Annotated in this window: 105 protein-coding genes and 1 tRNA gene (2 of these 106 running past the window's edge); 52 read left to right on the top strand and 54 right to left on the bottom strand. The window is 72.3% G+C overall.

The window, feature by feature from the left end:
* The 4 genes from QSK31_RS08420 to QSK31_RS08405 form a co-directional block, all read right to left on the bottom strand.
* Window positions 1-59, bottom strand: partial view of a Tc toxin subunit A-related protein gene (locus tag QSK31_RS08420; protein WP_285682534.1) — the start only. It extends 9,199 nt beyond the left edge of the window; the window shows 59 of its 9,258 coding nt (coding positions 1-59); its start codon is at window positions 57-59; the stop codon falls past the left edge of the window.
* A gap of 49 nt (window positions 60-108) precedes the next feature.
* Complete coding sequence (locus tag QSK31_RS08415; protein ID WP_285682533.1) at window positions 109-7,638, bottom strand: SpvB/TcaC N-terminal domain-containing protein; 7,530 nt, start codon at window positions 7,636-7,638, stop codon at window positions 109-111.
* Window positions 7,639-8,099: 461 nt separating this feature from the next.
* Window positions 8,100-8,171, bottom strand: a tRNA-Val gene (locus tag QSK31_RS08410).
* Between the two features lie 43 nt (window positions 8,172-8,214).
* Window positions 8,215-8,622, bottom strand: a complete 408-nt coding sequence (locus QSK31_RS08405; RefSeq protein ID WP_285682531.1) for a TIGR02611 family protein — start codon at window positions 8,620-8,622, stop codon at window positions 8,215-8,217.
* A gap of 275 nt (window positions 8,623-8,897) precedes the next feature.
* On the opposite strand from QSK31_RS08405, the gene QSK31_RS08400 reads away from it, so the two are divergent.
* From QSK31_RS08400 to QSK31_RS08385, 4 genes are all read left to right on the top strand, one after another.
* Complete coding sequence (locus QSK31_RS08400) at window positions 8,898-9,329, top strand: SsgA family sporulation/cell division regulator (RefSeq protein ID WP_014446635.1); 432 nt, start codon at window positions 8,898-8,900, stop codon at window positions 9,327-9,329.
* Between the two features lie 185 nt (window positions 9,330-9,514).
* The gene (locus tag QSK31_RS08395; protein ID WP_285682529.1) at window positions 9,515-10,414 is read left to right on the top strand and encodes a helix-turn-helix domain-containing protein; all 900 of its coding nucleotides are present in this window, start codon (window positions 9,515-9,517) and stop codon (window positions 10,412-10,414) included.
* 77 nt (window positions 10,415-10,491) lie between these two features.
* On the top strand, window positions 10,492-10,947 hold the full coding sequence (locus QSK31_RS08390; protein ID WP_285682528.1) for an RrF2 family transcriptional regulator: 456 nt from the start codon (window positions 10,492-10,494) through the stop codon (window positions 10,945-10,947).
* Between the two features lie 68 nt (window positions 10,948-11,015).
* Window positions 11,016-11,192 carry a DUF4236 domain-containing protein gene (locus QSK31_RS08385; protein ID WP_285682526.1) on the top strand — a complete coding sequence of 59 codons (177 nt, stop codon included), beginning with the start codon at window positions 11,016-11,018 and terminating at the stop codon, window positions 11,190-11,192.
* An 8-nt stretch (window positions 11,193-11,200) separates the two neighbouring features.
* Here the strand turns inward: QSK31_RS08385 and QSK31_RS08380 are convergent, their stop codons facing one another.
* The gene (locus QSK31_RS08380) at window positions 11,201-12,106 is read right to left on the bottom strand and encodes a hypothetical protein (RefSeq protein ID WP_285682524.1); all 906 of its coding nucleotides are present in this window, start codon (window positions 12,104-12,106) and stop codon (window positions 11,201-11,203) included.
* A 326-nt stretch (window positions 12,107-12,432) separates the two neighbouring features.
* Here QSK31_RS08380 and QSK31_RS08375 point away from each other — a divergent pair, with 326 nt between their 5' ends.
* The 3 genes from QSK31_RS08375 to QSK31_RS08365 all read left to right on the top strand — a co-directional run bounded on the left by QSK31_RS08375 (window position 12,433) and on the right by QSK31_RS08365 (window position 17,089).
* Window positions 12,433-13,914, top strand: a complete 1,482-nt coding sequence (locus QSK31_RS08375) for a tetratricopeptide repeat-containing protein (RefSeq protein ID WP_285682522.1) — start codon at window positions 12,433-12,435, stop codon at window positions 13,912-13,914.
* A 328-nt stretch (window positions 13,915-14,242) separates the two neighbouring features.
* The gene (locus QSK31_RS08370) at window positions 14,243-15,301 is read left to right on the top strand and encodes a glycoside hydrolase family 113 protein (RefSeq protein WP_285682520.1); all 1,059 of its coding nucleotides are present in this window, start codon (window positions 14,243-14,245) and stop codon (window positions 15,299-15,301) included.
* 195 nt (window positions 15,302-15,496) lie between these two features.
* A complete protein-coding gene (locus QSK31_RS08365) occupies window positions 15,497-17,089 on the top strand; it encodes a GGDEF domain-containing protein (RefSeq protein WP_285682518.1) in 1,593 nt (530 codons plus the stop codon).
* A 114-nt stretch (window positions 17,090-17,203) separates the two neighbouring features.
* Here QSK31_RS08365 and QSK31_RS08360 read toward each other — a convergent pair whose 3' ends face one another.
* From QSK31_RS08360 to QSK31_RS08345, 4 genes are read right to left on the bottom strand one after another with little or no spacing between them, the layout of a single operon-like run.
* A complete protein-coding gene (locus QSK31_RS08360) occupies window positions 17,204-17,926 on the bottom strand; it encodes an endonuclease/exonuclease/phosphatase family protein (RefSeq protein WP_352244386.1) in 723 nt (240 codons plus the stop codon).
* Window positions 17,927-17,934: 8 nt separating this feature from the next.
* Window positions 17,935-19,350: a phosphatase PAP2 family protein gene (locus QSK31_RS08355; RefSeq protein ID WP_285682515.1), complete on the bottom strand. Its 1,416-nt coding sequence runs from the start codon at window positions 19,348-19,350 to the stop codon at window positions 17,935-17,937.
* Between the two features lie 30 nt (window positions 19,351-19,380).
* Entirely contained in the window at window positions 19,381-20,340 is a 960-nt protein-coding gene (locus QSK31_RS08350; RefSeq protein WP_285682513.1) for a YihY/virulence factor BrkB family protein, read from the bottom strand.
* Window positions 20,337-21,308: a diacylglycerol/lipid kinase family protein gene (locus tag QSK31_RS08345; RefSeq protein ID WP_285682512.1), complete on the bottom strand. Its 972-nt coding sequence runs from the start codon at window positions 21,306-21,308 to the stop codon at window positions 20,337-20,339. The genes QSK31_RS08350 and QSK31_RS08345 overlap by 4 nt, the downstream gene beginning before the upstream one ends.
* A 59-nt stretch (window positions 21,309-21,367) precedes the next feature.
* On the opposite strand from QSK31_RS08345, the gene QSK31_RS08340 reads away from it, so the two are divergent.
* Both QSK31_RS08340 and QSK31_RS08335 read left to right on the top strand, forming a co-directional pair.
* The gene (locus QSK31_RS08340) at window positions 21,368-22,147 is read left to right on the top strand and encodes an MBL fold metallo-hydrolase (RefSeq protein ID WP_285682510.1); all 780 of its coding nucleotides are present in this window, start codon (window positions 21,368-21,370) and stop codon (window positions 22,145-22,147) included.
* Window positions 22,144-22,722 (top strand): DedA family protein, encoded by a 579-nt coding sequence (locus QSK31_RS08335; protein ID WP_285682508.1) that lies wholly within the window; start codon window positions 22,144-22,146, stop codon window positions 22,720-22,722. The genes QSK31_RS08340 and QSK31_RS08335 overlap by 4 nt, the downstream gene beginning before the upstream one ends.
* An 18-nt stretch (window positions 22,723-22,740) precedes the next feature.
* On the opposite strand, the gene QSK31_RS08330 is transcribed toward QSK31_RS08335, so the two are convergent.
* Entirely contained in the window at window positions 22,741-23,667 is a 927-nt protein-coding gene (locus QSK31_RS08330; protein WP_285682506.1) for a serine hydrolase, read from the bottom strand.
* 285 nt (window positions 23,668-23,952) lie between these two features.
* Window positions 23,953-24,675, bottom strand: coding sequence for a hypothetical protein (locus tag QSK31_RS08325; protein WP_285682504.1), 723 nt, complete (start codon window positions 24,673-24,675; stop codon window positions 23,953-23,955).
* 167 nt (window positions 24,676-24,842) lie between these two features.
* Between QSK31_RS08325 and QSK31_RS08320 the strand changes: the two genes are divergently transcribed.
* The gene (locus tag QSK31_RS08320; RefSeq protein WP_285682502.1) at window positions 24,843-25,619 is read left to right on the top strand and encodes a hypothetical protein; all 777 of its coding nucleotides are present in this window, start codon (window positions 24,843-24,845) and stop codon (window positions 25,617-25,619) included.
* A gap of 226 nt (window positions 25,620-25,845) precedes the next feature.
* Window positions 25,846-26,346: a winged helix-turn-helix transcriptional regulator gene (locus QSK31_RS08315; RefSeq protein ID WP_285682501.1), complete on the top strand. Its 501-nt coding sequence runs from the start codon at window positions 25,846-25,848 to the stop codon at window positions 26,344-26,346.
* A 31-nt stretch (window positions 26,347-26,377) separates the two neighbouring features.
* On the opposite strand, the gene QSK31_RS08310 is transcribed toward QSK31_RS08315, so the two are convergent.
* The 5 genes from QSK31_RS08310 to QSK31_RS08290 all read right to left on the bottom strand — a co-directional run bounded on the left by QSK31_RS08310 (window position 26,378) and on the right by QSK31_RS08290 (window position 31,271).
* Window positions 26,378-27,415 (bottom strand): S1 family peptidase, encoded by a 1,038-nt coding sequence (locus tag QSK31_RS08310; RefSeq protein WP_285682499.1) that lies wholly within the window; start codon window positions 27,413-27,415, stop codon window positions 26,378-26,380.
* A 200-nt stretch (window positions 27,416-27,615) separates the two neighbouring features.
* The gene (locus QSK31_RS08305) at window positions 27,616-29,031 is read right to left on the bottom strand and encodes an FAD/NAD(P)-binding protein (protein WP_285682498.1); all 1,416 of its coding nucleotides are present in this window, start codon (window positions 29,029-29,031) and stop codon (window positions 27,616-27,618) included.
* 454 nt (window positions 29,032-29,485) lie between these two features.
* Window positions 29,486-30,100 carry a winged helix-turn-helix domain-containing protein gene (locus QSK31_RS08300; protein WP_285682497.1) on the bottom strand — a complete coding sequence of 205 codons (615 nt, stop codon included), beginning with the start codon at window positions 30,098-30,100 and terminating at the stop codon, window positions 29,486-29,488.
* Window positions 30,101-30,342: 242 nt separating this feature from the next.
* On the bottom strand, window positions 30,343-30,849 hold the full coding sequence (locus tag QSK31_RS08295) for a hypothetical protein (protein ID WP_285682496.1): 507 nt from the start codon (window positions 30,847-30,849) through the stop codon (window positions 30,343-30,345).
* Complete coding sequence (locus tag QSK31_RS08290; RefSeq protein WP_285682494.1) at window positions 30,846-31,271, bottom strand: hypothetical protein; 426 nt, start codon at window positions 31,269-31,271, stop codon at window positions 30,846-30,848. The genes QSK31_RS08295 and QSK31_RS08290 overlap by 4 nt, the downstream gene beginning before the upstream one ends.
* A 138-nt stretch (window positions 31,272-31,409) precedes the next feature.
* On the opposite strand from QSK31_RS08290, the gene QSK31_RS08285 reads away from it, so the two are divergent.
* Complete coding sequence (locus tag QSK31_RS08285) at window positions 31,410-31,973, top strand: hypothetical protein (RefSeq protein ID WP_285682492.1); 564 nt, start codon at window positions 31,410-31,412, stop codon at window positions 31,971-31,973.
* A 661-nt stretch (window positions 31,974-32,634) separates the two neighbouring features.
* On the opposite strand, the gene QSK31_RS08280 is transcribed toward QSK31_RS08285, so the two are convergent.
* Window positions 32,635-34,026: a S8 family peptidase gene (locus tag QSK31_RS08280; RefSeq protein ID WP_285682491.1), complete on the bottom strand. Its 1,392-nt coding sequence runs from the start codon at window positions 34,024-34,026 to the stop codon at window positions 32,635-32,637.
* 156 nt (window positions 34,027-34,182) lie between these two features.
* Here QSK31_RS08280 and QSK31_RS08275 point away from each other — a divergent pair, with 156 nt between their 5' ends.
* Window positions 34,183-35,817: a purine-cytosine permease family protein gene (locus QSK31_RS08275; protein WP_285682489.1), complete on the top strand. Its 1,635-nt coding sequence runs from the start codon at window positions 34,183-34,185 to the stop codon at window positions 35,815-35,817.
* A 122-nt stretch (window positions 35,818-35,939) separates the two neighbouring features.
* On the opposite strand, the gene QSK31_RS08270 is transcribed toward QSK31_RS08275, so the two are convergent.
* From QSK31_RS08270 to QSK31_RS08255, 4 genes are read right to left on the bottom strand one after another with little or no spacing between them, the layout of a single operon-like run.
* On the bottom strand, window positions 35,940-36,566 hold the full coding sequence (locus QSK31_RS08270) for a response regulator transcription factor (RefSeq protein ID WP_285682487.1): 627 nt from the start codon (window positions 36,564-36,566) through the stop codon (window positions 35,940-35,942).
* A 31-nt stretch (window positions 36,567-36,597) separates the two neighbouring features.
* Window positions 36,598-37,791 carry a sensor histidine kinase gene (locus tag QSK31_RS08265; RefSeq protein WP_285682486.1) on the bottom strand — a complete coding sequence of 398 codons (1,194 nt, stop codon included), beginning with the start codon at window positions 37,789-37,791 and terminating at the stop codon, window positions 36,598-36,600.
* Window positions 37,792-37,801: 10 nt separating this feature from the next.
* A complete protein-coding gene (locus QSK31_RS08260; RefSeq protein WP_285682485.1) occupies window positions 37,802-38,230 on the bottom strand; it encodes an ABA4-like family protein in 429 nt (142 codons plus the stop codon).
* Window positions 38,227-39,156: a hypothetical protein gene (locus tag QSK31_RS08255; RefSeq protein ID WP_285682484.1), complete on the bottom strand. Its 930-nt coding sequence runs from the start codon at window positions 39,154-39,156 to the stop codon at window positions 38,227-38,229. Before QSK31_RS08255 ends, QSK31_RS08260 begins: the two co-directional genes overlap by 4 nt.
* Before the next feature lie 107 nt (window positions 39,157-39,263).
* On the opposite strand from QSK31_RS08255, the gene QSK31_RS08250 reads away from it, so the two are divergent.
* The 5 genes from QSK31_RS08250 (at window position 39,264) to QSK31_RS08230 (ending at window position 44,855) form a co-directional block, all read left to right on the top strand.
* A complete protein-coding gene (locus QSK31_RS08250) occupies window positions 39,264-40,580 on the top strand; it encodes a hypothetical protein (protein WP_285682482.1) in 1,317 nt (438 codons plus the stop codon).
* A 10-nt stretch (window positions 40,581-40,590) separates the two neighbouring features.
* Window positions 40,591-41,190 carry a nucleotidyltransferase family protein gene (locus tag QSK31_RS08245; RefSeq protein ID WP_285682481.1) on the top strand — a complete coding sequence of 200 codons (600 nt, stop codon included), beginning with the start codon at window positions 40,591-40,593 and terminating at the stop codon, window positions 41,188-41,190.
* Entirely contained in the window at window positions 41,183-42,295 is a 1,113-nt protein-coding gene (locus QSK31_RS08240) for an XdhC family protein (RefSeq protein WP_285682479.1), read from the top strand. The genes QSK31_RS08245 and QSK31_RS08240 overlap by 8 nt, the downstream gene beginning before the upstream one ends.
* A 613-nt stretch (window positions 42,296-42,908) precedes the next feature.
* Window positions 42,909-43,826 (top strand): DUF389 domain-containing protein, encoded by a 918-nt coding sequence (locus tag QSK31_RS08235; RefSeq protein WP_285682478.1) that lies wholly within the window; start codon window positions 42,909-42,911, stop codon window positions 43,824-43,826.
* 141 nt (window positions 43,827-43,967) lie between these two features.
* A complete protein-coding gene (locus tag QSK31_RS08230; RefSeq protein ID WP_285682477.1) occupies window positions 43,968-44,855 on the top strand; it encodes a pyridoxal-phosphate dependent enzyme in 888 nt (295 codons plus the stop codon).
* Window positions 44,856-44,869: 14 nt separating this feature from the next.
* Here QSK31_RS08230 and QSK31_RS08225 read toward each other — a convergent pair whose 3' ends face one another.
* Window positions 44,870-45,763 (bottom strand): GlxA family transcriptional regulator, encoded by an 894-nt coding sequence (locus QSK31_RS08225; protein ID WP_285682476.1) that lies wholly within the window; start codon window positions 45,761-45,763, stop codon window positions 44,870-44,872.
* Window positions 45,760-46,314, bottom strand: a complete 555-nt coding sequence (locus QSK31_RS08220) for a cysteine hydrolase family protein (protein ID WP_285682475.1) — start codon at window positions 46,312-46,314, stop codon at window positions 45,760-45,762. Before QSK31_RS08220 ends, QSK31_RS08225 begins: the two co-directional genes overlap by 4 nt.
* Before the next feature lie 91 nt (window positions 46,315-46,405).
* On the opposite strand from QSK31_RS08220, the gene QSK31_RS08215 reads away from it, so the two are divergent.
* Window positions 46,406-46,591, top strand: a complete 186-nt coding sequence (locus tag QSK31_RS08215) for a hypothetical protein (protein ID WP_285682474.1) — start codon at window positions 46,406-46,408, stop codon at window positions 46,589-46,591.
* Window positions 46,592-46,595: 4 nt separating this feature from the next.
* On the opposite strand, the gene QSK31_RS08210 is transcribed toward QSK31_RS08215, so the two are convergent.
* The 4 genes from QSK31_RS08210 to QSK31_RS08195 form a co-directional block, all read right to left on the bottom strand.
* Window positions 46,596-47,516: a sugar kinase gene (locus QSK31_RS08210; protein WP_285682473.1), complete on the bottom strand. Its 921-nt coding sequence runs from the start codon at window positions 47,514-47,516 to the stop codon at window positions 46,596-46,598.
* Window positions 47,513-48,154: a bifunctional 4-hydroxy-2-oxoglutarate aldolase/2-dehydro-3-deoxy-phosphogluconate aldolase gene (locus tag QSK31_RS08205; protein ID WP_285682472.1), complete on the bottom strand. Its 642-nt coding sequence runs from the start codon at window positions 48,152-48,154 to the stop codon at window positions 47,513-47,515. Before QSK31_RS08205 ends, QSK31_RS08210 begins: the two co-directional genes overlap by 4 nt.
* Before the next feature lie 22 nt (window positions 48,155-48,176).
* Window positions 48,177-48,692 (bottom strand): hypothetical protein, encoded by a 516-nt coding sequence (locus QSK31_RS08200; protein ID WP_285682471.1) that lies wholly within the window; start codon window positions 48,690-48,692, stop codon window positions 48,177-48,179.
* 307 nt (window positions 48,693-48,999) lie between these two features.
* Entirely contained in the window at window positions 49,000-49,344 is a 345-nt protein-coding gene (locus QSK31_RS08195) for an SDR family oxidoreductase (RefSeq protein WP_285682469.1), read from the bottom strand.
* Window positions 49,345-49,387: 43 nt separating this feature from the next.
* On the opposite strand from QSK31_RS08195, the gene QSK31_RS08190 reads away from it, so the two are divergent.
* Complete coding sequence (locus QSK31_RS08190; protein ID WP_285682467.1) at window positions 49,388-49,558, top strand: hypothetical protein; 171 nt, start codon at window positions 49,388-49,390, stop codon at window positions 49,556-49,558.
* Window positions 49,559-49,911: 353 nt separating this feature from the next.
* Here the strand turns inward: QSK31_RS08190 and QSK31_RS08185 are convergent, their stop codons facing one another.
* A complete protein-coding gene (locus tag QSK31_RS08185; RefSeq protein WP_285682465.1) occupies window positions 49,912-50,394 on the bottom strand; it encodes a GNAT family N-acetyltransferase in 483 nt (160 codons plus the stop codon).
* A 24-nt stretch (window positions 50,395-50,418) separates the two neighbouring features.
* Between QSK31_RS08185 and QSK31_RS08180 the strand changes: the two genes are divergently transcribed.
* From QSK31_RS08180 to QSK31_RS08165, 4 genes are all read left to right on the top strand, one after another.
* Window positions 50,419-50,805: an NUDIX hydrolase gene (locus QSK31_RS08180; protein WP_285682463.1), complete on the top strand. Its 387-nt coding sequence runs from the start codon at window positions 50,419-50,421 to the stop codon at window positions 50,803-50,805.
* A gap of 34 nt (window positions 50,806-50,839) precedes the next feature.
* Window positions 50,840-51,742, top strand: coding sequence for an NADP-dependent oxidoreductase (locus QSK31_RS08175; protein ID WP_285682461.1), 903 nt, complete (start codon window positions 50,840-50,842; stop codon window positions 51,740-51,742).
* Window positions 51,743-51,913: 171 nt separating this feature from the next.
* Complete coding sequence (locus QSK31_RS08170; protein WP_285682459.1) at window positions 51,914-53,737, top strand: peptidoglycan recognition protein family protein; 1,824 nt, start codon at window positions 51,914-51,916, stop codon at window positions 53,735-53,737.
* Window positions 53,738-53,990: 253 nt separating this feature from the next.
* Window positions 53,991-54,737, top strand: coding sequence for a class I SAM-dependent methyltransferase (locus tag QSK31_RS08165; RefSeq protein WP_285682457.1), 747 nt, complete (start codon window positions 53,991-53,993; stop codon window positions 54,735-54,737).
* On the opposite strand, the gene QSK31_RS08160 is transcribed toward QSK31_RS08165, so the two are convergent.
* Entirely contained in the window at window positions 54,718-55,680 is a 963-nt protein-coding gene (locus QSK31_RS08160) for a helix-turn-helix domain-containing protein (protein ID WP_285682455.1), read from the bottom strand. The two genes, QSK31_RS08165 and QSK31_RS08160, sit on opposite strands and share 20 nt — an antisense overlap.
* Window positions 55,681-55,750: 70 nt before the next feature.
* Between QSK31_RS08160 and QSK31_RS08155 the strand changes: the two genes are divergently transcribed.
* The gene (locus QSK31_RS08155; RefSeq protein WP_285682453.1) at window positions 55,751-56,965 is read left to right on the top strand and encodes a saccharopine dehydrogenase NADP-binding domain-containing protein; all 1,215 of its coding nucleotides are present in this window, start codon (window positions 55,751-55,753) and stop codon (window positions 56,963-56,965) included.
* Window positions 56,966-57,677: 712 nt separating this feature from the next.
* Here QSK31_RS08155 and QSK31_RS08150 read toward each other — a convergent pair.
* Complete coding sequence (locus tag QSK31_RS08150; RefSeq protein WP_285682451.1) at window positions 57,678-58,517, bottom strand: methyltransferase domain-containing protein; 840 nt, start codon at window positions 58,515-58,517, stop codon at window positions 57,678-57,680.
* Between the two features lie 55 nt (window positions 58,518-58,572).
* Between QSK31_RS08150 and QSK31_RS08145 the strand changes: the two genes are divergently transcribed.
* The 4 genes from QSK31_RS08145 to QSK31_RS08130 all read left to right on the top strand — a co-directional run bounded on the left by QSK31_RS08145 (window position 58,573) and on the right by QSK31_RS08130 (window position 61,355).
* Entirely contained in the window at window positions 58,573-58,845 is a 273-nt protein-coding gene (locus QSK31_RS08145) for a hypothetical protein (protein WP_285682449.1), read from the top strand.
* Between the two features lie 9 nt (window positions 58,846-58,854).
* Window positions 58,855-59,868: a Gfo/Idh/MocA family protein gene (locus QSK31_RS08140; RefSeq protein WP_285682447.1), complete on the top strand. Its 1,014-nt coding sequence runs from the start codon at window positions 58,855-58,857 to the stop codon at window positions 59,866-59,868.
* Between the two features lie 43 nt (window positions 59,869-59,911).
* A complete protein-coding gene (locus QSK31_RS08135; protein ID WP_285682445.1) occupies window positions 59,912-60,664 on the top strand; it encodes a class I SAM-dependent methyltransferase in 753 nt (250 codons plus the stop codon).
* Between the two features lie 115 nt (window positions 60,665-60,779).
* Window positions 60,780-61,355: a sigma factor-like helix-turn-helix DNA-binding protein gene (locus tag QSK31_RS08130; RefSeq protein WP_285682442.1), complete on the top strand. Its 576-nt coding sequence runs from the start codon at window positions 60,780-60,782 to the stop codon at window positions 61,353-61,355.
* Window positions 61,356-61,711: 356 nt separating this feature from the next.
* Here the strand turns inward: QSK31_RS08130 and QSK31_RS08125 are convergent, their stop codons facing one another.
* The 5 genes from QSK31_RS08125 to QSK31_RS08105 are packed head-to-tail and all read right to left on the bottom strand — an operon-like array spanning window position 61,712 to window position 64,589.
* A complete protein-coding gene (locus tag QSK31_RS08125) occupies window positions 61,712-62,443 on the bottom strand; it encodes a Type 1 glutamine amidotransferase-like domain-containing protein (RefSeq protein WP_285682441.1) in 732 nt (243 codons plus the stop codon).
* A complete protein-coding gene (locus QSK31_RS08120; protein WP_285682439.1) occupies window positions 62,440-63,108 on the bottom strand; it encodes a Type 1 glutamine amidotransferase-like domain-containing protein in 669 nt (222 codons plus the stop codon). The genes QSK31_RS08125 and QSK31_RS08120 overlap by 4 nt, the downstream gene beginning before the upstream one ends.
* On the bottom strand, window positions 63,105-63,581 hold the full coding sequence (locus QSK31_RS08115) for an SRPBCC family protein (protein WP_285682437.1): 477 nt from the start codon (window positions 63,579-63,581) through the stop codon (window positions 63,105-63,107). Before QSK31_RS08115 ends, QSK31_RS08120 begins: the two co-directional genes overlap by 4 nt.
* Window positions 63,578-63,901, bottom strand: coding sequence for an ArsR/SmtB family transcription factor (locus QSK31_RS08110; RefSeq protein WP_285682435.1), 324 nt, complete (start codon window positions 63,899-63,901; stop codon window positions 63,578-63,580). Before QSK31_RS08110 ends, QSK31_RS08115 begins: the two co-directional genes overlap by 4 nt.
* A gap of 31 nt (window positions 63,902-63,932) precedes the next feature.
* Entirely contained in the window at window positions 63,933-64,589 is a 657-nt protein-coding gene (locus QSK31_RS08105) for a YqeB family protein (protein WP_285682432.1), read from the bottom strand.
* A 128-nt stretch (window positions 64,590-64,717) separates the two neighbouring features.
* Here QSK31_RS08105 and QSK31_RS08100 point away from each other — a divergent pair, with 128 nt between their 5' ends.
* Together QSK31_RS08100 and QSK31_RS08095 are read left to right on the top strand one after the other, a co-directional pair.
* Window positions 64,718-65,791 carry a sensor histidine kinase gene (locus QSK31_RS08100; protein WP_285682430.1) on the top strand — a complete coding sequence of 358 codons (1,074 nt, stop codon included), beginning with the start codon at window positions 64,718-64,720 and terminating at the stop codon, window positions 65,789-65,791.
* Window positions 65,770-66,429 (top strand): response regulator transcription factor, encoded by a 660-nt coding sequence (locus QSK31_RS08095; protein ID WP_502872916.1) that lies wholly within the window; start codon window positions 65,770-65,772, stop codon window positions 66,427-66,429. Before QSK31_RS08100 ends, QSK31_RS08095 begins: the two co-directional genes overlap by 22 nt.
* Before the next feature lie 15 nt (window positions 66,430-66,444).
* On the opposite strand, the gene QSK31_RS08090 is transcribed toward QSK31_RS08095, so the two are convergent.
* The 4 genes from QSK31_RS08090 to QSK31_RS08075 form a co-directional block, all read right to left on the bottom strand.
* Complete coding sequence (locus tag QSK31_RS08090) at window positions 66,445-67,923, bottom strand: glycoside hydrolase family 130 protein (RefSeq protein WP_285682426.1); 1,479 nt, start codon at window positions 67,921-67,923, stop codon at window positions 66,445-66,447.
* 8 nt (window positions 67,924-67,931) lie between these two features.
* Window positions 67,932-69,014, bottom strand: coding sequence for a glycosyltransferase (locus tag QSK31_RS08085; protein ID WP_285682424.1), 1,083 nt, complete (start codon window positions 69,012-69,014; stop codon window positions 67,932-67,934).
* A gap of 61 nt (window positions 69,015-69,075) precedes the next feature.
* The gene (locus QSK31_RS08080) at window positions 69,076-70,224 is read right to left on the bottom strand and encodes a glycosyltransferase (RefSeq protein WP_285682422.1); all 1,149 of its coding nucleotides are present in this window, start codon (window positions 70,222-70,224) and stop codon (window positions 69,076-69,078) included.
* Window positions 70,225-70,313: 89 nt separating this feature from the next.
* Window positions 70,314-71,315, bottom strand: a complete 1,002-nt coding sequence (locus QSK31_RS08075; protein WP_285682421.1) for a glycosyltransferase family 4 protein — start codon at window positions 71,313-71,315, stop codon at window positions 70,314-70,316.
* A 97-nt stretch (window positions 71,316-71,412) separates the two neighbouring features.
* Between QSK31_RS08075 and QSK31_RS08070 the strand changes: the two genes are divergently transcribed.
* Complete coding sequence (locus QSK31_RS08070; protein ID WP_285682420.1) at window positions 71,413-73,089, top strand: glycoside hydrolase family 13 protein; 1,677 nt, start codon at window positions 71,413-71,415, stop codon at window positions 73,087-73,089.
* Here the strand turns inward: QSK31_RS08070 and QSK31_RS08065 are convergent.
* The 3 genes from QSK31_RS08065 to QSK31_RS08055 all read right to left on the bottom strand — a co-directional run bounded on the left by QSK31_RS08065 (window position 73,079) and on the right by QSK31_RS08055 (window position 75,257).
* A complete protein-coding gene (locus QSK31_RS08065; RefSeq protein ID WP_285682418.1) occupies window positions 73,079-73,225 on the bottom strand; it encodes a hypothetical protein in 147 nt (48 codons plus the stop codon). The two genes, QSK31_RS08070 and QSK31_RS08065, sit on opposite strands and share 11 nt — an antisense overlap.
* 91 nt (window positions 73,226-73,316) lie before the next feature.
* Window positions 73,317-74,663 (bottom strand): MFS transporter, encoded by a 1,347-nt coding sequence (locus QSK31_RS08060; RefSeq protein WP_285682416.1) that lies wholly within the window; start codon window positions 74,661-74,663, stop codon window positions 73,317-73,319.
* A gap of 3 nt (window positions 74,664-74,666) precedes the next feature.
* Window positions 74,667-75,257, bottom strand: coding sequence for a winged helix-turn-helix domain-containing protein (locus QSK31_RS08055; RefSeq protein ID WP_285682415.1), 591 nt, complete (start codon window positions 75,255-75,257; stop codon window positions 74,667-74,669).
* 197 nt (window positions 75,258-75,454) lie between these two features.
* On the opposite strand from QSK31_RS08055, the gene QSK31_RS08050 reads away from it, so the two are divergent.
* Genes QSK31_RS08050 through QSK31_RS08035 form a run of 4 tightly spaced genes read left to right on the top strand, consistent with a single transcriptional unit; the run spans window position 75,455 to window position 77,460 of the window.
* The gene (locus QSK31_RS08050; protein ID WP_285682413.1) at window positions 75,455-76,243 is read left to right on the top strand and encodes a F0F1 ATP synthase subunit B family protein; all 789 of its coding nucleotides are present in this window, start codon (window positions 75,455-75,457) and stop codon (window positions 76,241-76,243) included.
* A complete protein-coding gene (locus tag QSK31_RS08045) occupies window positions 76,240-76,656 on the top strand; it encodes a phage holin family protein (protein WP_285682411.1) in 417 nt (138 codons plus the stop codon). The genes QSK31_RS08050 and QSK31_RS08045 overlap by 4 nt, the downstream gene beginning before the upstream one ends.
* Window positions 76,632-77,249 carry a DUF3618 domain-containing protein gene (locus QSK31_RS08040; RefSeq protein ID WP_285682409.1) on the top strand — a complete coding sequence of 206 codons (618 nt, stop codon included), beginning with the start codon at window positions 76,632-76,634 and terminating at the stop codon, window positions 77,247-77,249. Before QSK31_RS08045 ends, QSK31_RS08040 begins: the two co-directional genes overlap by 25 nt.
* A 28-nt stretch (window positions 77,250-77,277) precedes the next feature.
* Window positions 77,278-77,460 carry an antitoxin gene (locus QSK31_RS08035; RefSeq protein ID WP_285682408.1) on the top strand — a complete coding sequence of 61 codons (183 nt, stop codon included), beginning with the start codon at window positions 77,278-77,280 and terminating at the stop codon, window positions 77,458-77,460.
* A 5-nt stretch (window positions 77,461-77,465) separates the two neighbouring features.
* Here QSK31_RS08035 and QSK31_RS08030 read toward each other — a convergent pair whose 3' ends face one another.
* Window positions 77,466-78,338, bottom strand: a complete 873-nt coding sequence (locus QSK31_RS08030; RefSeq protein WP_285682406.1) for an alpha/beta fold hydrolase — start codon at window positions 78,336-78,338, stop codon at window positions 77,466-77,468.
* A gap of 377 nt (window positions 78,339-78,715) precedes the next feature.
* On the opposite strand from QSK31_RS08030, the gene QSK31_RS08025 reads away from it, so the two are divergent.
* The 4 genes from QSK31_RS08025 (at window position 78,716) to QSK31_RS08010 (ending at window position 82,751) form a co-directional block, all read left to right on the top strand.
* Window positions 78,716-79,546, top strand: a complete 831-nt coding sequence (locus QSK31_RS08025; protein ID WP_285682405.1) for an SDR family oxidoreductase — start codon at window positions 78,716-78,718, stop codon at window positions 79,544-79,546.
* 190 nt (window positions 79,547-79,736) lie between these two features.
* Window positions 79,737-79,943, top strand: a complete 207-nt coding sequence (locus tag QSK31_RS08020; RefSeq protein ID WP_285682403.1) for a DUF5999 family protein — start codon at window positions 79,737-79,739, stop codon at window positions 79,941-79,943.
* Window positions 79,944-79,999: 56 nt separating this feature from the next.
* Window positions 80,000-82,330 (top strand): ATP-binding protein, encoded by a 2,331-nt coding sequence (locus tag QSK31_RS08015; RefSeq protein ID WP_285682402.1) that lies wholly within the window; start codon window positions 80,000-80,002, stop codon window positions 82,328-82,330.
* A gap of 55 nt (window positions 82,331-82,385) precedes the next feature.
* A complete protein-coding gene (locus tag QSK31_RS08010; RefSeq protein ID WP_285682400.1) occupies window positions 82,386-82,751 on the top strand; it encodes a VOC family protein in 366 nt (121 codons plus the stop codon).
* A gap of 32 nt (window positions 82,752-82,783) precedes the next feature.
* Here QSK31_RS08010 and QSK31_RS08005 read toward each other — a convergent pair whose 3' ends face one another.
* The 8 genes from QSK31_RS08005 to QSK31_RS07970 form a co-directional block, all read right to left on the bottom strand.
* Window positions 82,784-83,977 carry an RNA polymerase sigma factor gene (locus QSK31_RS08005; protein ID WP_285682399.1) on the bottom strand — a complete coding sequence of 398 codons (1,194 nt, stop codon included), beginning with the start codon at window positions 83,975-83,977 and terminating at the stop codon, window positions 82,784-82,786.
* A gap of 8 nt (window positions 83,978-83,985) precedes the next feature.
* On the bottom strand, window positions 83,986-84,351 hold the full coding sequence (locus QSK31_RS08000; RefSeq protein WP_285682398.1) for a YciI family protein: 366 nt from the start codon (window positions 84,349-84,351) through the stop codon (window positions 83,986-83,988).
* 59 nt (window positions 84,352-84,410) lie between these two features.
* Window positions 84,411-84,836: a DUF6069 family protein gene (locus QSK31_RS07995; RefSeq protein WP_285682396.1), complete on the bottom strand. Its 426-nt coding sequence runs from the start codon at window positions 84,834-84,836 to the stop codon at window positions 84,411-84,413.
* 487 nt (window positions 84,837-85,323) lie between these two features.
* Entirely contained in the window at window positions 85,324-86,073 is a 750-nt protein-coding gene (locus tag QSK31_RS07990; protein ID WP_285682395.1) for a hypothetical protein, read from the bottom strand.
* Window positions 86,074-86,090: 17 nt separating this feature from the next.
* Window positions 86,091-86,447, bottom strand: coding sequence for a DUF742 domain-containing protein (locus QSK31_RS07985; RefSeq protein ID WP_285682394.1), 357 nt, complete (start codon window positions 86,445-86,447; stop codon window positions 86,091-86,093).
* Window positions 86,444-88,081: a sensor histidine kinase gene (locus QSK31_RS07980; protein ID WP_285682392.1), complete on the bottom strand. Its 1,638-nt coding sequence runs from the start codon at window positions 88,079-88,081 to the stop codon at window positions 86,444-86,446. Before QSK31_RS07980 ends, QSK31_RS07985 begins: the two co-directional genes overlap by 4 nt.
* Window positions 88,078-90,666 carry a helix-turn-helix transcriptional regulator gene (locus QSK31_RS07975; protein ID WP_285682391.1) on the bottom strand — a complete coding sequence of 863 codons (2,589 nt, stop codon included), beginning with the start codon at window positions 90,664-90,666 and terminating at the stop codon, window positions 88,078-88,080. Before QSK31_RS07975 ends, QSK31_RS07980 begins: the two co-directional genes overlap by 4 nt.
* A complete protein-coding gene (locus QSK31_RS07970; RefSeq protein ID WP_285682389.1) occupies window positions 90,663-91,832 on the bottom strand; it encodes an acetate and sugar kinases/Hsc70/actin family protein in 1,170 nt (389 codons plus the stop codon). The genes QSK31_RS07975 and QSK31_RS07970 overlap by 4 nt, the downstream gene beginning before the upstream one ends.
* Window positions 91,833-92,052: 220 nt before the next feature.
* Between QSK31_RS07970 and QSK31_RS07965 the strand changes: the two genes are divergently transcribed.
* Genes QSK31_RS07965 through QSK31_RS07955 form a run of 3 tightly spaced genes read left to right on the top strand, consistent with a single transcriptional unit; the run spans window position 92,053 to window position 96,327 of the window.
* Window positions 92,053-92,895, top strand: coding sequence for an IniB N-terminal domain-containing protein (locus tag QSK31_RS07965; RefSeq protein ID WP_285682388.1), 843 nt, complete (start codon window positions 92,053-92,055; stop codon window positions 92,893-92,895).
* Window positions 92,896-92,920: 25 nt separating this feature from the next.
* Window positions 92,921-94,879 (top strand): GTPase, encoded by a 1,959-nt coding sequence (locus QSK31_RS07960; RefSeq protein ID WP_285682387.1) that lies wholly within the window; start codon window positions 92,921-92,923, stop codon window positions 94,877-94,879.
* Window positions 94,876-96,327 (top strand): GTPase, encoded by a 1,452-nt coding sequence (locus tag QSK31_RS07955; RefSeq protein WP_285682385.1) that lies wholly within the window; start codon window positions 94,876-94,878, stop codon window positions 96,325-96,327. Before QSK31_RS07960 ends, QSK31_RS07955 begins: the two co-directional genes overlap by 4 nt.
* Before the next feature lie 5 nt (window positions 96,328-96,332).
* On the opposite strand, the gene QSK31_RS07950 is transcribed toward QSK31_RS07955, so the two are convergent.
* Genes QSK31_RS07950 through kynA form a run of 3 tightly spaced genes read right to left on the bottom strand, consistent with a single transcriptional unit; the run spans window position 96,333 to window position 99,342 of the window.
* Window positions 96,333-97,265: an amidohydrolase family protein gene (locus QSK31_RS07950; protein WP_285682383.1), complete on the bottom strand. Its 933-nt coding sequence runs from the start codon at window positions 97,263-97,265 to the stop codon at window positions 96,333-96,335.
* Window positions 97,262-98,494, bottom strand: a complete 1,233-nt coding sequence (locus QSK31_RS07945) for a kynureninase (protein WP_285682381.1) — start codon at window positions 98,492-98,494, stop codon at window positions 97,262-97,264. The genes QSK31_RS07950 and QSK31_RS07945 overlap by 4 nt, the downstream gene beginning before the upstream one ends.
* Complete coding sequence (gene kynA / locus QSK31_RS07940; protein WP_285682379.1) at window positions 98,491-99,342, bottom strand: tryptophan 2,3-dioxygenase; 852 nt, start codon at window positions 99,340-99,342, stop codon at window positions 98,491-98,493. The genes QSK31_RS07945 and kynA overlap by 4 nt, the downstream gene beginning before the upstream one ends.
* A gap of 102 nt (window positions 99,343-99,444) precedes the next feature.
* Between kynA and QSK31_RS07935 the strand changes: the two genes are divergently transcribed.
* From QSK31_RS07935 to QSK31_RS07895, 9 genes are all read left to right on the top strand, one after another.
* Window positions 99,445-102,267: an AfsR/SARP family transcriptional regulator gene (locus QSK31_RS07935; RefSeq protein WP_285682378.1), complete on the top strand. Its 2,823-nt coding sequence runs from the start codon at window positions 99,445-99,447 to the stop codon at window positions 102,265-102,267.
* Window positions 102,268-102,406: 139 nt separating this feature from the next.
* Window positions 102,407-102,868, top strand: coding sequence for a hypothetical protein (locus tag QSK31_RS07930; protein ID WP_285682376.1), 462 nt, complete (start codon window positions 102,407-102,409; stop codon window positions 102,866-102,868).
* Between the two features lie 15 nt (window positions 102,869-102,883).
* The gene (locus QSK31_RS07925; protein ID WP_285682375.1) at window positions 102,884-103,885 is read left to right on the top strand and encodes a LacI family DNA-binding transcriptional regulator; all 1,002 of its coding nucleotides are present in this window, start codon (window positions 102,884-102,886) and stop codon (window positions 103,883-103,885) included.
* Between the two features lie 191 nt (window positions 103,886-104,076).
* A complete protein-coding gene (locus QSK31_RS07920) occupies window positions 104,077-105,429 on the top strand; it encodes an extracellular solute-binding protein (protein WP_285682373.1) in 1,353 nt (450 codons plus the stop codon).
* 77 nt (window positions 105,430-105,506) lie between these two features.
* Window positions 105,507-106,388: a carbohydrate ABC transporter permease gene (locus QSK31_RS07915; protein ID WP_285682371.1), complete on the top strand. Its 882-nt coding sequence runs from the start codon at window positions 105,507-105,509 to the stop codon at window positions 106,386-106,388.
* Between the two features lie 11 nt (window positions 106,389-106,399).
* On the top strand, window positions 106,400-107,368 hold the full coding sequence (locus QSK31_RS07910) for a carbohydrate ABC transporter permease (protein ID WP_285682369.1): 969 nt from the start codon (window positions 106,400-106,402) through the stop codon (window positions 107,366-107,368).
* 59 nt (window positions 107,369-107,427) lie between these two features.
* Window positions 107,428-108,999 (top strand): glycoside hydrolase family 13 protein, encoded by a 1,572-nt coding sequence (locus QSK31_RS07905; RefSeq protein WP_285682367.1) that lies wholly within the window; start codon window positions 107,428-107,430, stop codon window positions 108,997-108,999.
* A 7-nt stretch (window positions 109,000-109,006) separates the two neighbouring features.
* Entirely contained in the window at window positions 109,007-112,285 is a 3,279-nt protein-coding gene (locus tag QSK31_RS07900) for a galactose-binding domain-containing protein (RefSeq protein ID WP_285682366.1), read from the top strand.
* A 63-nt stretch (window positions 112,286-112,348) separates the two neighbouring features.
* A protein-coding gene (locus QSK31_RS07895; RefSeq protein WP_285682364.1) for a basic amino acid ABC transporter substrate-binding protein crosses the window boundary here: on the top strand, window positions 112,349-112,882 show its 5' portion. Its footprint extends 270 nt past the window's final position; only the first 534 of its 804 coding nucleotides appear in the window; the start codon lies at window positions 112,349-112,351; its stop codon lies off the right edge, out of view.

Genomic DNA, 112,882 nt, shown 5'->3' with positions numbered 1-112,882 from the left:
AGCCGGCCGTTCGACGCGTCGGTGACGGTGCCGGTCACCGTGAACGAGGTCGTGGGCATGGTGCCACCTCTCTGTCTGTCGCTGTCGGGCGGCCGCCGCGCATCGCGGTCACCACCAGCCGAAGTAGCGGCCGGCGTGGAAGACGCCGACACCGATGGCGAGGACCGCGCCGACCGCGATCAGGACGGGAGCGGCGGCGACCAGCGCCGGGGCCATCGCCACCCCCAGCGCGCTGGCCACCGCGATGCCGCCACCAGCCGCGAGGGCGGCACCGGCGACGGTGCCGACCGCGCCGGCCACCGCGCCGGCTGTGTCGCCGCGCTGGTGGGCGCGGTACCCGCTCACGGCGGAGGAGACCCCGAGCGCGACGCCGCCCAGCGCGATGCCGAGCGGCACCGCGGCCAGGCCGCCGACCGTCACGCCCCCGACTGCCGTGGCGCCGCCTCCGAACGCGGTGGCGCCGAAGGCGTACACCTCGACGCCGCCGCTGATGACGCCGAACGCGTCACCGACGCCCATGGCGGCGTCACCCTCGACGACGTCGCGGTAGAGGCCGTAGGCGGACAGGCCGAGGCCGAGGCCCGCCAGGCCGCCGCCGCCCCAGCGCATCCCGGTACGGAAGCGGGGCGAGTTGCCCAGGCGGCCCATGTCGCGCTGCCGGGCGACGCCACCGGCCGGCACCCCCTGCGGCTCGTTGCGAAGCAGGCGGTAGCCGGCCGAGCCGTCGTTGCTGTTGGTGGCGCCGTTCTCCCGGATGTAGTCGCGCCAGTGTTCGCCGATGCGGCCGGTCAGGTCGTACTGCATGTCGATGCGGTGCCCGGCGGCCGTGCCGGGGCCGGGCGCGGGGCTGCGTTGCCGGAACTCGGCGAGGGCCTGCCGCTGCGCGGGCAGCGCCCGTCGTGTCCTGGTGCTGTTGCCCGGTCCGGCGTTACGTCCGACCTGACGCTGCCGGGAACCCTCCTGCAGGCGGGCGAGCTTGTCGTCGGTGATGTTGTCGGGCACCGCGATGGTGTTGCCGGGCCCGTTGTTGCGCATCGCGGTCGCGCCGGCGGACGTGGCCGCAGCCCCACCGGCCCCCGGGGTGCCGAGCAGGCCGAGCGGGTCGTCGGGCGGGATGTGTTCCGCGTCGAAGGTGCCGAAATCCCATCCCCGGGCGGTGTGTACCGGGGCCGCGTTCTCAGCGCCCGCATCGTTCCACCATCGGTAGCCGAGGCCGTGGACGTGCCGCTGAAGCTGTTCGGCCCGGCTGCTGATGTCCTCGGGGGTGGCGCCCTGCGGGACGCGGGCGATGTTCTCCGGCAGGCCGAACGAGCGCGGCGCCTCCTGGGTGCCGTCGGCGTCGCCGAACATGACCGGGTTGTTCGCGCAGTAGCGGTAGAGGTTCGGCCCGGCGACCAGGCCGGCCGGGTCGGTGCTGGTCCAGCGGCCCAGCCACGGCGCGTAGTAACGGGCGCCGAAGTAGACCAGACCGGTCTCGTCGTCGCGCTGCTTGCCGCTGAACCGGTACCGCTTCAGGCTCAGGTCGGTGCCGGGCCGGGCCGAGCGGTATGCGGTGGTGCCGTAGGGGTGGTACTCCTCGTAGGAGATCGGCGTGCCGGATTCGTCTGTCTCCAGCGCCGCCGAGCCGAGGGCGTCGGCGTATACGTACCGGATGAGCGGCACGCCGAGCGGATTGGCCGGCTCCTCGCCGTCGTCGTCGCGGGTCTTCGTGTCGGCCTGAGCGATCTGGCCGAGGTCGTCGCCGATCTGGACGGTCCAGCGGGTGAAGTGCGGTTCGTCCGCGCCGCGCCGCCGGCGACGGAACAGGGTGACCGCCCCGAGGAAGATCCACTCGAGGTTGAGGTTGCCCGGCCGCTCGATCACCGTGCGGGTGCGTGCTCCGCCGGTCCCGTACGAGTAGAACGCCGTGCCGCCGCCTCCGAGGTCTACCCGGCGCAGCTGGTCGAGGACGTTCCAGTCCAGCGCGGCCAGGTGCGGCATCCTGGTCATGTTGCCGTGGGCGTCGTAGCCGTAGCCGGGCGACGCCGGTGGCGCCTCGCCGGTCGCGGTCAGCCGGTTGGTCCGGTCGCCCGGGGTGTCGTCGAAGGTGTACCGGTAGCGCCGGGTCCAGCCGCCGCCGACGCCCGGCTGGGTCTTGAACCGGTGCCGGACCTCGGTCAGGTTGCCCAGCAGGTCGTAGTCGTACTCCTCGGTGTAGGTGCGTACCGCTTCCGGGCTGTTCGCGTGCGGCAGCGGGACCGCGCCGAGGTCGGTGTGGTCGCGGCGCACGTCGTTGATCGGGCCGGCCAGCTCCCGGCCGGTGGCCCGGATCAGCTGGTAGCCGGCGTCGTACTCGTACCGGCGGTCGGGTGTCACCACGGTGTTGTCGAAGAAGAACGTCCGCTGAGCCGCGTCTCGCAGCTCGGTGATGTTGCCGACCGGGTCGTAGGTGTAGCGCAGGTCCTGCACGGCGGGGCCTCCGGGAGCCGCGCCCGCAGGTTCGGTCAGCAGCCGGGTCAGCCGGAACGTGCGCGGGTCGTGGAAGCATCGGGTCAGCAGGCCGTTGCCGTATCGGGCCCACTCCCGCTGGCCCTTCGCGTTACGTTCCTGCGCCTGCAGGAATTCCACGAACGCGCCCGCGCCGCCGACCTGGACCGCGAGCGAGGACAGCACGTCGCCCTCGTCGTAGGTGGGGACCACGACCGTCGCGTCCGGCAGCGTCACCCGGACCGGGCGGTCGAGCGCGTCCAGCTCGGACGCGGCGCTGAAGACCTCGGCCGTGACCAGCAGCGGGGCAGCTGCGGCGTCGACGTCGGGCGCGCCGGGCAGCGCGGACCAGTCCGGCGCGTCCTGGTGGCCGGCGGCCAGCACCCGCTCGAGCGCGACCGGGCGCCCCCGGAAGTCGTAGGCGGGCACCCGGACCGCGCCGGAGGTGTCGAAGATCCGGTGAACGGCGCCGAGCAGGTTGGCCGCGCGGGCGCCGGGTACCCGGTCGCCGTAGACGATGTGGGTGATCAGCCGCTCGCCGCCGGTGCCGTCGGATGCGAACGTGGACACCGGCCGGTGCAGTTCGTCGTAGTCAGCGCGGAACCGGCGGCCGTGCTCGTCCCAGGACCGGACCATCGCGCCGAGGACGTTACTGAAAGTCCAGCGGCGGCCCTTCTCGGCGCTCTCCCCGGTGACAGGGAGCCCGGCCATCGCGGTGAAGCCCTCGGCGACCCGCCGGCCGGCGTGGTCGAACGTGGCCGCGAGGCGCCCGGTGAGGTCCATCTCGGAGCGGGCGGTCGACCGGCGCCCGCCGCCGTGGTCGGTGACCGCGTAGACCGCGCGGCCGAGCGCGTCGGCGTGGATCACCGTCGGGGTGTCCGCGTGCCGGGCCGCGAGCCAGGCCGCGCGCCGGTCCGCGTCGGCCGGTTCGGGTGTAGCCGGGTCGGGGCTGCCCCGGTCGGCGTACCAGGTGCTGGTCAGGACGGTGTCGTTGGCGTCGAACGCCGCCTGCCACCACGCGGTGAACTCCACCCGGGTGGTGGTGCCGTCGGGCAGCAGGGTGGCGGTGTTGCGGCCGAGCGGGTCGTACGACAGGACAGCCGTCACCCCGACTTGCCGGACCGCGTCCTCGTCCTCGTATCCGTGGGTGGCGCTGAAGTACGGCTCGTACTGCTTGACCGGGTTGCCCTTGTTGTCGGTGACGGTCCGGCCGGTGCCCACCCACCGAGGGTCGGCGTCCACCTCGGACGCCGCGCCGTCGGGCCCGACGGCGAGTGCGGGCCCCGGGCGGGCCTGGGCCTTCGTCAGTGCGACCCGGCCGGCACCGTCGAAGTAGGTCCAGGACTCCCGCCGGCGTGCGTTACCGGGGCCGTGCCGCTCGCGGGCAAGGGTTCGCACGTGGCTGGGCCGGCCATCGGTCGCCCAGCCGCTCAGGTCATATTCGAAGCGGGTGGTCGGGTCGGCGAGCGTGTCCCCGTCGGCTGAGCCCTCCTTGCCCATGACGGCAGTGGCCACCACTACGCCGAGGGCGTCGTGCGCCACCGCCGAACGGTTGCCGTTCGGGTCGGTGACCAGCACCGGAGCCAGCATCCGGTAGTCGTTGACGGCCGTGACGACCTGCCACGCCGCCTGCACGGTCTCGACCCGCACGGGTAGCAGGTGATAGTCGTCGAGGGTGACCGTCGTGCGCAGGCCCAGCGGATCGACGCCGCCGGTCGCCACGTAGAAGTGCGCGGCCGGATCGGCGGGGTAGACGCTGACTCCGGACGGCACCCACCAGGCCCCGGCGTCACCGACGTATCCGGCGGCGGTCAGATCCGCGGCGCTGACCTGACCGGTCAGGTGCGCGGCCACGACGCCGGGCGTGAGGGCGAGCGTGTACGTCCGGTAGCCGAGCCCCAGCGAGTCCCATTGCCCGAGCGGGAGCGGGTCGAGGGCGTCGTCGCGGAACCGGACCTGTTGGTGTGCCACCGGCCGTCTCTGCGGGATGGTCCCGTCGGCGACGTCTTCGTAGGAGATGTCGTCGGCGGTTGCGATCCCGTCGGCGAGCTCACCGACGGTGAACAGCGGTCCGGCCGGCGCCAGCCCGGTGATCTCACAGGTCCGCGACTCGTAGGACACCCGCAACCGGTACGCGTCCGGCCGCGTGATGTCCGGTGTGTGCTTCTGCTCCACGTAGGTGATGTAGCGGCGTCGCTGATCGCGGGTGACCTCGGCGGGCAGAGCCGGATCGGCGGTCCGGCGCCCGTAGACGACCGCGCAGGACCGCCGGGCGTTGCCGTGTTCGTCGAACTCCAGCACCAGCGTGTGCGCGACCCGTGGGTCCGCCGGGTCACGTTCGTAGGCCACGCTGACCGACTCCCGGGTGACCGGCAGGAACACGGCGGCGTGCGGGTCGCCGCGCGGCTGGAGCAGCAGCACCTCCGGGCGGTTCTCCAGCACCGTGTACGGGTGCACGGCCGCGGCCGTGCCGTCGTCGGCGTAGACCTCCTGACGCACCGTGACACCGCGCAGAGCACGCACGCACTCGCGTTCCTCGGCAGCGGTCAGGCCCTCCGGCAAAGTGAGATCCGGCAGGTGCCGCTCGGCGCGGTAGTACTCGCCGTGGAAGGGATGCAGCGCGGCGGCCGCCCCGACGATCATCCCCGGGTGGTACCAGGTGCGGGTCACCACCGGGGGCACGGTGAGCTCCGCTGGTCCGCCGAACGACTCGGCGTCCGACGTCTCCACCATCGCGAACCCGCAGAACTCCCGTTCTTCGCCGTCGAAGTGCCCGTGGTGGTACGCGTAGCGGGTGACGGCCGTGCGGCCGCTGACCAGGTCCCGCGATTCGACCCGCTCGACGACGTGCACCGGGAACGGCAGCCGGGTGCGCCACGGCCGCCCGGCGCGCCGATCCCGCAGGAAGAACACCGTCGACGGCGTGTAGTCGATGTCGGTCTCCGCACCCAGGTTGTTGCGGCTGCGGACAAGCAGGTGCGGCTTGCGATCACCCATCAGGCTCAGATAGCGGAACGAGCGCCCGGTCGCGTCCGGCAACGGCGACGGCCAGACCAGGCAGGCGGTGCCGTTGCCGAGCAGGTCGACGGCCACCACCGAGGCCGGGTCGGCGGGCGGGCGCACGGAGAGCTCGTGCGGCTCACTCCAGGAGTTGCCGGACCGGTTGAAGTAGACCCGGATGCCGGATCGATGCAGGTAGATCAGGTCGGTGGTGCCACTGCCGTCGATGTCGGCCAGCAGCAGCCGCCGCTGGTCGAATTGATCCGGCTCGTCGAAGATCGGGGCGTGGTCCATCGCCACCCGGGCGCCGAACCGGCCGTGGCCGAGGTTCGGCCAGTAGCTCACCTCGCCGTTGCGGATCCGGGCCAGGTCGGTCAATCCGTCACCGGTCAAGTCCGCCAGGTGCAGCGACTCCTCCGCGGAGACGGCCGCGCGCGGCGGGCCGTCGTCGTCGTCCGCGGCGAGCGGTATCCGGCGCCCGGGCCCGAACCCTTTCTCCCCCAGCGACGGATGCCAGACCAGGGCGTCGTCCTCGGCGGCCACAAGGTCCGGGTGCCCGTCGCCGTCCAGGTCGATCAGCCGCACGTGCGGGTCGGTGAAGTCGCGCAGCAGGTCCGCGGTGAACGGCCGGAACGGTTGCCAGCCCTCTGCGCCGTCGTGCTCGTAGAGCCCGCGCACCGGCCCGGCCGCCACGACGACGTCGATCCGGCCGTCGCCGGCCAAGTCGGCGAGCTGCGCGCCGTCTCGCAGCGACGCGGCCGGCCTGGTGTCGATGATCTCCATCGGGGCGAGGCGGGCCTGGCCGGCGGGTTGCAGCGGGCTCAGGTTCCGCTGGTAGAACCAGCCGCCGGCCTGCTCGGTGAGCACGCCGGGCGTACCCTCGCCGTGCAGGTCGGCCCAGCGTGAGACCCCGTCTCGGGGCAGGTCGTTCAGCTGCGTCTCGGCGACATCCTGGCGCAGGACCGGCTCGGCGTAGCCGAACTCGACCGGGGGCAGGGTGAGCCGGTCGTAGCCGCCGGACCGCCGTGACCAGCCGGTCTGGGTAGCCGATCGCAGGAAGGTGAAGACGGGGTTGCGCGGATCGAGCGGGTCCGTCTCGTCGGTGTAGGTCAGGTCCGTCGATCGGGTCACGCAGGCGCGGCCGACCGCCTCGGCCGGGAAGTGGTGAAACATCAGGACCCGGCGGCAGATCCGGTATGTGCGGACCTCGAAGCCAGGGCGGCAGGTGGAGAACGGATCGAGGCGGACCGGCCAGGCTGTGTCGCCGATCGGCGCCGGGGCCTCGGCGTCGTGGTCGCCGTAGTCCAGGACCACCTCGAAGTGCCAGTCGTCGCTGCCGTCGTCGGAGTGCGCGCCGGGCGGCTCCGGCCACGGCTCAGTGGGGCTCAGAACCGGGCGGAACGGCGCCGTGTTGCCGTACCGGATGCGCTTGAGGTAGCGCTGCGCCGAGCGGTCGTCGGTAGTGCGCCGAAGCTCGTGCAAGCCGGTCGAGATTCCGGCGGAGTCCTCCGGGCGGTAGCCGTAGACGATGACGTTGCCCTTGTCGTCGTGGCTCTGGCAGACCAGCCAGCTGAAGACGCGGCGCGGGTCGGCCGGGTCGGCGATCCGGCTCTCCGCCGTGCGGCCGTACCAGGTCGTGACGTTGTCCGTGGACTGGGTACGCCAGCAGACGTCGGTCGCGTCCCCGATGTTCGTCCAGCGCTCGATCCGGGCCAGTGTGCCCTCGGTCCGTGGCCGGTAGCTCGCCAGCCGATAGGTGGCAGCGCCGACGGTCCGGTCCGGGACCGGCACTCGCTCCCAAGTGCCCGCAGCGGTCTCGGTTAGCAGCGGGACCAGTCCCTCGGCGCCGGCGAGCAGGAAGGTGTCCGGCTCGGTGTCGTCCCGGTAGCGTGGGATGCCACGCTCGGTCCGGCGGCTGATGGACGGCAACGACAGCGACCAGCCGAAGCCGAATGGCCCGTTACCGGCGGCCGACTCGTAGCTGAGGGCGAGCGCGGGGCCGAAGCCGGACCGGCCGGGGCTGACCGCGATGGGCAGGGTCATCGTGCCGGTGCCGGTGACCGGGTTCGCCGCGAAGGTCTCTCCGATTCCGCGGACCGCACCGCCGCCCTTCGGCAACGTGACGGGGGCGTCGCGACGTTCGTCTGCGGGCGCCGCACCCTCGGATCTCATACCTCAGACTCGCGAGCGGTATCAGCCGCGCACAATCACCCGCGGGTTTACCCGGCGTGTCGGATCAGGGACTCGCCCACGTTTGGCGTAGTCGCCGACCTCTAACGCGTCACTTCGTCCCCATCGATGAGAAGAAGGGGTGCGCCGCGGCTCCGGCTACAGCAGGTGCGAGTGTGACGGCTGGCCCGGTGGGGGTGGATACGGCCGGTACGTCGACATTCGACACGACACCGTCACCCGCTACTGCCACCGGCACCAGGCCGAGCCGCCCAGCAACAAGAGCTGACGGTCTGGGCTTTGCGCGTCTGCGGCTGCCGCGTCGGCGCACCATGGTGGGCCGACGCACGGGTGTTCGCAAAGATGATCTTGTGCTCGCCGTTTGCTCCCATGTAAGGGCCATACGACGGTTGGTGCGTTACAGGCTCTCGACATGAGATGCGCTGACCTGCGGAAATGCAAGGTGGGCGATACTGGGATCGAACCAGTGACCTCTCCGGTGTGAACGGAGCGCTCTCCCGCTGAGCTAATCGCCCGGGACGCAACAGACTGTACCGGACCTCCGGACGACAGAGCGAATCAGGGTCGGGCGAGCCAGTCGCGCGCCACCTGAATGAGGTCGATGCCGAAGCTCAGGCGTACGGAGAAGTAGACGACCGCGCTCACGAAGATCATGCCGACCAGTCCGACGACGCAACGGACCGGCCATGACTGGCGGGCGATCCAGTGGGTCCACGACTGCACGTGGCGCTTGGTGAAGGTGAGCAGGTTCTTGGCCCAGGCGAACTCGATCGCCCAGATCGCCAGGCCGAGGATGACGATCGCCCAGCCGGGACCGGGGAACGGGATGAGCACGATACCGATGGCGACGACGAGTCCGCCGAAGATGCCGACGCCGACCTTCAACGCGTGCCTGCCGGCGGCGGTGGAGCGGATTCTGTCCAGAACTCCCACTGACTGGCCCTGCTCGTCCGGTTTCGCGGTCAATTCATCCCCCAGTGTTCCGGAGCCCCGTCACTACCCGGGAGGAATGGACGTTACCGGAGTAAGTCAACGGCTGGACCACCCGACACCGGGCGGAACCGAGTACTTGGGTAGAACGGGTCAAGATAGCGCCTTTCGGCCCGACGAGAGCGGGTTTCGGAACCGCCTTCCCACTACTGGGTGAGATCAGCGTATGGCGGAGCGTAATGACAGGGATCACCTGAGTATGGGAAACGCGGGGTTACCGACCTCGCAGCGGTGCCGGGGGGAGTTCGTCCATGAGTACCATTCGACCGACGACCGTCGAGGTAGAGACCTCGCTGCGGCTCGTAGCGCCTGACGCGACGGCTCTGCCCGTGCGCGCCAGTCTCCGTTACGATCCCGCGGATCCTTATGCGGTCCATGTTTTGTTCCACGCGGAATCAGCCGGTGGGGAAGCCGTGAGCTGGTCCTTCGCGCGTGAACTGCTGGTCACCGGGCTCGATGAGCCGGCCGGGATCGGCGATGTCCGGGTGTGGCCGTGGGCCACGCCGAGGGGTGACTTCGTCGCGTTGGCGCTGTCATCCCCGGACGGTAACGCGTTGTTCGAAGTGCCACGCAGTGTTCTGGTCCGGTTCCTCCGGCGCACCTATGTGGTGGTGCCACGGGGACGGGAATCCGACCACCTGGATGTGGATGCGGCGGTGAACCGGCTTCTCGCCGGTCGATAAACACGCGAATAAGAAGGGCCCGTCCGGAGACTGCCGCTCCGGGCGGGCCTTTTGCTCAAATCGGGCATTCCAGCAAAAAACAGAAAACGCCCAGACGTACGGTTATCAACCGTTTCCGCTCAGCAGAACGATCATTCGTGAAGTACCACGTGCATCCCTTGTCACCAGCGGATACGGTCGCCTCGATGTTCTCGATCGGCCAGCGCACACGGCAGCCCGCCGCCATGCCACCCGCCCCTGCTTGGGCGGGCGTCGGCGCCTGCACGCTGCCGGAGACCGAACTGGCGGTCCGGCAGCCGGCCCCACAGCGCCTTCCCTACCATCTGCTTGCCCTGACCACGGCCGGCCAGGGCACCGTCGAGGTGGACTTCGACACCCGCGAGTGCCGTCCGGGCACCGTGGTGTGGATCCGCCCCGGCCAGGCCGTGCGCTTCGGCGGGCAGGAGGGCCTCGACGCGGCGCTCGTCTCCTGGGAGCCTCAGCTGCTCTCCGGCGACCAGCTGCCCGGCCTCACCACGGAGGACGCCGGCCCGACGGCGAGCCGCGACCTCCAGCGCACCGACGCGGAGACGATCGGCGACGGGTTCGCCCGGCTCGCCGGCGACTGCGACCGGCTGTCACCCGGGCCGGTGGCGGCCTCACTGCTGCGCCACGAGCTCGCCGTGCTGCTGCTCCGGATGGCGCTGCTGACCCGGCCGGACGGCGAGTCGCCGCCGAGCGCGGAGGCCCGCACGTTCGCCCGGTTCCGCCGGACGCTGGAGGAGGGCCATGCGGCCAGCCGGCGGGTGGAGGACTACGCGGCCCAGCTCGGCTGCTCCGTGCGTACGCTCACCCGCGCCAGCCTCGCGACCACCGGCCGCACCGCCAAGCAGGTGGTCGACGACCGGGTCGCGCTGGAGGCGCGCCGCATGCTGGCCTGCACCGACGACTCGGTGGCCGAGGTCGGCCGGTCGCTGGGTTTCCCGGAGCCGACGAACTTCGGCCGGTTCTTCCACCGGGAGGTCGGGCAGAGTCCCGGCACGTTCCGGGCCGGCGTCCGCGACGGCTGGAACCACGTCCCGGAGCAGCGCGTCGCCGTCGAGTAACCCGGTGTAATCCCTATATCCCCATGGATTTAGGGGTGGACGTACCAGGGGTGGAGCAAGCGCGGCATGATGTATGTGTGCAGATTTCAGCGCGTGGCGACTACGCCGTCCGGGCCGCTCTGAGCCTGGCGAAAGCTCATCCGTCATTGATGTCCGCTCAGGCCATCGCCCAGGACCAGGACATGCCCCGGAAATTCCTCGAGGCGGTGCTGGCCGACCTGCGCCGCGCGGGGGTGGTCCGTGCGCAGCGTGGCGCCGAGGGCGGTTACACGCTGTCGCAGCCGCCTCGCGACGTCACGATCGGCCAGATCCTGCGCGCTGTGGACGGTCCGCTGGCCGGGGTCCGCGGCATGCGTCCGGAGGAGACGAAGTACGCGGGCGCCGCCGAGAACCTGCCGAACCTCTGGGTGGCGGTGCGCTCGGCGGTCCGCGAGGTGGTCGACGAGGTCAGCCTCGCCGAGCTGCTCAGCGGCCGGATGCCCGCGCACGTCCGCAAGCTGACGACGCGACCGGACGCCTGGCAGCCACGCTGAGAGTTTGCCCGCCGGGCCGGGCGGGAAAGAACACCAGCATCGAAATACAGTCCAAGGAGGACGTTCCGATGCCTGTCCTGTTTCGTCAGCGCAAGAAGTTCGGCCCGCTGATCCTGAACTTCACCCAGAACGGTTTCTCGTCCTGGAGCATCAAGATCGGTCGCTGGTCGTGGAACTCCAAGGCCCGCGCGCACCGCGTCGACCTGCCCGGCCCGCTGAGCTGGAAGCAGGACAAGTCACGCTAGCCGCCTGATCACGCCGGCCGGATGGTCACGTCGCCACCGAGCCGCCCGCCGTCGGGTGACCGTGTGACGGCGCCCGACGCCACCAGCTTCTGCAGCACCTGGCTCGCGTCGGCCGCCCGGTAGACGGTCTCGGTCAGCGCGAAGGTCCGCAGCTCAGCGACGGTCGCCTCGCCCACGGACTCCAGGTGGGCGAGGAGCTCGCGCCGCAGCGGTCCGGGGTGCGGCGTGAGTGAGATGTCGATCAAGTGTCGTTCCGGGTCGCCGGGGTCGCGATAGCGCACCCCGGCGAACTCGTCCACGGCCCACAGCGTCTCCTTGAAAGACTCCAGGCTCTTCCCCAGCGCCGTCGCGTAGACGAGCAGCTCGCCCGGCTCCTCCCCCGTCGCCAGCTCCACCGCCGCGACCAGCGGAAACCCAAGATCACGCAGCTCCGCGCGGTAGGCGTCCACGTCGGCCACCGCGCCCGCCGCCAGCACCAGCAGAGCCTCCGCGGGCTTCCCCGCGGCAAGAGCGGCCATGGACTCCGGCGAAGGCGGCCCACTCGCGCTTGTCGCGTCGATAAAACCCAGCAGGGGTACGCGCGCAGCACCCACCGCCTTCAGCACGGCTGCCAGCCGCGCGTCCACCCGCCCAGCGACGACGTGCAGGGTGAATCCGGGGCTGTCCACCCCCACCGCCTCGAGCCGCGGCCCGACCCCGGCGGCATCCTCACCGACCGCCACCATCGTCAGCTCACGCCCGCGCACCAGGTCGGACTGCTCGGCGAAGACCCGCAGCGCCGCCTCGGCCAGCGCCCCGCCGTCGGCATCCGCCCCGCCGTGCACATAGGTGGCGCGCCGCTTGTGCAGCGCCGCCGGCGCCCAGGTCTCCAGGTGCCGTACCAGCACCTCACGCTTCAGGTCGCCGACAGTCATAGCTCTTTCTACCGTCCCTTTGCTCTGCTTACCCATACGCACCGCTGGTCGGGTGACCAGCCCTGGGCAGGGTCACCGCTCTGCTTACCCATACGCACCGCTGGTCGGGTGACCAGCCCTGGGCAGGGTCACCGCTCTGCTTACCCATACGCACCGCTGGTCGGGTGACCAGCCCTGGGCAGGGTCACCGCTCTGCTTACCTATAGGAAGCGCCGGTCGGGGTGGCCTGCCGTCGCCGGAGCCGTGGGTCCTGCCGTCGACCGCCACAGACGGTCGTTACGATGCAGGACTTGTACTTACCGTGTCGGGACCAGCACTATGGGCACGTGGCACCGCCGCTCGCTGAACTGACCGCCCGCGCGCAGAGCTTGACCTCCGCGGGTGATCTGGAAGCGGCCCGCGACGTCCTCGACGTGGCGCTGGACCAGTCGGACACCGACCCGCGCCGCGCCTCCCCCGACCTCGCCACCGCCGCCGCCCTGCACGCCCGGGTGCTGATCGCGCTCGGCGACCCGCACGCCGCGAAGATGTGGGCCGGCTTCGCGCACGCCGCCGAGGATCGTCTGCACGGCGCCCGGGACGAGCGGGCCATCGCGGCCGCCGCCACCCACGCCGCCGTGCTGGCCCGGATCGGGCACCACGGCCGCGCGGCGCAGGTCTACCGTGACCTGCTGGCCGCGCTGCAGGCGGTGGACCAGGACGACTCGCCGCGAGTGCTGGCCGCCGAGGCGGACCTGGCCACGGCCGAGCACCATTCCGGACAGTGCACGGTGGCCCGTGACCGGCTCCAGGACGCCTGGACCCGGCACCGCGACGCGTACGGCGACTCCCCGCCCGCCGGGATCAAGATGCTGGCCCGGCTGGCCGTGATGGAACGCGAGTGCGGCCTGCGCGTCGAGGCCCAGGAGCACCTGGCGATGGCGCAGGAGCTGTGCGCGCGCAATCTGCCCGCCGGCCATCCGCTGGTGCAGCAGGTCGACCGGCTGGCCGGCGCACCCCCCAGCGGCAAGCACGTGTGCGGCCGGGTCGCCCCGTCGGACGGACCGGACGCGACAGCCGAGCAGACCACGTACCGTCCGGACAGCCCACCGGAACCACCGCCCATGCCGGAGCCGGACAACCGCAGCACCGACCCGAAGGGGTCGCTCTACCAGCAGCCGCTCTATCTGAGCGAGGTGCACCAGGCGCCGGGCGACCTGACCGGACGGCACGCGCGGGCGGACACTCCCCTGCCGATGCCGGGGCCCCGGATCCCCGAGTACACCGAGGCAGGCCGCCGCGTACCGGTCGGCAGCGCTCCGGTCGGCGATCTGGACCGTCGTCTGCCCGTACGCACGGACAAAGCGGAACCCGGCAGCTCCCGGCAGCCCTTCATCCTGGCCGCCGTCCTCGTGGCCGGGGTCGGGGTGGCCGCGGCCGTCGTGGCGGCGACCCTCCCCCGCGGCGACCCGCCACCGCCCGCGGCCGCACCGACCACCGTGACCAGCGCACCCGCCGCTGCTCCCAGCGTCACGCCGAGCCCGTCCGGCGAGGGCGGCAGCGACGGCGCGCCCACCGAGCTGAAGCTGCGCGACAACCGCGACGCCGTGGTGATCTCCTGGGTCTACCCGAAGGGCGCGGACGGTCCGCTGCTCATCTCCGGGGGCCGCGCCGGCCAGGAACGCAAGGTCTTCCAGCAGATGCCCGCGGGCAGTTCCGACTACATCGCGTACGGCCTGAACGACCGCCTCGACTACTGCTTCTCGGTGGCCGTCGTCTATTCGTCCGACAAAGTGGCGAGCACGGCGCCCATCTGCACCGACCGCTGACAGTCGGACCATCCCCGCCCGGGCACCGGCGTGCCCCGCGTCGTGCTCGCCTCCAGCAACCACGCCGCCGGTCACTACGACCGCTCCGACGCCGGCCCCGGCGGGCTGCCCGACGACGTGCCGGCCCGCCCCGACTCCTACTACGGCTGGAGCAAGGCGGCGACGGAGTCGCCCGGCCGGGAGGCACCACGACCGGTACGGCCTGCACGTCGGGGGCTCGATGGCGGCCGGGCCCGCTACCTGGGGCTAGGGGGTCACGACGATGGTCGGCGGGTCGTCGACCGATGGCCGTCGCCGGGGACGGCCGTCGCCACCGAGACTCAGGCACATGACCTCCCTCTCCCGAGCACAATTCCTGGCGGCCGCCGGCGCCGTGGCGGCCGCACCCTGGCTCGGCGCGGCGCCCGCCTCGGCGTCGCGCCGGCGCCGGCCGATCCATCGTGGCGTCTGCTACGCCGTGAGCGACTTCCCGGGCGTCCGGATGCGCGCCGACGTGCGGGCCATCGCCCGTGATCTGCACGCCGACACGATCGCGGTCTACGGCACCGGCCCCGAGCGGCTCGCCGCCACCACGGCCGAGGCCGCCGGGCACGGTCTGCGCGTCTGGCTCCAGCCGCGGCTCGGCGACGTGCCGCCCGCGGACATCATCGACCACCTGGCCGAGACGGGCCGTGCCGCCGAACGGCTGCGCCGCCACGGTGCTCGGGTCGTGCTGAGTGTCGGCTGCGAGTTCGTGCTGTTCGTACCCGGGATCGTGCCCGGCGCCGACGCGGTGGAGCGCGTGCGCAACCTGCTCGCCGGCAACTTCGACCCGGTGCACATGAAGCGGCGGCTGGCCGCGTTCACCGCACGCGCCGCCCGGGCCGGCCGGTCGGTGTTCCACGGCCCGCTGACCTACGGCGCCGCGTACGACGAGGAGGTCGACTGGTCACTGTTCGACCTGGTCAGCGCCAACTACTACGGCGACCGGCCGGAGCGTGACCTGGCGTCGCTGACCCGCCTCGGCAAGCCGGTCGCGGTCACCGAGTTCGGCTGCTGCACCTACGAGGGCGCGGAGGCCGACGGCGGCCTCGGCTGGGACGTCGTCGACTACACGAAGGAGCCGCCCGAGATCGTCGGCGGCCTGGTCCGCAGCGAACGCACGCAGGCGCGCCACGTGGTGCGCCAGTTCGACCGCTTCGCCGCGATGGGCCTGCACACGGCCACCGTCTACGACTTCGTCACGCCCGACGCACCGCACCGCCCCGACCCCCGCTTCGACCTGGACCTGGCGAGCTACAGCATCGTGAAGACGATCTGGGCGGACGACTCGGACCCGGCCGCGGGCTGGCGCTGGGAGCCGAAGCTCGCGTTCCACGCCCTGTCCCGCAGATTCGCCGAGGCCTGACCGCCACGCGGTGATGCGTATACGTAAGCAGAGCAAAGGGGCACCCGACCAGCTGTCGCGCGACCAGTGGTGCGTATAGGTAAGCAGAGCAAAGGGGCACCGCAACCTGTTTGCTCCCCGCCGGCACCGGCGTGTCACCCCGGGCGCGAGCATCGTGGGCAGACACGGATCGGCAGCGGGGAAAGCAGAGGCCCAGTGACCACGGAGGCGGCACCGGCGTCCGGCGTCGTCGTCGAGCAGGACGAGCGCGCGGGCATCGCCGCGCTCGTGGTGGAGCTCGAAGGCCGGCCGATGTCGCGGTTCCGGACGCTGCCGGAGCCGGCCGCCGTGGCCGAGCGCCGGGCCGAGCGGATCGGCGACGACGAACTGATCAACCGGGCCCGGCTGCTGACCGCCGGCGTGCTGCTGCGCGAGGGGCGCTCCGAGGAGGGTGGCCGCGCCGCGCATCAGGTGCTCGCCTGGGCGGAGCGGGAGGGCAGCCCGTACCTGCTCGCCCGGACGCACCGGGAGCTGGCCATCTTCTATCGGCAGGTGGGCGACTCGGCGACCGCGCTGACGCACGCCGTGCAGTGCGTCGGGCACCTCACCGACGACGTCGCGCCGGTGGTGCGGGCCCGGCATCTGCTGTCGCTGGCGACCGCGCTGGACGAGACCGGCAGCGCCGAGGAGGCGGAGCGGCGCTTCCGGGAGGCGTTGCGGGTGGCCACGGCGGTCGGCGACCACGAGCTCGCCCTGTACATCCTCAACAACATGGCCTACACCGCGTCCGAGACGGGGGACGAACCGGCCGCGCGGGCGCTCATCGAGCACATGCGCGACGTGCAGGCCAGCAGCGGCGCCCCGTTCAGCGCCAACGAGCTGGACACGATCGCCCGGGTCGAGATGATGTCCGGCCGATACGACGCGGTCGAGGCGACGCTGCGTGCGGTGCTCGAGGCCGGCCAGACCGCGGTGCTGGGCAACGAGGGCGACGCGTTCGCCATGTGCCTGCTCACGCTGGCCGAGGCGCGGCGCGCGGCGGGCCGGCACGACGCGACCCAGGAAGCGCTGGACGCGGCGCTGCGAATGTGTGACGAGCGCGGGCTGCACGCGGTGCGCGCTCAGGTGCGTGAGGAGCAGGCGCTGCTGTACGCGGACACCGGGCGCTACCGCGAGGCGTTCGTGGAGCATCGCGCCTTCCACGCCGAGTCGACCGCGTTGCACTCGGCGCAGCGGGAGGCCCGGGCGCGGGCGCTGCAGGCCGTCTTCGAGGCCACCGAGGCGCGCCGGTCCAGCGACCACTTCCGGGAGATGGCGCATCGGGACGCGCTGACCGGCCTCTACAACCGCCGGTTCGTCAACGAGCGGCTGCCCGACCTGATCGGTGACGCGACCGTCCGGCGTACGCCGCTGGCGCTGGCCATCGTGGACCTGGACCACTTCAAGCGGGTCAACGACACGCTCTCGCACAGCACCGGCGACACGGTGCTGGTGCAGGTGGCGCAGATGCTGACCGAGGCGGCCACCGGACCGGCGATCGCGGCACGGATGGGCGGCGAGGAGTTCCTGCTGATCATGCCGGGCGCCGACCTGGCCGAGGCGGCGCGGCGCTGCGAGGCGTTGCGGCTGCGGATCCGGGCGCACTCCTGGGCGGCGGTGACCGGGTCGCTGCCGGTGACCACCAGCATCGGGGTTACCGCGGCGACGGAGGGCCGCAGCACCCCGAGCGCCCTGCTGTCCCAGGCCGACCGCAACCTCTACGCCGCGAAGCGCTCCGGCCGCGACCGCGTGGTGGCCGACATCCGCTGAGGGATCGGTGTGGTCGAATCAGGCTCATGGCCAAGGGTGAGAAGGACTGGCAGGAGTGGCACGAGCGCCTGAACCGCCTGGTCACGCGGCGCCTGTTCACGTTCGTCTGACGGGTCACCCGAACGAGGCCACCACGGGGTAGTGGTCCGACGCGTGGTCGGTGGCCTCGTCGCGGAGCACCGAGACGTAACGGGTGAGCCGGGCGAGGGGCGGGCTGGCCATCAGATAGTCCAGCCGGAACGCCCCGAACTCGGCTCCGCCCAGCCCCGCGGTCGGCACCGTCGGCCCGATGCCCCGGCCGACGTCCACGAAGCCGGCGTCCAGCAGGGCCTTGATCGCCCGCGTGTCGACGGTCCCGGCCGGCGTCAGATGGCGGCGCCGGTACCGCGCGTCGACCCGCGCCAGCGACTCGGCGTGATCGGTCACCGGGTCCAGCGAGTTCAGGTCGCCGGCGATCAGAACCTTCCGCCGCGTACGGAAGAAGCACGCGGCGAGCCAGGTCGCCTCCCGGCGCCGGCGCTCCGGGGAGAAGGGGTTGAGATGCGTGCTCACCACGGTCAGGTCACCGATCGTGGCGACCGCCGCGGCGTGATGCAGCCGCCACCGGATCGACCGGGTCCGGGTCGGCTCCTCCCGGGCCAGCACGGCCACCGGCTGCCCGAACGTCGAGGGCGCGAGGTGGGCGTGCATGCCGAGTTCGGCCGCGACCTCCCTGGTCCGGGCGGCGCTCCAGCCCTTGAGCTCCTGCAACGCGAGCACATCGGGCCGCTCCCGCCGGATCACATCCAGGATGGAGTCCGACCGGCTCTTGCCGCCGACCAGAATGTTCCAGGTCATCACTCGCATCAGAGGTTACCGGCCGGGTTCCGCGACGAGGCGACGAGGTCCGGGGCGGGCTGCTCGCCCTCGTCCTCGACGGCCTCGCGCCGCGCGCGCGACGCGCCGTGCAGCGGCCGGATCACCCAGCACAGCAGGCTCAGCCACAACGCGGTCAGGATCATGGCGCCGAGGACGTCGGTCGGGTGGTGCATGCCGCGGTACATGCGCGACAGGGCCACGCCGGCCGGCATCACGATCGCGGGGACCAGGGCCAGCCAGCGGTACCAGCCTTTCACCCGGCCGATCACGAGGATGGCGATCGCGATCCACACGCACAGGGTCGCGGCGATGTGCCCGGACGGGAAGGACGACGTGGGCATCTGGCCGTCCAGCTGCTCGACGCGCGGCCGGGGGCGGCCGACGGCTGCGGCCGTACACAGGAAAAGGGTCAGCTCTCCGGCCATCGTCAGGAGCAGGAAGACGACCGGGCGCCACTGACGCCACAGGGCCAGGGCGAGCGGGCAGGCGATCAGCAGCACCAGTGTGATCGCGTGGGTGTCGCCGGCCTTGCTCCAGAAGTGGCTCAGATTGTCGAGGCCCGGCGTGCGGAAGGTCTGCAGCCAGCGGTTGAAACCGTCGTCGTGCAGGCCGCGCACGCCGAGGCCGAGGACGTAGAGGACGCCGAACGTCAGTACCCAGCCGGTGACGATCTCGGCCGCCGACAGCCACGGGTGGGCGGCGCCGCGGGTCAGGGGCGCGGGGCGGAGATCGGTCGCGGCCGACGGTTCGAGACCGGCTCGCAGGGGCGAGTGCGCGCGGAAGGCGTACGCCGTGACGCCCAGCCACGCGATGCCGAGCAGCCAGCCGCCCAGCACGTCCGACACGAAGTGCACGCCCAGCGCCACCCGGGTGAAGCCGATCAGCAGGACTACCAGGCCCAGCACGCCGAGGAAGAGCTTGCGCCACCGGGGCGAGACGGCGGGCAGGAAGACCAGGGCGAGCGCGCCGTACACCACTATCGAGCCGAGCGCGTGGCCGCTGGGGAAGCTGTTCCCGGGCGCGCTGGCGACCGGAGCCTCGACGATCGGGCGTACCCGGCCCACCAGGGTCTTGAGCGACGGGTCGAGAACCAGCGCGCCCAGGCCGGTGACCACCAGATAAAGCGCCAGATGGGTACGCCTGCGGATCAGCAGGAGCAGCACGGTCAGCACGACCAGCCAGAACATGAACGGGCGCCCGCCCAGCCGGGAGATCCCGTTGAGGACGCCGACGAACGGCTCAACGACTCCGTTGAGCCCGTCCGCCACCGACTGGTCGAAGCCGGTCAGCGGCGCCCACCGGCCACGGACCAGCAGCAGGAGCAGGCCGAACCCGAAGCCGACCGCCGACACGAGCAGGAAGCCGGCCAGGGACAGAACACCGAAGCGACGGTTGTCGGACACGGCCGACCCCTTACCCGACGGCGAAGAATGTCAATCGCCGGGATGCCACCGGTCGGGCGGGGCCGGCTGGGTGACGCCCACCCGCTGCGCCTCCAGCTGCGCGGCGAACGCCAGCCCCAGGAAGAAGGCGATGCCGGTCAGGTTGGCCCAGATCAGCAGGGCCATGATCGCGGTGAGCGGCCCGTACGTGGCGTTGAAGTCGTCGCTGATCCGCACGTACCCGGCGAGGCCCAGACTGGCCAGCCACCAGAGCACGGTGGCCACCCCGGCCCCGAAGAGCAGCCAGGACAGGGCCGGCTGCTTGCGCCGCGGCGACTGCTCGAAGAGCACACCCACCGCCGCGATGATCAGCACCAGGCTGAGCGGCCAGCGCACCCAGTCCCAGGCGGTCCGCATCCCGTCGCTCCAGCCGAGCTCCCGGGCCACCGAGTCGCCGGCCGCTCCCCCGGCCACCAGCAGCAGGAAGCCGATCAGCGCCGGGATGCCGGCCACCACCGCCAGGATCGCGGCCCGGATGTACTTGGGCACCGCCGGCCGGTCGCGTTCGACGCCGTAGATCCGGTTCGCGCCACGTTCCACCTGCGCCATCGCCTGCGTCAGCGCGACCAGGCCGGTGATCAGGCCGACGACCAGCGCGAACTCGCCCTGGTCCTCGTTGCCCTCGCTGCCCTCCAGCAGGTCGCGGACCAGCGGCTCGGAGGCGCCGGGGGTGAGCGCGACGACGGTGTCCGCGACGATCTGGCCGCCCTCGTCGACGCCCAGGTCGGTGGCGAAGCCGGAGAGCGCGATCAGGAACGGCACGATGGCCAGGCACAGCTGCAGGGCCAGCGCACGCGAGTGGCTGAAGCCGTCGCCGTACCGGAAACGGACGAACGCGTCCCGCACCAGCGGCCACCGCCCGTAGTGCCGGAGCGCCTCCAGAGCGTCGTCCGCCGACAGCTCGTCACCGGGCATCATCCGGGTCTCGGGCACGGGTTCGGTCGAGCTCACTGACCCTCCTCGGCGGCGGCGCGCACCCCCTTGGCGGCTTCGCGGGTGGCGCTCACGTCGTACGTGAGGTCCGGGTCGGACGCCGGCCGCGGCACGCACAGCAGCAACGCCTTGGGTTTGATCTGGATCCGCATGCTCTTGCCCGGCTCGATCAGGTCGCCGTCCAGCTGCCGCGGCTGCGCGCGGTTGCTCTGGATCTCGACCCGCTCGGCCCGGTACGTCTCCATCCGGGGAACCCGCTTGCGCCGGACCAGCACACCCAGGCCCAGCGCCAGCCAGTGCCACAGGTTGTTCGGGCTGAGGATCGCCACGTCCAGCTTGCCGTCGTCCGGGGTCGCCTCCTCCAGCAGCCGCACGCCGCCCTGCAGACGGCCGACGTTGCCGACGATGACCGTGCGCGGGTGACGCGGCATCGGCGGCCCGCCGTCGATCACGATCCGCACCCGCATCGGCTTGTCGAGCAACTTCTTCAGACCCCCACCGACGTACGCCAGGGATCCGATCCGCTTCTTCGCCGTCTCCGACGTGGCGTCGAGCATCTCGGCGTCGAAGCCCATGCCCGCCATCACCGCGAAGCACTGGTCCTCGACCAGGCCGACGTCGATGCGCTTGCGGCCGCCCTCGATCGCCACCTGCACCCCGGTCGCCGCGTCGCCGGCCAGCCCGAGGTTGGCGGCGAGCAGGTTGCCGGTGCCGGCGGGCAGCACGGCCATCGCCACATCCGTACCGGCGAGGGCCGTGACCACCGCCATCACCGTGCCGTCACCGCCGCAGGCGAAGATCAGCTCGGCGCCGTCGGCCATGGCCTCCTCGGCCTGCCCGCGACCGGCGTCCTCCGGCGTCGTCTCCAGGAACCGGGGCTCGGGCCAGCCGGCCTCCTCGAGCCCGGAAGTGATGATGCGGCGCAGCAGGTCCATGTCGTCAACTTTGGACGGGTTGACGATCACGGCGGAACGGGGTCCAGTCACGCGCGCCAGTGTGCCGGAGCGAGGTCACGACGGCATGTCGAGATGGGTACCGTGTGCTGGTGGGCGAGACGAGTGTCACCTGGTGGGGCCACAGCACGATGTGGCTGGCGGACGCCGGCACGACCCTGCTGACCGATCCGGTGCTGACCGGCCGGCTGGCGCATCTGCGGCGGGTCGCCGGTCCGCCTCCGGTGCTGCCCGGCGCGCCGGACGCGGTGCTGCTCTCCCACCTGCACGCCGACCACTTCCACCTGGCGTCGTTACGGATGGTTCCCGGCGAGCCGACGCTGGTGGTGCCCCGCGGTTCGGCCGGCTTCATCGCGAAAGGCCTCGGCCGGGCCTTCGCCGATCGCTGCGTCGAGCTGTCGCCGGGTGAGGAGACCAAGGTCGGCGACGTCACGGTCCGTGCGGTGAAGGCCAACCATCCGGGCGGGCGCGGGCCGTGGTCCAACCTGCGGGCGGTCGCGCTCGGCTTCGTCGTGGAGGGCACTTCCAGGTCCTGGTACGCCGGGGACACCGGACTGTTCGACGAGATGTCCGACCTCGGCCCGCTGGACCTGGCGCTCATCCCGGTCGGCGGGTGGGGGCCGACCCTGCACGCGCACGAGCACCTGGACCCCGCACAGGCGGCGGAGGCGCTGCGGCGGGTCCGGGCGGCGTATGCCGTGCCGGTGCACTACGGCTCGTTCTGGCCGGTCGGGCTCGGGCGGGTGCGGCAGCACATGTTCAGCGAGCCGGGTCCGGCCTTTGCCCGGCACGCCGCCACGGTGGCCCCCGACGCGCAGGTCCGGGTGCTGCGGCAGGGCGAGACCTTTCTGTTTTCCGGAGATCACGCGTGATCTCCGAGCTGGGTTCGCTGGCCTGGCTCTCCGTGGTGGTCGCGTTCGGCGCGATCGTGCCCGTGGTGCCGACCGGCGCGGCGGTCAGCGGCGCGGGCGCGCTCGCCTTCCACACCAACCCGCTGCTGCTGGTCCTGGTGGTGGCGTTCGGTGCGGCGGGCGCCTACGCCGGCGACCTCGTCATGTACGCCATGTGCCGGGCCGGCGGCGAGAAGCTCGCCCGGCGGCTGCGCTGGCTGCGCGACGAGGAGCACCTGGCCACGGTCAAGGAGAACCTGAAGAAGAGGCAGGTGCCGGTGCTGCTGGTGTCGAGGCTGATCCCCGGCGGACGCGTACCCGTGCTGCTGGCCGCGGCCTTCCTCGGCCTGCCGTGGCACACCTTCGTGATCGCCAACCTGCCGGCCTGCCTGCTGTGGTCCACCGTCTACGCCGGCGTCGGCGTGGCCGGCGGCTCGATCTTCCCCGAGCCCTGGCAGGGCGTGGTGGCGGCGGTCCTGCTGATCCTGGTCGTCACCCAGACGATCAGCCTCATCCAGAAACGCCGCGCCCGCTCGGCGTCGTCATCGTCGTCCTAGTACTCGAGGTACGGCCGGCTAGTACTTGAGGTACTGCCGGGTCATCTTGGCGGCCTTCTCCACCACGGCGATGCCGCCGGTCATGTCGGCGTTGTTGTGCGACAGGACCGCGATCGACACGTCGGTCTTGCCGCCGGTCACCCGGCCCACCGTGTTGATGATCCAGCGGCCGCCCTCGGTCGAGCGGGACAGCCAGCCGTTCTTCACGGTGAAGTTCTCGCCGTCGCCGGCCGCGGCCGGCACACCCCAGTCCTGGTCGGCGTTGACCGTGCTCATCAGGCTCTTCGCGTACTCCCGGGACGCCTCGCTCAGCGGCCCCTTCGCGTTCACCAGCTGATTGAGCAGCTTGACCTGGTCGCTGACCGTGGTCTTGGTCAGGCCCCAGGACTGATTGACCTTGGTCTGCTTCAGGCCCAGCTTCTTGTTGCACCTGCTGACCGCGCCCGCTCCGCCCAGCTGGGTGAACAACGAGGTGGTCGCGTCGTTGTCGCTGGCCCGGATCATCCGCCCGGCCCGCTCCTTCTCACTCGCGGTCAGCGCCCGGTCGTCGCCCTGCGCGTCCAGCAGCAGGCAGGCCAGCACCTGGACCTTCACGATGCTCGCGGTCTCGTAGCTCTCCGAGCCCCGATAGGTGTAGGTCTCGCCGGTCTTCCTGTCCAGCACCGCCACCGAGAACTCCGGCACCGTCCCGGCGTACTTCTTCAACGCGGCGTCCAGCTGCTTCACCTGCTTGGCCCGCTCGATCTTGCGCAACTCCTCCGGGCTGGGACCGGTCGGCGTCGGGCTCGGGTCCGGCGCCGACGACCCGCCGAACACCCCGGAGAGGGGCAGTCCGCCGCCCGCGCCACCCCCGCCGTCACGGGTCATGCCGACAGCCACGAGCGCGCCACCCCCCAGAATCCCGACGGCGGCCACGGCCAGAATCACGCTCTTCGTCCGAAGCACCCATGCATATTGCCGCGCTCGACCCCGGAATCGTTACCCGAGATCCCATTCAGATCGAGATTGTCCTCAATTTTCGACGCACGGCGGCAGGTCGATCACGCCCAGTGATAGACGCACCGGCTCGTGGACACCACCTGCCCGTTCCCACGCTTCGCCCGCGCGAGACCTTCGCCGTGTGAATTTCGCGCCTCGCGCGCGTCCGCCGCCTCCCCCGCCCCTGTGGGTGGGCGGTCAATGTAGCGGTGGCCCACGACGTTTTTCGCGGTTGTCCACAGGCCGGTGCGGTCAGGCGTCGAAGGCCATCTCGGTCTTGGTGCGCTGCAGGTCGGCCGGGGCCACGCCGTACGCGCGGAGGGTCTTGGACATCCGGGAAGCCACCGCCGCGGCCTCGTCGACCGGGCACTTCGTGGAGAGTTCCAGCAGGTCGGAGCCGTTCGGGTAGCGCCAGCGCTCGACGGTCAGGCCGCGGTCGAGGCCGCGCAGCTCGACGTTGAGGCACCGGACGTCGATCGGTCCGTACACGACGAGATCGCGCAGGCGCACCCCGGCGGGGGCGTACTTGGCGAAGAGCCGGCGTTGCGGGGCGGACAGCAGCCCGGTCAGCGGCCGGCCCGCCCGGAGCGTCCTCGCCACGTCGTTGCGGCGCAGCCTGCGCTTGAGCGCACCGGAGCAGACGGCGTGGCCGGGCAGCGCGTCGATCTCCATGCGGAAGCGGTCGGCGGCGCGCAGCCAGCGGGGCACGCCGCCGGGGTCGACCGGGCGCAGCTTGATCACGGCGTCGTCGCGGCGCCGCCGCCGCCGGTCGCGGAAGCGGACGATCAGGTCGTGGCGGTAGAGCGCCAGGTCCTCGGTGTCCAGGTAGTAGACGCGCCGGGACGGCCCGCTCTCGGTGTCGATGCCCAGCGAGCGGCCGCCGCGCCGGGGCACGACCACCTTGAGCTCGACCTGCGTGGCCTGTCCGGCCAGGGACCGCACCGGGTCGGGCTGCCAGAATCCCGTCGTCGCCACTGAACACTCCCCTCCCGTGCGTCCCGACAACCGTACGTGGTCCACGGGACCGCGCACGTATACCCGCCGTATGTTCCTCGTTAACCTTTTGTCCACCCGAGGGCCGGCGGACCCAGAATCGGCGCACGCGCGGTGAAGATGAGCCTCCGGTGGGCACAATGAATGACATGGCCCTGTTGGATGTCCCGCGCGCTGCCGTCGACCTGCTCCGCACCACCGCCGGGCAGGTGGTGGAGACGGCGGCGACGCTGGCCACCGTCCCGTTCCGGCTGCTGGGGGTGGTCGGCCAGGCCGAGTTGCTCGCCAGCCGGATCGGCGTGATCGCCGACAAGGCCGAGGCGATGGTCGAGGGCGCCGGGCGGACGGCGGCCGAGGCGGAGACCGCGATCGCCGAGATCCGTACGATCACCGCCGCCGCCGCGCGCCTGGTGGCCGAGGCGGAGATCGTGGCCGCCGGGGCCGGCCGGCTGGTCGTCGAGGCGGACAACGTGGCCACCGGCGCGGCCAAGGTGGTCGGCAGCGCCGCCGCGACGACCGACGCGGCCAGCTCGGTGATCACCGACGCGGCCGCCGCCACGGGTGCGGCCTCGGCGATCGTGGTCCGGGCGGCCACCGCCACCAGGGAGGCCGAGGCGCTGCTGCACACGTACTCGCCCACGCTGGCGAAGGCGGCTCCGCTGGCCGCCCAGTTCGTCGACGAGTTGTCGCCGGAGGAGATCCGGGCGGCCATCACGATGGTGGACACCTTCCCGGAGCTGCGCCGACACCTCGTCGACGACGTGATGCCGCTGCTCGGCAAACTCGACCAGGTGGGCCCGGACCTGCACAAACTGCTCGAGGTCACGGAGGATCTGCACCTGGCCATCGCCGGCCTGCCCGGTCTGAAGATGCTTCGCAAGCGCGGTGAGGACCGGGCCGAGGGGCAGGCGGCCAATGGGCGTTAGGCCCTGATCCACCGCGAGCACGACGCTGCAGACGACGGTGACCGAGCAGCTCGCCCGCTACGTGGACACGGTCCGGCTGACCACCACGCTGCCCTCCCGGGTCGCGGGTGACCTGCTGGACGCCCAGAGGACGAGGTGGCGGAGCGGATGACCACCCTCGTCGGCACGCAGCCCCAGAACCGGTTGTAGACTACAAGCGGTCTTTCGCCGGGTCTTGGGGGATGCGATGAGCGAGGCACATCGGTCCGGCTGCCCGATCAACCTGTCGCTCGAGGTGATCGGGGACAAGTGGTCGCTGCTGATCATCCGGGACATCATGTTCGGCAACCGGCGGCACTTCCGCGCGCTGCTCACGCAGTCGGAGGAGGGCATCGCGTCGAACATCCTGGCCGACCGGATGGCGAAACTCACCCAGCAGGGCCTGATCACCTCGGCGCCGGACCCGGGACACAAGCAACGCGTACGCGTCAGCCTCACCGAACCGGCCATCCAGCTCGTGCCGGTGATGGCGGTTCTCGGCGCCTGGGGCCGGCGGCATCTGCCCGTCACGCCCGACCTGGCCATCCGCGCCGAACTGCTGGAGGAGGGCGGGCCGGCGATGTGGGAGGCGTTCATGGACGAGCTGCGGGAACTGCATCTCGGGGTGCCGCGTCCGGCCGGGACGGCGTCGGTGCTCGAGGGGCTGACCGCGGCCTACCTGGCGCGCAAAGAGGCCCCGCCCGGCTGAGCGAGGCCCCTTCTTCAATCGTCTGCGTACGTCAGTAGACGCTCACGCCGTACACCGAGAGGGCCTCGGTGACCGGCTGGAAGTAGGTCGTACCGCCGGAGGAGCAGTTGCCGCTGCCGCCGGAGGTCAGGCCGTAGGCGACCGTGCCCCGGTAGAGCGAGCCGCCGCTGTCGCCGGGCTCGGCGCAGACGTTGGTGCGGATCAGGCCGGTGACGCGGCCCTCGGCGTAGTTCACGGTCGCGTTCAGCTGGCTGACCGTGCCGGAGTGGGTGCCGGTGGTGGAACCGCGACGGGTGACCGCCGCGCCGACCGCCGGGGTGCCGGCGCTGGTGATGTCCTGGGAGCCGACCTGACCCGGGCGGGCGATCGTGCTGGTGTAGCGCACGATGCCGTAGTCGTTGCCCGGGAAGCTGGTGCCGGAACGCGTGCCGATCTGCGAGCCGCCCGACGAGGCCGACCACGACGAGCCGATGTTGGTGCAGTGACCGGCGGTCAGGAAGTACTGCGTGGAGCCGGACTGCACGTTGAAGCCCAGCGAGCAGCGGCCGCCGCCGGTGTAGATGGCGTCGCCGCCGGAGATCAGCGTGGTCAGCTTGCCGGACTCGATCTCCAGGCGGGCCGAGTCACCCAGACCGGCGACGAGCTCCCGGACCTGCTTCAGCTTGGCGCCCTTGACCGTGCTGTCGGCCGAGACCACGACCTGGTTCGTGATCGGGTCCACGCCGAACGAGGTGCCCGTGACGGTCAGGTCGTCGGTCAGGGTGTCGTTCGCCGCGGCCAGGACGGCCGCGCTGCGCTCGACGATGCGGGGCGTGGCGCCGGCCGCGGTGACGGCCTTCGCGTCGGCGGCGCTGGTCACGTTGACGACGAGTTCACCGTCCGAGCGGATGAACGAGCCGGCGTCCCGGTCGCCCAGCTGGGCGTCCAGGGTGGAGGCGAGGGTCGACGCGGCGAACGTCGCGTCGGCGCTCAGCGGGGCGGCCGCCGCCGGTGAGGAGGCGAAGGCACCGCTGGCGAGAATGCCGACGGCCAGGCCGACGATCGGTCGGCGAAGCTTCGGGTTGAGCACGTTTCCTCCCAGGGGGATGGGGAACGCCGGGGGTTCGGCGTTCCCGGAGGTGCTCAAGCAGTATTGAACGCGATCGATGCATTGCTCAAGGTTCGTTAAGGTTTACACAATGTTTCATCGACCGCCTTCAAACCAGTGCTGAGCTGGCGTTTTACGGTCGTCATACGTTCGTCTTATTACTCAACCGGGATGCCTACCACCTAGGCGGCGGGCCACAGGGTCTCGGCGCCGGCGATGTCCTCGGCCAGATCACGCGCCTGCGACCGGATCTCCGGGACGGCCGTCGTCTCCCACTGGACGCCGCGGCGCAGCGGGCCGATCACCCAGATGTTGCGGTGGATGCGACCGGTGTGGTCCACGTCGAGGCCCAGGCTGTGCGGGCCCACCCGGGCCAGGCCCTTGCGGAGCAGGGTGGCGGTCAGGCCGGTCGCGGCGTACGGAAGACGGCCTGGACCTGCGCAGTTGACGATGCCCCCCACGGCCAGGCCGGCCGGCGGGGCGCCCGCGCGGACCCGCAACCGGCCCTCGCCGCGAAGCTGGGCGATGCGGGCGGCCACCGGCGGCGCCATCCGGTGGCGGTGACACTCCCAGACGCGCGACAGGTGGCGGAGGAAGGCGTCGCGGTCCCGGTCGCTGAACTGGGACCAGAGCTGGTCGGTGTCCGGGCGCAGGCCGTCGACCACCGCGCGCCAGTCGGACGCCGTGCCGGCCGCCTCGCGGATCGCCCGGATCAGGTCACGCAGCGCGGACCGGCCCGTCAGGGTGGGGGGCGCCAGCTCGGCGGGCTGCTCCACATGCTCCAGCGGGAGCATGCCGCGGCGGCTGAAGGCGATGATGTCGGCCGTCGGCTCGGGCCAGTCCGGCTCGTTCCAGGGCACGCCGCCGATCCGGCCGTCCCAGGCCGGGCCGTCCCAGAAGGCGCCCGGGCCGGCGTCCGGGTTCTCGACCTTCTCCGGCACGGAGTCCGTAGCCTCGCCCCCCTCCGAGGCCGGCACGGAGTCCGTAGCCTCGCCCCCCTCCGAGGTCAGCGTCAGCGCGACGTCGACGGCCGTGAGCCCGGTGCCGATGAGCAGGATCGGGCGGTCGCGCGGCAAGCTCTCCAAGGCGCCCGGGCGCCACGGGTCGGCCACATAGGACGGGTGCTCGCGGAAGGCCGCCGGAAGGCCCGCCGGATGCGACACCGCCGGGTTGCCCAGGGCGAGAACCACCTCGTCGGCCCGGATCTCCCGGCCGTCCTCCAGCACCACCACGGGATCGGTGCGGACATCGGCCACCCGGCCCGGCACCCAGCGCAGGCGGCCCGGGTGCGCGACGGCCGCCCAGTCCAGCACCTCGCGCAGATAGCGGCCGTAGATCCGCCGCGGCACGAAATCACACCGCTCCACACCGGCCCAGCGCACGAAGTGCCCCGGGTCGTCGGGGAAGGCGCTCATCGCGCCGGCGCGCGAGTTGAGCAGGTGCCACGGCCGCGCGGACGGACCGTAGGCGACGCCGCCGCCCGGCTCGCCCGGCTCGATGAGCACCACGTCGGCGTCGGTCCGGCGCAGCACGGCGACGGACGCCAGCACTCCCGCACAGCCGCCACCGACCACCGCAACGACCTGCCGCCCGGACATCCGCGCCCCCTTGCCAGAATTCCTATTGACACGATAGGCAATGCAGGCCATGCCGGTCCAGGACACGCCGCCACCGCGCACACAATATCGGGTGACTTGCGACCGAATTGCCGGTAACCGCCGCCCACCTGTGGATAACGCGCGGGAAATGTCACACGTGGCTGCTACTTTTCCCGCCCACCCAGAGGGGTGGGGGCGGTGGCGGTGCGCGCGCGAAGCTCCAAGATCAACAGCGACCGCCGGTCGGCGCCCCGGCCGCCCGCCGACCCGCCCGGCCGCCCGCCGACCCGCCCGGCCGCCCGCCGACCCGCCCGGCCGCCCGCCGACCCGCCCGGCCACCTGCCGACCCGCCCGGCCGACCCCGGCGAAGGCGGCCGCAGCAACGACGCCCGAGCATGCGGGCCACCCCGGCGGCCCCATCAGGCCGCGGCGGAACGGCCTGCCGGACCGCCACTCAGACGAGCCGGACCGGCGCCGAGTCGGCCAGCCGGTACCCCACCCCGTAGACCGTGGTGATCAACTCAGGGTCGTCCAGCTTGGTACGCAGCCGGCTGATGTGCACATCCACCGTTCGCACTCCGGTGTGCACGTGCCCCCACACCCGGGACAGCAACTGCGCCCGCGTGAACACCTGGCGCGGGTGCTCCGCGAAGAAGAGCAGCAGGTCGTATTCGAGCCGGCTCAGATCGAGCAGCTTGCCGTCCCGGAAGGCGGCTCGCGGCGCCGGGTCCAGGCTGATGACCCCGGGTTCGCCGGCCGGCGCCTCGGCGGGTGCGCGCAGCGCGACGTCGGCGCCCGGACCGGCCAGGGAGACCAGCTCGCGCAACGCGGCCAGCAGCCGGTCACGGCTCTCCACTTCACCGCCGTCGATGCTGATGGTCACGGTCAAGGGAGCGACCAGAGGAGCGGTCAACGGAGCGGCCGGAGCAGCAGCCGGAGGAACAGCCGGAGGGGCGGTGGACGGCGCCGGATGCGAGGTGTCCGGGACGGCGCGCAGTCGCGGTCGCCGGTGGGTGACCGGCGTGTGGGCGGAGTTGGTGATCAGTTCGGCTACGGCGGGTGCGGACATCGGGTCCTCCGGGTGGATGCGGTGGGGTGGAGCGCGCGGCCGCCGGATCGCGACGGCGGGCTTTGAATACATTTCCCATATGCGGGATAGGTTTTACGACGCGGCGATGCGCCGTGGCGAGAACATCGCGAGGTGGACCCGATCAGGGTCGGAGGCAGCGCGGACACCGGGCGCTTGCGCACCGGAGAAGGTCGATGGCAATGCGCGTGGTGAGTCGCTCACGCCGCTGCATGAGCCCATCGTCACCAGTCCGGTGACGGCCCGTCAAAGCCTGTCCACCATATGGGAATAGTGTGACTTCGGGCACCGGACGCGACACGAGAGGCCGGAAGCCCGGCCCCTCGCGCACGGCGAAGCTGGATCAGAAGCGTTTCCAGAGCTTCACGGCGCCGACCACCGCGGCCACGCCGGCCATCGTCACGGCGCCCCAGAAGAGCAGCACGCGGCGGCGGGCGTTCCCGATCCTGACGCTTGCGCGGGATGTAGTCCCACGCCCGGACGGTGGACCACCGCACGGCCAGGGCGCCGAACACGGACAGGGCCAGGAAGACCACGAGCGGCGGGATCACGTGCCGGACGGCGTACGCGACAATGGCCGCGACCAGCGCGGCGACCGGAAGCCCGGTGAACGCGGCGACGAGCCGCGCCTTGCGGTAGAGCGAGCGCGCCTCGGGCAGGTCGAGCGGATGGACCAGGGACTGCACGGCCGGGTCGGGCAGGGCGACCTCGTCACGGATGCCGGCGTTCATTCCGCTGCCCTCCAGGGAGCTCGAGTGATGAAGGAACCGTTGCTCGGGCGGGCGATGTCGTAGACCTTCTGCCGGGACACGCCCAGCCGCCCGGCGACCGTGACGGCGCTGAACTCGTCGAGCAGCGCCTCCACCGCGGCGGCCCGGATGGCCGAGCCGCGCGACGTGAGATGCGCGGCCAGGGCGCCCACCTCGGCGGCCAGCAGGGCCACCGCGAGCGCGCCGCCGAACGGCTCGGCCCAGTCGCCCCTGCCGGACAACGCGGCGAACAACGCGTCGCCACCGTCCGCGAGCGCGGCCCGCACCTGGCCCGGCGCGACACCGGCGGACTCGAAGCGCTCGCGGACCGGACTGCGGACGTCGGGCGGCCGGTGAGCCAGAACCTCGTCCCAGCTCTTGTCATCCCCGGGTTGACCGCTCATGGGGAAATGATGTGTCACCCCGGGGGTTACTGTCAACCCCGGGGAGACAACTTCGGGGAAAGTCCGAAAGACCCGCGGATGCCCGCCGACAGTCAGGGCCGTACGGGCCGACCCCCGGCCCTTCACGGAAGAAGACCCATGACGTCCATCACCAGCTTCAGCGCGGCCTCGGCGGCAGCGGCTTACCGCGTCGCCCCGGCGACTCCCGTTCCCGAACGCGACACGATGGCCGCCGTGGCCGACACTCTCGGTCTCAGCAGCAACGCCGTGCGGTCCGAGCTCAGCGCCGGAAAGTCACTCCAGGACGTGGCCACGGCCCAGGGCGTGACGCGTACCGAACTCGTCGACGCCATCAAGGCCGGCCTCCCGACCGGCGCGTCCGAGGAGGCCGAGCGCATCGCCGCGCGCACCGGCACTCCCCCGCCGCCCACCCGCGGCACTCCCCCGCCGCCCACCCGCGGCACTCCCCCGCCGCCCACCCGCGGCACTCCCTCGCCGCCCGCCCACGGCCACAACGGCGGCCTCGCGGACCCGGCCAAGCTCGACGGCGTGAGCGACCTGCTCAACATGCCCGCCGAGCAGGTCGCCGGCCAGGCCGCGACGGCACCCGACCTGATCGCGATGCTCCAGAACCGCGGCGTCGACCTGGGCCGGCTCCGAGCGGTCATGTCCAGCGGCGACCTGCTCGACGTCCGCGCCTGACCAAACCCGCGCCGGACTTCTTTCCGGCGTTGCTTTCCGGCGTTGCTTTCCGGCGGGGAGGCCTTGGTGGCTTCCCCGCCGTTTTTCTCGTTCAAGTTCAAAACCGTTTACAGGTACGCGCGCCTCAAAGCCCTGTTCCCACTCCGCGAGCCGGGCGCGACGTCCAGGCCATGCCGCGACCGCCGGCCGCGGACGTCGCCTCACGCCAGTCCGCCGTGGCTGGGGACAGCCGGAGAAGAATGTCGTACCCGGCTCCTACATTTGCGCCCACCCAGTGAACGGGGTGGGGGAGGTGGCGGCGCCGGCTTCATCTTTGACACATTCGTGACGAGATCGCGAGATCTCCCCGTGGCAGAAGGCCACAAGCGGTGGGTGGACAGGACAACGGCCGGGCGGCGACAGCGCGGGCCGTCAGAACGAGCAGCGCCGGCCGGCAACAGGCGGCGCAGACCTGGCGGCGACGGGCGGCGCAGACCTGGCGGCCACAGGCAGCGCAGACCTGGCGGCCACAGGACCAACGAACCACCACTGGAGATCGCCGCCGACACGACCACCCCGCCCTCCCAGGCAGGCCGACACGACCACCCCGCCCTCCCAGGCGGGCCGACACGACCACCCCGCCCTCCCAGGCGGGAGGACGGGGTGGCGGGAACGGCAATCGTCAGGGGCGGATGGTGATGATGAACGTGCGCTTCCCGGCCCGGGGGACATAGTCGGTGAAGGTGATCTGCACGCGGGACGAGCCGGCCGTCGTCGGGGTGCCCACGATCCGGCCGATCGTGGACATGCGCAGCCCGGCGGGCAGGGCGCCGGCCGAGATGCGCCAGGCGCCGGCCCGGGCGGACACCAGGTCCAGGCGGGCGGCGTAAGCCTTTCCGACCGTACCCGGGGGCAGGGTCTTGGTCTTGAACGCCGGAGGCGCCGGCGGGCGGGGGATGTAGAGAAGGCGGTTCGTGGCGCCCTTGGGGTCGGCGACCACCCGGGGCGTGGCGTTGCGCAGCAGGGCCGCCGTCACCGCGGCAGGGCGGTAGGTGGTGTGCGCGTCCAGGATGAGCGCCGCGGCGCCGGCCACGAACGGGGTGGCCATGGACGTGCCGCTCATGACGCGGGTGGCGGTGTTGCTGCCGATGAAGGACGAGCGGATGGCGTAGCCGGGGGCGAAGATGTCCACGCGGGAGCCCCAGTTGGAGAACGCGGCGCGGCGGTCGCCGTTCGCGGTCGCGCCCACCGTGATGGCGGCGGGGACGGACGCGGGGGTGTAACCGGCGGCGTTGCGGTTGTCGTTGCCGGCCGCCACGGCGTACGTGACGCCGCTGGCGATGGAGCGGTTGACGGCCGCGTTCATGCCCGGGGAGCTGCCCGTCGCGCCGAGGCTCATGGTGGCGACCGCCGGCTTGATCGCGTGGGCGGTGACCCAGTTGACGCCGTCGATGATGTCCGAGAGGTAGCCGACGCCCTTGCAGTTGAGGACGCGGACGGCGACGATCCTGACCTTCTTGGCCACGCCGTAGGTGGCGCCGCCCAGGATGCCCGCGACGTGCGTGCCGTGGCCGGCGCAGTCGTCGGCGACCGCGTCGTTGCCGATGAAGTCGTAGCCGTAGGACGCGCGTCCGCCGAACTGCCGGTGCGTGATCCGGACGCCGGTGTCGATCACGTAGGCGTGCACCGCGCTGCCGTCGGCGGTCGGAGTGAAGGACTTCGACGCGGGCGTCCGCTTGCGCTGGTCGATGCGGTCCAGACCCCACGTGGGGTTGCTCTGGGTGACTGAGGCGCGGACCAGGCGGTCCTGTTCGACGGTACGCACGTCCGGCTGCGCCGCGAGCCGGCGGGCGGCGGCCGCCGACATCGTGGCGGTGTACGTCACGGGGGTGCCGCCGGCACTGTCCGCGGAGGCGCCGGCCTGCCGCGTGACGATGTAGCGACCGGGCACGGCGTCGGGGGAATCGGCGCCGAGGACGACGCCCTCGGGGGCGGGCGTCGCGGCGGAGGCGGCCGTGGGGGCGACCAGGAGTCCGGGGAGAAGGGCAAGCACGGCCCAGGGGGTACGAGTCACCCGTCCAACGGTCGGCGACCTCGGGTGCCACCAGGGTGCGGACTCGGAGTGTGAGGGGTGCGAAGCAGCAGCGACCACTGATTGTCATCGATGCGTAACAGATTGCTCCTAATTTGACGCCATCCGGCAACGGGCCGGCGACTCCGGGTGGTGGACATGACCCAGGAAGCAGCCCCTCCGACCGGCGTGGTGCCGGATACCAGGGCGAGCACGCACGAGACCCTCGAGGACTACACGCTCCGGTTCGCGCCCCGCAGCTACCGGAAGTGGTCGACCGGCGTGGTGGCGGTGTCCGCGCTCGGCGGCATCGCGTACCTGGCCGACTTCGCGATCGGGGCGAACATCGGGATCTCGTACGGCACCACGAACGCCCTCTGGGGCATCGGGGTCTTCGCCGTGGTGATCTTCCTGACCGGCTTCCCGCTGGCCTACTACTCGGCCCGGTACAACCTGGACCTGGACCTGATCACCCGGGGCAGCGGCTTCGGCTACTACGGCTCCGTGGTCACCAACGTCATCTTCGCGACGTTCACGTTCATCTTCTTCGCGCTCGAGGGCTCGATCATGGCACAGGGCTTGCTGCTGGGACTGAAGATCCCGCTGTGGCTGGGCTACGCGGTGTCCACGTTGATCATCTTCCCGCTGGTGATCTACGGCATGAAGGTGCTGTCCACGCTGCAGGTGTGGACGACGCCGCTCTGGCTGATCCTGATGGTGCTGCCGTTCGCGTACCTGCTGATCAGCCACCCGGAGTCGATCGACTCGTTCTTCGCCTACCAGGGCGGCTCCGACGGGACCAGCTTCGGCTCGATCATGCTGGCCGCCGGCGTCTGTCTCTCGCTGATCGCCCAGATCGCCGAGCAGATCGACTACCTGAGATTCATGCCCCCGCGTACGCCGGAGAACTCCCGCAAATGGTGGACCGCCGTGATCCTGGCCGGCCCCGGCTGGGTCATCTTCGGCGCGCTCAAGCAGGCCATCGGGCTGTTCCTCGCCGTCTACATCATCGCGTCGGTCGCCGACGGCGCGGCGGTGGCGAATCAGCCGGTGCACCAGTTCCTGGAGATCTACCAGGACATCATGCCGGCCTGGCTGGCGATGGCCCTCGCGGTGATCCTGGTGGTGATCAGCCAGATCAAGATCAACGTGACGAACGCCTACTCCGGATCGCTGGCCTGGACCAACTCCTTCACCCGGGTCACCAAGCGGTACCCGGGACGGCTGGTCTTCCTCGGCGTGAACCTGGGCATCGCGCTGATCCTGATGGAAGCCAACATGTTCGACTTCCTCAACACGATCCTCGGCTTCTACGCCAACTGCGGCATGGCCTGGGTCGTGGTGGTCGCCTCGGACATCGTGTTCAACAAGTACCTGCTGAAGATCTCGCCCAAGAAGCCGGAGTTCCGGCGCGGCATGCTCTACGCGATCAACCCGGTCGGCTTCGGCTCGATGATCCTCGCGGCCGGACTGTCGATCGTGGTCTTCTTCGGCGGGTTCGGCGAGGGCATCCGGCCGTACTCGCCGCTGGTCGCGATCGCCCTGGCCACGGTGCTGCCACCGGTCATCGCTTTGCTCACCCGCGGGAAGTACTACCTGCGGCGCACCGACGACGGCATCGACCTTCCGATGTACGACGAGCACGGCAACCCGTCCGGCGAACAACTCACCTGTCACGTCTGCCGCCAGGAGTACGAGCGACCGGACATGGCCGCCTGCAAGACCCACGACGCGTACGTCTGCTCGCTCTGCCTGAGCACCGACAAGGTCGCCGATCACGTCCTGCCGGCGTAACGGGCGGACAAGACACCACCCCGCGCGTTACGGTTGAGTGAGCAAGGCCGGGAACCCGCCGCCACGGGTTCCCGGCCTTTCTTGTCAGAGCCCGCGGGTCTTGTCAGAGCCCGCGGGTCTTGTCAGAGCCCGCGGGCCAGCAGCGCCAGGCGGACGCGGTTGGGGGCGGCGGTCTTCGTCATCAGGCTGGTGACGTGGGTCTTCACCGTGGTCACGCCGATGTGCAGCCGGTCGGCGATCTCGGTGTTGGACAGTCCCTCCCCGATCAGGTCGAGCACGTCCTGCTCGCGATCGGTCAGTCCGGTCACCGCCGCGGGCGCGCCGGACCTCGCGGCCACCGCCCGTTTCACCAGCCTCTGCAGCACCTCGTTGCTGAACGGGCTGTCCCCCGCCGCCGCCCGCCGGATGCCGTCCAGCAGTTCGTCCGGCGGCGCGTCCTTGAGCAGGAAACCGGTCGCGCCCGCGGTCAGCGCCGGGTAGAGGTGGTCGTCGTCGCCGAACGTGGTCAGCACCAGCACCCGGGTGGCCGGGCGCTCGGCGAGGATCCGGCCGGTCGCGGTGATCCCGTCCACGCCGGGCATCCGCAGGTCCATCACCACCACGTCGGGCGTCAGCCGGGAGGCCAGCGTGACCGCCTCGCGTCCGTCGCCGGCCTCGCCCACCACCTCGACGTCGGGCTGCGCCTCGCAGAGCATCCGCAACCCGGCCCGGATCATCTGCTGATCGTCGACCAGGAGCACCCGGATCACGCGGCACCCCCGGACGCCGGCCGGACCCGGATCACGCGACGTCCCCGAGGACCGCCGCCGGCAGGACGGTGCGGACCCGCCAACCGTTGCCGTACGGCCCGGCCTCCAACGTCCCGCCGAGCACCTCGACCCGCTCCCGCATCCCGGTCAGCCCGTGGCCACCGCTGCCGAGCGGGGCGGAAACCGACGGATTGGCACCGCCGTCGTCGGACACCTCCCAGGTCACCTCGTCCGGGGCGACCGCCACGGTCAGTCTGGCGTGCGCGGTCGCACCCGCGTGTTTGGCCACGTTGGTCAGAGCCTCCTGGGTGAGCCGGAGCACGGCCAGCCCGCGCACCGCGTCGAGCGAGGCGAGCGGCCCCGAGATGTCCGCCTCCACCACGAGACCGCCGCGGCGGGCCGTCTCCACGGCGCCGTCCAGCACGGCGGGCAGGGCCGACGGGTCGATGGCGGTCAGGGCGGGATCGCGTACCCCATCGGGGTTGGGGTCGCGCAACACCGCGACCAGCCGGCGCAGATCCGCCAGGGCCGTGGTCCCGCTGCGGTGCACGTCGTCGAAGACCTCGGCGGCCTTCGGGTCGAGCCCGGGCAGCACATGCCGGGCCACGCCGACCCGCAGGACCATCGAGGCGACGTGGTGGGCGACCACGTCGTGCAGCTCGCGGGCGATCGCGGTGCGCTCGTCGGCGCGGGCGGCCCGGCCCTCCGACTCGCGGCGGCGTTCCTCCTCGACGGCCCGTTCCGCGGCCTGCTGGCCCAGCTCCCGGGTGGTCCGGACGACCATGCCGCCGAGCAGCGGCACGCCGATCACCACGATCAGTCCGAAGATGTTGCTGGTGAGCTGGCCGAACGGGTCGCCGATCGTGTCGACGACGTGGACCGCCACGAGGAGCGCGGCGCACCAGCCGACGGTCCGCAGCCGACCGGCCCACATGGTGACCTCGAACAGCATCCAGCTCGAGCCGACCAGGTTGATCGTGGCGTCGTCGACGAGGCAGAAGGCAACGGCCAGCAGGGCCGACTGCGCGACGAAGCTGATCATCGGGTTCCGGTGCGGCAGCAGGATCCCGGCGAAGGCGGCCACGGCCAGCACCCACTGCAGCGTGGTGGGCGGGGTGCCGTCGTGGCCGGCCCCGAAGAGCAGGTAGCCCAGGCCGCTGAGGTCGAGCAGGATCAGCCGCACGAGCGTGTCCCGCGCGTCGAACAATCTGCTCACCCAGCTCACGGCGTTCAGCCTAAGCCTCGGCCTTCTCCGGGAAACGCGTGCGGACCAGCAGGTAGGCCAGCAGGCCCAGCGGACCGAGCAGGATCGTGAGCACCAGCACCGGGGCCATCAGCAGGGCGGGGATCTCGCGCTTGCGGGAGTCCAGGTACGCCCACCGGCCGACGAACAGGTCGAAGGCGATGAAATGCGCCCACCCGGCCGCCGCGCCGTCCGCGCTGCCGAGCAACTCCCGGACACCACCGAGCGTGGGCTGCGCCACCGCCGGGAGCACCTCGCCGAACGACCCGGCCACCAGCACGAGGTAGATCAGCACGGGCGGCAGCACGATCCACGGCGAGGCCGCGATCCGCCTGGTCCAGGACCAGTGCGGCAGCACGATCATCAGCGCCCAGAACGGCGCCGCCACCAGGAAGGTGAGCGAGAACAAGAACCCCGTCATGCTGCGAGCTCCAAGTCATCGGCCCGGTCGGAACGGACGATCAGGGTCGCCCCGCCGAGTACCACTGCGGCCAGGATGCCGAACGCGGTCAGGGTCAGCGCGTCCGGGTGGATCAGCGGCTGCTCGCGCAGCGCCTGCCAGGTGAGCAGGCCGGTCAGCCCGGCGTAGCCCGCGCCGGCCACGACCAGCAGCCGGACCTTGGTCCGCTCCGACAGCCGGGTGGCGAACCGGGCCAGCGCCCAGGCCAGCAGCGGCAGCGCCTGCAACGCGTGCAGCCCGACGAAGTGGCCGATCCGCAGGTCACCGGCGACCGTGCTCCAGCCGACCACGGGCAGGCCCGGCCCTCCGTCGGCCGCGCCGGCCGTGTGCGCGCCGGCCACCTCGATGCCGCCCGACATGCTCGGCATCACCATCGGGAAGGCCGCGACCAGGCCGAGCATCGAGACGCCGAGGCCGAGCGCGACGCCGGTCCGCGACACCCGGTCCGGGATGCGCGCCCGCAGCACCGCGACGCCGATGATGAAATGCGCGACGAACAGGATCATGATCGCCGCGCCCATCGCCTGCCAGAGGGCGGCGTTCAGCGGCGTGGACTCGTTGTAGTGGCTGGTCTCGCCGCGGATCACCTGCGCGACAATGACGATCATCTCGACCACCAGGCTGCCGGTGATGACCACGGCCGGCCAGGTGGCGAGCCGGCCGCGCCGCGGCAGCAGCGAGATCATCCAGGCCAGGGTCAGCCCGTACAGCAGGATCGACACGGAGAACTTGAACGGCTTGAGCCAGATCGGGGCGCCCAGGAGCTCCCGGTCGTCGGTGAACACCCCGACCGCCGTGACGACCGTGAGGATCGCCATGGCGGCCACCAGGATCATCAGCGGCCGGTGCCACGTGGCGGCCCGGCGTACCGCAGAAGTGGTTTCCATGCCCTTGACTCTGTCGACATCGACGGACGTAATCGCCCGACCGGCGGCCGGAGTCGCGGCCCCGGGAAGGAGGCGGTCTCCTCCCTGGGTAGGAGAGACTGCTCGACATGGCGATCGAATACCCGGCCGGGGCGGACGGCAGGCGGAGCAGTTTGGCTTTCGGCCGGTCGGTGGTCACCGATGCCTTGCGTACGGCCGACCCGGCAGCCGCCGAGGCCGCCGAGGGCGAACGGGACTGGCGCAGGGGCTACGTCCGGCACTTCGTCAAGCTGACCGAGCTCGCCACCCCCGAGGTGGCCGCCGCGGGCCTGGAGTCGATCCACCGCCGGGTCGAGCTCCCCGATCTCACCGGCTCACGGGCGCTGACGCCGGAGACGATCACCGGCAGCGGCACCCCCGAGCGCGAGGTGACCATCCCCTACCGCGGCGGCCTGCTGCGCGGCGGCGAGCTGGACAGGCAGCTGGACGCCTGGGTGTCCGGCGGCATCGTCGAGGAGTCGTGCGCGGCGGCCGTCCGGGAGGTCGCCGCCAACCCGGACTGGCTCGACCTCACCGGCCACACCCTCGTCGTGCTCGGGGCGGGCGCCGAGATGGGCCCGCTGCCCGCCGTCCTCGGCTGGGGCGGCACCGTCGTCGGCGTCGACCTCCCCCGGCCCGCCCTCTGGGAACGGGTGGTCGCGGTCGCCGGGAAGAGCGCCGGGCGGCTGCTCGCGCTGCGCGCGGACCTGATCGCCGAGTTGCCCGAGGTCGCCGCTTCACTCGCGGCGGTGGAGGGCCCGCTCGTTCTCGGCAATTACGTGTACGCGCCGGGCGCGGTCCACCCCCGGCTGGCCGTCGCCGTCGACGCCCTGGGCGAGCACCTGCGGCAGCGTGGCGACGTCACGCTGGCCGGGCTGGCCACGCCGACCGACGCGTTCACGGTCCCGGCAAGCGCCGTGGCCGAGAGCCGCGACCGCTGGCGGCGGCGGTCGGCGCGGGTCAAGGCCGGGAACCTGCTCTCCGCCGGGCGGATGATGCGGCCCAACTACCCCGACGGCGCCCCGGCGATCTACGACGGGCTCTTCCCGGTACAGGGCCCGAACTACGCGCTCGCCAAACGCATCCTGCGGTGGCGCGCCGCCGTCACCCCGATGATCTTCGGCGTGGCGCCGGCCACGCTCACCCGCTCGGTCACCAGCAACCGGTTGCTCGCCGCCGCGTACGCCGGAGCTCATGTCTTCGGCGTGGAGATCTTCGAACCGGCGACCGCGAGCAAGCTGATGGCGGTGCTGATGGTGCACGGACTGCGCAAGCCGCGCCGGCCTCCGCCGGCCGACGAGACGTATGCCGCGGCGCACGGCGGGCTGTGGCGGGTGTCCTATCAGCCGCGCAGCTCGCTCCCCCTGGCCGCGATCCGTGGACTGCCCGCCGCGCTCCGGGGTTAGGCTCGTTCGTATGGAGATCGCCGGGGTCGTCCTGGCGGCCGGAGCCGGCCGGCGCTACGGCATGCCCAAGGCGCTGGTCTCCTACGACGGTGAGCTGCTCGTCCAGCGTGCGGCCGCCGTTCTCTCCTCGTTGTCCAGCGTCGTGATCGTCCTCGGCGCGGCTGGTGACGAAGTCCGGAAAGCCGCCCCTTCGCTGGACTATGTGGACAATCCGGACTGGGACACGGGCATGGGCTCGTCGTTCCGCGCCGGGCTCGCCGCGCTCTCCGACCGCTTCGACGCCGCCATGATCACGCTGGTCGACATGCCCGGCGTCACCCCGGCCGCCGTCACGCGCATCGCGTCCTTCGCCGGCCCGTCCGCGCTGGTCATGGGCGGCTACGGCGACCGGCGCGGCCATCCCGTGCTGCTCGGGCGCGACCACTGGGCGGGCGCCTCCGCCGCCGCCGTCGGCGATCGGGGCGCCCGCGACTACCTGCGCACCCGCGACGTGCGGGTGGTCGACGTCAGCGACGTCGCCGACGACACCGATCTCGACGTACCCCTTCTCGACGTGCCCCCTCTCGACGTACCCCCTCTCGACGTGCCTCTGGAGGCCGACCATGCGTGACGTGCTGGACGACCTGATGCGCTGGTGGCACGCGGGCGAGGCGGTCGGGCTCGCCACCGTCACCGGGACGTGGAAGAGCGCACCCCGGCAGGCCGGCGCCGCGATGCTGGTCGGCCCCGACGGCACCGCCTCGGGCAGCGTCTCCGGCGGCTGCGTCGAAGGCGCCGTCTACGAGCTGTGCCGCGAGGTCGCCGAGACCGGCGAGGCGCAGACCGTACGCTTCGGCATCAGCGACGACGACGCGTTCGAGGTCGGCCTGACCTGCGGCGGCATCATCGAGTTGTTCATCGAGAAGGTCGACCGGCACACCTTCCCCGAGCTGCCCGAGCTGGCCGCCGCGATCGCCGCCGACCGCCCGATCGCGCTGGTCACCGGGGTCACCGGCCCGGTCGCCCAGCACCTGCTGCTCACCCCCGACGGCCGCACCGGCACGCTGGGCGGCGACCGCCTCGACGACGCGTCCACCGACGACGGTCGCGGCCTGCTCGCCGCCGGACGCACCGCGATCCTGCACTACGGCCCCGACGGCCAGCGCCGCGGCGACGGCACCACGCTGCTGGTCAGCTCGTTCGCGCCGCCCGCCCGGATGCTCGTCTTCGGCGCCACCGACCACGCCGCCGCGGTCGCCGGGATCGGCTCGTTCCTCGGCTACCGGGTGACCGTCTGCGACGCCCGCCCGGTCTTCGCCACGAAGCGCCGCTTCCCCACCGCCGACGAGGTCGTCGTCGACTGGCCGCACCGCTACCTGACGGCCGAGGCGTCGGCCGGGCGGATCGACGAGCGCACGGTCGCCTGCGTACTCACCCACGACCCCAAGTTCGACGTGCCGGTGCTCGAGGTCGCGTTGCGGCTCCCGCTCGGCTACGTGGGGGCGATGGGTTCCCGGCGTACGCACGACGACCGCCTGAAACGTCTCCGCGAGGCCGGCGTCACGCCGGACGAACTGGCCCGCCTGTCCTCGCCGATCGGGCTCGACCTGGGCGCGCGCACGCCCGAGGAGACCGCGGTCAGCGTGGCGGCCGAGATCGTCGGCATGCGCTGGGGCGGCAGCGGACTGCGCCTGACCGGCACGGACGGCCCCATCCACGCCGACGCGACGCCCTAGGATCTTTTCGCGGTGAAGGCCTGATGCGTGCCCTCGCTGCCGGCGCTCTCGCCGAGCGTGGGCGTCGCCGGGCCGCCAGGCAGCCGAGTTGACCGCTCACGCACGGCCGATGGTAGGACCGGGCGCTATCCGGCCCACCACGACCGCTCCTATCTACCACTCGCGCGGACGGTGGTAGCTCAGTGCGGCATTTCGACCCGAATGCCGCGCTGGTCCACCACTTCGTGCCTGGACCTACCACTCGCGCCCGGTCCTACCACCGACCGCGACGGGCCGGACCGCCCAGGGCCACGACCGGCGGCAGCGACGCCAAGCGGGCACCCGGGCGCCTGGCACAACCCAGCGAACCCCGCGCCCGGCGGGACAGCCGGTCGCGCCGGTCAACCGCCGACCACTGAGCAGCGCCCGCCTCACTCACAGTTAGCGCCGTCCGCGCCCGCCACCTCTCCCCGCCGGCGCTTTGCTCTGCTTACCTATAGGAAGCGCCCCGCGCCGACACCCGGGGTCGCGGCGCCGCCGCTGGTGAAGCCGCTGGTGCGTATGGGTAAGCAGAGCAAAGCGGCCTGCGTGGGGGCTTCGCGCGGGTGCGGTGCGGGCGTGGTTCGATAGCGCGGTGCTGCACCTGCGGATCATCAGCCCGGCTCAGCGGACCGCCCAGGTCGAGCACGTGCTCGCCGCGAGCGAGGCGGCCACGCATGTCGTGGTCATCACCGGGGTCGCCCGGGATCCGGTCGGCGATCTGATCACCTGCGACGTGGCGCGCGAGGGTGTCAGCGCGGTGCTCGGGGAACTGCGCGGGCTGGGCCTGGAACGGGACGGTTCGATCTCGATCGAGCGGGTCGATGCCAAGCTCTCAGCGTCCGCCGACCGGGCCGAGAGGCGGGCGCCCGGCTTCGGCGTGGACGCCGTGGTGTGGGAGGAGGTCGAGCAGGTCACCGCCGAGGAGACGCGGTTGTCCGCCGCGTACTTCGTCTTCATGGCGGTGGCGACGGTGATCGCGGGCATCGGCGTTCTGCTGGATCAGCCGATCCTGATCGTCGGCGCGATGGTGGTGGGTCCGGAGTTCGGGCCGCTCGCCGCGCTCTGCGTCGGGCTGGTCCGCGGCCGGGCGGCGCTGGCCGGGCGGGCGGTGACCGCGCTGGTGACCGGGTTCGCGGTGGGCGTCGTGGTGACCGTGCTGACCACCTGGCTGCTCGACCTGGCGGGGCTGGTGGACAAGGACATGCTGCTCGCCGAACGGCCTCTGACCAGCTTCATCTGGCAGCCTGACGCGCTCAGCTGGGTGGTCGGCTTCCTCGCCGGGATCGCCGGGATGCTGTCGCTGACCTCGGCGAAGGCGGGCACCCTGGTCGGCGTGCTGATCTCGGTGACCACGGTTCCGGCGGCGGCGAACGCGGCGGTCGCCCTGGCCTACGGCGTCGGGGACGAGGCGGCGGGTTCGGCCCTTCAGCTGCTCATCAACCTCGCCGCGATCGTGATCGCCGGTGTCCTCACCCTGCTGGTCCAGCGTGTGGCGTGGCGTCGCGCCTGATCATCCCGGCGCCCCGGCCAGCGTGCTCACGGCGTACCCGTGAAGGGTTTGGATCTCGGGGGTGCGGCCGGAACCGGGGCGGCGGCGGGCACGACCGATGGGGTGATGCGGCGGCCTTTACACGCCGGGTAATCTCCGATCATGGTCACACCCGTGTCCCTGGGCGCATGGCCGACACCCATCGAGCGTGCCCCGCGGCTGGCTGCCGCGCTTGGCCTGCGCGAGTTGTGGGTGAAGCGGGACGATCTGGTCGGTCTCGGCGGCGGCGGCAACAAGGTGCGCAAGCTGGAGTACACGTGCGCCGAGGCCCTGGCGGCGGGCGCGCACACCCTGGTCACCACCGGCGCGCAGCAGAGCAACCACTGCCGGCTGACGGCGGCCGCGGCGGCCCGGCTGGGGCTGCGGTGCGTGCTCGTGCTGGCCGGGCATCAACCGGCGGGCCTGGCCGGCAACCTGATTCTGGACTCGCTGGCCGGCGCCGAGGTGGTCTGGGCCGGTGACGAGTCGCCCACGCAGGTTGCCCAGGCCGAGGCGGCGCGGCACGACGGCGCGCACCTGATCCCGTTCGGCGGCACGTCCGCGGTGTCGGTGCAGGGCTATGTGGACTGTGCCAAGGAGCTCGTCGACCAGGTGCCCGACTTCGACCGGGTGGTGGTGGCGGTCGGCTCCGGCGGGACGATGGCGGGGCTGGTGCGCGAGCTCGGCCCGGAACGGGTGTACGGCGTCGACGTCGGGGCGGTCGCCGACCCGCACGCCACGGTCGGCGCGCTGCTGCCCAGCCCGCCGTCGTCGCTGACCATCGACCGCAGCCAGATCGGCCGGGGGTACGCCGCGTTCACCGAACCGGTCCGCGACGCGATCAAGCTGGCCGCCCGCACCGAGGGCCTGTTCCTCGACCCGACGTACACCGGCCGGGCGCTGGCCGGCCTGATCGCCTCGGGGCGCGGCGACGGCCTGACCCGCACCGGCCGCGTCGTCTTCCTGCACACCGGCGGCCTGCCGGGACTGTTCGGCCACCCGGAGCTGTGACTACGGAGCTGTGACTACGGGCGGTTCCGGAGGCGCCGCAGCATCCGCGCGTCGCCGAAGCCCACAGCCCGGGCGGCGGCCTCCACCGTGGAGCCGTGGCCGATCAGGTGCTCGGCGCGCTCCAGCCGCAGCGCCTGCTGATAGCGCAGCGGCGAGCACCCCACCGCGGTGTCGAAGAGCCGGGTCAGCGTGCGCCCGCTGACCCCCGCGCGGGACGCGAGTTCCGCCAGCGGCAGCGTCTCGGCGAAACGCGCGTCGATCTCGTCCTGCACCCGGTGCACCACGTCGCTGAGGTGCGCGCGGTGCCGGAGCATCGCGCTGGCCTGCGGCTCCTCGCCGTTGCGACGGGCGTAGACCACCATCGCGCGGGCGATCCGGGCCGCCGCCGCCGGGCCGTGCCGCACCGCCATCAGGTGCAGCGACAGGTCGATGCCGCTGGCGATCCCGGCCGACGACAGCACCCGGTCGTCGGCGACGAAGAGCACGTCCGGCACCAGGATCGCACTCGGGTAGCGGCGCGCCAGCTCCGCCTGAAGGTGGTGGTGGGTGGTGCAGCGGCGGCCGTCGAGCAGCCCCGCCCGGCCCAGCGCGTCGGCGCCGGCGCTCACCACGGTGCCGCCCGACGCGTGGTGCGCGCGCAGCAGGTCGAGCAGGTGGTCCGGGAACTCGCCGGATGCCAGCGGCGCGCGCCAGCCCGGCACGATGACCAGGTCGTCCGGGGAGATCCCGGGCGGTTCGGTCTCGGCCGTCAAGGTCACATCCTGATGCGTACGCACATCCGTGCGCCCGGCCACGTACCGCAGCTCGTACCGGTGACCGAAGTCCCCGGCCGTGCCGAACACCTGCGCCGGCCCGGCCAGGTCGAGCAGATGCAGGCCGGGCGTCAGCAGGAACAGAACCTGGGTCAAGCGGTCGTCAGCTCCTTCACCGTGCGGATCGTGGCGAACCGGCCGGCCAGCGCGTACTCGGTGCGTTCGATGATGTCGGCGGTGGAGAGCACCCGGGGATCGGCCGGATCCCGGTGCCGGATCGGGAACGTCGCCATCGCGTCGGTCACGAAGTCCACGTCGTAGCCGAGGTCGGCGGCCAGCCGCGCGGTCGTCTCGCAGCACTGCTCGGTCTGGATGCCGCAGATGATCACCCGCCGCACGCCCAGCGTGGTCAGCCGCTGCTGCAGGTTGGTGGTGGTGAACGCGTTCCGGGACGTCTTGGTCAGCACCGGCTCCCCGTCCCGCGGCGCCAGCCCGTCGATCAGCCGCACGTGCCCCGACTCCGGGTCGAACGGCGTGTCACTTCCCGGCTCGGCGTGCAGCACCCAGATCACCGCCTGACCCGCCGCCCGCGCCGCGTCCACGAGCAGCCCCACGTCCTCGGCCACGTCCGGGTTCGACACCTCGTTCCAGCTCTCCCGCACCCGGAAGCTCTCCTGCACGTCGATCACCAGCAGCGCATCGGTCATGAGCACAGTCTGGTCAGGTGTACCGGCCGCGTACAGGCACGATGCCGCCCACTCACGGAACGATCCGGCCAAACCGTGGGAGCATGGATCCATGACCGAAGAGCCTGCCGTCGAGCTCGACGACGCCCACTTCCGAGCCGAGAGGTTCGGCACGCTGCCCGCCCGGGTGCACCCCGACGACGCCGAGGCGATGACCGAGACGGACGTCCCCCGGGTGCGGCCCGACGACTTCGCCGCCGGCGAGGAGCAGTGGATGCTGCGGAACGCCGCCGGCTGATTCCCTATCGCGACACGTTGTCGGTGGCGGCGACCAGGTCACCGCGGCGGGGCAGCCCCTCGCAGTCGCCGGGGACCGTGACCGCGAACGCGCCGGCCGCGATCGCCGTCCGCAGCCTGGCCTCGGCCGGGGCGCCCGCCATGCGGTCGGCGAGGTATCCGGCCACGAACGCGTCCCCGGCCCCGACCGGATCCACCACCGTGGCCGGGAGCGCCTGCACCTCGTACCGCCGGCCCTCGATCAGTGCGGCGCAGCCGCGGGCCCCGTCCTTGACCACCACCTCGGCCGGACCGAGCCCGGCGAGCCCGGCCACCGGATCGCCGCCGGCCAGGAAGATCGCCGCCTCGTCCGGCCCGGCGAACGCGATGTCGGCCCGGGACACCAGGTCCCGCAGGACCGGCGCGGCGTCGAAGCGGGACCACAGCTTGGCGCGGTAATTGACGTCCACGGACACGGTCACGCCGTCGGCGCGGGCCTGCTCGACGGCCTGGAAGACGGTCGCCCGCGCGCTGTCGCTCAGCGCCGGCGTGATGCCCGTGACGTGCAGGATGTCCGCCCCGGAGAAGTCGGGCAGATCGGCGGGCGTGAGACGCGAGCCGGCGCTGCCCGCACGGTGGTAGTCGACGTGGGTGAGGGCGCCTGTCCGCCGGTACCGCACCATCAGCCCGGTGAACGCGTCGCCCCGGATGGCCAGCGTGGTCACCCCCTCGGCGCGGAGGCGGCGCTCGATCAGGTCCCCGGTGGCGTCCGGGCCCACCCGGCCGAGCCAGGTGGCGGCGCCGCCGAGCCGGGCCACCCCGATGGCCACGTTGCTCTCCGCGCCGCCGATCGCCAGGGTGAAGCCCCGCACGTACTCGATCGGCCCGATGTCGTCGGCGGCGACCAGCCCCATGGTCTCGCCGAACGTGAAGAGGCCCGCCGTCATTCGGCGAACCTGGCGACCACGACCGCCTCGGCCGCCCGGCGGGCCCGCACCGCGAGCTGACCCAGGTCGCCGCCGGTGAACGCGTCGCCCAGCAGCGGCCCGCCCATGCCGACCGCCGCCGCGCCCTTGGTCAGCCAGGCGGTGATGTCGTCCAGGCCGATCCCGCCGGTCGGCATGATCCGGATGCCGGGCAGCGGGCCGTGCAGGTCCTTCAGGTAGTCCGGCCGGACCGCCGACGCCGGGAACAGCTTGACCAGCGGGGCGCCCGACCCGGCGGCCCGGTGGATCTCGCTCGGGGTGAGCCCGCCCGGATAGAACGGCACCCCGAAGTCCTGCCCCATGGCCGGGTCGACGACCGGCGACACCAGGAACGCCGCGCCCGCGTCCACGGCCGCCTTCGCCTGGTCCGGGGTGAGCACGGTGCCCGCTCCGACGACCGCGGACGGTGGCAGCTCACGCCGCAGCACCGCCAGCGCCTCCACCGCCCCGCGCGAGGTGAGCGTCACCTCGATCGCGGTGATCCCGTTGCCGACCAGCACGTCCGCCACCGCGGCGAAGCCGTCCGCGGACGCCGCCCGCAGCACCGCCACCACGCCGCTGCGCACGACCGCGGCCGTGGTGGTGTCCATCTCCGACATGTCGCCCTCCCCAGGGTGTACCTCAGGTCCGATCCTGCCTGACCACGGCGCGTTGCGGCGGCTCGGGCCTGATCTCGAGCTCCTCGCGGATCGCCACCTCCAGCTCCTGCATGATCAGCGGCACCTGGGCGAGCAGCTCACGGGAGTGTTTCTGCGGCTCCACCCCCGGCGGCGTGGGCCCGCCGCCGGCGTGCAGTTTCTCCAGCAGCAGGTGCACGGCGAGGGCGGCGCTGCGTACCGGCCCGGAGGCGAGCAGCCGCACCTGGGCCAGCGCCGGCCCGACCTCCTCGAGGTAGATCATCGGATCGGGTTCCCGGCCACCGGCGAAGTTCCCCGCGCGCAGCCGGTAGACGACCCGTTCGAACACGGACATCAGGTCGACGTAGGCGGACTTACGCTCGGTGTACCACCGTTTGGTCCGGCGGTACCTGCTGCGGGCATAGTCGGTGCGGGCCTGGACGAGCAGCGCCACACCCGCGCCGGCCAGCGCGAACACGACGGCGACGAGGGGCAGCGCCCACCACGGGATCGGAGACACGCGCTAACGGTATCGACGTTCGGGTCAAGACCTTTCCCGGGTACGCGGACACCACGGCACCGTTCCCGCTCCGCGACCCGGGCGGCCCGTCCGGGCCGGGCCGCGAGTTCCGGGCGTGAGTGGTCCGTCCAGCTCCCCAACCACGCTCAGCCCGGCCCGCTTTCCACTCAGCCCGACCGCTTTCGCCCAGCCCGGCCGTTTTCCACTCAGCCCCGCTGCTTTTCGCTCAGCCCCGCCGCTTCTCGCTCAACCCGGCAGGTGGCTGAGCTCGCCGCCGTGCGCGACCAGCACCACGTCGGCGATCTCCTCAGGCTCGCCGACCCCGCCCGCGCACGGTCGTCTTCCCGAGCAGATCGGCCACCGGCTCGGTCTCGCCGGCGCGCACCGGCCCCGCCGACACGGCGTTCACCCGCACCCCGCTCGCACCGAACTCGGTGGCCCAGGACCGGGTCAGCAACTCCACCGCCGCCTTGGACGCGCCGTAGGCGGCACCGACCGGCGCCACCGAGGTGGCCGCGGTCGAGGAGACGGTGACGATCGCGCCGCCGTCCCGCGCCGCCATCCCCGGCGCCAGGGCTCCGACCAGCAGGAACGGCACCCGGGTGTCGACCGCCCTCTTTCTGGGTTGAACGATCCAATTTCTAGCGGTCATCACCCGCCAGGCTGAGGCCCCACCCGTCCCCGGCCGCCCGATCATGGGCGCCCTGGACAGCTTCGAGGCCCTGCAGGCCTGGGCCGACGCCACAGTCGAGCACCGCGAGCGGCTCAACGGCCGAGGCGAGTGCACGCTGGGCACCCTGGCCGGCGAGCTCAGCACGGCGGACGAGCGCTCCATTCGGCTGCGCCGTCAGGAACCCCGCGGGTGACAACACTGCCGATGCCGGCTCGCAACGGATAAAGTATCGTCAGCGATTCCTCATTCACTTGAGGTGCGATATTCGCGCGCTCATCGATGAGAGCAATCGGCGTGCTCGGACAAGAGATTTAAGCGGTTCGTCGATCATGGCCGAAGCCCTCCACGGCCGAGGCCTCATCGAGCACCCCGGTCATGCCGCCGCTCGCGGATCTCGGTCACCCGGGCGGCCACATCGTTCCGATGCCCGCGCATGCGCAACGTGCCCGATCGCGCAGCGGGCGGACCCAGTGCCAGCTCAGCCGAGCACACAGCGGCGTCCGGAGCGAGGCGGCGAGGCGGTGCCGGGCTCGGTGGGACTGGGGGCTATCGCTCGCGGCGTTCGGGGGCTGCGGGGGACGGGTGGCGGCCTCGGCGGGGCAGGGTCAGGCGGTAGGGGCGGGAGTCGCCCACCCGGAAGCCGAACTCCTCGGCCAGGCGGTTGGCCGCGGCTCGGGACGGGCGGGAGCTCAGGTCGACCGTGTACGCCCCGTCGATGCTGGCCAGGCGTACCGCCGCGAGCAGCAACGCCGATCCGGCGCCTCGGCCCCGGGACGCCGCGTCGACCACCAGGTCCTCGACGCGGGCCCGTACGCCGGTCGGCGCCGGGAAGACGATCAGGGTCAGGGTGCCCACGATCAGGCCGTCGAGGCGGGCCACCAGGATCCGGCTGCCGGGCCACTCGACCAGGACCCCGACCGCCTCGGCGTCCATCAGGTCCGCCGAGCGGGACAGCTGCGGCATCAGGTGGGCGAAGGCGGCGACCAACTCGTCGCTGACCTGCTCGACGACCTCGACACCGACACCCATGACCGACGACTCTAGGCTGCCGCCATGGCCGAGATCGACAAGATCGCCTGGATACATCTGGTGGACGGACGGGTCCTCAGCACCCGCAGCCACGGACGGGACGCCTTCTACTTCCCGGGCGGCAAGCGGGAGCCGGGCGAGTCCGACCTGCAGACGCTGGTCCGGGAGATCCGTGAGGAGCTGACCGTCGTCATCGACCCGGCGACGGCCAGGGCGGCGGGGGTCTTCGAGGATCAGGCGCACGCCCACGCCGACGGTGTCCGGGTCCGGATGACCTGTTACACCGCGTCCTACGAGGGCACCCTGCGGGCGTCCTCGGAGATCGCCGAGATCGCCTGGCTGACCTACGCCGACCGCGCCCGCGTCTCGCCGGTGGATCAGCAGATCTTCGACAGCCTGAACTGGGGTTGACCTCAACCGGACTTCAGGTTGCACAGTTCGCCGCATGAGAGCCGCTGTGTTCGAACGTTTCGGGCCGCCCGGGGTGTTGCGCGTGGTCGAGCTGCCCGACCCGGAGCCGGGGCCCGGTGAGGTACGGGTCCGGGTGCGGGCGGCGGGCGTTCAGCCGTTCGACGTCGCGGTGCGGGCCGGTGGGATGCCGTGGGTGGGGGTCACGTTCCCGTCGGGGGTCGGTCAGGAGTACGCGGGGGTGGTCGACCGGGTCGGGCCGGGCGCCGGCTTCGAGGTGGGCGACGAGGTGCTGGGTTCGACGATGCTGGCCGGCCAGGCGTCGGCGCTCATCGCGAAGGCGGAGAACGTGGTCCGCAAGCCGGCGGGGCTGGCGTTCCCGGCCGCCGCGGCGATCGTCGCGGCGGGGCAGACGGCGACGGGGGCGCTGCGGGAACTCGGCGTCACGGGCGGCGACGTGCTGCTGGTGCACGGCGCGGCCGGGTCGGTGGGGACCGTCGCGGTGCAGGTTGCCCGCCGGATGGGCGCGCGGGTGATCGGCACTGCCCGCCCGGTCAACCATGACCACCTGCGGCGGTTGGGCGCCGTGCCCGTCGCGTACGGCGAAGAACTGGTCTCGAATGTCGTGGCGACGGGCTTGACGCCGACGGTGGCGCTGGACGCGGCGGGTGCGGAGGCGATCGCGGCGTCGGTGGCGCTGGGCGTCCCGCGGGACCGGATCGGGACGATCGTGGACGACAAGGCGGCCGCCGAGCACGGCATCCGGGTGGTGCGGGCGCCGCGGGATCCGGCCCGGCTGGCCGAGGTGGCCCGGCTGGCGGCGGACGGCGCGCTGGTGATGCCGGTCCGGGCGTACCCGTTGTCGCGGGTGGCGGACGCGCACGCGGACGTGGCGACGGGCCATGGACGCGGAAAGGTGATCCTGATCATCGAACCCTGAAACGTGAAACTCCGGCCGCGACTACCTCAGACGTTTCATCCTGGTTCGAGGTAGCCATTCTGCGGGGGGACACGCGTGAATCTGGTTCCAGCACTCCTCATCATGTCCGTTTTGTCCAATCCGATACCGGCCCGGGCGGCCACGCCGCCTCCGGTCCTTCAAACAGTGCCCGTGGGGGTCACCCTGACCACCCGGCCGTTCGCCCTGATCGGCGCCACCTGGGACGACCCGTCGGCGCCCCTGAACACCACGATCGACGTCCGGGCCCGCTCGGCCCGGACCGGCAAGTGGGGCTCGTGGCAGGTGCTGGAGAGCGACGGCCGCTCACCCGCCGAGCCGGGCAGCGCCGACGCCGCCGGGCGCGGCCGCACCGACCCGCTGTGGGTGGACACGTCCGACGCGGTCGAGGCACGGACCACCGGCGGCACCGTGCCGGCCGGGCTGCGCCTCGACCTGATCAACCCGGACGTCGACGTGCCGAAGGTGACCGAGAGGGCCGCCATCCCGCCCCGGCCGGTGCCGCGGTACGTGAGCCGGGCCCGCTGGGGCGCCGACGAGTCGATCGTGAAGAAGCCGCCCGAGTACACGCCCGCGGTCCGGGTGATGTTCGTGCACCACACGGCGACGTCCAACAACTACAGCTGCGCCGACTCGGCCCGCATCGTCCGCGGCATCGAGGTGTTCCACGTGCGGAGCAACAAGTGGAACGACATCGGCTACAACTTCCTGGTCGACAAGTGCGGGACGCTCTTCGAGGGCCGTAAGGGCGGCGTGACGAGGGCGGTGCTGGGCGCGCACACGCTCGGCTTCAACTCGTACGCCAGCGCCATCGCGGTGATCGGCAACTACGACGGCAAGGCGGCGCCGCCGGTCGTCCGCTCGGTGATCGCCCAGGTGACGGCGTACAAGCTGGGCCTGTACCGGGTTCCGCCGATCGGCAGATCGACGATGATCTCCAGCGGCAGCGACCTGTTCCCGCGCGGCACGCGGGTGGCGCTCAACCGGGTCTCCGGCCACCGGGACACCAACGAGACCACCTGCCCGGGCCGTGTCCTGTACGGGCAGCTGCCCGCGATCCGCCGGGTGGCCGGGGCCGCGCCGGCCGGGCTGCGGCTGGCGAGCGTCGCCGGGGCGTACGCCGCCGGGCCGGTCTACTACACCCGGGGCGTGATCAGGCCGAACTGGGCGCTGAGCACGCCGACGTCGATGATGAACCGCTTCGACGTCTACATCGACGGCCGGATCGTGGTGTCGGCGCCGGCCGGCGGCCGGATCGCCACGCTGCGGCTGCCATCCGGCCGCCACACGCTGACGGTTCTGGCGGTCCACCTGAACGGCCTGACGACCCGTATCTCACGCACGGTGATGGTCGACGCCACCCCGCCGGCGTTCGTGTCGGGCCCGACGCTGACGCTGCGGCCAGGCAGCCTGAAAGGTTCGGTGCCGGTGCGGCTGGCGTGGGGTCTCGGCGACCCGAGCGGCCTGCGTGCGCTGGGGCTGAGCAGCCCGAGGCCGGTGGTCTTCGGGGTCAGCCGGCGCGCGTTCCTGGCGACCGCCGCGCCGAACCGGGCCACCACGTGGGCGGTCAAGGCCATCGACCGGGCGGGCAACGTGGCCGTCGGCAAGGTGGCCCGCACACCCACGGTGACCGGTGATGCCGTCGGCGCCCGTACCGGACGCTGGGCCAACCTGCGCAGTTCTGCTTACCTGGGCGGTTCGGCGTTGCAGAGCGCGACCAGAGGTTCCAGCATCGCGTGGACCTTCACCGGCCGCTCGGCGTCACTGGCGGTGACGAAGACGCGCGCCAGCGGCACGGCGACGATCTATGTGGACGGCGTCAACGCCGGGTCGGTCAACCTGAGCAACACGGTGACGGTCAACCGGATCGCGGTCTGGGCGAAGAACTTCGGCGCGAGCGGCCGCCACACGATCAAGGTCGTGAGCACCGGCACACGCCCCAGCATGATCATCGATGGCCTGGTGGTTCTGCGCTGAGATTCCTGACGGGGGCCGGGCCTGGTTTTCCGGGTCCGGCCCTTTTCCGGGTACGGGCGCAGCACGGCACCGTTCCCGCTCGGCGACCTGGCCGGTGGTCCGGGCCGTTGCGCCGGCATCCGGCCGAAATTCCTTGGTCACGCTCACCGATCGCACCGTAGGGTGCCCGAACCATGAGGACTCCTCCCTCCCTGACCGACGGGGCCGCCGAGGCCGCCGAGGCCACCGAGGCCACCGAGGCGCTGAGCCTGAGATGAGCGCCGACGACCTGATCGACGAGGCCGCCGCGGCGGACGTCTCCGGCTGGAACTTCGACTGGCTGACCGGCCGCGCCACCGAGGAACGCCCGCCCTGGGGTTACGCCCGCCTCCTGGCCGCCCGCCTGTCCGAGGCGGAGTCGGCCCTGGACCTCGACACCGGCGGCGGCGAGGTGGTGGCCGCGGCGCCCGCCTTCCCGCCCCGCATGGTGGTGACCGAGGGCTGGCCACCGAACGCGGAGCGGGCCCGCCGCCTCCTGACCCCGCGCGGCGCCGAGGTCGTCGAGGTCCCGCAGGGCGACCCGCTGCCGTTCCCCGACGCCAGTTTCGACCTGGTGACCAGCCGCCACCCGGTGCGCCCCGACTGGACGGAGACGGCCCGCGTCCTGAAGCCGGGCGGCACGTATTTCGCCCAGCACGTCGGCCCGGCCTCGGTGATCGAGCTGAGCGAGTGGTTCCTCGGCCCGCTCCCCCGCGACCGGGACTTCCGCGACCCGGAACGCGAGACGGCGGCGGCACGCGAGGCCGGCCTGCACATCGTCGACCTGCGGACGGCCCGCTGCCGCATCGAGTTCCTCGACGTGGGCGCGGTCGTCTACATCCTCCGCAAATGCGTGTGGTGGGTTCCGGAGTTCTCGGTGGACCGCTACCGCGAAGCCCTGCACCGCATGGACGCCCACATCCGCGCCCGGGGCGCCTTCGTCACCCACTCCACCCGCACCCTCATCGAGGCTGCTCGCTGATCCGGAACGTCCGGCGGTAGGCGTCCGGCGGCACCCCGACAGTCCGGTGGAAGTGGCGGCGCAGCGTGGTCGCCGTACCCATGCCCGCGGCCGCGGCGATCGTGTCGATGCTGTCGTCGGTGGCCTCCAGGAGCGCCTGCGCGCGGCGGATCCGCTGGGTCAGGAGCCACCGCAGCGGGGTGACCCCGGTGACCGCGCGGAAGTGGCGGGCCAGGTGGCGTGAGCTCAGGTTCGCCCGGCGGGCCAGGTCCTCCACGGTGAGCGGCTGGTCCAGCCGTTCCATCACCCAGGGCAGCAGCCCGGCCAGCGGATGGCCGTCCTGGGCGGGCACCGGGGTGCTGACGAACTGGGCCTGCCCGCCGGCCCGGTGCGGCGGAACGACGAGGCGGCGGGCGACCGTGTTGGCGACCGCCGGGCCGTGGTCGAGGCGGACCAGATGCAGGCAGAGGTCCATCGCCGCGGCCTTGCCCGCGGAGGTGAGCACGCTGCCGTTGTCGACGTAGAGCACATCCGGGTCGACCCGCACCCTCCGATGGCGTGCGGCCAGCGCGTCGGTGTGGGCCCAGTGCGTCGTCGCGCTCAGCCCGTCGAGCAGGCCGGCGGCGGCGAGCACGAACGCGCCCGTGCAGAGCGACACCACCCGGGCGCCGGCCTCGTGGGCGGCTCGTACCGCCGCGACCAGGTCGGCCGGCGGGTCGTCGTCGATGTCCGCCAGCGCGGGAACGATCACCGTGCCGGCGCGCGCGAGGTGGTCGAGCGGGCGGTCCGGTTCCACCATGAACCGGCCGGCCCGGACCGCCCGGTCGCCGCACACCGTGACGTCGTACCAGGGCCCGGGCACCCCCGCCGGGGCGGCGCCGAACACCTCGCAGGCCAGGGCCAGCTCGAAGTGCAGCATCCCGTCGGTGGCGGCGACCGCGACGGACCGCCGGAAGGAGACCATGTCGGAAACTGTACGGGTCGTGTCGTTCCCGACACTGTCGCGGCGCTTCTCCCCGCGGCACGATCTGCCCATGATGGTTGGAGCGGTTCGCCACGTCGCGGTGTTCGGCGCTTCCGGGCACACCGGCCGGTTCGTGGTCGCCGAGTTGCTCAGGCGCGGATACGTCCCACTGCTGGTCGGACGCGACCAGGACAAGCTGTCGGCGCTCGCGCGGACCCGTCCGGGACTCGAGGCGCGGCAGGCCTCCGTGGCGGATCCCGGCTCGCTCGACCGGGCGCTGACCGGCGCCGCCGCCGTGATCAACTGCGCCGGGCCGTTCGCCACCACCGCCGCGCCGGTGATCGAGGCGGCGCTGCGGGCCGGCATCCCGTACGTCGACGTGGCCGCCGAGATCGAGGCGAACGCCGACACGTTCGCGCGGTTCGCGGATCGCGCCCGGGCCGCGGGCACGTTGGTGGTCCCGGCGATGGCCTTCTTCGGAGGCCTCGGCGACCTGCTGGTCACCGCCGCGATGGGCGACTGGACGACGGCGGGCGAGGCGCACATCGCGTACGGCCTCAGCAGCTGGCATCCCACCGCCGGAACCGTCGTCGCCGGCACGGTCTCGGGGAAACGGCGGGCCGGCCGCCGGGTCCGGTACACCGGTGGCCGCCTGGAATATCACGACGACGCCCTCCCGAGGCTGGACTGGGATTTCCCGGCGCCGCTCGGCCCGAGCAGCGTCCTCGCGGGGTTCACCATGGCCGACGTCGTCACCGTCCCCAGCCACCTGGCCATCCCCGAGGTACGCACCTACATGACCGCCGTGGCAGCCGCGGACCTGGCAGCAGCCGCGGACCTGGCAGCAGCCGCGGACCTAGCGGCAGGCGCGGACCTAGCGGCAGGCGCGGACCTAGCGGCAGGCGCGGACCTAGCGGCAGGCGCGGACCTGGCAGCAGGCGCGGACCTGGCAGCGGCCGCCACGCCACCGGTCGCGGTCGACGAGCACGGCCGTTCCGCCCAGACCTTCGTCGTCGACGTCCGCGTCCGCTCCGGCGCCGCCGAACGTCGCGTGACCGCTGCCGGCCAGGACATCTACGCCATCAGCGCCCCGCTCGCGGTGGAGGCCGCCGACCGCATCCTCACCGGCCGCGCCAGAGCCACCGGCGTCGCCTCCGCGGGCGCCGCCTTCAACGCCCCGGACTTCCTGCGCGCCCTGTCCGCCCACCTCTCGCTGGACCTCCCGCGCGATGCACCGGCGGGCCCCGCCGGGCGCCGACAGGGACGGTTCGCGGCGAAGGTCTGATCGGCCGTGCTTTTCTGGTGGGTGGCGTCGCTGCCGGCGTTTCTGGTGCGGGGCGTCGCTGCCGGCGTTTCGGTGTAGGGCGTCGCTGCCGGCGTTTCGGTGTAGGGCGTTACTGCCGGCGTTTCCGCTGGGTGTGGGGTCGAGCCGGGTATGCCAGGCCCCCGGGTGCCCGCTCACCGTCACTGCCGCCGCTCAAGGTGGTAGCCGGGCACGGCAGTGGCAGCTGAAGGCGCCATCTGCGGCGTTGACGGCCGGCCCGGCCCTTGCGCGCCGCCCACGCCCGCGGCCGGTGGTAGGACCAGGCGCAATCCACCGCTATCCACCGCTCTGGGCTACCACCCGCGCGGACTGTGGTGGCTCAGGGCGCTATTTCGGCCCGGATGCCGCCCTGTCCCACCACCGCGTGCCTGGTCCTACCACTCGCGCCTGCTCTACCACCGGACCGCGCCCGGCCACGGCCGCGAGCGGCGGCAGCAACAGTGAGCGGGCACCCGGTGGCCTGGCATACCCAACCGAAACCCCACGCCAACCGCAAGCGGCGGCAGCAACAGCGAGCAGACACCCGGGCGCCTGGCATACCCAACCGAAACCCCACGCCACCGCAAGCGACAACGGCGAGCAGACACCCGGACGCCCGGCATACCCAACCGAAACCCCACGCCAACCGCAAGCGGCGGCAACGAACGGGCTCCGGGTTGCCGGGCCCGAAACGCTAGAGCCAGTCGTCCAGGGTCGGGACGGTGCCGGTGACCACCCAGATGGTCAGCACGGCCAGGAAGTCGCCCCGGTCGCCGGCCGCGGCCGCCTCCGCCAGCCACGTGTCGCGGGTGCCCGCCGGCCACAGGTCGGCCTCCGCGGGGACGGCGGGATTGACCATCGGGAGCACGACGGCCGCCGAGGACGGCGTACCGAAGAAGAGGGTGACCGGGACCGCCGAGATCGCGCCGAGCCCGTGCCGGACCAGGCGCGACCGCAGTGTGCGGCCCATGTCGCGCTGGGCGGCGGTGAACGTGCTCAGCGTGTGCGCGATCTGGGCGGCGGCCAGCGCGGCGGGCATGCCGTCGAAGGCGAGCGAGCGCCAGTCGGTGTCGATCAGGCAGATGCGGCCACCGGGGCGGGTGACCCGGGCGAGCTCGGCGATGGTGCGGTCGGGGTCGGGCACGTGCTGGAGCACCCGTTCGCACCACACGCCGTCCATGCTGGCGTCGAACAGGTCCAGGTCGGCGACGTCGCCGCGCAGGTAGTCCACGGTGCTGCCGTCGTGGCGGCTGCGCGCGGCCTCGATGTGGACGGCCGAGTAGTCCACGGCGGTCACCGATCCGGTCGGGCCGGTCCGGGCGGCGAGCTGACGGGCCACCTCGCCGCCGCCGCAGCCCGCGTCGAGGAGGTGCTGGCCGGGCTGGGGATCGAGGGCCGCCATGGCGGTCGCGCGGACCCGCTCGATCTCCGGGTGCCGGGACATCGCCTCCAGGGAGGTGATCAGCAGGGCCAGCATGGGGGCGGGCATGCGGTCGAGGTCGGCGAAGGGGGTGCCGGGTGGAGCATGGTCCATCCCGCCATTGTGCGTGGCCGCCCGCCATGATCAGGGCGGTCGTCGGTCATCCGACATGGGTGTTAAGAAACGTCCGGTTTCGGACGAACAGGGAAGGGCGAGCCGCCTGCACGGAGCTGTCCAGGCGTCGTTCGCGTACGGCGATCCCGGCGCGCTACAGCCGGTGCTGTCGCTGGCCGGCCTGCTCGGCGCGGTCACGGTCGTGCGGGGTGTGACGTCCGATGCGCAGGCCGCGGCGCTCCGCGGGACGACGGCCACCGCAGCTCAGGGGCCCTGCGTCGGCCTGCCCGTACCGGTGGATCAGCTGGTGTCCGTCATCGCTGCTTAAGATCGACACATGGCTGAAACCGTGAAGGTCGCTCTGGTGGGGTATGGCTCGGGCGGGCGGATCTTCCACGCCCCGCTGCTGGCCTCGGCGGAGGGCGTCGACTTCGCCGGTGTGGTCACCACCTCGCCGGAGCGCCGGGCCCAGCTGCCGGCGGGGCTGACGGCGTACGACTCGCTGGAGCAGGTCGCGGCCGACGGCGTCCGCGCGGTGACCATCTCCACGCCCGCCGCCACCCACGCCGACCTGGCCCGGGAGGCGATCGGGCTGGGCCTGGCCGTGGTCGTGGACAAGCCGTTCGCGCTGGACGCCGGGTCCGCGCGCGAGGTGGTCGCGGCCGCCGAGGACGCGGCCGTGCCGCTCACCGTCTACCAGAACCGGCGCTGGGACTCCGACTACCGCACCGTGCTGCGGCTCGTCGAGGAGGGGACGCTGGGCGACCTGCGCCGTTTCGAGTCGCGCTTCGAGCGCTGGGATCCGGCCCGGGAGATCGGCGAGGCCGGCGGTGGCACGCTGCGCGACTTCGGCTCGCACCTGGTCGACCAGGCCTTGGCGCTCAACGGCCCGGCCACCCGGGTGTACGCGACGAGCGCGCCCGGCGACGACGACTTCTTCCTGGCCATCCGGCACGAGGCCGGGATCGAGTCGCTGCTGTGGGGCAGCTGGCGGCAGGGGCATCCCGGCCCGCGGTTCCGGGTCAGCGGCACGACCGGCACCTACGTGGTGGACGGGGTCGGCGGGATGGACGGGCAGGAGGCGGCGCTGAAGGCCGGGCGTACCCCCGCGTCTCTCGGCGATCGCTGGGGTGTCGAGCCGGAGCACGCCTGGGGCCGCCTCTACCGCGGGCACACCGGCGCCCCGGTGCGCTCGGAGCGCGGCCGGTGGGATCTGTTCTATCCGCTCTTCGCGGCCGCGGTGCGGGGTGAGGGTCCACTGCCGGTCAACCCCCTCGATTCGGTACGCGCGCTCGAGGTGCTCGACGCCGCCCGGACCAGCGCGACCACCGGCGTGGCCGTCGAACTGTAAATCGGCTTGCCGGCGTGCGCCCGCCGGTCGAAGATCGTCCACTGTGCAGGAGTCGACGTGGCGGTTGTTCGACCGGGTGGCCGGCGAGTACGACGAGGTGGTCCCGTTCTTCGGGTCGTTCGGGGCGGCGATCGTGGACGCGCTCGATCCGCCGGCCGGGACGCGGTTCCTCGACCTGGGCGCGGGGCGGGGTGCTCTGACCGGCCCGGCCCTCGATCGTGGGTGCGTGGTCACGGCGGTGGACGCGGCGCCCGGGATGACGGCGCGGCTCGCCGTGTCGTACCCGCGGGCATCGGTTCTGACCATGGACGCGCAGGACCTCGGCCTGCCCGCGTCGAGTTTCGATCTGGTCGCCTCGGCGTTCGTCATCCATGTGCTGGACCGGCCGGCCGACGCGGTGGCCGAGGCGTTCCGGGTGCTGGCGCCGGGTGGACGGTTCGCGCTGACCAGCGGTGGGCGCCCCACGTCCGGGTTCGTGGCCGGCCTCGACGCGCTCTTCGCGGAGTTCTCGGCGTACCTCCCGCCCGGCGGCAGCATGGGCGCGCCGCTGACCCCTTCCGACCTGCTCGCCGACTTCGCGGATGTTCACGAGGTCGTCGTGGACTCGTCCGTAGCAATCGCTGACAACGATGTCTTATGGCGCTGGGTGATGTCGCATGGTTACCGAGCGTTCATCGAGGACCTGCCGCCCGACCGCCGGGCCGAATTCCGTTCCAGCGTGCTCGACCTGCCACTTGGTGACGGGATGCTGCGGCGCAGCAGCGGATTGTGGATCGGAACCAAGCCCCCGGGGTGACCTTCCGTAGAGCACTGCCGAACACGGGTAGTGATGCGGGTAGTTTCCCCGTGTCCGGGGCGGGATTACTGACGAACGATGGGACGCACCAAACGCAGCAGAGAGGGGAACGCCCATGGGCCGCCATGCCGCCGGCCGCCCGCCTTTGCATGCCGACCTCTTCACCCCGCCGCCCGGCGACACCGCTCGCCTGGCCGGGGAGTCCCGTGCCGCCGCCGCCTTCGAACTGCTGGTCGGCCCGCACCGTCCCGGTCTGCGCGACTACGTGGACAAGCTGACGGACGGCGACGGGCAGCTCACCGACTCCGTCGTCAAGGAAACCCTGTACCGGGCCGCCCAGGATCCGAGCCGGTACCCGCAGCGGCCGTCCGCCGTACGCCCGTGGCTGGTCCTGATCGCCCGGACGGCTCTGCGCGACGGCGAGCGCATGGCCCCCGCCGGTCATGATGACCGTCCTCAGTTCGTACCCCCGGAGCCGCCGGCAGCGACCACCGTCCTGGGCGCGATGGACTCTCTGGCCGACACCCACCGGGAGATCCTGGTCGAGCTCTTCTACCGCGGCGTCTCCCTCGAGGAGGCGGCCCACCACCGCGGCGTCCCTGTCGAAACCGTGAAGGGGTGGCTGTACTACGCGATGCGCGCCCTCCGCGGGGTGATCGACCAGCAGGTGGCCGATCGCCACGATCTCTAGACCTTTCCGCCGAGCCGGTCACGCCCCCCGACCGGCTCGGACCCGGAGAGCGACCTTGCCCCCAAGGTCGGGCTCCGGTGAATGGGCGGGCCGGCGCCGTCGCGGCGGCGTCGGCCCACCACCAGGAGCCGCGCCCGGTCCTCTGTCGCCTGGGCCGGGCGTACGGCTCCCGCGCGCGGGCCGGGCTTCACCCCCCTCGAAGCCTGGCCCGGCCCCCACCCCCGGGGAACGCGTGCGGCAGGCCCGGACCGCGCGGTGGGTCCGGGCCTGCCTCTGCGGTGAGGCCGGCGCCGCCACGGGGCGGCGCCGGCCCGCGGATCTCAGCCGGCCCGCAGATCTCAGCCGGCCCGCGGATCTCAGGGGAACAGCTTCCATTGCCCTTCGGACACGACCTCGACGGCGCCGTCCACCACTGTGACGGCGGTCTCGTCGTCGATCGCGTACGTCGGCGCCGGGATGTGCGCCGCCCACTTCTCCGCGTTTGCCAGCGAGGCGTCGAGGTGCTGCGGGTGCTCCAGGTGCGGGATCACCGCGAAGTCGACGAGTCCCGCGCCCTGTGCCGTGACCAGGGTCCGGTCGACGTCACCCTCCGGCGTGGCGAAGACGACGTCCTCCGACTTCAGCGGCGCGTCCTTCCCGCGCGGCGGGTCGGCGTACGTCTCGACGAACGTGCCGGCGGCGGCGATGCTCCCGGCGCTCACACCCACGTAGACCGCCTCGGGGCGCAGCGACGGCAGGAGGCCGGTCAGCCCGGAGCGCCGCATCCAGCCGGCCAGGAACAGCGGGTCGCCGCCCCAGAACAGCAGCGCGTCGGCGTCGCGCACGGCCGGCACCCAGGCCTCCTCGTCGATGTGCGGCAGCGCCGTCAGCTCCAGGATCCCCAGCGACCTCCAGCCCAGCTCGACCAGCGGCGCCGGGCCCTTGCCGCTGATCGCCCGCATCGCCATGCCCGGCCCGCCGGGGAACGGGTAGACCGCGGTCGGGATGATCAGGGCGCCGGACTCGGCGATCGGCTTGCCCAGCAGGCCGGCCAGCGCGGCCTCGATGCTCGGGTTCGTGATCCCGCCCGAGGTGAGGAGAGCTCTCACGCGAACAGCCTCCAGTTCCCCTCGGAGATGACCTCGACGGCGCCGCCGACGACGCTGACGGCGGTCTCGTCGTCGATCGCGTACGCCGGATTCCCGAGACCGGCGGCCCACTTCTCGGCGGCGGCCATGGTGTTCTCGGTCAGCTTCGGGTGGTCCACGTGCGGGAAGATCGAGAAGCCGACCACGCCCAGCGCCTCGTCGCCACCGGCGGGCGGCTGCCAGCCGACGAAGTCGTCGCCGACGCGCGGGGTCATCACCATGCTCCCGGCGCTCAGGCCCGCCCAGACCTTGTCGCCCAGCGACGGCAGGAGGCCGGCCAGCCCGGACTCCCGCATCCAGTGGGCCAGGTACAGGGCGTCGCCGCCGTTCACCAGCAGGATGTCGGCCTCCCGGACCCAGGGCACCCAGCGTTCCTCGCCGATGCTGGGCAGGGCGGTGAGCTCCAGCACGCCCACGGACTTCCAGCCCAGCTCGGTCATCGGGCACTCGGGCTCGCGCCCGCTGATGAACCGCCAGGGTCCCTCCGGCTTCACCCACGGGTGCCCGTACGACGCGGTGGGGATGCAGAGGGCCTTGGCCTCGGCGATCGGCTTGCCCAGCAGGCCGGTCAGCGCGTCGGTGATGCTCTTGTTCCTGATGCCGGCGGAGGTGAGGAGAAGCTTCATGACGCCCCTTCTTGGAGTGACCCGGCCAGGACTGCCTTGGCCAGCTGGTCCAGCTGGGGCTCGAGACCCCGGCGGCGGTTGGAGGCATTGTCCAGTCCGTCCAGGTAGGCGCCCTGGTCGGTCAGCACCAGCCTGGTCCCGCCGCTCTCGGCGAACAGGTCGACGCTCTGCATCGAGACCGAGATCCGCTGATCGCCGCGAGCCATCTCGTAGCTGTAGATGATCCGCCGGTTCGGCACGATGTCGTGGTAGCGGGTGGTGTTGTGGTAGAGCTCGCCGCCGGGCGGGCCGGACGCGCTGGTCTCCAGGCCGCCCTCCCGGAACTCGAACTCGCCCGGCCGGAACGTCCAGCCGTCCGGCGCGGAGGGGAACCACTGTGCCTTCGCCTCGGGGCTCGCGAAGGCCTGGAAGACCCGCTCGGGCGTGGCGTCGTAGTGGCGTTCCAGGGTGATGGTCTCGTGCACGATGCTCATGAGTTCTCCAGGTAGGTGCCGAGGCGGTCCAGCTGGGCGGACAGGTCGGCGCGGCGGACCGCGATCCAGTCCTCGGCCGTACGCAACGCGGCGGGGTTGATCCGGCAGGTGCGGACGCGGCCGGTCTTGGCCGAGCTGACCAGGCCGCTGCTCTCCAGGACCCGCAGGTGCTGCATGACCGCGGGCAACGACATGGACAGCGGCGCCGCCAGCTCCTTGACGGACGCCGACCCGCGACCGAGCCGCTCGACCATGCTCCGGCGGCTGGCGTCGGCCAGCGCCGCGAACATCAGATCGAGCGACGCCTGATGGTTAAGCACCTCGTTAAGTATTGGGCTCCGGCCGCGTCTGTCAACCCGCCTGGCGCCAGTACTGCTTCTTGCGCTCGTCGCGGACCACATAGCCGTGGCCGGCCAGCACGTCGCGCAGCTCGGCGGCGTCACGGTCGTCGCCGGAGTCGAGGGCCTTCTGGCGAGCGGTGAACACCGCGTCGGCGGCGGCGGGGATCTCGCCCGAGGCGGGGATCCAGCGCTGGTACGCCTCGGCGTACGGGTCACGGTCGGCCCAGGCGATCCCGTGCGCCCGCAGCAGCGGCGCGTACCGGACGGGTGACGTGTTGGCCGGCTCACGGGCCAGTTCACGACCGGTGCGGCCGAGCAGCACCAGCTTGTCCTTGTCGCGGAACGCCGTCGCCACCTCGCCGCGCGGCACCACCCGCCGCCTACCGGGCCGGGCGAGCACCAGGTCGGCGCCGCTGACCCGGACGGACAGCGACTCGGCGTCGATCATCGCGGCGAGCACCAGCCCGAGAATCGCGCCCACCGCCAGCGCGCCGCCGGTCGCCCACGGCTCCCCGATGTCCCTCAGCAGCTGGAACAGGCGGCGGAACGGCACCCAGTCCCGCTCCCCCAGCACGCCCGCCAGGCGCTGGAGGCCGAGCAGCAGACCGGCGCCGACGGCCGGCGGCACGATCCAGAACACCACCCGTATCGCGACCGGCGTCGTCACCGTCGACTCCTGCTCCCACACGACGACGAGTCTTTCGAAGACGCACCGTGACCGCCAGCGACCTTGGTCTACGCCGGATAGACCATCGGCGGCTGCCCGGGCCGGCCGGGTATGGATACCGTCACGGGGTGTGGCGAGGATGGAACGAGGTCGGGGCGGCCGCGGCCGCGACGGGACTCGGGCTGTTCTTCGTCGCCACCTCGCTCTCGGAGGACGGCGCGGCCACGCGGGCGGAGGTGATCGGCGGGACGGTGGCGATCGTCGCGCTGGTGCTCCTGCGGCGGAGGTGGCCGGTCGCGCTGACCCTCTGCCTGATCCCGGCGGGCATCGTGCTGGCCATGCCGATGGGCGCCACCGCGGTCGCCCTGTTCGCGGTCGGCCTGCATCGGCGCGCCCGGGTCGCCGTCGCGGTGGCCGTTCTGCACGTGGCGGCGGTGGCCGTGGTCTACCGGCTCGCGCTCGGGCCGTCCCGGGCGTACCGGGAAGCAGTGATCTTCTTGATTCTGCTCGATGTCATCCTGGTCACGGCCGCGATGCTGGTGCGCTCGCACCGGCGGCTGGTGCGGTCCTGGGCGGAGCGCGCCCGGCAGGCCGAGGAGGGTCAGCGGATGCGGGTCGAGCAGGCGCGGCTGGCCGAGCGGCAGCGGATCGCGCGGGAGATGCACGACGTGCTGGCACACCGGATCTCGCTGGTGGCGGTGCACGCGGGCGCCCTGGAGGTGCGGCGCGAGGCGCAACCCGATCAGCGGGCGGTGGCGGGCGTGATCCGGCAGTCGGCGTACGACGCGCTGGAAGATCTGCGGCACGTGATCGGGATGCTGCGGGAGACGCCCGCGCCGGACGACGACCGTCCCCAGCCGACGTTGGCCGACCTGTCCGCCCTGGGCGCGGAGGTCGAGGTCACCGGGCAGCCGCCCGCCGTCGTCGGGCGGCACGCCTACCGGGTGGTCCAGGAGGCCTTGACCAACGCCCGCAAGCACGCGCCGGACGCCCCGGTACGGGTGGCGGTACGCGGCTGCGAGGCGGACGGGGTGGTCGTCGAGGTGGGCAACGCGCTGCGGCCGGGCAGCGGGATGCCCGGGGCCGGCGCGGGACTGGCCGGCATGCGCGAGCGGGTGGAACTGGCCGGCGGCCGGCTGGAGCACGGGCCGACCGCGGCCGGGACGTTCGAGCTGCGGGCCTGGTTGCCGTGGCACCGGTGAGAGTCCTGCTCGTCGACGACGACGCGCTGGTCCGGGCCGGGCTGACCATGATGCTGGCCGAGTTCGACGACCTCGAGGTGGCCGGCGCGGTGTCCGACGGCGCCGAGGTGCCCGCGGCGGTGAACACGTGCCGGCCGGACGTGGTGCTGATGGACATCCGGATGCCCGGGGTGGACGGGCTGACCGCCACCGAGTCGCTGCGCGCCCGCCGGGATCCGCCCGAGGTGATCGTGCTGACCACCTTCGACACCGACGCGCACGTGCTGCGGGCGCTACGGGCCGGCGCGGGCGGCTTCCTGCTCAAGCACACGCCGCCGGCGGAGATCGCGCGGGCGGTACGCCGGGTGGCCGCGGGCGAGCCGATCCTGTCGCCGGAGGTCCTGCGCCGGATGATGGCGATGGTCGCGAGCGGCGGCGCCGACCCGGTGCGGGAACGGGCCCGGGCGGCGCTGGGCCGGCTCAGCCCCGGCGAGCGCGAGGTCGCGCTGCTGGTCGCGCAGGGCCGGACCAACCAGGAGGTGGGCACGGCGCTGCGGATGAGCACGGCGACGGTCAAGGCGTACGTGTCCCGGATCCTCACCAAACTGGACCTGACCAACCGGGTCCAGGTGGCGATCGTCGTTCACGAGGCGTCCTGAGTCCAGTCTCGTGGCTCAGTGCTGGACCGGCACCATCGCGTCGAGGAGGCGGTCCAGTTCGATGCACGCGAAGCCGACCCGGACGTCGCTGGCGCCGTACGGCAGCCAGAACCGGCCGTCGTGCAGCGTGCCGCCGCACGAGTAGACGACGTTGGGCACGTAGCCCTCACGCTCGATGTCGTCCGGGTCGAGCAGTCCGAACGGCAGATCGGCGAGCACCCGCTCGGGGTGCTCGAGGTCGAGCAGCATCGCGCCGATCGCGTACCGCCGCATCGGGCCCACCCCGTGCGTGAGCACCAGCCAGCCGGCGTCGGTCTCCACCGGCGACCCGCAGTTGCCCACCTGGATCAGATCCCAGCCGCGGTGCGGGACGAGCAGCGGCTCGGCCGGCTGCCAGCGGTTCTGCTCGTCCAGATAGGTCAGGCCGAGCGTCTCGCCGTCGGAGCGGCAGAGCGCGAGGCGGCGGCCGCCGACCGGCCGCGGGAACAGCGCCATGCCCTTGTTCCGGGCGGCCGGGCCGTGCAGCGCGGTGACCTCGAAGTGCCGCAGGTCGCGGGTGGTGATCATGCGGCCGCCGATGTGCCGGCCGTCGTACGCGGTGTAGGTCGCGTGGTAGATCGCGCGCCCGTCCGGCTCGATCTCCTGGACGAACCGGGCGTCCTCCATGCCGTTGCTCTCGGCCGGCGTCGACGGCCAGAGGATCCGGTGGTCCAGCGGCACCGTGCACGGGAAGGTGACCGCGTAGTCGGTGCTGACGATCTTGCGGATGATCTCCAGCGTGTCCTGCGTGGTGGGCCGCGACATCAGCTCGCCGGGCAGGTGGCCGAGGACGTCCTCGAACTCCTCGTCGTCGTAGCGCTCGGGCAGCGCGGACAGCACGTACGCCGAGGCCTCGTTGTCGATCTCGGAGTCGGCCAGGCCGGCGGCCAGTTGCTCCAGCATGTGCTTGGCGCCGACCCGCTGGCCGATCATCAGCGGCCCGCCGCGGTCCTCGAGCCGGATCATCGGGCCGGGGCCGAGGATCGCGGTGCTGAAGCCGATCGACGAGATGTGCCCCTCGCCGATCTGGCGCAGGCTGATCGCCGTCCGCAGCTCCCCCTGCTCCAGATCGGTCTGGTCCGGGTGCGGCACCATCGACGGGTTGCACAGCGCGGCCGACTCGACCGAGTACTCGTGGCTGAAGTACGCCCCGATCAGCGTGCGCGCCGCCGGGGACAGCTCGATCTCCGCCGGGACGCGGTGGCTGATCAGCTCGTAGTGGTGCGCGAAGAGCCCGGTCAGGTCGTGGTGCCGGCCGGCGAACCGGGCCAGCACCTCCTCCAGCATGTCGGCGATCTGGTCCTCGTCGAGCTGGAGGATGCGCTCGATCAGGCCGGAGGCGCGGTTCTGCACCAGCTGGGCGTCCTCACCGGGCACGAACAGCTTGATCACCACGCGCCGGTCGTCGGGCGCCATGGTCAGGTCGAGCCGGGTGGCGAGATCAACAGGATTCATGATTGCCGTCATGCTAAGCCGCCTGAGGGTCGGGTCGCGCTCCTTCGGGCTGCCAGGGCACGGGCGTGCTGGAGCGTGGAGAGCAGAGCGAGGGTGGATTCGGCACCTTGGTTCAGGTTAGGACCATCCGGTGTCAGTCCGTCATATCCTCCACCGGTTTGGGGGTCGTACATCACCACGCCGGTGTCGTTGTCCCCCAGGAACCAGGCGATCGTCTGGAACAGCCGCGCGTCCCAGCGCTCGTCGCCGGTGACGGCCCCGGCGGTGGCGCACGCGTCCGCGGTCGCCGCGACCTCGATCGACTGCTGATCAAACCGATGCTTGGGTACGCCGGGCCGCCAGCCGCCCACCGGCACCACCGACAGGTGCCCGTCGTTCTGCTGCTCCCCGCACAGCCAGGCGAGCATGCGCAGGCCGTCGGCCAGCAGGTGCTCGTCGCCCAGCAGGTCGCCGGCCGCGATCAGCACCTCGGGCAGCGCCGGGTTGGCGTACGTCAGCTCCGGCTCCGGCCACACCCACTCCCCCGAGGGGGGCACGCCGATCACGGTCGCGGCGTCGCCCAGCAGGTCGGCCGCCTCGGCGCAGCGGGGGTCGACGCGCAGCACCTCGGCCGCGCCCAGCCCGGCGAACGCCATCGCCCGCGACCACGGCGAACGCTGCCGCACCCCGGCGAGGAACGCCTCCGTCGCCTCGCGCCGGATCCACGGGACGGTGCTGCGGGCGGCGGCCGTGCCGAGCCCCCAGAGCGCACGGCCCCACCAGTCCCCGGTGGACGGTTCGTCCAGCCAGCGGCGGTCGTAGCCGAGCCGGTTGCGGCACTGCCCGTCCGGGCCGAGCGCGTGCGTGCAGAACGCCAGGTAGCGCTCGGAGAGCGTGACCACGGCGCCGGTCGGTTGCCGTTCCCGGCAGGCCACCAGCAGGCCGCGGGCCACGTCGTCGACGCAGTAGCCGTGTTCCCGCCGCGGCGTCGCGTTACGGGCGTGCTCCAGCAGCCCGACGTCGTCGGAGAGGCGGGCGATCTGCGACCAGCTCGGTGCGGGCGCGTCGTGCAGGCGGGGTGGCGGCGGGACCAGCCGCAGAGTCTGAGTCATACCGACACTCCGCCGCGCTCCGTGGCGGCATGCCGCGGACGACTGGGCATCCTGCGCTCGCTCACGCGGGAACGCTCGCCGCGGCGGCAGGCGTGCGGGCGGCCAGCAGCTTGCCGGCCAGTGCCTGGTAGCGGGCGGCCACCGCGGGCCAGCGCAGCGTCGGGCCGCCGGCCAGCCCGGTGAGCCGGCTGGTGGTGTCCGGTTCGGCGAGCAGCCGCCGGACCGCGGCCGCCATCGCCACCGGATCCTGATGCGGCACCAGCAGGCCGGGACCGTCGGCGAGCAGTTCGACGGCGTGCGGGAACTCGGTGGCCACCACCGGCACCCCGGCGCCGACGGCCTCGATCAGCACGCCGGAGGTGACCTGCTCGGTCGAGTCGTACGGCAGCACCACCACGTCGGCCGACCGGATCAGCCGGCTCAGCGCGTCCTGGTCGAGGTAGACGTCCTCCCACCGGACGGCGTCCGCGACGCCGAGGTCGGCGGCGAGCTTCTTCAGCCCCTCGCGGTAGACGTCGCCGTGGTGTTCCAGGACCTTCGGATGGGTACGCCCGGCGACGGTGTAGACCGGGCGCGGCTCGGCGAGCTCGGCGAGCGCCCGCAGCGCCCACTCGATGCCCTTGCCCGGACCGAGCAGACCCCAGGTGAGCAGGTGCGGCACGGCGCCACGGCCGGTGCTGGCGGTGCTGGTGTGACTGTTCGCGCCGTGCGGGATGACCGAGATCTTGCGCGGGTCGACCTGGTAGCGCTCGGTCAGCCTGCGGCGGGCGGTGTCGGTCATCGTGACCACCGCGTCGGCGGTCGCCACGATCCGTTCCAGCACCACGCGCTGCCGCGGGTCCGGGGCGGCGAGCACGGTGTGCAGCACCACGATCTTCGGCTTCTTCAGCGCCCGGAGCAGCGGCAGCACCTCGTCGCCGGCGTCGCCCGGGTAGATGCCGTACTCGTGCTGCACGATCACCACGTCGAAGCGGTTCAACGCGTTGGCGGCCGCGGTCCAGCCGCCGGGCTGGTCGGTGTGCCACGTGTGCGCGACGCGGGGCGCCGTCTTGTCCACGGCCAGGCCGCCCTGGTCGTCGCCGGCCACCAGCCGGACCACGCCGTTGCCCAGATGCCCGACGTTCAGGTGGGTGGCCAGCGCCGCATTGAACGTCGCCAAACCGCACTGGGTCGGTGGATAGGTGCTGAGAAAGCCGTACGACGCGGGCATGACGGGCCCTTTCTGGACTCTGGGCTGCCTCCCCGCAGCAAGAATGAAGTGTCCGATTTGCGCAATTCGGAGCGTACCAAAATAGTTTGTTAGCGGATTACTTTTTGATAAATACGCAGGTAATCGTCGACCATGCGATCCGCGCCGAAGCGTTCCCTGGCCCGCACGCGACATCCGCCCCGATCGATCGCACCCAGCTCACGCACCGCGGCGACCGCTTCCTCCACGCCGCGGACCAGCCGTCCCGTGACACCCTCGTCAACCACTTCGGGCATCGACCCCAGGGGGTACGCGATCACCGGCGTCCCGCAGGCCATCGACTCCACCACCGACAGCCCGAACGGCTCGGCGAACGCGATCGGATGCAACAGCGCGGCGCTGCCACCGAGAACGCGCCCGCGCTCGGCCGGTCCCACCGACCCCAGGTAGACCACCTGCTCGCCGTCGATGTGCGGCTCGACCAGTTCCCTGAAGTAAGCCTCGTCGTGCACGATCCCGCAGACGGTCAGCTTGCGACCGGCGCGTTTGGCGATCTCGATCGCGGTGTGCGTGCCCTTGTCCGGGTGAATCCGGCCGAACGCGACCAGCGCCTCCCCGCCGTCCGGGTCGTAGGGCAGCGCCTCCAGGTCGATGCCGTGGTAGACGGTGCCCACGTAGTCCAGGTCCGGCGACCGGTCGCTGTCCGAGATGGAGACGTACGAGCTGTCGGCCTTGCGGTACGCGGGCAGGATGCGGCTGCCCGAGAAGCCGTGGATGGTGGTCAGCAACGGCGCCGCGCAGTGCTGCGAGAAGGCCAGCGGCAGCCAGTCGAGGTGGTTGTGGACCAGGTCGAACGAGCCGGAGCGGCGCAGGGCGTGCGCCACGTGCATGGACTCCCAGACCCGGCCGTCCAGATCCTCGGTCTCGGCGTACCCGTGGGGGCTGACACCGTCGAGCGTGGCCTTGGTGAGCGAGTCCAGCGTGGCGAAGAGCGTCACGTCCACGCCGCGGGCCACCAGGCCCTCGGCGATCAGACTGGTGATCAGCTCCCAGGGGCCGTAGTGCAGTGGCGGAGTACGCCACGCGATCGGGCCCAGCAGGGCAATCTTCATGCCGCCTCCCTAAGTGGTCTAAATCACTCAGCCAGTATGTGACGGCCCGATCTTGTTACGAGGGGATTTCCCCGACTTCCCGTGTTAAGGAAGAGGCATGACGGATGCCTGGTGGAAAAGCGCGGTGGTTTACCAGATCTATCCGCGGAGTTTCGCGGATTCCGACGGTGACGGCATGGGAGACCTGCGCGGGATCATCCAGCACCTGGATCACCTGGCCGGGCTCGGCGTCGACGTGCTCTGGCTGTCCCCGATCTACCCCTCGCCGCAGGACGACAACGGCTACGACATCAGCGACTACCAGGGCATCGAGCCGATGTTCGGCACCCTCGACGACTTCGACGAGCTGCTGGCCGGCACGCATGCCCGCGGCATGAAGCTGATCATGGACCTGGTCGTGAACCACAGCTCGGACGAGCACCCCTGGTTCAGCGACCCGGCCAAGCGGGACTGGTACTGGTGGCGGCCGGCCCGCGACGGCATGGAACCCGGCACCCCCGGCGCGGAACCCAACAACTGGGGCTCGGTCTTCGGCGGCTCCGCCTGGGAGTACGACCCGAAGTCCGGCGAGTACTTCCTGCACATCTTCTCGCGCAAACAACCGGACCTGAACTGGGAGAACCCGGCGCTCCGCGAGGCCATCCACGAGATGATGCGCTGGTGGCTGGACCGGGGCGTGGACGGCTTCCGGATGGACGTGATCGACCACATCTCCAAGGACCCGGCCCTGCCCGACAGTGAGCTCTCGCTCGGCTCGTCCTACGCCAACGGCGCCCCGCACTACCTGAACGGCCCGCGCAACCACGAGTTCCTGCACGAGATGCACGAGAAGGTCTTCGCCGGGCGGGACGCGCTGCTGACCGTCGGGGAGACGCCCGGCGCCACGGTCGAGGAGGCGCGGCTCTACACCGACCCGGCCCGGCGCGAGGTCGACATGGTGTTCCAGTTCGACCACGTGTGGATCGACCGGGGCGCCGACCCGTGGAAGCTCGTACCCCTGAAACTCACCACGCTGAAGGCGATCTTCGGGCGCTGGCAGGCCGGGCTCGCCGACATCGGCTGGAACAGTCTCTACTGGAACAACCACGACCAGCCGCGGGTGGTGTCCCGCTTCGGCGACGACGGCGACTTCCGGGTCGAGTCGGCCAAGATGCTGGGCACGGTGCTGCACCTGCACCGCGGGACGCCGTACGTCTACCAGGGCGAAGAGCTCGGCATGACGAACGCGCCGTGGGACGTGATCGACGACTTCCGGGACATCGAGGCGCTCGGTCAGTACGCGCAGGCCGTCGAGAAGGAGGGCCGGTCGCCCGAGGAGGTGCTGACCGTGCTGCGCGCGCGGGGACGGGACAACGCGCGTACGCCGATGCAGTGGGATTCCTCGCCGCAGGCGGGCTTCACCACGGGCACGCCCTGGCTGCGGGTCAACCCGAACCACACCGAGATCAACGCGGCGGACGCGGTGGCCGACCCGGACTCGGTCTACCACCACTACCGCAAGCTGATCGAGCTCCGGCACACCGAACCGGCCGTGGTGGACGGCGACTTCACCATGTTGCTGCCGCACGACGAGCAGCTGTACGCCTTCACCCGCAGGCTGGGCGACACCGAGCTGCTCGTGGTCGGGAACTTCAGCGGAACACCCGCGGCCTTCCCGGACCTCGCCGGCTGGGACGGCGCCGAGCTGGTGCTGAACAACACCGCCCAGGCGCCGTCCGATCAGATCGTCGGCCCGTGGCAGGCCGTCGTCTATCGCCGGACCGTCAGCCGGTGATCGTGTCCCACGAGTAGCCGAGCAGCGCGAACGCGGCGCCCAGCAGGGCCAGAGAGATGCCGCGGGTGCCGATCGGCAGGGCCGCGAGCACCAGAAGAATGACGGCGATCAGGTAGAACACGCCTTGGATGGCCATGGAAGCTCCTCGATCGGTGGGGTTGCGGCGCGCCAATACCCCACCGGCGAGGAGTGCCAAACCCCTTCCGGGGGTAGCTCTACGACATGACTCACAAGTGGCTCGCCCTGGCCGGTTTCGGGGTGGCTGTTCCGCCCGGTCTCCCGGGTGGCGGCCGGGCTGCTGCTCCCTCTACTGGGCGTGGGTCACCTTCGCCACCGCGCTCAACGCCTGGATCTGGGCGAACAACCAGGACCATGAGCCCGGCCAGCACGTAGCCGACACCCTGCGCGGCGATCACCGGCACGATCCCGAACGTCTCGGGAAGAAAGCCCGCGACGCCGGTGCCGGCCAGCATCGCCACGCCCTCCAGCGCGACCAGGGCCCCGAACACGCGGCCACGGAACTCGTCCGCGGTCGCCTGCTGGAACACCGTCATGATCCCGGTGACGCTGATCGCGCCCGGCAGCCCGATCAGGATCATCAGCACCGGCGCCGGCCACCACTCGCGGAGCACCAGCGGATAGAGGAACAGCACCAGGTCCAGCAGCCCGAAGCCGATCGCGCCCCAGGCCAGCATCAGCCGCGGCCTCAGGCGGTGCCCGATCAGCGTGGTCACCAGGCCACCGGCCAGCCCGCCGACCGCCTGGGCGGACAGGATCGTTCCGTACGCCCGCGCGTCCGCACCCAGCACGTCGCGGGCGAACGGCGCGATCAGCGTTCCCATGATCGCCTCACCGACGCCGGTGATCAGGCAGTAGGCCAGCAGCAGCCGCAGTGTCCGGTGGCCCGCGATCAGGCGCGCACCGGCCACCCACTCCCGCAGGAAGAACGAACGCTCTTTCCGGCTGTGCACGGGCACGCCCGGGATCAGCGTCAGCAGACCCGCCGCCACCAGGAACGTCACCACGTCCACCACGGCCAGCAACCCGATCCCGCCCGCGGCCGCCACCACGCCGCCGAGCGCCGCCCCGATCAGCCGGGACACGTCGCGGACCTGCGCGTTCAGCGAGTTCGCCGTGACCAGCCGGTCGGCCGGAACCAGGCTGGGCAGCAGCGCCTGCTCGGCCGCCTGGAAGAACGGCGCCAGGCAGCTCGACGCCGCCAGCACCGCCAGCACGATCCACACCCGACCGGCGCCGGTCACCGCGAGCAGCGGCAGCAGCACGGCCGCGTGCAGCAGGTTCGTCACGACCATCAGGCGGCGTCGTCGCCAGCGGTCGGCGTAGACGCCCGCGACCGAACCCAGCGCGATCTGCGGGATCAGCGAGGCCAGGAAGGCGCCCGCGGAGGCGAGGGTGGAGCCGGTCAGGACATAGATCTGGTACGCCAGCCCGGTGCGCAGGATCCAGTCGCCGGTCGACGAGATCAGCGAGGCGGCCAGCAGCGCCCGCAGCGGCCCGTTGCGCAGCAGCACACCCACGCCCGGCCCGGCGGTCCCTGCCCTCTTCCGGGGCATCGCTCAGCCGCCCGACTCGGTGGCCCGCAGCCGGGTGGCGACCAGCGTGATGTCCACCGGCACCGCGCCCGCCGGCCGTTTGTCGCTCGCGCCGAGCGGACGCCGCCGCACCAGCGGGGTGATCAGTTCGTCCCACGCCCGGTTGAACGCGGCCAGCTCGTCGCGGGTGAGGTAGACCAGGTTCTGCGAGATGCCGGTCTGGTCGGCCCAGCCGTCCTCGTCGTCGGGCCGGCGTTGCTGCCAGTCGGCGAACTGGGCGGCCATCCGCTCCAGCGTGTGCCGCTCGAGCGCCTCGACCGACTCCCACGCCTCCGGTGACGTCCCGGGCTCGTAGCGCTGCGAGGTCGCGGTCACCCGCCAGGGCCGTTCGCGCTGGTCACCGGCCTCGGCGGGCTCGACGTAGCCGTACTTGGCGAGCTGCCGCAGGTGGTGCGAGGCGAGCGCCTGACTGACCCCGAGCTGCCGCGCCGCCTCGGCCGCGGTGATCGAGCCCTCCCGCCCGACCAGCGCGTGCAGCCGCAGCCGCAACGGATGCGCGAGCGCCCGAAGCGCCAGCGGATCCGAGATCACTCGGCGCCCGGATTCCAAAGACATGCTTGGAGTCTGATCCGGAGTCTCCGCAATGTCAAGCAAGTGTTTGGAATAGCGGGCGGTTGCCTGGAGTACCCGTTCGGAGCGTCCGCATTCCTATCGAAGCGTGCCTGTTAAACGTTCCGCCGACACGTATATGCCGAGGTCAACCGGGTAGTCGACGGCCGAGGACACATTGCGAATCCCCCTTGGAGGACACCATGAGTGACGTCCCACCCGGCGCCGGGGCACGCGGCGCATCCGCCGGCCTCGAGGCGCCGACCGGACCGGCTCTCACCCCGGAGTCCTACCGCGACACCGACACCGACCCGTCCGCCGGAGAGCGCGCCCAGCAGGTGGCCCACCAGGGCAAGCAGGCGGCCGGCGACGTGAAGGACACCGCGAAGGAGCAGGGTCAGCGGGTCGTCGACGAGGCGCGTACGCAGGCCCGCAGCCTGGCCTCCGACGTCCGCGACCGGGTCGGCGAGCAGGCCCGCGGCCAGCACGACAAGCTCGTCGGCAGCATCCGGCAGACCGCCGACCAGCTCGACGAGATGCGCGGCGACCGGGCCGGCTCGCCCGCCGGCGCCGTCGTGTCCCGGGTGGCCGAGGGCGGCCGGCAGTTCGCCGACTACCTGGACCGGAACGGCCCCGACGGGGTGCTGCGCGAGGTGCAGGCCTTCGCCCGGCGCCGGCCCGGTGCCTTCCTGGCCACCGCGCTGGCGGCCGGGTTCGTGGTCGGCCGGCTCGGCAAGAGCGTGGCCAAGGCCGACGGCGACGCCGGTGAGACCCGGAAGCCCGAGAGCGACGCCTTCGTCTCCCACGACCCCGGCCCCGCCGTCACAGCACCCGTCACACCGCCCGTCACGGCACCCGTCACCGCGCCGGTCACGCCGGCTCCGACCGCCTACGGCGAGGGCGTGCCGACCGAGTACGCCTCCACCGGCACCGGAACCCCCGATGTCGTCGGCTACCCGCCGGCCACCGAGCGGCCGGGCGGCCCGCTATGAGCCAGGCGTACCCCGGCAACGGCCGTCCCGACCCGGGCGACACCTCCGTCGGTGAGCTGATCGGCAACATCAGCGACGACCTCTCGCAGCTGTTCCGCCAAGAGGTGGAACTGGCCAAGGTCGAGATCAAACAGGAGGCCGCCAAGGCCGGCAAGGCCGGCGGGATGCTCGGCGGGGCCGCTTTCGCCGGCTACCTCGCCGTCGTCCTGCTCAGCTTCGCGCTGGTCTTCGGACTGGCCAACGTCATGGACGCCGGATGGGCGGCGCTGATCGTCGCGGCCGTCTGGGCCGCCGTCGGCGCCCTGCTCTACACGAACGGCCGCAAGAAGCTCAAGACCGTGGACCCGGTTCCGCACCGCACGGTCGACACGCTGAAGGAGGATGCGCAATGGCTGAAGAACCCGACCGGCTGAGGCAGGAGATCGAGGGCACGCGCGCCTCGCTCACCCGCGACGTCGACCTGCTGGCCGAGAAGACCAGCCCGCGCCAGATGGCGCGGCGCCGGTGGACCTCGGTACGGGAGAAGGTGATGGGCGCCACGGACGACACCCGCGGTGGCGCCCACTCCGCGGCGACCTCGGTCAAGGACACCGCCGGTTCGGTCGCGGGTTCCGTGAAGGACACCGCGGGCTCGGTCAGCGACACCGTCGGCGAGAAGGCGCACCAGGCCGGCGACGCCGTCCGCAACGCGCCGCACGCCGTCGCCCAGCAGGCCCAGGGCAACCCGATCGCCGCCGGCATCATCGCCTTCGGCGTCGGCCTGCTGGCCGCCACGCTGATCCCGGTCTCCGAGGCGGAGCAGCGCGCCGGACAGCAGCTCAAGGACAACTCCGGCGAACTCACCGACCGGGTCAAGGACGTCGCCGGGGACCTCGGCGCCGACCTCAAGAGCACCGCGCAGGACGCGGCGGCCCAGGTCAAGGAGACCGCCCAGGACGCCGCGCAGACCACCAAGGACCAGGCCGCGTCATCGGCGCAGCAGACCCGCCAGGCGGCTCAGAGCTAGAGCCGCCCCTATCGAGAGGACGCGTGACATGGGTTTCGCGGACAAGGCGAAGGACTTCGCCGACAAGCACGACGAGCAGGTCGACCAGGGCGTCGAGAAGGCCGGCGACCAGGTCGACCAGCGCACCGGCAACAAGCACTCGGACCAGATCGACAAGGGTGTCGACGCCGCGCAGCAGCGCACCGGCGCCGGCGACACCCAGCAGCAGTAAAGGCTCTACCCGCCGCGGGCCACCAGCTCGGTGATGATCTCGTCGAAGTGCGCGAACATCAGCGACAGGTGGCCCTCGGCCGGGTCGAGGTGCGCCACGGCGCCCGGCACGTTCTCCGCCAGCCACCGCCCGTGGGCGAACGGGACCATCCGATCCTCGGCGCCCTGCCAGATCGAGACCGGCGTCGTGACGGCGCCGAGCGAGAACCCCCAGTCGCGGACGAACGCGAGATCGTCGTCCAGCCACCCCGCGATGCCGGTGGACACCGCGCCGCGCAGGCCCTCGGCCATGTAGTCCGCCCGCTCGCGGGTCAGCGCCGCCTTGTCCACGTCGGTCACCAGCTCGCCGAACGCCTCGGCGACCTGCTCGCCCCGCACCCCCGCCAGACCCGGCGCCTGGGCGTCCAGAAACGCCGTCAGCGGCTCGGTCCCCGCCACGGCCGCGCCGAACTCCTCGATGTTCTCCGGCCCCATACCGGCCGACCAGTCGAGCCCGCCCGCGTCGTAGGGCGCGACCCCCGCCACCGTCGCCGCGGCCAGGCATCGCCCCGGCAGCAGCGCCGCGCAGGCCAGCGCATGCGGCCCGCCCCCGGACCACCCCACCGCGTAGAACCGCTCGGCCCCGAGCTCGTCCAGGATCGCCGCGACGTCCTCGACGGCCGAGGCGACGGCCCGCCCCGGCTGCGGCGTCGACCCGGCGTACCCCGGCCGCCCGTAGACGACCAGCCGGAGGCCGTGCCGTGCGACCTCCCGCGCCATCGGTTCATGGATCAGGGCGGCGGACGGCGTGCCCGAGTGCAGCACCAGAGGCGTCCCGCCCGCCGGCCCGTCCACGAAGTACTCCAGCGACCGCCCGTCGGCGAGCTCGATGATTGCCATGCCGCCGACCCTAAGGGCTCACGGCCCGCGGCACGGCAACGGCCGCGGATCCCGGGCCGGCCCTTCCAGACGGACGCCGAAGGGACGGCCGCCGGCCGGTGCCTCGACCCCCGGCGAGTCCCCACCAGCGCCCCTTTGCTCTGCTTACCTATACGCATCACCCCCCGTCGGTGGCGCGGAGCGCCTGGTGGGTGACCACTTACGCAGAATGAAGGGTGCGGCCGGCCGTTCTGGACGCGCAGCGGCCAGGCCGGGTGCGCCCGGCCCCGACGGGAGTTGCGGTCAGCACCACCCACTCAGGTGCGACATCAAGGTTTTGATCTTGATCGTGCGGGGTGGTGCGTATAGGTAAGCAGAGCAAAGGGGCAGGTGAGGGCATGATCGTGGTGTCGGGAGCGACCGGGCGGCTGGGTGGGCGGATCGCCCGGCTGCTGGCGGACGAGGGCGTCGAGCAGCGGCTGCTGGTGCGGGATGCGAGCCGGGCGCCGAGGCTGGGCAACGCCGAGGTGGCCGTCGCGGAGTACGCGGATCGGGACGCCGTGCGGCGGGCGCTGGACGGCGCGGACACCGTGCTGATGGTGTCGGGGGCGGAGAGCGCCGACCGGATGGACCATCACCGGGCGTTCGTGGACGCCGCCGCCGACGCGGGGGCCGGGCACGTGGTCTACACGTCGTTCTACAACGCCGGGCCGGAGGCGACCTTCACGCTGGCCCGCGATCACTGGGCCACCGAGGAGTACCTGCGCGCCAAGGGGCTGGTCTTCACCAGCCTGCGGGACAACCTGTACGCCGACTTCCTGCCGATGATGGTCGGCGACGACGGGGTGATCCGCGGGCCGGGCGGCGACGGCAAGGCTTCGGTGGTGGCGCAGGACGACATCGCGGACGCGGCCGTCGCCGTGCTGCTGGAGCCGGGGTCGCACGCGGGGCGGGTCTACGACCTGACCGGACCGCAGGATCTGTCGTTCGCCGAGATGGCCGCGATCGTCAGCCGGGTCACCCGGCGGGCGGTCCGGTTCCACGACGAGACCCTGGATGAGGCGTACGCGTCGCGCGCCTCCTACGGCGCTCCGGGCTGGCAGGTGGACGCGTGGGTGAGCACCTACACCGCGGTGGCGGCGGGCGAGCTCGCGGGCGTCTCGGGGGCGGTCGAGGAGCTGACCGGGCGCCCGGCGACGTCGCTCGAAGCGCTTCTGAAATCGAAGTGATCAACTATCCGACAGTCACCTTGCGCTGATGTTCGACAGCGGTATCGAGAAGAATCTTCGCCTCCGGGGTTACGCGGAGTAATGATCAGTGGGAGACTGAGCGTCACCAGAAATCGGGTAGCGCGTAGGTAGTTCGCCCGTGTCCACTGGAGAACACATGGCCCATAGTTGCAGCCGGAAAGGAGTGACCATGTGCGAGCACCTGCCGACCTGCCCCCAGGCGGCCGATTCCGCCCACGACGCCGCCCGGGTCGTGGCTGCTCACCCTGAGCAGGGATGGAGCCTTCTCTGTAACGGTGTGGTGACCTTCGATGACACTGGCGAGCTGATGCCGGACGGTAGTGCCGTCGCGCCGCACCCGCCCAAGATCCGGACCCGGAGCGCGGTTCCCGCCTGAATCCGCGTGATTCCGGCCATCCCGGCAGGGGTGAACACCCACTAACGTGCTCTCCTATGAGCACTGCCACGACCGCGCGTGGTTCCCTCGGCAACCTGCCCGCCGAGGTGACCAGCTTCGTGGGCCGTCGGCATGAGGTCACCGGGATCCGCCGGTTGTTGTCGACCAGCCGGCTGGTCACCCTGACCGGCAGCGGCGGCGTCGGCAAGACCCGCCTCGCGCTGCGCGTCGGCGCCGAGATGCGCCGCGCCTTCCCTGACGGCATCTGGTTCGTCGAGCTGGCCGAGCTGCGCGACCCCGCCCTGGTGGCGGTGACGGTCGCCGAGGCCCTGGGCATCCGCGAGGAGTCGATCAGCGCGGACGCTCCCGGTCTGGCCGAGTTCCTCGCCGACCAGCAGGCTCTGATCATCCTGGACAACTGCGAGCAGCTGGTCGCCGCCTGCGCCGATCTCGCCGCGCTGCTCATGCGCAGCTGCCCCGAGGTGCGCATCCTGGCGACCAGCCGGCAGGCGCTGCGGGTCGCCGGCGAGGCCACCCTGGCCGTGCAGCCGCTGTCGGTGCCCGACCCGGAGGTCCCGGCGACCCCGGCCGAGCTGGCCCGCAACGAGTCGGCCAGCCTGCTCGCCGAGCGCGCCGCCGCGGTGCTGCCGGACTTCACGGTCACCGAGGACAACGCGGCCACGATCGCCCGGCTGTGCCAGGCGCTGGAGGGCCTGCCGCTGGCGATCGAGCTCGCCGTGGCCCGGCTGCGGGCGCTCTCCCTCGATCAGATCCTGGAACGCCTCACGGACCGTTACCGGCTGCTGACGAGTGGAACACGGAACGCACCCGCGCGGCAGCAGACGCTGCGTGCCCTCATCGACTGGAGCTGGGATCTGTGCTCCGACGCGGAGCGCACGCTCTGGTCCCGGGTCTCGGTCTTCTCCGGCGGGCTGGAGCTGGACGCCGCCGAGCACGTCTGCGCCGACGACGCCCTGCCGGCCGAGCAGATCCTCGACCTGATCGCCTCGCTGGTCGACAAGTCGGTGCTCAACAGGATCGGCGACGGGCCGCGGGCGCGCTACCGGATGCTCGAGGTGGTCCGCGAGTACGGCGCCATGCACCTGGCCGAGGCCGGTGAGCAGGAGCGGGTGGCCGCGCGTCACCTGGACTGGTTCGCACGGCTGGCGACCTACGGCGACCGCAACTGGGTGAGCCCCCACCAGGCGGCGGTCATGCAACGGCTCAAGGACGAGAAGTCCAACCTGCGGGTGGCGCTCGAGTTCGCCGTCTCCCACCAGCTCAGCAACGTCGCCTGCCGGCTGGCCGCCGACCTGGAGAACCACTGGTTCGTCCGCGGCTTCCTCTCCGAGGGGCGACATTGGCTCGAGCGGGCTCTGGCATTGCCGCCCCAGAAGCACTGGACGCGGGTCAAGGCGCTGCGGGTGGCCGCGTTCATCGCCACCACCCAGAACGACTTCCCCCGGGCCGAGCGCCTGCTCGCCGAGACGCGCGTTCTGGTGCACGAGCTGCCGCCGTCGATCGAGCTGGCGTTCGTGCCGCTGATGGAGGGCCAGATCGCCATGTTCAGCGGCGACAACGAGCGCGCGCTGGAGCTGTTCAACCAGGCGCTGGTCACGTTCCGCGAGTTCGGCGCGCTCAGCGGCGAGATGTGGACGCTGTGCTGCCTGGGCCTCGCCAAGGGACTCTCCGGAAACCCCTCCGACGGGTACGCCGACCTGACCGCCTGCCGCGACCTGGGCTCGGCGAGCGGCGAGGTGTGGTGGCGCTCGTTCGCGCTGTGGGCGTTGAGCGTGCTGCGCTGGCGGGACGGCGACAACCCCGGCGCCGCGGCGGCCGCCAAGGAGGGCCTGGATGTCCGCCGCCTGGTCGAGGACGAGCAGTTCGGGGTCGGGCTGTCCCTGGAGTCGCTCGCCTGGGTGGCCGCCGACGAGCATCGTGACCAGCGGTCGGCCCGGCTGCTCGGCGCGTCCCAGCGGGTGTGGCACGCGATGCACACGTCCTTGGCCGCGTTCCGCAGCCTCGGCGACTTCCACGACCAGACCATGGCCGCGGTCCGCGCCCGGATGGGAGACCGCACTTTCAACGCCCAGTTCCAGCGCGGCCTGACCCTGAACGCGGCCGACGCCGTCGCCTACGCCCTGGAGCGCACCGCGCCTGCCCAGCGCGCGGTCTCCGCCCCCGACGACTCCGGCCTCACCAAGCGCGAGCGTGAGGTGGCCGCGCTGATCGCCGAGGGTCTGAGCAACAAGGAGATCGCCGCCCGCCTGGTGGTCGCCCAGCGCACCGCCGAGGGCCACGTCGAGAACATCCTGAGCAAGCTCGGCTTTTCCTCACGCGCCCAGGTGGCCGGCTGGCTCGCCGCGCAATCACCTCCGGAATCCTGACGTTCCCTGTCAGCCTTTCCCGGCAAGATCTCTTCGTGAGAGAAGGAGATCTGACATGCCTGGTTTCGCCACGCTGGCGATGTTCAACCTCGACGCCGACAAGCCCGCCGAGCTGGCCGAGTTCTACAGCAAGGTGCTGGGCTGGGAGATCCTGCACAGCGCCGACGAGTACGCGATGATCGGTGACGGCTCGGCCAGTGTCGGCTGGGGCAAGGTGCCCGGCTACTCGGCGCCCGGCTGGCCCGATGAGGCGCAGCCCAAGCGCTTCCACTTCGACCTGTACGTCGAGGACCTGGACAAGGCCGAGGCCGAGGCGCTCGCCCTGGGCGCCACCAAGCCGGACACCCAGCCGCAGCCGGACCGCTGGCGGGTGCTGCTCGACCCGGGCGGGCACCCCTTCGACATCTGCCTGAAGAGCTAGACCTGAAGAGCTGGATCTGCCTGAAGAACTGGTCAGAGCCGGTCCCGCCGGCCGAGCAGGAACGCCCGCTCGGCGTCGTTGCCGGTCAGGGCGATCGCCGCGTCGTACTCGGCCCGGGCCTCGGCGGCGCGGCCCAGCCGCGCCAGCAGGTCGGCGCGCGTCGCGGGCAGCAGGTGGTAGCCGGGCAGTTCGACGCCCTCGAGCGTGGCCAGCGCCATGGCCGGCCCGTGCACCTCGGCGACGGCGACCGCCCGGTTCAGTGCGACCACCGGGTTCGGGCTGAGGGCCAGCAGCTGGTCGTAGAGCGCCAGCACCTGCGACCAGTCGGTGGCCGGCCCGTCGGTGTGCACCGCGTTGATGGCGGCCTGGATCTGGTACGGGCCCGGCCGGTTGCGCCGCAGGCAGCGGCGGACCAGGTCGTGGCCCTCGCCGATCAGCTGCCGGTTCCACAGCGAGCGGTCCTGCTCGCCGAGGGTGATCAGTTCCCCGCCGGGGCCGACCCGGGCCGGGCGGCGGGCCTCGGCGAGCAGCAGCAGCGCGAGCAGGCCGAGGACCTCCGGCTCGTCGGGCATCAGGCCGGCGAGTTCCCGGGCCAGGCGGACGGCCTCCAGGCACAGGTCGGTGCGCACCAGGTCGCCGGCCGTCGAGGTGTAGCCCTCGTTGAAGATCAGGTAGAGCACGGTGAGCACCGGCCCCAGGCGGGCGGGCAGCTCGTCGGCGCCCGGCACGCGGTAGGGGATGCCGGCGTCCCGGATCTTCTTCTTGGCGCGCACGATGCGCTGGGCGACGGTGGCCTCGGGGACGAGGTAGGCCCGCGCGATCTCCGGCACTTCGAGCCCGCCCAGCAGCCGCAGCGTGAGCGCCGTCTGGGCGAGGGCCGCGAGCGCCGGGTGGCAGCAGGTGAAGATCAGTCGCAGCTGGTCGTCGCGCACCGGTCCCACCTCCCTGAGTTCATCGGTCCCGTGCTCGTCGGTCTGGTGCAGCAGCAGAGCCTGGGCGTGCCGGGCCTCGCGGGTGGACTCCCGGCGCAGGCGGTCGATCGCGCGGTTGCGGGCGGTGGTCACGATCCACGCGCCCGGGTTCGGCGGCGGCTCGTCCCACTTGTCCAGGGCGACCGCGAACGCGTCCTGCACGGCCTCCTCGGCGAGGCTGATGTCGCCGAGGAGGCGGACCAGGGTGGCCACGCAGCGGCCGTACTCCGCCCGGTAGACGCTCTCCAGATCCATGGCGCGGATCAGGCCTCGGCGGCGTCGGTCTCGTCGTCGAACGGCCGGACCTCGATCGGCCCGCCGCAGGCCCGCGAGCACTTCTCGGCCCAGGCGAGCGCCTCGTCGAGGTCGGCGGCGCGGATCACCCAGAACCCGCCGATGGTCTCCTTGGCCTCGGCGTACGGCCCGTCGGTCATCGTGGTGTTCCCGCCCTGGGCCCGGACCACGGTGGCGCTGTCCGGGCCGAGCAGCCCGCCGCCGAACACCCACGCCCCGGACTTCTGGAGCTCCTCGTTGACCCGTTCCACGTCCCCGTAGACGGTCTGGATCTCGTCGTCCGGCAGCGTCGGCGCGCTGTAGTCGAACTGCACGGCCAGCAGGTAGTGCTTCATGATCTTCTCCTTCGGAGTGGCGGAGTGGCGAAGTGGCGGATTGGCGGAGTGGCGGGCGGTCAGGCGGCGAGCCGGCGGGCGACGGCCGGGATGACGATCGCGGCGGCGACCAGGTGCGTCACCATCAGCAGCACCTTGGTACCAGAGGCGGCGTCGGCGAGAACGTCCGGCACGAGCGACAGCGCGGTCAGCACGACGGTGGTCCGCACGAAGGCGGTCCGCGGCCGCTTGGCGAACCGCGCCAGCACCGCGGCGAGCACCAGCCCGACGACCGAGAAGACCGCGGTCAGCGTCGCGAACCCGGCCACCGGGATCGGCGCCCCCGCCACGTCGAGGCTGATACCGGCGGCGTTCCCGGCGGCCGCGACGGAGGCGGTGGCGGCGCTGGCGACGACGGTGGCGACGACCCCGGCGGCGAGCATCCGGCGGATCGAGGTGGCCGGGGCGGTGCGGACGGTGCCGAGGGCGGAGGTCGTGGTGGTCATCGGTTACTCCCGGTGAGGCGGTGACCGGCCCTGCGCCGGTCTCTCATCAGGGCTACGAACGCGCCCCGCCCCGATCGACAGATTCGCCGAACTTTTCCCATATTTATTTTCGCTGACCCCAAAACCCCAGGTCAAAAGCTTGATGTCGTGCCTGGGTGGGTGGTGCTGACCGTCGCTCACGCCGAGGCCGGGCCCACTCGGCCTGGCCGCTGGCGCGTCCAGAACGGCCGAGCGCACCCTTCGTTCCGCGTGCGTGGTCACCCTCCGGGCGCTCCGCGCCCCAACCCCTCCCCCCGGCGCCCCTTTGCTCTGCTTACCTATAGGAAGCACCGCGGTGACCAGGGCATCCGTGATTCGTCCACCGCGCGCAACCGATCGGCGAGCCGCGCGCTTCCTCCCGGAAAACGGCGCGCTTCCTATAGGTAAGCAGAGCAAAGCGGTGGCGGGGAGTGGCTTGGGGGCGCTGGGCGGCGGGCGGGAAGGGTCGTCAGGTGGTGCAGGGGGTGTCGTCGATCTGGCAGTCGGTCGGGGCCGCGTTGAGGAGCGTCGCGCCGTTGACGTTGAAACTGACAGTGACGGAGCCTCGCGGTGCTACGCGTGACGCCGTGTCGTCGGGGGTGAAGGTCCACGCAGCGCCGTCGCGGGTGGCGGTCGCGCCGGAGACGCCGGACACCGACAGGGTCGAGCGGGGCAGGGTGACGACCAGGCGCCAGCCCGCGTGGGCGCGCGCGGCCGGGTTCGTGATGGTGACGTCGAGGTGGTAGCCGAGCAGGCCGGCCGTGACGGACGACGTGGTGTAGCGGGCGGTCAGCGGCACGACGGCCGACTCCGGTGCGGACGGTCCGCGGCCGGCGCCGGGCGGGGCCGCGGGCGGCAGCGACGACGCGGAGGTGGACGGCAGCGGCGGCAGCGTCAGGGCGGGGGCCGGGCGGGTCGTGGGAACGGCCGGGGACTCAGCCGCGTCCGTGCCGGCGGGCGGGGTCGGCGGACCGGGCAGGCCCGCCGCCGTCTCGGGCCGGACGGTCGAGCCGCCGGGCGTCCGGACGAGGACGGTGACCACCATCGCGGCCCCGCCCAGCGCGGCGAGCACGCCGGCCACCATCAGGACGCGCCACAGCCGGCCACGGGTGGCGCCGGCCGTCCGGACCCGCGGCTGGGGCGTCGGTCCGGCCTGGAGTTTGGTGGCCACGCTCAGCAACGAGTCGAGGACGACCACGGAGAACGTACGTCGCGACATGGGTTGTCTCCGGTCCCTCAGAGCGAGCGCAGCCCGGTGAGCAGTTGCTCAAGGACGTGCGGCATGGAGTCGGCGGGGCGGCGCACCTCGATCAGCCCGCCGTCGTGCAGGCCGCGCAGAAGCGTACGCACCGCGCCCAGCGGCAGATCCACCTCGGCCGCGATCTCGGACACCGACAGCGGCACGACGACCAGGCGCAGGATCACCGACTCGACGGGCGACAGCTCCGCGGACGCCGGGTGGGCGCCCCGGGAGATCAGCGCGTTGAGCTCGAAGTCGTCCGGGGCGCCGGTGGGGGCCCCGTTTCCGGTGCGCGCGTAGAGGCGCACCAGCGGGCCGCTGTCCTCGTCGTACCAGGTCTCGTCCCAGGTCATAGCCGTCCCACCCCTCCGGCGATCGCGGGGATCTCCCCGGTCGCGTCGTCCGGTACGGCCGCCGCGACCTCGGCGTCGACGAGCAGGGCCGCGGGGATGATCACCGAGGCCTCCAGGCCGCCGCCGGGTGCGTTGCGCAGCCGCACCTCGATGCCGAGGCGCTCGGCGAAGCGGCCGGTGGCGTACAGGCCCCACCACGTGCCGCCGGGGCGGGGCGACGGGTCGCTCAGCACGGCGTACGCGGTGGCCAGGTCGTCCTCGGTCATGCCGGGACCGACGTCGGCGACGGTGACCTCGTACCCGGCCGGGGCGGGCTCGCCGGTGACGCGTACCCGGGTCTGTGCGGGTGCGAAGGTCGTCGCGTTCTCGATGAGCTCGGCGAGCAGGTGCATGGTGCCGGTCACGGCGGCGCCGGTCAGGTGCACGGGCGCGATCCGCGAGGTGGACACCCGCTCGAACTCGGGGACCTCGGAGGCCGCGGCCCGGACCACGTCGGCCAGCGGGACCGGGCGGCTCCAGCGGCGGCCGGGCAGGTCGCCGGCGAGCATGATGGCCTTCTCGAGGTTGCGGCGGATCCGGTTGGCGAAGTGGTCGGCGCGGAAGAGCTCGCCGAGGGTCTCGTCGTCGGACTCGTGCCGGGCCAGGCCGTCGAGCAGGCGCAGCAGCCGGTGCACCAGGCTCTGGTTGCGGCGTTCCAGGTCGCGCAGCAGGGCGTCGAGTCCCGGCCCGGCCTCCGGTGCGGCGACCCCGGCGGCGGCTGCCTCCGGCACGGTGGCGGGCGCCGGGGCGCGGCGGGTGAAGCGCCGGACGTACATCAGCACGGCGACCACCGCGATCAGGCCGGCGCCACCGACCAGGCAGGCCCACGCGATCGCGGCGACGGCGTACGGCGTCGAATCGTCCCGCGCCTCGCGTGCCGCCTCCGTCCGCGTGTCCCAGAGTGCGGTGTTGGCCGTGTTGAACGCCGGCGACCAGCCGTCCGGCACCGGGCCGGGCCTGAGGATGAGAGCGTCCTCCATCGAGCGCAGCCGGTCCGCGGCCGGCGGAGTGACGGCCGCGGTGGCCTGCAGCGTGCGGCGCGCGCCGGCGAGCTCGGCGAGGCGCAGCCGGTCGGCGTCGGTCAGGCGCGCCGCGCCCGCCGCCGCGGCGAGCAGGGCGTCCTCCTCGGACAGCAGCTCGCGGGTTCGGGTGAGCGCGCTGTCGCCGAGCGGAGAGCCGATGATCCCGGTGTACGAGTCCAGCGCGGTGCGGCGTTCCATCCGCCCGTCGTCGACCGCCGCGCGCAGGGCCGGCAGCCCGGTCATCCGGCGCACCAGGGCGTCGGCGGCACGGGTCTCCTCGGTGGCCCTGACCCGGCTCGCCCATCCGTCGGCGGCGCGGCGCAGCATCTCACCGGCCTGGTCGGTGCGGGATCGCTGGGCCGCGAACCCGGCCGGGACCGCACTCCGCCCCGGCCGGGCTGCGACCGACAGGCGGCGTTCCGCCTCCAGGGCCAGGACGGCCCTGCCGATCAGGGGTGTCATCCGGTCCGCCGCGGCCCGCTCGGACACGATCCGGACGGCGGTGGCGACGGCGGGCACGGTGGCCGCGGCCCACAGCACCGCGAGCAGGGCGACGCCGAGGCGGGCCTTCACGGCCGGATCCCGGACGAGGACGAGGACGAGGACCCCGGCGCCGGTTCCGTCGCGCCGCCGATCATCGAGCGCAGCCGGGCCAGCAGTTCCTGACGGTCGGCGCAGCCCAGCCGCTGACGGATTCGTGCCATGTGATGCTCCACGGTCTTGGCGGAGAGGTAGAGACGCTCGGCCACCTGTTTGTACGTCAGTCCCTCGAGGACCAGCGCGGCGACCTCGTGCTCGCGCTCGCTGAGCAGGTGCTGCCCGCCGGCGGTGGCCCGGGACCGGGTGGCGGCGCCCCCGGTAGCCGGGGCGCTGCGGACCTCGGCGGGCGCCTGCAGGGTGCGCGCGCAGTCGAGCAGCACGGTCATCGCCTTGCGGTCCGGCGTCCGGATCGCGGCCTGCCCGGCGAGCCGGGTCGCGTCCCAGGTCAGCCCGAGCGCCCCGAGCCGGCGGGCGGCGTCGGTCACGGTGTCCGGGTCGATCCGGCCGGACAGCACGTCCAGCCAGGCGCCGGCCGCGGCGGCGGTGGCGCCGGCATACGGGCTGAAGTCGCGGTGCCGGGCGAGCGCCGCCGCGTGCTGCTCCAGCGACGCGTGGTCGTCGGCCAGGATCGCCGCGTGCAACCGGCTCCAGTGCAGCGGCGCGCTCCACAGCGGCGGGTCGCCGAGCTCGGCGAGGAGGCGGTCGGCCTGTGCCAGGTGGTCCGCCACCCGGTGCTGCTCGCCGAGCCGGGCCGCCGCCACGGTCAGTTCCGCCAGGGGCAGCAGGCCGAACAGGTCGACCGGCTGGCCGATCAGGGCCTGGCAGGCGTCGGGCCAGGTGGCGCGCAGGCCGACCAGGTCGCTGTTGCGGCGGGCGAGCCCGGAACGGAGGGCCGCGCCGAGCAGGACGTCGCGGCCGTACTGCAGGGCGCCGCTGTCGGCCGCGGGCGCGAGCTGCTCGGCCGCCAGCGACCGGCCGCGCAGCATCAGGATCCACGCCTGCAGCAGGCTGTGCCGGGGCGCGAGCAGCGCCCCGCCGGTGCCGGACCGCACCGCCCGGGACAGCAGGGCGTCGGCGGTGTCCAGTTCGGCGCCCTGGACGGCGATGATCGCGCCGAGCGCGGCGGGGCTGTCCGCCAGCAGGACGCCCGGTCCGGCCGGCTCGATCAGCGCCGCCGCCCGCACCAGCGCGGACAGGGCGGCGGTCGGCGACGCGGTCACCGAGTCGCGTACGCCGCGCGCCATCAGGGAAGCGGTGGCGCTCAGCGAGGTCGGCGGCTCCGACGTGCCGACGTCCGCCAGCCTCCGCTGCGCGTCCTCGAGGCGGCCGGTCGCGATCAGCCCGACCGCGCCGAAGCCGGGCGCGGCGCCGTGCCGGGACCAGTCGTACAGGGCCTCGGCCTGGTCGGGCTGACCGCGGTGGGTGAGGACGACCGCGGCGACGTAGGCCGCCTCGGACCGCTGGTCCGGGGTACCCGCGACGAGGGCCTGGTCGGCCAGCCGGGAGGCCAGGTCGAGGTCGCCGGAGAGCGCGGTGGCCAGCGCGCGTTTCGCCGCGGTGGTCCGGCCGGCGCCGGCGGCCGCGGCGAACAGCTGCGCGGCCAGGGCCGGGTCGTCGCCGAGCGCCTCCTCGCCGGCCGCCTCGTAGACCGGTCCCAGGTCGTTCCCGGCGGCGCCCGGCACCAGACCGGCCGGCTCGTCGCCCATCAGCGGCCGCACCAGGGGCAGCACCGGCCCGCCCCGGGCCAGCTGCGACGCGGCCAGGCGCTGGCGTACGTCGATGCGCTGGGCGATCGGCCCGAGCGCGGCGATGGCCTGCCGTGCCAGCGGGACCAGGGTGCCGCCGGCGGACAGCAGCCCGGTGGCGCGGCCGGCCTCGACCAGGTCGGCGACCCGTTCGGCGTCCTGGCCGAGCAGCGCGGCGATCAGGTCGTAGGACAGCCCGGCGCCGGCCTCCACGGCGAGCAGGAGGGTTCGCAGCTCCGGCGCGAGCTCGTCGATGTCGGTGGCGAAGGGCGCCAGCGCGGCGGCCGGGACGCGCAACGACAACGGCGGCTCTGCCGCGGGGGGAGCGTTGGTGGGGGCCGGTTTGAGGGCGGCGGCCACCCGTTCCACGAACCGCGGGATCCCCTGGGTCTGCGCCGCCACGAAGGCGACCAGCTCCTTCGGCGGCAGGGACCGCAGGCTCGCGGCCAGGCGCGCCCGGACCTGGTCCTCGGTGAGCGGGGTCAGGATCACCGGCGGGTGCGTGCGGCGCAGTATGTCGAGCAGGCGCAGCACGGCGACCGACCGCGGCCAGGGGCGGTGCGCGACGACCAGGCGGACGTCCGGGAGCTCGGCGTACCGGCACAGCTCGTCCAGCCTGTCCCGGTCGAGCAGGTGCGCGTCGTCGACGAGCAGCAGGTCGGGTTCGTCGGCGGGCCGCCAGGGCGCCGCCACGGTCAGCCCGGCGTCGCGGGCGGCCCGGTCCAGCTCGCGCAGCAGCGCCGTCTTTCCGTACCCGCCGGGGGCGCCGACGCTGGCGCGCAGCGGGGCTCGCGGGTCGGCCTCGATCTGGCCGATCAGGTCGAGTCCCGGCGGGCTGAGCAGGCGCGGGTCGGTCAGCACGGGCGCGCTCACTGGGACTCCGCCCGGACCGGGCCGACGCGCACGGGCGGGCGCGGCGGACGTTCGGGGACGACGCGTCTGCCGTCGGCGATCTCCGGCCAGGACGGGGTGGCGCCGACGATCGCGGACGAGCCACCGAGCGCGGTGCCGCCGAGCGCGGACGAGCCACCGGCGGTGCCGCCGGGCGCGGTGCCGCCGGGCGCGGACGAGCCACCGGGGCCGGTGCCGGCGATCGCGGACGGGCCGCCGTGCACGCTCCCGGGCGACGGCGCGGAGGACGGCGGGACCGGCACGGCACGGGGCTGCGGGCGCGCGGCGAGCGCGGCGCCGCCGGCAACCGTCATCTCCGGGTCGTGGTCCACCAGCACCGGGACCGAGAAGGCCGAACTGAGCAGATCGGTCACGATCGGATGTACGGACCCGGAGCCCCCGGCGATCAGTACCGCCGCTATTTCCCCGGAAACACCCGCGCAAGCGCTCACGGTGTGCACCGCGAGGTCCACCGTGGACCGCAGCACGTCCCGGGCGTGGCCGGGGTCGGTGCCGTCCAGCTCGTACCCGCTGATCTCGTCGAGCTCGGCGCTGCCGAGCAGCTCGACCCGGCCGGGCCCGTGCGGGACGACCACCGAGATCTCGACGCTCGCCGCGCCGAGCCGGTAGACGACCAGCATCCCGCCGGACGCCGACACCCGGCCGGACGCCTGAAAGCTCTCCACCACCGCGCGGGCCCGGGTCACCAGCGCGGTGCCGGCCAGGTCGGCCTCGGCCAGCGCGGCGTGCACCAGCCGCAGCCGGCCCGGGCCCCAGCCGGTGGGGCAGGCCAGCGCGACCCGCTCCGGCGTCTCCCCGAGCAGCTGCCAGACCTGGTCGACGACCCAGCGGGTCATCGCGGCGACCAGCCCGTGCGCCGGGTAGTGGGTGCCGCCGAACTGCATCGGCAGGCTGTCGCCGACCCGCGCCAGGTAGCCACCCACCGCGATCGCCGCGTCACGCTCGGCCTCGGCGGGGAAGGCGGCGCCGTCCGGCGTCGTCGCGAGGGCCGACGGCACCGTACGCGTGCGAACACCGAGAGACACCGGCTCCCACAGCGGACCGCGCGCATCGCGGCCGCCGCCGAGCCTGGTCACGGCAGCTTTCGTGCTCCCGGAACCGATGTCGATCCCCAACAGGTAGGGCACGTGGTGTCTCCTCGGCAACGCCAGAAATTGGGACAACCCTTCGTACCAGAGAACCCGGTCGATACCGTCCCCATGATTCCGGCCCCCCGATCCCCTAATCCCCTAATCGGCGAGGGGTGGACGATTACCGATGCCCGGGCCTTGCCGCGGACCGTACGGTTTGCCGGACGCCGACGAGCGGCGTCAGCACAGCGTTACCCCAAAAGCGGAGGAAGACTCGATGGATTCGTCGCCGACGTTGCAGGATTTCGTCCTCAACCTCATCTATGACTCGGCCGCCCGGTCGGCTTTCGAGCTGGACCCGGAGACGACCCTGCAGCACGCGGGCCTCGGTGACGTGACCGCGGCCGACGTGCAGCAGGTCATCCCGCTGGTGGTCGACTACGCGCCGGTCGCCGGCATCACCGACGTCGCGGGTCTGGACGACCTCTCCACCGGCGTGGCCAACCTGGACGTCGCCGGCGCGGTCGCCCAGCTCCAGACGATCACCGCCACCGCGGCCCTCACCCCGGTCCAGGGTGCGGCGGGCGCCGACGTGAACGTCAGCCTGGCCGGCGTGCACACCACCGCCCTGGTGGGCGAGGACCTGCTCACCGGCGGTTCGGTGCTCTCCGGCGCCAGCCTGGGCGTCGGCGGCGTCACCACGATCGGCGGCGTGGCCGACCTGTCGGTGGACAACGACCCGGCTCTCGACCTCGACGCCGGCGTGGCCGTTCAGGGCACCGTCGACACGGTGGTCCCGGGCGCCGGTCAGCTGGTGCCGGACACCGACCTGCGTCCGATCGAGACGCTGGACCACGTTGCGAACGTTCCGTCATCGGTTGATCTGTCGAACGTGACGGGCCTTGACGTCGCGGGCGTTCACGGGGCAACCTCTTCGGTCGTATCGGTGGTCAACCCGGACCTTGGTGACGATGTGGTGCACGGCGTGCACGGCACCGTCACCGGGACGCTCGACACCGTGCACGGCGTCACCGGCGGCGTGCTGCCGAGCATCGGCCACCCGGCCGACGACGACCTCGGGCACGACCTGCTGGGTGGCATCACCGACCTGCACCACTGACCCGGAGAGGGCGGAACGAGCGAGGATGACGAGCTGGGAGGCCGGACCCACGGCGTATGCGGGTCCGACCTCCCTCGTCCCGCTGAGCCGGGCGGTGCCCGACCCGCTGCGGGCGGCCGCGCCGCTGTCGTGGCTGGACGTCATGGACGCCACCATCCGCACCTGCTCCGCGCACGGTCGCGCGGAGATCGCGAACTGGCTGTCCCGCCGCCGGACCCGCATGTTGGAACCTCAACTGCGGGTGCTGGTGGCGGGCGCCGCCCGACAGGGCAAGAGCCAGCTTATCAACGCGATGATCAATGCGACCGTGTGCGGCGTGCCGGATCACGGCGGGACGACGGTTCCCGCGGTCATCCGGCACGCCGACATTCCCGAGGCCCAGCTGATCAGGCGGGATTCGCCGAGCGCCGACTGGACCGGCGACGCCGGGCTGCGCGACCGGATCCCGCTCGCGGTGGACGGGCTGGACAGGGCCATCACGCAGGCCGCCGCGACGCTGCCGGCGACCGCGCCGCTGCACGCCGACATCGGCGTCCCGCGCACCCTGCTGGCCCGCGGGCTGGTGCTCATCGACACGCCGCCGCTGACCGGGCTGCCCGGCTCGGAGGCGGACGCGGTCGCCGAGGCGCGCGAGCTGACCACCGGCGCCGGCGCCGACCTGGTGCTCTTCACCTGCGAGACCGGCCGCGACCTGAGCGACGCCGAGCTGGCGGTCCTGGCCGATCTGTCGCGGCTCTTCCCCGCGCTGCTGGTCGTGCTCACCAAGGCCGACTACTCCCCCGACTGGCGGCAGCACCTGGCGCGCAGCCGTGAGCAGCTGACCCACGCCGGGGTGCCGGCCACCGTCGCCGCGGTCTCCTCCTCGCTGCGGCTGCACGCCGTCAAGGCCGGTGACGCGGGCCTGAACACCGAGTCGGGCTTCCCCGATCTGATCCTGCACCTGCAGCGGATGCTCGCCGCCAAGCCGGACCAGCTGGCGCCGGCGATGGCGGCCGTGCTCAGCCGGACCGTGCTGGAACGCCTCGCCAAGCCGCTGCGCGCGGAACTGACCGCCGAGCAGGCCGGCGACGCGACGGAGGCGGTCGCCCGGCTGCACGCCACCCAGCGCCGGCTGGACGACCTGAGGCGCTGCGCCCAGCGCTGGCAGAACCGGCTCTCCGACGAGGTCGGCGACCTGATGTCGGACATCGAGCACGACCTGCGCGAGCGGACCCGCGCGGTGCTCACCGAGGCGGACGAGTTCTTCACCACGGCCGACCCGGCGAAGGAGTGGGACGAGTTCGAGCCGTGGCTGCGGGACGCCGTCGAGGAGCTGACCCGGGCCAGTGTGACCTGGCTGGCCGAGCGCGCGCAGTGGATGGCGCGCAAGGTGGCCGACGAGTTCCCGGCCGACGCGGGCGATGTCCTGCCCGCGCAGATGCTCGCCGTCCCGGACGACTTCGGCGGGAACGCGGGCGGCCTGGACGCGCCGCCGGTGGCCTCGTTCAGCCCCGGCCAGAAACTCTTCATCGGGCTGAAGGGCTCGTACGGCGGGGTCATCATGTTCGGCCTGGCCACCAGCCTCGCCGGGATGTCGCTGATCAACCCGATCTCGATCGGCGGCGGCGCGCTGTTCGGCAGCAAGAGCATCCGGGACGAGGGCAAGGCGCTGCTCAAGCGCCGCCAGGCGGAGGCCAGGACCATCGTCCAGCGCCACGTCGACGAGATCTTCGTACGCCTCACCAAGGACGCCCGGGACACCGTGCGCCGCATCCAGCGCTCCTTGCGGGACCACTTCACCGCCGTGACCGAGGACCTGCAGGAAGCCGTGATGGAGTCCTTGCGCAGCGCCAAGGCGGCGGCCGACCGCGAGGTCGCCGTCCGCGAGCAGCGCGCCCGCGGCATCCAGCAGGAGCTGGCTCAGCTGTCCGCGCTGAACCAGCAGGCCCAGGCGCTGCGGGGTGGTCCGAGCCCGGCCGCGCTGGCCGGCAGCGCCGCGTCGTGATCGACGACGAGGATCTGGAACAGCGCGTCCAGCGGTTGCTGAGCCAGGCGACGCACGCCTACCGCGGCAACCGCGCGGCGGCGGGCGTGCTGGAGGAGGCCGCGACCCGGCTGGCCGAGCCGCTGCGGGTGGTGGTCGCCGGCACTCCGAACAGCGGCAAGTCGACCCTGGTCAACGCGCTGATCGGCGAGGACGTGGCGCCGGCCGCGCCGACCGACGGGCCGTCGGCGTTCACCTCCTACCAGGACGGGCCGGCGCCGCGGGCCTGGTGGTTCGCCGAGGATCAGCGCCCGCACGAGGTCGCCATGGTCCGCACCACGCCGGGGCTGCGGCTGAGCACCGGCGCCGCCCAGCGGACGGCCTCGGGCGCCACCCGCCGGGCCGTGATCGAGTGGCCCAGCCGGACGCTGCGGCGGACCCGGTTGATCGACACGGGACGGCTGGAGGCGCGGGACGTCTTCCGCGAGGCGGACGCCGTCCTCTACCTGACCACCCACCTGGACGACGCCGACCTGAGCTTCCTCTGGGCCGGGCGTGGCCTGCGCGGCCCGTCGGTCTTCCCGGTCCACACGATCGTCGTGCTGTCCCGGGCCGACGCCACGTCCGGCGGCCGTGCCGACGCGATGCTGACGGCCCGGCAGCTCGCCCGGCGGCGGCGGCGTGAACCTCGCGTCGGCACGCTCTGCCAGGACGTGATCGCGGTGTCCCCGCTGGTCGGCCACGCCGCCCGGACGCTGCGCGAGGAGGAGTTCCGGGTGCTGGCCGAGCTGGCCGCGTGGCCGCGCGCGAGCCTGGAGCCGCATCTGCTGTCGGTGGACCGGTTCACGGCGCCGGGCGCGCTGCCGGGGGTGACCGCCGAGCAGCGCGACCAGCTCGTCCGGCGGCTGGGCCTGGGCGGCCTCCGGCTGGCGGTCACGCTCACCCGGACCGGCTGTGCCACCCGGGCGGCGCTGGCCGAGAAGCTGCAGGAGTACAGCGGGCTCAAGGATCTGCAGTCGGCGGTCGCGGAGCTCTTCACCACCCGCCGGGCGGCGTTGAAGGCGAGGTCGGCGCTGACCGTGCTGGATCAGCTGCTGCGTACCGAGCCGGCGCCCGGGCTGGGCGAGCAGCTCGCGGAGATCGAGCTGCTCTCCGCCGACCTGCACCCGTTCCGCGAGCTCCGGCTGCTGTCCGCGCTCCGGTCCGGCCGGGTCGATCTGGCGCCGGAGTCGGCCGCGGACGCCCGGCGTCTGCTGGGTGGCACCGGCACGAGCGTGGGCGAACGGCTGGGCATGCCGGCCGAGGCGTCCACCGACGACATCTACACGGCGGCGTACGCGGCGGCCGAACGCTGGCGCCAGGAGTCCCACCGCCCGGACACGTCCGCCGCCCAGCGCCGCGCCGCCGCGGTCGTCCTGCGCAGCTGCGACATGATCATCGAGTGGCTGGCCGGCACCCAGGTGCTCTGACCGGGTCACCAGACGCGGGCGGTGGCCAGGGAATCGGCGAAGCGCTCCGGGTCGAGGTCGAGGCCGGCGGGGATCCAGCTGGGCGGGAGGGCGGCGGCCGAGGGGGTCATCGCGATCAGGATGTCGGCCGGGCTCAGACCGGCGCGTTGCAGGCCGCGGATCTCCCGGGCGTTGATTCCGGGTACGAGCGGGCCGTTGCCGAGATCCGTGCCGTAGCGGACGGTCCCGCCGTACGCGAGAAAGAGCCGCAGGTTTCCGATCGCCGTGACCAGCGACGGGGTCTCGGCGCCCCAGCCGTGGATGTCGAGCGTGCTGATCCACGTCGTCCGCCCGGCCGCCGCCCGCAGGACACCGTCGTCGAGCGGCGCCGTCCACGGCGTGTGAGCGAGCAGGCGGGCGCCCGCCTCCAGGGCCGTCTCGACCGTGCCGGGACCTTCGGCGTGCACGATCAGCGGCAGGCCTGCGTCGTGCGCGGCATCGGCGATCGCCGTGACCGTCGGCAGGTCCAGCAGCGGGCCGCCCGCGTGCAGCGTCACCTTAATGAAGGACGCGCCCTCCTGTTCGGCCACCGCCTCGGCGCCGTCGGCGGGCGAGCGGACCTCGCGCCAGCTTCCCGGTGGCGCCCACGCGCGGTCGCTGGGATAGCCGCCGGGCGCGGTGAGGAACTGCCCGGCGTATCGGACACCTTCGCGCGTCGCCGGCAGCGGAAGGGCGCCGCCCAGGTCCCACACCTCGGCGATGCCGCCGGCCCGGACGGCGCCGTGGTCGGCGAGACCGAGATGGACGTGCGCGTCGGTGAGGCCGGGCAGCAGCGTCCCGGGAATTCGCTCGGCGGACGGCGCGGAGGCCACGAGCGTGCAGCCGCCGGCCGTGCGGTGCAGGGCGCCGGCCCGGAGGCGCCCGTCCCACCACAGGGTGTCCGGCTGCAGAAAGGTCATCCGGTGAGCAGGTCGCGCAGGCGGGACAGCCCGGCGTGGACCTCGGCGAAGCTGGTGCTCAGCGGGGCCAGGCCGATCCGCAGGCCGTCGGGGCGGCGGTAGTCGGGGATCACCCCGGCGTCCCACAGCGGCTCCAGGAGGTCCGCGAAGCCGGGCCGGTTCAGGGTGACGTGGCCGCCGCGGCGGGCCGGGTCGCGGGGGCTGGTCACCGTCACGCCCAGCGGCGCGAGCCACTCGTCGGCCAGGTCCAGCACGTAGCCGGTGAGCAGCTGCGACTTGGTTCGGACCGCGTCCAGGCCGGCCTCGGCGAGCAGGTCAAGGCTGACGTCCAGCGGGACCATCGCGAGGATCGGCGGGGTGCCGCTGAGCAGGGCGCGGATGCCGGGGGCGTACTCGTGCCCCGGTCCCATCTCGAACGCCGCGCGGTGGCCCATCCAGCCGCGGATCGGCTGGCGCAGCTCGTCCTGAAGGCCGCCGCGCAGGTACGCGAAGGCGGGTCCGCCGGGGCCGCCGTTCAGATATTTGTACGAGCACCCGACCGCCACGTCGACGCCCCACTCGTCGAGCCACACCGGCACCGAGCCGGCCGAATGGCTGAGGTCCCACATGGCCAGCGCCCCGGCGTCGTGGGCGATGCGGGTGATCGCGGCGACGTCGGCGATCCACCCGGACCGGTAGGCGACGTGGCTGAACAGCACCAGCGCGGTCCGCGGCCCGACGGCGTCGGCGACCTGCGACGGGTGCACGCCGGCGGCGGGATCGGTCTCGATCCAGCGCAGGGTGAGGCCGCGTTCGGCAGCGATGCCCTCCAGCACGTACCGGTCGGTGGGGAAGTTGTCGGTGTCCAGGACCACCTCGGTGCGGCCGGGGCGGGCGTCGACGGCGGCCCGGGCCAGCTTGTAGAGCAGGACCGTGGTGGAGTCGGCGACGATCGTCTGGCCGGGCGCGGCGCCCAGGGCGAGCGCGCCGATCCGGTCGCCGATCCGGGCCGGCCACTCCAGCCACTCGTCGGTCCAGCCGCGGATGAGGCGCCCGCCCCAGTCGTCGCGGATGAAGCGGTCCATCCGGGCGGCGGTCTCCGCCGGCGGCTTGCCCAGCGAGTTGCCGTCCAGGTAGGCGACGACCGCCTCGGCGGGCAGGAACCGGTCGCGGTAGGCGGCCAGCGGGTCGGCGGCGTCCAGGGCCACCGCGCGGGCGGCCAGGTCGCCGGTCGCGAGGTCGTCGGTCACTGGCCGGGCACTCCGATCTCGGTACGGACGGCGTACAGCTCCGGGAAGAACGTCAGGTCGAGCGCCTTGCGGAGGAAGTCGACGCCGCTGGATCCGCCGGTGCCGCGCTTGAAGCCGATGGTCCGCTCCACCGTCTTGAGGTGCCGGAAGCGCCACAGCTGGAAGTTCTCCTCCAGGTCGACCAGTTCCTCGCAGGCCTCGTACGCCTCCCAGTGCTCGTCCGCGTTCTCGTAGATCCGCACGAAGACCGGCACCAGGTCGGCGTGGTACCGGTAGGGAAGAGTGACGTCACGCTGCAGGATCTCGGCCGGCACGTCGTGGCCCCGGCGGTGCAGGTAGCGCAGGAACTCGTCGTACACGCTGGGCGCCTCGAGCGCCCCGGTCAGCATGATCTTGGCGGACGGGTCGTCGTCGAAGATCGACAGCATCCGGGCGTCCTTGTTGCCGAGGGTGAACTCGACCGCCCGGTACTGGTAGCTCTGGAAGCCCGACGAGGTGCCGAGGAAGCTGCGGAACTCGGCGTACTCGGTCGGGGTGAGCGTGGCCAGCACCGACCACTGCTCGGTCAGCTGGCGCTGGATGTGCTTGACCCGGGCGAGCCCCTTGAGCGCGGGCCGCAGGTCGTCGGAGGCCAGCTGCCGCAGCACGGTCCGCAGCTCGTGCAGCACCAGCTTGAGCCACAGCTCGGAGGTCTGGTGCTGGAGGATGAAGAGCAGCTCGTCGTGGTGCGCCGGGGTGCTGACCGGGTGCTGCGCGCTCAGGATCTCGTCCAGGTGCAGATAGCGCCCGTACGACAGATTGACCTTGAAGTCGCGGACGATGCCGTCCTCTAGCGGTCGTTGATCCATGACCACCAGGCTACGTCCGCGGCCGGCGCGCTGCCTGGCGCCACTGCTTTATTGATCGCCGTTGTTATGGTCCCATCGGATCCGATGTGGAGGGAGAGCACCGTGCGGTTCGGGGTGCTGGGACCGCTGCAGGTCCACGACGCGGCGGGCGACGAGCGGCCGGTGGCGGCGGCGCAGCACCGGCGGCTGCTCGCGATCCTGCTGACCAGGGCCAACCAGGCGATCTCGTTCGACGAGCTGGCGGACGCCATGTGGGACGGCGAGCCGCCGCCCGCGGCGCGGCCCACCCTGCGCAACTACGTGCGGCTGCTGCGGCAGCGGCTCGGGCCGGAGCTGGCCGAGCGCCTGGTCACCCGGGCCCCGGGCTATCTGATCGAGGTCGGCGAGGACGAGCTGGACTCGTGGCGGTTCACCCGCCTCTGCCACCACGGCGGCAACGCGGTCCGGGCGCGGGCCTGGTCCACGGCCGCCGACACGCTGACCGCCGCGCTCGCCCTCTGGCGCGGACCGGCCTTCGCCGACGTCGCCTCGCGCCTGGTCCAGGACACCGAGGTGGCGCATCTGACGAACCTGCGGCTCCAGGCCCTCGAGTGGCGCATCGAGGCCGGCCTGCAGCTCGGGCGCCACGACGATCTGGTCGGCGAGCTGCGGCGGCTGACCCGGCGGCATCCGCTGCGGGAACGGTTCGCCGAGCAGCTGATGGTGGCCCTCTACCGGTCCGGCCGGCAGGGCGACGCGCTCGCCGCGTACGCCCAGGCGTGGCGGGTGTCGCAGCGCGAGCTCGGCGTCGAGCCGGGGCCGGGGCTGCGCGAGATGCAACGCAGAATCCTGGCCGCCGACGCCACCCTGGTCCTGCGCCCGGAGGACCCGCCGGCCGCCGCGGTCCGGCCGGCCCAGCTCCCGCCCGACGTCCGCGGGTTCTCCGGCCGGGCGGACGCCCTCGCCCAGCTGGACCTGGTGCTCGGCGACGCGCCCGGCTCGGTGGCCATCGCCGCCGTCTCCGGGACCGCCGGGGTGGGGAAGACCGCGCTCGCCGTGCACTGGGCGCACCGTGCGGCGGACCGGTTCCCGGACGGCCAGCTCTATCTCAACCTGCGCGGCTTCGACCCGGGTGGCGCGGTGATGAGCCCGGCCGAGGCGACCCGGACCCTGCTGGACTCGCTCGGGCTCCCCTCCGACCGGGTGCCGAGCAGCGCGGAGGCGCAGGCCGCCCTCTACCGCAGCCTGCTGAACGGGCGGCGGATGCTGATCCTGCTCGACAACGCGCGCGACGCCGAGCAGGTCCGGCCGCTGGTGCCCGGCGCACCCGGCTGCCTGCTGCTGGTGACCAGCCGGGACCAGCTCAGCGGCGTCGTCGTCGCGGGTGACGCGCACTCCGTGACACTCGGCGTGCTGGACCCGGCGGAGGCCCTCGATCTGCTCGCCCGCCGGCTGGGGCAGCGCCGCGTCGACGCCGAACCGGCCGCCGCGGCCGCGATCGCCGACGCCTGCGCGGGACTGCCGCTGGCGCTCGGCGTCGTCGCCGCCCGGGCCGCCGCGCATCCCGGCTTTCCGCTGGCCGCGCTGGCCGGCGAGCTGCGCGAGGCCCGGGGCGTGCTGGACGCGCTGGACGGCGGCGACCCGGTCACCGATGTGCGGGCGGTGTTCTCCTGGTCCTATGGCGCCCTGGGTGACGCCGCCGCGCGGATGTTCCGGCTGCTGGGGCTGCACGGCGGCCCGGACATCACGGTCGCCGCGGCCACCAGCCTGGCCGGGGGCGACGCGCGCCGGGCGCTGGCCGAGCTGAGCCGCGCCCACCTGGTCGCCGAGCACGCGCCGGGCCGGTTCAGCAGCCACGACCTGCTGCGCGCGTACGCGACCGAGCTGGTGCACGCCACCGAGTCAGCCACGGAGACGGCCGACGAGCGGGATGCGGCCGTACGCCGGATCCTCGACCACTACCTGCGGACGGCGCGCGCCGCGGACGCGCTGATCGACCCGCACCGGGTCGCGGAGCCGCTGCCGCCGGCGCCGCCCGGCGTGGTGCCGGAGCCGATCGCCGACCACGCCCGGGCGGTCGGCTGGTTCAGCGCCGAGCACGCCGTCCTGCTGACCGCCGTCGCCCAGGCGGCCGCCGCCGGCCGGCGGCGGCACACCGTGCAGCTGGCCTGGGCTCTGATGACGTTTCTGGACCGCCGCGGGTACTGGCACGACCTCGATGTCACCCAGCGCCTCGCCCTGGACGCGGCGGACGGCCTCGGCGACGCGGCCGCCGGCGTCCGGGCCCGCCGGGCTCTGGCCCGCGCGTACGGCCGGACCGGCCACTACGACGAAGCGTTGCGCCATCTCCGGGACGCCCTGGCGATGGCGCCCGGTATCGGCAACCGCGCCAGTGAGGCCAGCACCCACCTCAACCTCGCCTGGGTGCTGGAGCTCAGGGGCGAGTACGCCGCGGCGCTCGGGCACGCCGAGCAGGCGCTGGAGCTGCAGGCCGCCTCCGGACGCCAGGCGCGGCACGCGAACGCGCTGAACACGGTCGGGTGGCTGCTCGTGCGGGTCGGCGAGGACGAGCGGGCCGTGGACCACTGCCGGGAGGCGTTGCGGTTGTTCGAGGAGATCGGCGACCGGTACGGCCAGGGCGCCACCTGGGACAGCCTCGGCTTCGCGCTGCACCGGCTGGGCCGCCTGGACGACGCGGCCACCGCGTACACCCGCGCCGCCGATCTGCTGCACGCGCTGGGCTACCGGTTCAACGAGGCGACGGCCCGGCGGCAGCTCGGCGAGGTGCATGCCGAGGCGGGCCGGCCGGCCGAGGCCCACGCGGCCTGGTGGGCGGCGGTGGCGCTGTTCGACGAGCTCGGCCACCCGGACGCCGGGGAGGTCCGGTCCAGGCTGCTCGCCGCGGTGGGCGAGCAGCCCGGTCTGGCTCGGAGCACGTCGCCGTAGACGTGAACCGCACCGGCGGCGCCGCGGCCGCGAGCGCTCGCTACGCGGCCACTACGCCCGGGAGCGTAGGCGGGATTGCGCTGTGTGCGGCATGACCCCGGCGGGCGTTCCCGGCAGGCTCTCGGGCATGAAGCCGCCGATGCGAAAGCTGATCCTGACCGTCCACGTCATCACCGCGGTCGGCTGGCTCGGTGTCGACCTGGTGATGCTGACCTTCGGCATCGCGGGCCTGGCCGGCGCCGATCCGGACCTGGTCTATCCGGCGCAGAGCCTAATCGGCCGGGCGCTGTTCACGCCGCTGAGCGCCGTCGTCTGGCTGGTCGGGGTGCTCAACGCGCTGCTGACCCCGTGGGGCCTGTTCAAGCACACCTGGGTGGTGGTCAAGCTGGCCGTGACGACCCTGATGCTCCTGCTCGTCACCCTGGTGCTCTATCCCCAGCTGGGTGGCATCCCGGAGGGGCCGGACCGGGTCAACCTGGTGGTGGCGCCGGCGGTGTCGACCAGCCTGATGATCTTCGCGACGGTGCTCTCCACTTACAAGCCGTGGGGACGGTTCTTGCAAGGAAGGGCAAAGAGGCGTTCAGTTCTTGCAGGCCGCTGACGTAGGATTGCGCCCGTGACAAAGCGACTGGCCGAGGTGGCCAAGAAAGCGGGCGTCAGCGAGGCGACTGTCAGCCGAGTGCTCAACGGCCGCAGCGGCGTCTCCGAGGCGACCCGTGCGTCGGTGCTGACCGCGCTCGACGTGCTCGGCTACGAGCGTCCGACCAAGCTGCGGGGCGAGCGCGGGCGGCTGGTCGGGCTGGTGCTGCCCGAGCTGCAGAACCCGATCTTCCCCGCGCTGGCCGAGGTGGTCACCGCCAGCCTCGCCCAGCGCGGGTTCACGCCGGCGCTGTGCGCGCGGACGATCGGCGGCGTGCCGGAGAGCGACTACATCGAGATGCTGCTCGACCACCAGGTGTCCGGCGTGGTCTTCGCCGGCGGGTCGTACGCGCTGGCCGGCGCCGAGCACGGCCACTACCGCCAGCTCCTGGACCGCCGGATGCCCGTGGTGATGGTCAACGCCGGCGTGGACGGACTGGGCTTCCCGCACATCTCCACCGACGACGCGGTCGCCGTCGAGCAGGCGTACGGGCATCTGCGCTCGCTCGGGCACGAGCGGATCGGGCTGGTGCTCGGCCCCGAGGACCACATGCCGTCGCGCCGCAAGCTGGCCGCGGTCGCCAAGCTGGCCGGCTGGGATCGCCCGGACGAGTGGGTGGAGCGCACGAACTTCTCGATGGAGAGCGCCCGGCTGGCGGCGGGCCGGCTGATCCAGCGCGGCGTCACCGGCATGATCTGCGTGTCCGACGTGGTGGCGCTCGGTTCGATCCGGGCGGCCCGGCGGCTCGGCCTGGACGTGCCGTCCGACGTGTCGGTGGTCGGCTTCGACGACTCGGCGCTGATGACCTGCACCGATCCGCCGCTGACCACGGTGCGGCAGCCGATCGAGATGATGGGCCAGGCGGCGGTCGACCTCCTCGTCAACCAGATCGAGGGCTCCGGGGTGCAACCGGACGAGCTTCTCTTCGAGCCGGAACTCGTCGTCCGCGGCAGCACCGGGCCGGCAAAGGTCGCCTGACCAGGACATTCATCAACTTCAGCGGGCGGACCCCATGGGTCCGCCCGCTTTTTCGTGGGGAAAAGTGTGCTGCGCCACGAAAGTCAAGTTCTTTCGTGGCTGAGTGAAGTTCTTGCGTAACAAGAACAGACCAATTACCGTCACCGCTACGAAACATGAGAGCACGCTCGCGACATAGAGGAAGGTTCCCCATGCTGAGAAAGAGGCTGCTGGGCGCGCTGCTGATCGCCGGGCTCAGCCTGTCGGCGGCCGCCTGCGGCAACGACGACAGCGCCGGCGAGGACAAGGCCGACGGCCCGGTCACGCTGGTCATCAACGGCCTGCCGCCGGCCACCGAGAAGGCGAACCACGACCACTTCCTGGAGAACGTCGCGGCGTTCGAGAAGGCCAACCCGACCATCAAGCTGGACGTCCGCGAGGGCAAGATGGACCCGCAGACGTTCCCCGCCAAGCTCGCCGGCGGCCAGCTCGAGGACGTCTTCTACGTCTACTTCACCGACCCGGCCAGCCTGATCGCCAAGCGCCAGGTGTCCGACATCAGCAAATACCTGAAGGACTTCCCGATCACCTCGCAGCTCAAGCCCGAGGTGCAGAAGGTCTTCCAGGACGACAAGGGCGGGACGTACGGGCTGCCGTACAAGAACTACTCGATGGGCCTGCTCTACAACCGGGACCTGTTCAAGAAGGCGGGTCTGAACCCGGACCAGCCGCCGGCGACCTGGGCCGAGGTCCGCGAGGCGGCCAAGAAGATCACCGCCCTGGGCGGCGGCAACATCGGGTACGGCGACTACAGCAAGAGCAACACCGGCGGCTGGCACTTCACCGCCGAGATGTACTCGCTGGGCGGCGACGTCGCGGTGAACGAGGGCGGCGCGTGGAAGGCCGCGTTCAACAACGACAAGGGCAAGCAGGTTCTCCAGCAGCTCAAGGACATGCGCTGGACGGACGACTCGATGGGCCAGAAGCAGCTGCTCGAGTGGGCCGACCTGCTCAACCAGATGGGCTCAGGCAAGCTCGGCATGTACGTCGCCACCGCCGACAACATCCCGACCATCGTCAACCAGTACAAGGGCAAGTTCGAGACGTACGGCCTCGGCCCGATCCCGGACGGCCAGGGCACCCTGGGCGGCGGCGAGGGCTACATGTTCAAGGCCGGGCTGAGCCCCGAGAAGATCCGGGCCGGTCTCAAGTGGCTGACCTTCTGGTTCACCTCCGCGGACAAGATCGCCGAGGAGAACAAATGGTCCAGTGAGACCAAGCAGCCGGTCGGCCTGCCCGAGCCGGCCATCTTCACCGGCGCGGCCGCGGAGAAGCAGGCGGCCTCGGACAAGCAGTACGCGAACGTCCCGCAGGCCAACTACGCGCCGTTCGTGGCGAGCATGAGCAAGATCCCGGTCAAGCTCGAGCCGCCGAACGCCCAGCAGATCTACGCCGTGCTCGACGTCGCCATGCAGAAGGTGCTGACCGACAAGAACGCCGATCCGGCGAAGCTGCTCACCGACGCGGAGACGCAGGTCAACCAGATCCTGCAGAGCGTCAAGTGAGACCCGGGCCGCCGGCGGACGCCGAATCCGCCGGCGGCCCTCCCCCATCCTGAAAGAAAGGCAGCACGGTGGCGGTAATGACGGCGGGGCGAGTGCGCCGGCGGCTGGCGGACAACGCCCTCGGGTACGCGTTCCTCGCGGCCGGCCTGCTCTGCTTCGGGTTCTTCTCGTGGTACCCGCTGGTCAAAGGCGTGGTCCTGAGCTTCCAGCAGGACAACTTCGTGATCCCGCCGTTCTGGGTGGGACTCGACAACTACCGGGCGGTCTTCGACGACCCGCTGTTCTGGACGGCCTGGAAGAACACCATCCAGTTCACCGGCCTCGCGCTGGTCTTCGGGTACGCGGTCCCGTTCGTGATCGCCATCCTGCTCAACGAGTTCCGCCACCTGACCGGCCTCTTCCGGGTCCTGGTCTACCTGCCGGTGATGCTCCCGCCGGCGGTCGCCGTGCTGCTCTGGCGTGAGTTCTACGACCCCGGCGACGGCCTGTTCAACACGCTGCTGGGCGGCGTCGGCCTGCCCGCCTCGCAGTGGGCGCAGGGCTCCAGCACCGCGATGATCTCACTGGTCCTGGTGTCCACCTGGGCCAACATGGGCGGCGCCACGCTGATGTACCTGGCCGCGCTGCAGGGCATCCCCGGCGACCTGTACGAGGCGGCCGAGCTGGACGGGGCGAGCGTCTGGCAGCGGATCCGGCACGTGACCGTCCCGCACATGCGCTTCATCATGCTGGTCCTGCTGCTGCTCCAGATCATCGCGACCATGCAGGTGTTCATCGAGCCGTACCTGCTCACCGGCACGTCCAGCCCCGACACGATCACCGTGATGGTGCTGATCTACCGCTACGCGTTCAAGGTCCAGAACGACTTCGGCATGGCCGCCGCGATGAGCGTCCTGCTCTTCGTCGTGCTGGGCGCCTTCTCCGCGCTCTACCTGCGCCTGACCCGGTCCGCGGACTGAGGAGCCCCGACATGACGCTCACCGCCCCACCACCGCAGGCGCTCACCGAGGTGGCCGCCACCCCGCCCGGCCCGGGCCGCAAGCGCCGCACCCGGCAACACGCCGCCGGCACCCGTACGCTCATCTCCGCCATTGATCTGAAGCGTCACCGGGTCGCCTATCTGGTGGCGGTCACCGTCACCATGCTGCTGTTCGCGGGGGCCTTCCTCTATCCGATGTGGTGGATGGCCGCCAGCGCGCTGCAGACGCCGGCCCAGCTCGCCGAGGGCAAGGCGATCGTGCTGCCGGCGTCCTGGCACCCGGAGAACTACGCCACCGCCTGGACCAACATGCGGATGGGCAAGTTCTTCCTGAACACCGCGTTCTACGCGCTCGGCGGCTGGCTGATCCAGCTGGTCGTCGACGTCACCGCCGCGTACGCGCTGAGCAAGCTCCGGCCGATCTTCAGCAGGATCGTCCTCGGCGGCATGCTCGCCAGCCTGATGCTGCCCGCGTCGGCGCTGCTCGTGCCCGCCTACCTGACGGTCGCCGACCTGCCGATCTTCGGCTGGAACCTGCTCAACACCCCGTGGGCGCTCTGGCTGCCGGCCGCCGCCAACGCCTTCAACGTGTACGTGCTCAAGCGGTTCTTCGACCAGATCCCCAACGACCTGCTGGACGCCGCGTCGATCGACGGCGCGGGCCGGCTGCGGGTGCTCTGGTCGATCGTGCTGCCACTGTCCCGCCCCGTCCTCGGCGTGGTGTCGATCTTCGCGATCATCGGCATCTGGAAGGACTTCCTCTGGCCGCTGCTGGTACTGCAGGACCCGGAGAAACAGACGCTGAGCGTGGCGCTGGCCCGGCTCGCCAACACCAGCCAGGTGCCGCAGACCGAGTTCATGGCGGGGCTCGTCATCGCCTCCGTACCCATGATCGTCATCTTTTTGATCTTCCAGCGCAGCATCATCGGCGGACTCTCCGCGGGGTCCATGAAGGGCTGATCTGCTCTCAATGTGCTTTTTCCCAGGCCCCGTGCGCTCAAAAACAGAAAGAGGTAGCTGTGGCTGACCAAAACCAGTGGTGGCGCGACGCGGTGATCTACCAGATCTACCCGCGCAGCTTCGCGGACGCCGACGGTGACGGCGTCGGCGACATCGACGGCATCCGCGCCCACCTGCACCACCTGCGCGACCTCGGGGTGGACGCCATCTGGATGAGCCCCTGGTACCCGTCCCCGATGGCCGACGCCGGCTACGACGTGGCCGACTTCCGCGACATCGACCCCGTCTTCGGCACGCTCGCCGGGGCGGAGGCGCTGATCACCGAGGCGCACGAGGCCGGGATCCGGATGATCGTCGACATCGTCCCCAACCACATCTCTTCTGCTCACCCGTGGTTCAAGGCCGCCCTCGCCGACCCTTCCGCGAAGGAACGCGAGTACTTCTGGTTCCGGCCCGGTACCGAGATGCCGACCAGCTGGACCGGCGAGTTCGGCGGGACGACCTGGACGCAGACACCCGACGGATCCTGGTACCTGCACCTCTTCACCCCGGAGCAACCCGACCTCAACTGGGAGCACCCGGACGTGCGGGCCGAGTTCGAGAGCATCCTGCGATTCTGGTTCGACCGGGGCGTCGACGGCATCCGGATCGACTCGGCGGCGCTGCTGCTCAAGGACACCACCTTCCCGGAGGTCGTCGACGGGCAGCCGCACCCGTTCCACGACCTCGACGGCGTGCACGACGTCTACCGGGCCTGGCGGCGGGTGGCCGACGAGTACGACGACCGCGCCCTGATCGGCGAGGTGTGGATGCCGGAGGTCGACCGGTTCGCTCGCTATCTGCGGCCGGACGAACTGCACGCGGCGTTCAACTTCGACTTCCTCGGCTGTGCCTGGGATCCCACCCTGATGCGGGAGTGCATCGACCGGACCCTCGACGCGCACGCGACGATCGGGGCGCCGCCCACCTGGGTGCTGTCCAACCACGACGTCACCCGGCACGTCACCCGCTACGGCCGGGAGAAGACCACCTTCAGCTTCGAGGAGAACCTCGACGGCACCCCGGTCGACCTGGAACTCGGCACCCGCCGGGCCCGCGCCGCCGCGCTGCTGTCCCTGTCGCTGCCCGGCTCCGCCTACGTCTACCAGGGCGACGAGCTGGGCCTGTGGGAGAACGAGAACATCCCGCCCGAGGAGTTCGCCGACCCGATGTGGGGGCGGCGCGGCCACTCCCGCGACGGCTGCCGGGTGCCGCTCCCCTGGTCCGGCGACGAACAGCCCTTCGGGTTCAGCACCGGCACGCCGTGGCTGCCCCAACCCGCCGAATGGAAGGACCGCACGGTCCAGGCCCAGACCGGCGACCCGAGTTCGATGCTGGAGCTCTACCGCGCGGCGATCCACCTGCGCCGCCGGGAAGAGGGCCTGCATCGGAGCACGATGGCGTGGCTGGACGCCGCGCCGGGAGTGCTCGCCTACACCCGCGGACCCGGCTTCGCGAGTGTGCTCAACATGTCCGGCGCACCCGTCCCCCTGCCGGACCATCACTCCTGCCTGCTGGCCAGCGGCCCGCTCGACGGCACCCTGCTGCCGCCGGACACGGCCGTCTGGCTCCGCCTCCACCCCGGAAAGTAGGTACCCCATGTTCCGCTCCCTGGTCGCGGCCTCGGTCGCGGCCGCCGCCGTCCTCCTCGTCCCCTCCGCCGCCCACGCCGCCGGCCCCAACCTGGCCGCCGGCAAGACCTTCACCGCCAGCAGCTCCGTCGACGCCTACCAGCCGGGCAACGCCGGCGACGGCAACGCGTCGTCCTACTGGGAGAGCAGCAGCAACGCCTTCCCGCAGTGGCTGCAGGTCGACCTCGGCTCCACCGCCACGGTCAACCAGGCGATCCTGAAACTGCCGCCGGCGGCTGCGTGGGCCACCCGCACGCAGACGCTGACCATCCAGGGCAGCACCAACGGATCGTCGTTCTCCTCGTTGAAGGCAAGCGCCGGCTATGTCTTCAACCCCTCCACCGGCAACAGCGTGACCATCGACTTCGCGGCTTCTTCCGCCAGATATGTCCGGCTGGCCTTCACCGGCAACACCGGATGGCCGGCCGGGCAACTGTCCGAACTCGAGGTCTACGGAACCGGCGGCACCGACCCCGAGCCGCCGCCGCCCGGGACCAACCTGGCGATCGGCAAGGCCATCGAGGCCTCGTCGGTGACCCAGAACTTCGTCGCGGCCAACGCCAACGACAACAACACCGCCACCTACTGGGAGGGCGGCGCGTACCCGGCGACGCTGACCGTCAAGCTGGGCGCCAACGCCGGCACGTCGTCGGTCGTCGTGAAGCTCAACCCGGACCCGGTCTGGGGACAGCGGACGCAGACGTTCTCGGTGCTCGGGCGCGAGCAGAGCGCGTCGTCGTTCACCACGCTGGTCGGCTCGGCCACGTACACGTTCAACCCGGCCACCGGCAACACCGTCACCATCCCGGTCAGCGCCACCGCGGCCGACGTGCGGCTCAGCTTCACCGGAAACTCCGGCGCGCCCGGCGGTCAGGTCGCCGAGTTCCAGATCTACGGCACGCCCGCGCCCAACCCGGACCTCACCGTCACCGCGCTCACCGCGTCGCCGTCGGCGCCGGTCGAGACCGACGCGATCACCCTGTCGGCCACGGTCCGCAACGCGGGTTCCGCCGCGTCGCCCGCCAGCAACGTCAACTTCTATCTGGGTACGGCCAAGGTCGGCACCGCCAACGTCGGCGCGCTCGCGGCCGGCGCCTCCAGCACGGTGACCGCCAACATCGGGGCGCGGAACGCGGGAACGTACGCGTTGCGGGCCGTCGTGGACGAGGCGAACACCGTCGTCGAGCAGAACGACACGAACAACTCCTTCGACGGTCCGTCGCTGACCGTCTCCCCGGTGGCCAGCTCGGACCTGGTCGCGTCGGTCGTCAACTGGTCGCCGAGCAACCCGTCGGCGGGCAACACCGTGACGTTCAGCGTGACCATCCAGAACCAGGGCAGCTCGGCCTCCGCCGGCGGCGCGCACGGCGTCACGCTCACCCTGCTCAACGAGTCCGGCGGCACGGTGCAGACGCTGACCGGCTCGTACAACGGCACGCTGGCGCCCGGCGCGTCCTCGCCCGCCCTCACCCTGGGCACGTGGACGGCCGCCAACGGCAAGTACACGGTTCGCGTGGTGCTCGCCGACGACGCCAACGAGCTGCCCGTCAAGCAGGCCAACAACACCAGCGAGCGGTCGTTCTTCGTGGGCCGCGGCGCCAACATGCCGTACGACATGTACGAGGCCGAGGACGGCCAGACCGGCGGCGGCGCGCAGGTGCTCGCGGCCAACCGGCGGGTCGGCGACCTCGCCGGCGAGGCGTCCGGGCGGCGCGCGGTGACCCTGCCGAGCACCGGCTCGTACGTCCAGTGGACCACCAAGGCCGCCACCAACACGGTGGTCGCCCGGTTCTCCATCCCGGACGGCACGACCAGCTCGATCAACGTCTACGTGAACAACACGCTCAACAAGACGCTGCCGCTGACCTCGAAGTTCGCGTGGCTGTACGGGCCCGAGCACGAGCCGCAGAACTCCGGCACCGGGCCGCGGCACATCTACGACGAGGCGAACATCATGCTGACCGGCTCGTTCCCGGCCGGCAGCGCGATCAAGCTGCAGAAGGACGGCGGCAACGCGGGCACGATCACCATCGACTTCATCAACACGGAGCAGGTGGCCCCGATCGCCAACCCCAACCCGTCGACGTACGTGGTGCCCGCCGGGTTCGACCACCAGTCGGTGCAGAACGCGCTCGACGCCGCCCGGCAGGACACCAGCAAGGCCGGCGTCTACCTGCCGACCGGCACCTACACCACCAGCAGCAAGTTCAACGTGTACGGCCGGGCCATCCAGGTCGTCGGCACCGGACCCTGGTACACCCGGTTCTTCACGCCGCAGGACCAGGCGCAGACCGACGCCGGGTTCCGGGCCGAGGCCTCGGCCAACGGCTCGACGTTCAAGAACTTCGGGTTCTTCGGCAACTGGACGATCCGGCAGGACGGCCCCGGCAAGGTGTTCGACTTCAACAACGTCGCCGGCATGACGGTCGACAACATCTGGACCGAACATCAGATGTGCCTCTACTGGGGCGCCAACGTCGACAACATGGTGGTGAAGAACTCCCGGATCCGGAACATGTTCGCCGACGGCATCAACATGACCAACGGCAGCACCGGCAACCTGATCGACAACGTCGACGCCCGGGCCACCGGGGACGACAGCTTCGCGCTGTTCGCCGCGATCGACTCGAACAACCAGCAGCAGACCGGCAACGTCTTCCAGAACCTGACCAGCACGCTCACCTGGCGGGCGGCGGGCCTGGCGGTCTACGGCGGCCAGGGCAACACGTTCAAGAACATCTACATCGCGGACACCCTGGTCTACTCGGGCGTGACGATCGCGTCGATCGACTTCGGCATCCCGATGCTCGGCTTCGGGTCCACGCCGACGACGAACTTCGACAACATCTCGATCGTCCGGGCCGGCGGGCACTTCTGGGGCCAGCAGACCTTCCCCGCGCTGTGGGCGCACAGCGGGGAGAAGGAGTTCCGGGGCATCCGGATCAGCAACGTCGACATCGTCGACCCGACCTACAGCGGCATCATGTTCCAGACCAAGTACTCGAACCCGAGCACGCCGCTGCAGCCGATCACCGACACCGTGTTCACCAACATCTCGATCAGCGGGGCGCAGAAGAGCGGTGACGAGTTCGACGCCAAGTCGGGCTTCGGCATCTGGGTGAACCCGCTGCCCGAGCAGGGTCAGGGCCCGGCAGTCGGGTCGGCCACCTTCACCGGGCTGCGTCTCTCCGACAACTGGCGCGACATCGAGAACACCACGTCCACCTTCACGATCAACCGCAACTGAATCGTGTTCCGGGGGTGGCTCCGGCCACCCCCGGAATCCCTATCCGATCGGTAGGGTGATCAGATGCGTCGATACTTTCTTCCCGCAGCTGCGGCCGCGGTCCTCCTGATCTCGGCCGGCTGCGCCAAGGAAGACACGAGCGGTGAGTCCGGGGGTGTCACCCTGGTGAAATCCGGGGCGATCACCACCTGCACCCACCTCCCCTACGCACCGTTCCAGTCCAAGGACGCGTCCGGCAAGGTGGTCGGCTTCGACGTCGCGCTGGTCGACCTGGTGGCCAAGAAGCTGGGCGTGACCCAGGAGATCGTCGACACCCCGTTCGAGGGCATCAAGTCCGGGCAGGACCTCAACACCGGCAAATGCGACATCGCGGCGGCCGGCATGACCATCACCGACGAGCGCAAGAAGGTGCTCGACTTCGCCGATCCCTACTTCGACGCCACCCAGGCGCTCGTTGTGCTCACCGGAAAGCCGTACAAATCGTTGGCCGATCTCAAGGGCAAGCGGCTCGGGGTGCAGGGCGACACCACCGGTGAGGCGTATGTGAAGGAGCAGGTCGCCAAGGACAAGCTGGACGTCGAGGTGGTCTCGTACAAG

Source organism: Actinoplanes sp. NBRC 103695 (genome assembly GCF_030269485.1).
In the GTDB taxonomy this organism is placed as follows: Bacteria; Actinomycetota; Actinomycetes; order Mycobacteriales; family Micromonosporaceae; genus Actinoplanes.
This window is presented reverse-complemented; position numbering and strand designations above follow the sequence as displayed.

What these genes read in the sequence shown, in the direction of transcription:
- QSK31_RS08260 (WP_285682485.1), bottom strand. Translation starts at nt 38,230, where the DNA reads ATGACGGGGTTCTTGTTCTCGCTCACCTTCCTGGTGGCGGCGCCGTTC.
- QSK31_RS08075 (WP_285682421.1), bottom strand. Translation starts at nt 71,315, where the DNA reads ATGAAGATTGCCCTGCTGGGCCCGATCGCGTGGCGTACTCCGCCACTG.
- QSK31_RS08190 (WP_285682467.1), top strand. Translation starts at nt 49,388, where the DNA reads ATGGGCGCCCTGGACAGCTTCGAGGCCCTGCAGGCCTGGGCCGACGCC.
- QSK31_RS07920 (WP_285682373.1), top strand. Translation starts at nt 104,077, where the DNA reads ATGCTGAGAAAGAGGCTGCTGGGCGCGCTGCTGATCGCCGGGCTCAGC.
- QSK31_RS07930 (WP_285682376.1), top strand. Translation starts at nt 102,407, where the DNA reads ATGCGAAAGCTGATCCTGACCGTCCACGTCATCACCGCGGTCGGCTGG.
- QSK31_RS07915 (WP_285682371.1), top strand. Translation starts at nt 105,507, where the DNA reads ATGACGGCGGGGCGAGTGCGCCGGCGGCTGGCGGACAACGCCCTCGGG.
- QSK31_RS08160 (WP_285682455.1), bottom strand. Translation starts at nt 55,680, where the DNA reads ATGGTCTCCTTCCGGCGGTCCGTCGCGGTCGCCGCCACCGACGGGATG.
- QSK31_RS08370 (WP_285682520.1), top strand. Translation starts at nt 14,243, where the DNA reads ATGACCTCCCTCTCCCGAGCACAATTCCTGGCGGCCGCCGGCGCCGTG.
- QSK31_RS08150 (WP_285682451.1), bottom strand. Translation starts at nt 58,517, where the DNA reads ATGGACCATGCTCCACCCGGCACCCCCTTCGCCGACCTCGACCGCATG.
- QSK31_RS08415 (WP_285682533.1), bottom strand. Translation starts at nt 7,638, where the DNA reads ATGAGATCCGAGGGTGCGGCGCCCGCAGACGAACGTCGCGACGCCCCC.
- QSK31_RS08185 (WP_285682465.1), bottom strand. Translation starts at nt 50,394, where the DNA reads ATGGGTGTCGGTGTCGAGGTCGTCGAGCAGGTCAGCGACGAGTTGGTC.
- QSK31_RS08250 (WP_285682482.1), top strand. Translation starts at nt 39,264, where the DNA reads ATGGCGATCGAATACCCGGCCGGGGCGGACGGCAGGCGGAGCAGTTTG.
- QSK31_RS08385 (WP_285682526.1), top strand. Translation starts at nt 11,016, where the DNA reads ATGCCTGTCCTGTTTCGTCAGCGCAAGAAGTTCGGCCCGCTGATCCTG.
- QSK31_RS08285 (WP_285682492.1), top strand. Translation starts at nt 31,410, where the DNA reads ATGACGTCCATCACCAGCTTCAGCGCGGCCTCGGCGGCAGCGGCTTAC.
- QSK31_RS08115 (WP_285682437.1), bottom strand. Translation starts at nt 63,581, where the DNA reads ATGAGCATCGTGCACGAGACCATCACCCTGGAACGCCACTACGACGCC.
- QSK31_RS07910 (WP_285682369.1), top strand. Translation starts at nt 106,400, where the DNA reads ATGACGCTCACCGCCCCACCACCGCAGGCGCTCACCGAGGTGGCCGCC.
- QSK31_RS08020 (WP_285682403.1), top strand. Translation starts at nt 79,737, where the DNA reads ATGTGCGAGCACCTGCCGACCTGCCCCCAGGCGGCCGATTCCGCCCAC.
- QSK31_RS08290 (WP_285682494.1), bottom strand. Translation starts at nt 31,271, where the DNA reads ATGAGCGGTCAACCCGGGGATGACAAGAGCTGGGACGAGGTTCTGGCT.
- QSK31_RS08055 (WP_285682415.1), bottom strand. Translation starts at nt 75,257, where the DNA reads ATGTCTTTGGAATCCGGGCGCCGAGTGATCTCGGATCCGCTGGCGCTT.
- QSK31_RS08025 (WP_285682405.1), top strand. Translation starts at nt 78,716, where the DNA reads ATGATCGTGGTGTCGGGAGCGACCGGGCGGCTGGGTGGGCGGATCGCC.
- QSK31_RS08010 (WP_285682400.1), top strand. Translation starts at nt 82,386, where the DNA reads ATGCCTGGTTTCGCCACGCTGGCGATGTTCAACCTCGACGCCGACAAG.
- QSK31_RS08195 (WP_285682469.1), bottom strand. Translation starts at nt 49,344, where the DNA reads ATGACCGCTAGAAATTGGATCGTTCAACCCAGAAAGAGGGCGGTCGAC.
- QSK31_RS08205 (WP_285682472.1), bottom strand. Translation starts at nt 48,154, where the DNA reads ATGTCGGAGATGGACACCACCACGGCCGCGGTCGTGCGCAGCGGCGTG.
- QSK31_RS08120 (WP_285682439.1), bottom strand. Translation starts at nt 63,108, where the DNA reads ATGAAGCTTCTCCTCACCTCCGCCGGCATCAGGAACAAGAGCATCACC.
- QSK31_RS07985 (WP_285682394.1), bottom strand. Translation starts at nt 86,447, where the DNA reads ATGACCTGGGACGAGACCTGGTACGACGAGGACAGCGGCCCGCTGGTG.
- QSK31_RS08240 (WP_285682479.1), top strand. Translation starts at nt 41,183, where the DNA reads ATGCGTGACGTGCTGGACGACCTGATGCGCTGGTGGCACGCGGGCGAG.
- QSK31_RS08065 (WP_285682418.1), bottom strand. Translation starts at nt 73,225, where the DNA reads ATGGCCATCCAAGGCGTGTTCTACCTGATCGCCGTCATTCTTCTGGTG.
- QSK31_RS08155 (WP_285682453.1), top strand. Translation starts at nt 55,751, where the DNA reads ATGATGGTTGGAGCGGTTCGCCACGTCGCGGTGTTCGGCGCTTCCGGG.
- QSK31_RS08175 (WP_285682461.1), top strand. Translation starts at nt 50,840, where the DNA reads ATGAGAGCCGCTGTGTTCGAACGTTTCGGGCCGCCCGGGGTGTTGCGC.
- QSK31_RS08070 (WP_285682420.1), top strand. Translation starts at nt 71,413, where the DNA reads ATGACGGATGCCTGGTGGAAAAGCGCGGTGGTTTACCAGATCTATCCG.
- QSK31_RS08305 (WP_285682498.1), bottom strand. Translation starts at nt 29,031, where the DNA reads ATGTCCGGGCGGCAGGTCGTTGCGGTGGTCGGTGGCGGCTGTGCGGGA.
- QSK31_RS08360 (WP_352244386.1), bottom strand. Translation starts at nt 17,926, where the DNA reads ATGACCTGGAACATTCTGGTCGGCGGCAAGAGCCGGTCGGACTCCATC.
- QSK31_RS08060 (WP_285682416.1), bottom strand. Translation starts at nt 74,663, where the DNA reads ATGCCCCGGAAGAGGGCAGGGACCGCCGGGCCGGGCGTGGGTGTGCTG.
- QSK31_RS08255 (WP_285682484.1), bottom strand. Translation starts at nt 39,156, where the DNA reads ATGGAAACCACTTCTGCGGTACGCCGGGCCGCCACGTGGCACCGGCCG.
- QSK31_RS07995 (WP_285682396.1), bottom strand. Translation starts at nt 84,836, where the DNA reads ATGACCACCACGACCTCCGCCCTCGGCACCGTCCGCACCGCCCCGGCC.
- QSK31_RS08395 (WP_285682529.1), top strand. Translation starts at nt 9,515, where the DNA reads ATGTTCTCGATCGGCCAGCGCACACGGCAGCCCGCCGCCATGCCACCC.
- kynA (WP_285682379.1), bottom strand. Translation starts at nt 99,342, where the DNA reads ATGGATCAACGACCGCTAGAGGACGGCATCGTCCGCGACTTCAAGGTC.
- QSK31_RS08035 (WP_285682408.1), top strand. Translation starts at nt 77,278, where the DNA reads ATGGGTTTCGCGGACAAGGCGAAGGACTTCGCCGACAAGCACGACGAG.
- QSK31_RS08145 (WP_285682449.1), top strand. Translation starts at nt 58,573, where the DNA reads ATGGGTGTTAAGAAACGTCCGGTTTCGGACGAACAGGGAAGGGCGAGC.
- QSK31_RS08140 (WP_285682447.1), top strand. Translation starts at nt 58,855, where the DNA reads ATGGCTGAAACCGTGAAGGTCGCTCTGGTGGGGTATGGCTCGGGCGGG.
- QSK31_RS08050 (WP_285682413.1), top strand. Translation starts at nt 75,455, where the DNA reads ATGAGTGACGTCCCACCCGGCGCCGGGGCACGCGGCGCATCCGCCGGC.
- QSK31_RS07965 (WP_285682388.1), top strand. Translation starts at nt 92,053, where the DNA reads ATGGATTCGTCGCCGACGTTGCAGGATTTCGTCCTCAACCTCATCTAT.
- QSK31_RS08295 (WP_285682496.1), bottom strand. Translation starts at nt 30,849, where the DNA reads ATGAACGCCGGCATCCGTGACGAGGTCGCCCTGCCCGACCCGGCCGTG.
- QSK31_RS08245 (WP_285682481.1), top strand. Translation starts at nt 40,591, where the DNA reads ATGGAGATCGCCGGGGTCGTCCTGGCGGCCGGAGCCGGCCGGCGCTAC.
- QSK31_RS08005 (WP_285682399.1), bottom strand. Translation starts at nt 83,977, where the DNA reads ATGGATCTGGAGAGCGTCTACCGGGCGGAGTACGGCCGCTGCGTGGCC.
- QSK31_RS07990 (WP_285682395.1), bottom strand. Translation starts at nt 86,073, where the DNA reads ATGTCGCGACGTACGTTCTCCGTGGTCGTCCTCGACTCGTTGCTGAGC.
- QSK31_RS08085 (WP_285682424.1), bottom strand. Translation starts at nt 69,014, where the DNA reads ATGACTCAGACTCTGCGGCTGGTCCCGCCGCCACCCCGCCTGCACGAC.
- QSK31_RS08380 (WP_285682524.1), bottom strand. Translation starts at nt 12,106, where the DNA reads ATGACTGTCGGCGACCTGAAGCGTGAGGTGCTGGTACGGCACCTGGAG.
- QSK31_RS07960 (WP_285682387.1), top strand. Translation starts at nt 92,921, where the DNA reads ATGACGAGCTGGGAGGCCGGACCCACGGCGTATGCGGGTCCGACCTCC.
- QSK31_RS08400 (WP_014446635.1), top strand. Translation starts at nt 8,898, where the DNA reads ATGAGTACCATTCGACCGACGACCGTCGAGGTAGAGACCTCGCTGCGG.
- QSK31_RS08090 (WP_285682426.1), bottom strand. Translation starts at nt 67,923, where the DNA reads ATGAATCCTGTTGATCTCGCCACCCGGCTCGACCTGACCATGGCGCCC.
- QSK31_RS08030 (WP_285682406.1), bottom strand. Translation starts at nt 78,338, where the DNA reads ATGGCAATCATCGAGCTCGCCGACGGGCGGTCGCTGGAGTACTTCGTG.
- QSK31_RS07950 (WP_285682383.1), bottom strand. Translation starts at nt 97,265, where the DNA reads ATGACCTTTCTGCAGCCGGACACCCTGTGGTGGGACGGGCGCCTCCGG.
- QSK31_RS08215 (WP_285682474.1), top strand. Translation starts at nt 46,406, where the DNA reads ATGACCGAAGAGCCTGCCGTCGAGCTCGACGACGCCCACTTCCGAGCC.
- QSK31_RS08230 (WP_285682477.1), top strand. Translation starts at nt 43,968, where the DNA reads ATGGTCACACCCGTGTCCCTGGGCGCATGGCCGACACCCATCGAGCGT.
- QSK31_RS07900 (WP_285682366.1), top strand. Translation starts at nt 109,007, where the DNA reads ATGTTCCGCTCCCTGGTCGCGGCCTCGGTCGCGGCCGCCGCCGTCCTC.
- QSK31_RS08165 (WP_285682457.1), top strand. Translation starts at nt 53,991, where the DNA reads ATGAGCGCCGACGACCTGATCGACGAGGCCGCCGCGGCGGACGTCTCC.
- QSK31_RS08300 (WP_285682497.1), bottom strand. Translation starts at nt 30,100, where the DNA reads ATGTCCGCACCCGCCGTAGCCGAACTGATCACCAACTCCGCCCACACG.
- QSK31_RS08320 (WP_285682502.1), top strand. Translation starts at nt 24,843, where the DNA reads ATGGCCCTGTTGGATGTCCCGCGCGCTGCCGTCGACCTGCTCCGCACC.
- QSK31_RS08210 (WP_285682473.1), bottom strand. Translation starts at nt 47,516, where the DNA reads ATGACGGCGGGCCTCTTCACGTTCGGCGAGACCATGGGGCTGGTCGCC.
- QSK31_RS08080 (WP_285682422.1), bottom strand. Translation starts at nt 70,224, where the DNA reads ATGCCCGCGTCGTACGGCTTTCTCAGCACCTATCCACCGACCCAGTGC.
- QSK31_RS08045 (WP_285682411.1), top strand. Translation starts at nt 76,240, where the DNA reads ATGAGCCAGGCGTACCCCGGCAACGGCCGTCCCGACCCGGGCGACACC.
- QSK31_RS08000 (WP_285682398.1), bottom strand. Translation starts at nt 84,351, where the DNA reads ATGAAGCACTACCTGCTGGCCGTGCAGTTCGACTACAGCGCGCCGACG.
- QSK31_RS08180 (WP_285682463.1), top strand. Translation starts at nt 50,419, where the DNA reads ATGGCCGAGATCGACAAGATCGCCTGGATACATCTGGTGGACGGACGG.
- QSK31_RS08040 (WP_285682409.1), top strand. Translation starts at nt 76,632, where the DNA reads ATGGCTGAAGAACCCGACCGGCTGAGGCAGGAGATCGAGGGCACGCGC.
- QSK31_RS08315 (WP_285682501.1), top strand. Translation starts at nt 25,846, where the DNA reads ATGAGCGAGGCACATCGGTCCGGCTGCCCGATCAACCTGTCGCTCGAG.
- QSK31_RS08015 (WP_285682402.1), top strand. Translation starts at nt 80,000, where the DNA reads ATGAGCACTGCCACGACCGCGCGTGGTTCCCTCGGCAACCTGCCCGCC.
- QSK31_RS08130 (WP_285682442.1), top strand. Translation starts at nt 60,780, where the DNA reads ATGGGCCGCCATGCCGCCGGCCGCCCGCCTTTGCATGCCGACCTCTTC.
- QSK31_RS08275 (WP_285682489.1), top strand. Translation starts at nt 34,183, where the DNA reads ATGACCCAGGAAGCAGCCCCTCCGACCGGCGTGGTGCCGGATACCAGG.
- QSK31_RS08220 (WP_285682475.1), bottom strand. Translation starts at nt 46,314, where the DNA reads ATGACCGATGCGCTGCTGGTGATCGACGTGCAGGAGAGCTTCCGGGTG.